Annotated in this window: 58 protein-coding genes and 5 pseudogenes; 44 read left to right on the top strand and 19 right to left on the bottom strand. The window is 71.7% G+C overall.

What is annotated here, in order from left to right:
* Positions 1–71 precede the first annotated feature (71 nt).
* A pseudogene (locus ACFHW0_RS25180) lies at positions 72–1,035 on the bottom strand (IS701 family transposase); the annotation flags it as partial.
* Positions 1,036–1,146: 111 nt separating this feature from the next.
* Positions 1,147–1,341: pseudogene (locus ACFHW0_RS25175) on the bottom strand (IS701 family transposase); the annotation flags it as partial.
* Between the two features lie 245 nt (positions 1,342–1,586).
* Here ACFHW0_RS25175 and ACFHW0_RS25170 point away from each other — a divergent pair.
* Positions 1,587–2,792 (top strand): IS256 family transposase, encoded by a 1,206-nt coding sequence (locus ACFHW0_RS25170; protein WP_416611389.1) that lies wholly within the window; start codon positions 1,587–1,589, stop codon positions 2,790–2,792.
* Positions 2,793–3,046: 254 nt separating this feature from the next.
* Here the strand turns inward: ACFHW0_RS25170 and ACFHW0_RS25165 are convergent, their stop codons facing one another.
* Positions 3,047–3,397, bottom strand: a complete 351-nt coding sequence (locus ACFHW0_RS25165; RefSeq protein ID WP_416611381.1) for a hypothetical protein — start codon at positions 3,395–3,397, stop codon at positions 3,047–3,049.
* 77 nt (positions 3,398–3,474) lie between these two features.
* On the opposite strand from ACFHW0_RS25165, the gene ACFHW0_RS25160 reads away from it, so the two are divergent.
* Positions 3,475–3,672, top strand: coding sequence for a hypothetical protein (locus ACFHW0_RS25160; protein ID WP_416611379.1), 198 nt, complete (start codon positions 3,475–3,477; stop codon positions 3,670–3,672).
* Between the two features lie 33 nt (positions 3,673–3,705).
* Here the strand turns inward: ACFHW0_RS25160 and ACFHW0_RS25155 are convergent, their stop codons facing one another.
* Complete coding sequence (locus ACFHW0_RS25155) at positions 3,706–4,032, bottom strand: ArsR/SmtB family transcription factor (protein WP_416611377.1); 327 nt, start codon at positions 4,030–4,032, stop codon at positions 3,706–3,708.
* A gap of 16 nt (positions 4,033–4,048) precedes the next feature.
* On the opposite strand from ACFHW0_RS25155, the gene ACFHW0_RS25150 reads away from it, so the two are divergent.
* From ACFHW0_RS25150 to ACFHW0_RS25140, 3 genes and pseudogenes are all read left to right on the top strand, one after another.
* Positions 4,049–4,525, top strand: a complete 477-nt coding sequence (locus ACFHW0_RS25150; protein ID WP_416611375.1) for an SRPBCC domain-containing protein — start codon at positions 4,049–4,051, stop codon at positions 4,523–4,525.
* A 111-nt stretch (positions 4,526–4,636) separates the two neighbouring features.
* Positions 4,637–4,828: pseudogene (locus ACFHW0_RS25145) on the top strand (DUF899 family protein); the annotation flags it as partial.
* A 70-nt stretch (positions 4,829–4,898) separates the two neighbouring features.
* Positions 4,899–5,240 carry a DUF899 family protein gene (locus ACFHW0_RS25140; protein ID WP_416611373.1) on the top strand — a complete coding sequence of 114 codons (342 nt, stop codon included), beginning with the start codon at positions 4,899–4,901 and terminating at the stop codon, positions 5,238–5,240.
* 752 nt (positions 5,241–5,992) lie between these two features.
* Here the strand turns inward: ACFHW0_RS25140 and ACFHW0_RS25135 are convergent.
* From ACFHW0_RS25135 to ACFHW0_RS25115, 5 genes and pseudogenes are all read right to left on the bottom strand, one after another.
* A pseudogene (locus ACFHW0_RS25135) lies at positions 5,993–6,514 on the bottom strand (site-specific integrase); the annotation flags it as partial.
* 76 nt (positions 6,515–6,590) lie between these two features.
* The gene (gene istA, locus ACFHW0_RS25130; RefSeq protein ID WP_416611371.1) at positions 6,591–7,820 is read right to left on the bottom strand and encodes an IS21 family transposase; all 1,230 of its coding nucleotides are present in this window, start codon (positions 7,818–7,820) and stop codon (positions 6,591–6,593) included.
* 1,093 nt (positions 7,821–8,913) lie between these two features.
* Positions 8,914–10,746, bottom strand: coding sequence for a B12-binding domain-containing radical SAM protein (locus ACFHW0_RS25125; protein ID WP_416611369.1), 1,833 nt, complete (start codon positions 10,744–10,746; stop codon positions 8,914–8,916).
* The gene (locus ACFHW0_RS25120) at positions 10,743–11,549 is read right to left on the bottom strand and encodes a hypothetical protein (protein WP_416611367.1); all 807 of its coding nucleotides are present in this window, start codon (positions 11,547–11,549) and stop codon (positions 10,743–10,745) included. The genes ACFHW0_RS25125 and ACFHW0_RS25120 overlap by 4 nt, the downstream gene beginning before the upstream one ends.
* A gap of 27 nt (positions 11,550–11,576) precedes the next feature.
* A complete protein-coding gene (locus ACFHW0_RS25115; RefSeq protein ID WP_416611365.1) occupies positions 11,577–13,025 on the bottom strand; it encodes a B12-binding domain-containing radical SAM protein in 1,449 nt (482 codons plus the stop codon).
* A 391-nt stretch (positions 13,026–13,416) separates the two neighbouring features.
* On the opposite strand from ACFHW0_RS25115, the gene ACFHW0_RS25110 reads away from it, so the two are divergent.
* The 8 genes from ACFHW0_RS25110 (at position 13,417) to ACFHW0_RS25075 (ending at position 28,492) form a co-directional block, all read left to right on the top strand.
* Entirely contained in the window at positions 13,417–14,658 is a 1,242-nt protein-coding gene (locus tag ACFHW0_RS25110; protein ID WP_416611387.1) for an MFS transporter, read from the top strand.
* Positions 14,659–14,763: 105 nt separating this feature from the next.
* On the top strand, positions 14,764–15,012 hold the full coding sequence (locus ACFHW0_RS25105; RefSeq protein ID WP_311411323.1) for a hypothetical protein: 249 nt from the start codon (positions 14,764–14,766) through the stop codon (positions 15,010–15,012).
* 33 nt (positions 15,013–15,045) lie between these two features.
* Positions 15,046–20,934: an amino acid adenylation domain-containing protein gene (locus ACFHW0_RS25100; RefSeq protein WP_416611363.1), complete on the top strand. Its 5,889-nt coding sequence runs from the start codon at positions 15,046–15,048 to the stop codon at positions 20,932–20,934.
* Positions 20,931–22,175: a cytochrome P450 gene (locus ACFHW0_RS25095; protein ID WP_416611361.1), complete on the top strand. Its 1,245-nt coding sequence runs from the start codon at positions 20,931–20,933 to the stop codon at positions 22,173–22,175. Before ACFHW0_RS25100 ends, ACFHW0_RS25095 begins: the two co-directional genes overlap by 4 nt.
* Positions 22,172–23,269 carry an alpha/beta fold hydrolase gene (locus ACFHW0_RS25090; RefSeq protein ID WP_416611359.1) on the top strand — a complete coding sequence of 366 codons (1,098 nt, stop codon included), beginning with the start codon at positions 22,172–22,174 and terminating at the stop codon, positions 23,267–23,269. The genes ACFHW0_RS25095 and ACFHW0_RS25090 overlap by 4 nt, the downstream gene beginning before the upstream one ends.
* The gene (locus ACFHW0_RS25085) at positions 23,266–25,050 is read left to right on the top strand and encodes a non-ribosomal peptide synthetase (protein ID WP_416611357.1); all 1,785 of its coding nucleotides are present in this window, start codon (positions 23,266–23,268) and stop codon (positions 25,048–25,050) included. Before ACFHW0_RS25090 ends, ACFHW0_RS25085 begins: the two co-directional genes overlap by 4 nt.
* Positions 25,047–26,786, top strand: coding sequence for a methyltransferase domain-containing protein (locus tag ACFHW0_RS25080; protein ID WP_416611356.1), 1,740 nt, complete (start codon positions 25,047–25,049; stop codon positions 26,784–26,786). The genes ACFHW0_RS25085 and ACFHW0_RS25080 overlap by 4 nt, the downstream gene beginning before the upstream one ends.
* A 38-nt stretch (positions 26,787–26,824) precedes the next feature.
* Positions 26,825–28,492 (top strand): PhpK family radical SAM P-methyltransferase, encoded by a 1,668-nt coding sequence (locus tag ACFHW0_RS25075; protein ID WP_416611355.1) that lies wholly within the window; start codon positions 26,825–26,827, stop codon positions 28,490–28,492.
* On the opposite strand, the gene ACFHW0_RS25070 is transcribed toward ACFHW0_RS25075, so the two are convergent.
* The 4 genes from ACFHW0_RS25070 to ACFHW0_RS25055 are packed head-to-tail and all read right to left on the bottom strand — an operon-like array spanning position 28,489 to position 36,499.
* The gene (locus ACFHW0_RS25070; RefSeq protein WP_416611354.1) at positions 28,489–30,348 is read right to left on the bottom strand and encodes a non-ribosomal peptide synthetase; all 1,860 of its coding nucleotides are present in this window, start codon (positions 30,346–30,348) and stop codon (positions 28,489–28,491) included. The two genes, ACFHW0_RS25075 and ACFHW0_RS25070, sit on opposite strands and share 4 nt — an antisense overlap.
* The gene (locus ACFHW0_RS25065) at positions 30,345–32,273 is read right to left on the bottom strand and encodes a condensation domain-containing protein (RefSeq protein ID WP_416611353.1); all 1,929 of its coding nucleotides are present in this window, start codon (positions 32,271–32,273) and stop codon (positions 30,345–30,347) included. The genes ACFHW0_RS25070 and ACFHW0_RS25065 overlap by 4 nt, the downstream gene beginning before the upstream one ends.
* Complete coding sequence (locus tag ACFHW0_RS25060; RefSeq protein WP_416611352.1) at positions 32,270–33,211, bottom strand: TauD/TfdA family dioxygenase; 942 nt, start codon at positions 33,209–33,211, stop codon at positions 32,270–32,272. Before ACFHW0_RS25060 ends, ACFHW0_RS25065 begins: the two co-directional genes overlap by 4 nt.
* A gap of 33 nt (positions 33,212–33,244) precedes the next feature.
* On the bottom strand, positions 33,245–36,499 hold the full coding sequence (locus ACFHW0_RS25055) for a non-ribosomal peptide synthetase (protein WP_416611351.1): 3,255 nt from the start codon (positions 36,497–36,499) through the stop codon (positions 33,245–33,247).
* 329 nt (positions 36,500–36,828) lie between these two features.
* Between ACFHW0_RS25055 and ACFHW0_RS25050 the strand changes: the two genes are divergently transcribed.
* The 6 genes from ACFHW0_RS25050 to ACFHW0_RS25025 all read left to right on the top strand — a co-directional run bounded on the left by ACFHW0_RS25050 (position 36,829) and on the right by ACFHW0_RS25025 (position 43,130).
* Positions 36,829–38,334: an AMP-binding protein gene (locus ACFHW0_RS25050; RefSeq protein WP_416611350.1), complete on the top strand. Its 1,506-nt coding sequence runs from the start codon at positions 36,829–36,831 to the stop codon at positions 38,332–38,334.
* A 93-nt stretch (positions 38,335–38,427) separates the two neighbouring features.
* Positions 38,428–38,913, top strand: coding sequence for a rod shape-determining protein MreC (locus ACFHW0_RS25045; RefSeq protein ID WP_416611349.1), 486 nt, complete (start codon positions 38,428–38,430; stop codon positions 38,911–38,913).
* 213 nt (positions 38,914–39,126) lie between these two features.
* Entirely contained in the window at positions 39,127–40,452 is a 1,326-nt protein-coding gene (locus tag ACFHW0_RS25040; protein WP_416611347.1) for a glycosyltransferase 87 family protein, read from the top strand.
* Positions 40,449–41,486 carry a glycosyltransferase family 2 protein gene (locus tag ACFHW0_RS25035; RefSeq protein WP_416611345.1) on the top strand — a complete coding sequence of 346 codons (1,038 nt, stop codon included), beginning with the start codon at positions 40,449–40,451 and terminating at the stop codon, positions 41,484–41,486. Before ACFHW0_RS25040 ends, ACFHW0_RS25035 begins: the two co-directional genes overlap by 4 nt.
* Positions 41,483–42,448 (top strand): lysylphosphatidylglycerol synthase domain-containing protein, encoded by a 966-nt coding sequence (locus ACFHW0_RS25030; RefSeq protein ID WP_416611344.1) that lies wholly within the window; start codon positions 41,483–41,485, stop codon positions 42,446–42,448. The genes ACFHW0_RS25035 and ACFHW0_RS25030 overlap by 4 nt, the downstream gene beginning before the upstream one ends.
* 52 nt (positions 42,449–42,500) lie before the next feature.
* Positions 42,501–43,130 (top strand): class I SAM-dependent methyltransferase, encoded by a 630-nt coding sequence (locus ACFHW0_RS25025; protein ID WP_416611342.1) that lies wholly within the window; start codon positions 42,501–42,503, stop codon positions 43,128–43,130.
* A 105-nt stretch (positions 43,131–43,235) separates the two neighbouring features.
* On the opposite strand, the gene ACFHW0_RS25020 is transcribed toward ACFHW0_RS25025, so the two are convergent.
* The 3 genes from ACFHW0_RS25020 to ACFHW0_RS25010 form a co-directional block, all read right to left on the bottom strand.
* Positions 43,236–44,042 (bottom strand): AfsR/SARP family transcriptional regulator, encoded by an 807-nt coding sequence (locus tag ACFHW0_RS25020; RefSeq protein ID WP_416611341.1) that lies wholly within the window; start codon positions 44,040–44,042, stop codon positions 43,236–43,238.
* Positions 44,043–44,224: 182 nt separating this feature from the next.
* Positions 44,225–44,941, bottom strand: coding sequence for a polysaccharide deacetylase family protein (locus ACFHW0_RS25015; protein WP_416611339.1), 717 nt, complete (start codon positions 44,939–44,941; stop codon positions 44,225–44,227).
* The gene (locus ACFHW0_RS25010) at positions 44,938–45,948 is read right to left on the bottom strand and encodes a glycosyltransferase family 2 protein (protein WP_416611337.1); all 1,011 of its coding nucleotides are present in this window, start codon (positions 45,946–45,948) and stop codon (positions 44,938–44,940) included. The genes ACFHW0_RS25015 and ACFHW0_RS25010 overlap by 4 nt, the downstream gene beginning before the upstream one ends.
* Before the next feature lie 269 nt (positions 45,949–46,217).
* Here ACFHW0_RS25010 and ACFHW0_RS25005 point away from each other — a divergent pair, with 269 nt between their 5' ends.
* From ACFHW0_RS25005 to ACFHW0_RS24975, 7 genes are all read left to right on the top strand, one after another.
* Positions 46,218–47,528, top strand: coding sequence for an aspartate aminotransferase family protein (locus ACFHW0_RS25005; RefSeq protein WP_416611385.1), 1,311 nt, complete (start codon positions 46,218–46,220; stop codon positions 47,526–47,528).
* Positions 47,522–48,541: an NAD-dependent epimerase/dehydratase family protein gene (locus ACFHW0_RS25000; protein ID WP_416611335.1), complete on the top strand. Its 1,020-nt coding sequence runs from the start codon at positions 47,522–47,524 to the stop codon at positions 48,539–48,541. Before ACFHW0_RS25005 ends, ACFHW0_RS25000 begins: the two co-directional genes overlap by 7 nt.
* Positions 48,542–48,552: 11 nt before the next feature.
* Positions 48,553–49,521 carry a UbiA prenyltransferase family protein gene (locus ACFHW0_RS24995; RefSeq protein WP_416611333.1) on the top strand — a complete coding sequence of 323 codons (969 nt, stop codon included), beginning with the start codon at positions 48,553–48,555 and terminating at the stop codon, positions 49,519–49,521.
* Positions 49,518–50,531 carry a glycosyltransferase family 2 protein gene (locus tag ACFHW0_RS24990; RefSeq protein ID WP_416611331.1) on the top strand — a complete coding sequence of 338 codons (1,014 nt, stop codon included), beginning with the start codon at positions 49,518–49,520 and terminating at the stop codon, positions 50,529–50,531. Before ACFHW0_RS24995 ends, ACFHW0_RS24990 begins: the two co-directional genes overlap by 4 nt.
* On the top strand, positions 50,528–51,565 hold the full coding sequence (locus ACFHW0_RS24985) for a glycosyltransferase family 2 protein (protein WP_416611330.1): 1,038 nt from the start codon (positions 50,528–50,530) through the stop codon (positions 51,563–51,565). Before ACFHW0_RS24990 ends, ACFHW0_RS24985 begins: the two co-directional genes overlap by 4 nt.
* Positions 51,562–52,677, top strand: coding sequence for an endonuclease/exonuclease/phosphatase family protein (locus ACFHW0_RS24980; RefSeq protein WP_416611328.1), 1,116 nt, complete (start codon positions 51,562–51,564; stop codon positions 52,675–52,677). The genes ACFHW0_RS24985 and ACFHW0_RS24980 overlap by 4 nt, the downstream gene beginning before the upstream one ends.
* Positions 52,678–52,826: 149 nt before the next feature.
* Positions 52,827–54,281: a cellulose binding domain-containing protein gene (locus tag ACFHW0_RS24975; RefSeq protein ID WP_416611326.1), complete on the top strand. Its 1,455-nt coding sequence runs from the start codon at positions 52,827–52,829 to the stop codon at positions 54,279–54,281.
* 171 nt (positions 54,282–54,452) lie between these two features.
* On the opposite strand, the gene ACFHW0_RS24970 is transcribed toward ACFHW0_RS24975, so the two are convergent.
* Positions 54,453–56,435 (bottom strand): cellulase family glycosylhydrolase, encoded by a 1,983-nt coding sequence (locus ACFHW0_RS24970; RefSeq protein ID WP_416611324.1) that lies wholly within the window; start codon positions 56,433–56,435, stop codon positions 54,453–54,455.
* 352 nt (positions 56,436–56,787) lie between these two features.
* The gene (locus ACFHW0_RS24965) at positions 56,788–57,216 is read right to left on the bottom strand and encodes a hypothetical protein (protein WP_416611322.1); all 429 of its coding nucleotides are present in this window, start codon (positions 57,214–57,216) and stop codon (positions 56,788–56,790) included.
* A gap of 818 nt (positions 57,217–58,034) precedes the next feature.
* Between ACFHW0_RS24965 and ACFHW0_RS24960 the strand changes: the two genes are divergently transcribed.
* Positions 58,035–58,724 carry a ThuA domain-containing protein gene (locus ACFHW0_RS24960; RefSeq protein ID WP_416611320.1) on the top strand — a complete coding sequence of 230 codons (690 nt, stop codon included), beginning with the start codon at positions 58,035–58,037 and terminating at the stop codon, positions 58,722–58,724.
* A gap of 304 nt (positions 58,725–59,028) precedes the next feature.
* On the opposite strand, the gene ACFHW0_RS24955 is transcribed toward ACFHW0_RS24960, so the two are convergent.
* Positions 59,029–59,373: a hypothetical protein gene (locus tag ACFHW0_RS24955; protein WP_416611318.1), complete on the bottom strand. Its 345-nt coding sequence runs from the start codon at positions 59,371–59,373 to the stop codon at positions 59,029–59,031.
* A 1,452-nt stretch (positions 59,374–60,825) separates the two neighbouring features.
* On the opposite strand from ACFHW0_RS24955, the gene ACFHW0_RS24950 reads away from it, so the two are divergent.
* The 17 genes and pseudogenes from ACFHW0_RS24950 to ACFHW0_RS24870 form a co-directional block, all read left to right on the top strand.
* Positions 60,826–62,187 carry a diaminobutyrate--2-oxoglutarate transaminase family protein gene (locus ACFHW0_RS24950; RefSeq protein ID WP_416611316.1) on the top strand — a complete coding sequence of 454 codons (1,362 nt, stop codon included), beginning with the start codon at positions 60,826–60,828 and terminating at the stop codon, positions 62,185–62,187.
* Positions 62,188–62,334: 147 nt separating this feature from the next.
* Positions 62,335–63,363 carry a class I SAM-dependent methyltransferase gene (locus tag ACFHW0_RS24945; protein WP_416611314.1) on the top strand — a complete coding sequence of 343 codons (1,029 nt, stop codon included), beginning with the start codon at positions 62,335–62,337 and terminating at the stop codon, positions 63,361–63,363.
* A 32-nt stretch (positions 63,364–63,395) separates the two neighbouring features.
* Entirely contained in the window at positions 63,396–64,649 is a 1,254-nt protein-coding gene (locus ACFHW0_RS24940; protein ID WP_416611312.1) for a cytochrome P450, read from the top strand.
* Between the two features lie 11 nt (positions 64,650–64,660).
* Positions 64,661–65,575: a diiron oxygenase gene (locus tag ACFHW0_RS24935; protein ID WP_416611310.1), complete on the top strand. Its 915-nt coding sequence runs from the start codon at positions 64,661–64,663 to the stop codon at positions 65,573–65,575.
* Complete coding sequence (locus tag ACFHW0_RS24930; protein WP_416611308.1) at positions 65,550–66,521, top strand: ornithine carbamoyltransferase; 972 nt, start codon at positions 65,550–65,552, stop codon at positions 66,519–66,521. Before ACFHW0_RS24935 ends, ACFHW0_RS24930 begins: the two co-directional genes overlap by 26 nt.
* A 144-nt stretch (positions 66,522–66,665) precedes the next feature.
* On the top strand, positions 66,666–68,936 hold the full coding sequence (locus ACFHW0_RS24925; RefSeq protein WP_416611306.1) for a non-ribosomal peptide synthetase: 2,271 nt from the start codon (positions 66,666–66,668) through the stop codon (positions 68,934–68,936).
* On the top strand, positions 68,933–69,661 hold the full coding sequence (locus tag ACFHW0_RS24920) for a thioesterase II family protein (RefSeq protein WP_416611304.1): 729 nt from the start codon (positions 68,933–68,935) through the stop codon (positions 69,659–69,661). The genes ACFHW0_RS24925 and ACFHW0_RS24920 overlap by 4 nt, the downstream gene beginning before the upstream one ends.
* Complete coding sequence (locus ACFHW0_RS24915) at positions 69,658–74,235, top strand: amino acid adenylation domain-containing protein (RefSeq protein ID WP_416611303.1); 4,578 nt, start codon at positions 69,658–69,660, stop codon at positions 74,233–74,235. The genes ACFHW0_RS24920 and ACFHW0_RS24915 overlap by 4 nt, the downstream gene beginning before the upstream one ends.
* Positions 74,232–75,884: a condensation domain-containing protein gene (locus ACFHW0_RS24910; protein WP_416611301.1), complete on the top strand. Its 1,653-nt coding sequence runs from the start codon at positions 74,232–74,234 to the stop codon at positions 75,882–75,884. Before ACFHW0_RS24915 ends, ACFHW0_RS24910 begins: the two co-directional genes overlap by 4 nt.
* Positions 75,884–76,648 carry a thioesterase II family protein gene (locus tag ACFHW0_RS24905; RefSeq protein ID WP_416611299.1) on the top strand — a complete coding sequence of 255 codons (765 nt, stop codon included), beginning with the start codon at positions 75,884–75,886 and terminating at the stop codon, positions 76,646–76,648. The genes ACFHW0_RS24910 and ACFHW0_RS24905 overlap by 1 nt, the downstream gene beginning before the upstream one ends.
* Positions 76,645–77,727: pseudogene (locus ACFHW0_RS24900) on the top strand (branched-chain amino acid aminotransferase); the annotation flags it as partial. The gene ACFHW0_RS24905 and the pseudogene ACFHW0_RS24900, both read left to right, overlap by 4 nt.
* Positions 77,716–77,964, top strand: coding sequence for a phosphopantetheine-binding protein (locus tag ACFHW0_RS24895; RefSeq protein ID WP_416611383.1), 249 nt, complete (start codon positions 77,716–77,718; stop codon positions 77,962–77,964). The pseudogene ACFHW0_RS24900 and the gene ACFHW0_RS24895, both read left to right, overlap by 12 nt.
* Positions 77,961–79,241, top strand: a complete 1,281-nt coding sequence (locus ACFHW0_RS24890; RefSeq protein ID WP_416611297.1) for an ATP-grasp domain-containing protein — start codon at positions 77,961–77,963, stop codon at positions 79,239–79,241. The genes ACFHW0_RS24895 and ACFHW0_RS24890 overlap by 4 nt, the downstream gene beginning before the upstream one ends.
* Positions 79,238–80,479, top strand: coding sequence for an MFS transporter (locus ACFHW0_RS24885; protein WP_416611295.1), 1,242 nt, complete (start codon positions 79,238–79,240; stop codon positions 80,477–80,479). Before ACFHW0_RS24890 ends, ACFHW0_RS24885 begins: the two co-directional genes overlap by 4 nt.
* A complete protein-coding gene (locus ACFHW0_RS24880) occupies positions 80,476–81,411 on the top strand; it encodes an AMP-binding protein (RefSeq protein WP_416611293.1) in 936 nt (311 codons plus the stop codon). Before ACFHW0_RS24885 ends, ACFHW0_RS24880 begins: the two co-directional genes overlap by 4 nt.
* Entirely contained in the window at positions 81,408–82,103 is a 696-nt protein-coding gene (locus ACFHW0_RS24875) for a hypothetical protein (protein ID WP_416611291.1), read from the top strand. Before ACFHW0_RS24880 ends, ACFHW0_RS24875 begins: the two co-directional genes overlap by 4 nt.
* Positions 82,100–84,354, top strand: a 2,255-nt coding sequence (locus tag ACFHW0_RS24870; protein WP_416611289.1) for a condensation domain-containing protein, incomplete at its 3' end; no start/stop codon positions are given. The genes ACFHW0_RS24875 and ACFHW0_RS24870, both read left to right, overlap by 4 nt.

Raw genomic sequence — 84,354 nt, 5'->3', positions numbered from 1 at the left:
ACCGGCGTCTCGTCTCAGCCATGAACCTCTATCCCTCAAGTTCTGGCCTCCACGTTACGAGGGGAAGGGCAACCGGCGACGGCGACCAGGTGGTGCAGCGGAACCGGTTGGGGTGACCAGCAGCGGTAGAAGGCCAGCTCGCCGGTGCTGCGGTTGCGGCGGATCAGCAGCCAATGGTGACCCTCGTGCTCGTCGACGGCCAAGGGCAGGGTGACGAACGCCCAGTCGTAGTAGCGGTGCCCTTTCGCCCCCTGGCCTGCGGAGATCCGCTGCCACGCCCACGTCGGAAGGCCGGCGCCGATCTGGTCCGCTCGCTGGACACCCAGTCCGGTGGGGACCCGGTGGCGAGCAGGCGACCGCGAGGACGTAACCCAGCTCGTGGTGGCGCAGGGCCGCGGCCAGATGCGGGTCACCGCCGTAGGCCTCGTCGCCGGCAACCCACCGACACGGCAGCCCACCGGCTACCGCCGTGTCGATCAGACGACGTGCCAGCTGCGGCTTCGTGGCGAACCTGACCGTGTCGGGCACCCCGGCCTCAGCCCGCCGGACGGGGTCCTCGGCCCACGATTTCGGCAGGTAGACAGCGACGTCGACCAGGGTGTGCCCGGCCGGGGAGGCATACGACAGGTGCACCGCGAGCTGACAGTTCTCAATCTTCCCGGCAGTGCCGGAGTACTGCCGCTGCACCCCGACGGTGTGCACGCCCTTCTTCAGATCCCCGGTCTCGTCGATCAGCAGGACACCGTCCGGATGCCCGAGCTTGACCGCGACGAAATCCCGTACGTCAGCACGTACTTCCGCGTCGTCCCAGCTGGCACGACCGATCAGGTCCTGCATCCCTGACGGGCCGTCGTCGCCGGCGTGCTCGGCGATCGTCCAACAGTTCTTGGTCGGCAGCGGCGCCAGCAGTCCGGCCAGGAAGTCCCGCACCCGCCGGCGAGGCTCAGGCCGACCGAAACGCGACCCGATCACGCTCGTCAGCTCGTCGAACAGCCCCAACCATCGCTGGGCGTCTACTCTGTAGGCGGCAGCCACCGCCGTATCTTGGGTCCACACAACCACGAGACTCAGCGGTGGCTGCTCCATGCCCACGGACAAAACCACACCGCCGCGGCAGGTCAGAACGGATCTCCTGCTGGAGTACTAGGCGTCGTACCGACGAACCTGATAGTGGTCCAGGCCGACCTCGGTCTTGGCGGTCTGGAAGCATTCCTCGATCGCCCAACGGGTCCCGGCGACACGGATTAGATCCTCGTCCTGCCTGCCTGCAGGGCCGAAGTACAGGTAGTAGGCCAGGTCCGTGGGGTCGGTGATGCTGCGGCGGATCAGTAGCCAGTGGCCGTAGCTGTCGTCGGTGCCGGGCAGGGAGGCCACGGCCCAGTCGTTACAATCCCGGCTGCTGCCGCCGGCGTACCAAATCTACGGACGGATGATGGCGCCGATCGGGATGGGTGCAGCATCAGCTGCCAATACAAATAACGGCTGATCGACCGATCAGGTAGAGACGCCAGATGACGACCGAGACCACCGTGGGACAGCCGGCCGTGGAGCCGGTGGGTGCGGTCACGGATGAGCAGTTGATCGCGATGCTGGTCGATCGGGCTCGTGGGGACGGGTTGAAGCTGACCGGTGAGGGCGGGCTGTTGCAGCAGCTCACGAAGCGGGTTCTGGAGTCGGCGTTGGACGGTGAGATCACCGACCACGTCGGCTACGACAAGCACGACCCGGCGGGTCGGGGCAGCGGGAACACCCGTAACGGCAGCCGGACCAAGACCGTGCTCACCGACGTCGGACCGGTCGAGGGCCGGGTGCCACGCGACGCCGCCGGGACGTTCGAGCCGCAGATCGTGCGTAAGCGTCAGCGGCGCCTGACCGGGGTCGACGACATGGTGCTGTCGCTGTCGGCCAAGGGTCTCACTCACGGGGAGATCGCCGCGCACCTGGCCGAGGTCTACGGCGCTGAGGTGTCGAAGCAGGCTATCTCCACCATCACCGACAAGGTGATGGACGGCATGGCCGAGTGGCAGAACCGGCCTCTCGACAGGGTGTATCCGGTCGTGTTCATCGATGCCATCAACGTCAAGATCAGGGATGGTCAGGTCGCGAACCGGCCGATCTACGTGGTCATGGCGGTCGCCGTCGACGGGCACCGCGACATCCTCGGGATCTGGGCTGGTGACGGTGGTGAGGGCGCGAAACACTGGCTGCATGTGCTCACGGAGCTGAAGAACCGCGGTGTCCAGGACGTGTTGATGCTCGTCTGTGACGGGCTCAAGGGCCTGCCGGACGCCGTCGCGACGGTGTGGCCGCGCACGATCGTCCAAACCTGTGTGGTTCATTTGCTGCGCAACTCGTTCCGCTACGCGGCTCGCCAGGACTGGGACAAGATCGCGAAAGCGCTCAAGCCGGTCTACACCGCGGCGACCGAGGACGCCGCGACCGAACGGTTCCTCGAGTTCGCCGAGACCTGGGGCAAGAAGTACCCGGCGATCGTGAAGCTGTGGGAGAACGCCTGGGCCGAATTCGTGCCCTTCCTCGCCTTCGACGTCGAGATCCGCAAGGTCATCTGCTCCACGAACGCGATCGAGTCGGTCAACGCCCGCATCCGCAGAGCCGTCCGCGCCCGAGGACACTTCCCGAACGAAGCCGCAGCACTCAAGTGCGTCTACATGGCCTTGATGAGCCTCGACCCCACCGGCACCGGCCGCCGCCGATGGACCATGCGCTGGAAGGCACCCCTGAACGCCTTCCAGATCGCCTTCGAAGGCCGGCTCACCCCGACCAACGACTGACCACCTCAACAACCAAGATCAGCCGTTAACTTGACAGACCTCATCACATCCAAGGCTCAAGTGTCCAGGACCAGGGGCAACTCCCGTGGCCCGGCAGGGGACGTTGTGCCCGGGTGGCGTGGTCGCGTGGGTCTGCTCGTACTCCTTGGTGATCGACACCAGCAGCGGGAAATCGGCCAGGGCTGCGAAGTTCGCGGTGCTGGCGTAGCCGCTGTCGGCCAGCCACGCCGCGACTTCACCGGTCAGCCCAGCGGCTACGCGGTTGTGTTGAACACGTCTGATGACCGGGACGAGTGCGGATCGGTGAGTGAGGCCCTGGCCGCCGCAAACGGGATCGGTCGCGGGTAGCGCGCACGATGCAACGCGGCCTGCGCCCGGGCGAGGCGGGCCTGCTGAGCAACGACCTTGGTCTTGGTCTCGATACTGGCCGGCGGGCGCCTGACAGTGCGCCGCCGTCCCACGGCCTGATCCTGTAGGGTCCGGCGGGCGTAGTCGGCCAGCCGCTGCTGCTGGCCGGCCGTGACCTCGGCGATCGGTGAGCCGTCCACCCCCACGGCGGACAGGTCCACCAGCCCGCGCCGGGCGCACAGCGCGAGGGCCTGCACGAACAGCGCCTTCAGGCCCTCGCGGTGACGACGCAGGAACCGCGCGACGGTGGCATGATCAACCCGCGAGGTCGCGGATGAGCGGTGAGATCGTGTCGACGGTGAGGGGCTGGCCGGCGCGGCGGCGGGGGAACAGCCGGCGGGCGTCGCGGTTGGTGACGGTGCGCATATTGGTGCGCTGGTCGGCGGGCGCGTTGGTGGGGCTCGTCGCCGACCTCGACCCGTCTCGCGGGGATGCGGTGATCGCCGCCGAGGGCATCACCCGGGCACTCTGACCCGCCCGCTGCTGGCCAGCCAGGCCCTCCGGCTTATTCGGTGTTCAGCCGGTCGAGCAGGTCGACGGCGGCCCGCATGTAGCCACTGATCCAGCGGTCATGGATGCGTTTGATGGGCAGTGGGGCGAGTGAGAGGTGCCGCTCCCGGCCGACCTTGCGTCCGGTCACCAATTCGGCGCTTTCTAGCACCCGCAGGTGTTGCAGCACGGTGGTGCGGTCCAGTTCCGGCAGCAGATTGCAGAGCGAGCCGGTGGTGTGCGTGGACTCCTTGAGCGCGTCGAGCATCCGTCGACGTGCCGGCGAGGCGAGCGCCTTGAACACCAGATCGTCGTCGAAATCCTTGGCGATCGAGCCAGTCATGTTGTAACAATACAACATGACTGCGGATGGCACACTCACGGAACTGTCCTTCACCGTCTCCGGGCGGATCGCGCGACCGCGCGCCGAGGTGTACGAGGCCGTCGCCGATCCCGCGCAGCTCTCCCGCTACTTCACCACAGGCGGGGCGCGCGGGCGGCTGGCGCCGGGGGAGCAGGTCGTCTGGGACTTCCACGACTTCCCCGGCGCTTTTCCGGTCACGGTGGCCGAGGCAGACCCGCCGCGCCGGATCGTCATCGAGTGGAGCGGCGAGGCGACCACGGGCGATGGCGGCAACACCCGGGTCGTCTTCGAGTTCGATTCGATCGACGACGACACCCGGACACTGGTGACCATCACCGAGACGTCCTGGCAGCCGAGCCGGGAGGGGGCCCGGGCCGCGTTCGGCAACTGCGAGGGGTGGACGGGGATGCTCGCTGCCCTCAAGGTCTGGCTGGAGCACGGCATCAACCTGCGCGAAGGCTTCTACAAGTGAGCTGGCCGCCGATCGTCGACCGGGCGACCTGGAACGACGCGCGAGGCGTACTCCTGCAGCAGGAAAAGGCCTGACCAGGATGAAGGACGCGATCAGCGCGCCCGCCGGCGGATGCCGATGGTCGAGGTGCGCCCCGACTACGCGTTCCACGGCCCGGAAGGCACCGTCACCCTGCTCGACCTCTTCGACGGGCGCCCCCAGCTCATCGTCCAGCACTTCATGTTCGCGCCCGACTGGAAGGAGGGGTGTGACGGCTGCTCGATGATGGCGGAGCACATCGGCCCCCTCTCCCACCTGCACGCCCGGCGTACCTCCTTCGTCCTCACCTCCCGCGCGCCGCTGGAGCGCCTTCACGCCTTCGGGCTCGAGTGGGGTGGCATTTGCCCTGGTACTCGACCGTCGGCGACGCCTTCACGAGGATTTCGGGGCGACCGTCGACGGCGAGGAACGCCAGGAGATCAGCGTTTTCCTCCGCAGGGACGACCGGGTCTTCCACACCTGGTCGACCCACGCCCGAGGCGAGGAGCCGTTCATGCTCGTCTTCGACCTGCTCGACCTCACGCCACTCGGGCGCCAGGAAGACTGGGAAAACTCGCCACCCGGGTCACCGCAGGAGCCGGCCTACTCCTGGATGCGGCTCAGTGACAGCTACGAGGAGGCCGGGCGTCAACGTAGCTGTCACCAGTCCGCCGACCCACGACCGGAGCGCGCCTGACAGTCACTCGACCCTGGGTGCTTGACGCCGATCGGGCGTGCTGGCCTGGAGCCCGCTTACCTCCGGCTTCCTGACGGCCGCTACCGCAAGGGGCAGCCGGTGGATCTGTCCACGGGCCGGGCAGCTTCGCCCCTGGGGCGGTCGAGGATCCCATGTGCAGCGATAGCGTGCCCGCCGGCCAACGCGAATCCATACTGGCCGCCGACCTGCAGGGCGATCTGCGCCAGCCGGCGATGGATCGGCGGGGTTTGGTTGCCCATTACGGGGCGTGGCTGCGCGCGCGCACTGGCCAGCTCGGGAAACCGCGCTTCCCACAGCGGGCGATCCTGCGGGGGCAACACCAGGCTCGGGCCATAGGCGCAGCAACGTCGTGCCGTCCAACCATTGGGTGAGGTCGTCGGGGGCGGTGGCCTCGCGCAGCACCGTCTCGTACGTGCTTGCCAGACGACGCGGGCTGCCCAAGTCGTAGCGTGTGCGCCCAGACCAGTCGCGTCGGCGATCCAGGCTTACCACGCCGCTGGTTGGTCCCCGCAGATCGTCGAGTCGGTCTGCGACGACGTAGGGCCGCTGCTCGGCGTAGCGGGAACCGGCTGGCGCTCCGCTGGGGTTGGCATCACCAATGATCGACCAGCCTCCTCAGGCTGTTTCCTGACGACAACGCTGAGACCCACGGTAATCGACGTTGCTGCGGGGGAGAGGGTCGCGTCACTGTGTCGGACCCGTCTTGTCTGTCGATCGATACGGAGCCGCCGGCGATTGAGGCTCTCGCCGAGCTTCCGCAGGGCTTCGCGGGTGGCCTTGGACGAGACCTGGCTGTAGATCTCCATCGTGATCGAGAAGTCCACGTGTCTGAGGATCGCCATTGCGATCCGGGGATGCACATCCAGGTCGACCAGGAGTGAACCGCAGGTGCGGCAGGCGTCGTGGACGGTGATCTTTGGGACGCCAGCGCGGGCGATGCGGCTGTCGTAGGACCGGTTGAAGTTTCGCGGCTCGACGGGCAATCCATAGCGGGTCGTGAAGACCATGCCGGTATCGTGCCAGGCATCGCCGGCCTTCTCCCTGGCCGCCTCCTGTTGCCGGCAGCGGTGCCGCAGCGCGGTGACGCAGATGGCCGGCAGCGGGAGGGGAGCGTCGGACTCCTCGGTCTTGGTGGCCCGGTGCAGCAACCGGCCACGTACTCGCTGGAGCTGCTTGTCGATGACGAGGCTGATGTTGTGGTTGTCGCGACAGTCCTCGCAGAACTCCTCGCCATGTGGGGTGCAGGGCTTGTCCCCAGAGACGGCGCCTTGAGGGCGCGGGTGAGGAACGCGATCTCCGAGGCGACGTTGCGGCTGATCTTGGCGGCCATCACGCAGCCACCTCGACGTCCAGGCCGAACAGGCGGTCGTAGTCGCTCAACGGCCGGCGTTCGACCTGGGCGTCAACGGCGGTCGTCGGGGTGCGTTGGGCAGCGACGCGCAGGTCCGCGGCGGCTTGCCGGTGGGCAGGATCGGTGATGCTCTGATGGCTTGCCCAGCAGCGGTCGTGCCGGGCCGCGGGTCGGCCGTCGCAGAGCACCGTCACGTGGTCGCAGTCGGCGGTGACCTCGACCCGCCGGCCGACTACCGCTGGGTGCACCGAGTAGTCGTTGCCGTCCAAGCGCACGTAATGATCGCGGGGAAGGCGGGTGGTCTGCCGCCAGCCGACCACCGGCGCAACCGGTGGCAATGGCAGCATCGCGGCCCGGTCGGCGTCCCACCGGTCCAGCGGGCGGCAGCCCAGCTTCCGGTGTTGGCGGTTGTTCGCCCGCACCAGCCAGTCGGTGAGTTGGGCGTTCAAGTCCTGAGGTGAGCCGAAGCGGCGTCCGGGCAGGAATGAGGTCTCTAGATAGCCGTTGGCCCGCTCGACCAGGCCTTTGGCCTCCGGGTCCGCCGGCCGGCACTGGATCACCTTGATGCCGAGGGTGCCGCGGAAGGCGTTCATCGCCTCGGTCAACTGCGGCCGTCCGGCCCGCCACTGCCCGATGGCGGACTCGTTGTCCCACACCAGAGCCTTGGGCACCCGACCCCAGCCGGAGATCAGCGTCCAGTGCCCGACCAGCAGGTCCGGCGACTGCCTGGTCGGGATCATCACCGCTGACAGCCACCGCGAATACCCCGACACCATCACCAGCACCGGCGGCCTGCCGATCTGCCCGAAGCCCAACGGCACGTCCGCCGGCGGGAACCACAGGTCGCACTGCGCCAGCTCTCCCGGCAGGTACTCCGTCCGCTGAGCCGGGTCCGGGCGGCGGAACAACGGCTGCAGCTGCTGCACCCGATCGGCGAACACCGTCTTGCCGCGGGTCCACCCGACCCGTTCCATGATCACCGTTGTCGGCATGTCCGGGAACTCCGCCAACAACGCCCTGATCTGCGGCTCGACCGCGTCCACGATCGAACCCTTCGCCGCCCGCTGATAGCGGGGCGGCTCATGACTGGCCAAGGCATTGCGCACCGTGTTCCGCGACACCCCCAGCCGGCGGCAGATGGCCTTGATCGCCATCTGCTCCGCCCGGTGCAACCGACGGATCTCCGCCCAGTCCTCCACGCTCAGCACCTCCCGATGCTTCCGGAAGGGTCAAAATTCAGCCGGAACCACGGGGTCAGTTTTCAGGCGGAGCCGACCCACCCAGGCCTCCTCTGGCCCCTGCAAAGTCCCCGTCTGGAGCGGGCCGGTCTGCTCCTCGACATAGCGCCGCCACCGTGCTGTCGGTCGCTCAGGCATGACGAGAGCGTGACAGAGCCATACGACGGAGTCGGGCCGTATCGATTGCGAGGGCACTCCGCCGCCGTGGTGGTTCGGGCAATCGCGGCCACGCCGCTTCGCGGCTTGCCATCGGACGCCGGGGTCCAAACGGCGCGGAGAGCCGCCGACACGGCAGGTCGCCCCCGGCCTCAAGGCCGGGGCGGTGAGCCATACGCCGCCGGGTAGCCGCGTGCCCGCAGCCGTGCCAGTAGCCCGTGTCGCAGACGGTCGGCAGCGGTCATGATCGGCGGCACGACACTGCGGCCGAGCAGACGTTCCGAACAGATCAGGTCAGACGGAAACGATCTTCCCAACTGGTGGTACGTATGAGCCTGGCTACGTGGCGTCCGGAGGTCCCCTACGTCTGCCGGCACGTGGCCGGTACTTGGCGAGGCCGAGTGCAAGGAACAGGACCGCCAAGGCCACCAGCATCAACGCTGCTGCAGGGGCTAACGCACCGCTGAGTCGGCCGAGGTACCCCGCTGCGACTGACAGAAGGGAGAGCCCACCACAGAGGAACCACATCCCTGCATCGAGCGGCCGTCTCCACCTCCTTTGGACAAAGGGCGACATACGGCGGGTCAGCAGGAGACGAACACCGTAGCCGGCTAGGACCAGGCCGCCGACTCCCAGCAGCACTTGGAAGACGTCCCGGGGATCCGTAGAGCTGCCTCTACCCAAGGGCCTGGTAGACAACCAGGTCGAGGCAAGGCTTGGGCTGGGCCGACAGCACGTGGGAACCGGCGAGCCTTCACGTGGGCGCTGAGCGCCGTTCCGGCGTTGGTGATCGACTGCCCTCGGCGTGCGGTACCGCCGCGTCGTGGTGAGCGACCCATGCCCCGGCGATCTTCCACAGCACATGCACCGGAACACCGCTGGCGCACCCGCCGAGGCGACGCCGCTTTCACTGCTGGGTCGGGACGACCTGCTGGTGCAGCGCGGAGCCCAGGATGTCCGCGGCGAGGCGGTACAGGTCGGAAGCGGCCTCCCCGGTGATGGCGGAGAACTGGTGCGCGGTCTCGAATGCCGGGTGCCGCTCCAGCTTGTCGCGGTAGTCGGGCAACGGCGCGTCCGACCTCATCAGGTCCAGCCACTGGCGGGTGCCGGGATAGGGACTGTTGATGTTCAGCGCCACACACCCGTCCGGGATGCAGCCCTCGCGGTGCAGGTCGGCGATGAGCTGAAGCGTCCGTACCCGCTGCTCGTCGGTCTCGCCGAGGCCGAATTGCAGCGAGGTGCCGACCCGGACACCGGCGGCACGACACCAGCGGGCCACCCGCCGGAACTGCTCCGTCCAGTCCGTCGGCTCCGCGAGCAACCGTAGTCGCTGCACCTTCTGCACCCGTTCGGCGTCCGGCTGGGCCGACTCCACGCCGAAGTAGATGTAGCTGCATCCGGTCTGGCCCATCCGGTGCAACAGCTTCTCGTCCACGTCGTTGATGGTGGTCTGGCAGCCCCACTCGACCTGCCGGCCGGCCGCCTGGTCCGTCTCGAGCATCGTGAGCAGGTCCGACAGCCAGCGACGGTTCTGCGTGAACGTGCTGTCGTCGAAGAACACCGCCTCGAATCCCTGGTCGCTGCGGAGACGGATCTCCCGCATCACGTGCGCGGGCGTACGCTGCCGGATCTTCGGCTGGTTGTAGAGGAACGCGTCCGCGGACTCGTGGCAGAACGAGCAGGAGTACTTGCAGCCGAGAGCGGCCATGACCTGAGCGGTCCGCCGGTTGTCGAAGACGGGGAAGAGGTTCTCGTGGGTGAGCCTGGTGACGTCGATGAACGGCAACTTGTTGCCGTCGATCGGCGTGCCGCTCAGTGGTATCGGCGTGATTCGCCCGGTGTCGTCGTCGACGAGGATGAGCTGCCCGACCCCGGGAAGGGCGGCGAAGCGTTCGGGACTGGCCAGCAGCCTCTTGCGCAGCGCGCGGGCATCGGTGGGCAGGTCCTCGGCGATCACCATGAGCACCTCGGGCAGGGCGAAGACCGCGTCCCCGGCGAAGACCAGGTCCACGATGGCGCGTTCCCGCTCCTGGGCGAAGGTCTGCAGGGCGGCCAGCCGGGCCAGCTGCGGGGGCGTCAACGAGTACGCCCCGTGGACGCCGCGCTGCCGTTCGCCCATCGCCCGGACCCGCTCGGAGGTGGACCGGTAGGCATCCGGGTTCACGGCGTCCTCGTGTTGTCCCCCGAGCAGCACGATGCTGTTCGGGGAGACCGTCTTCACCAACTCGGCGATGCGGATCGCGAAGTGGTGGCCCTCCGACAGGTTGCTGATGCCGACGACCACGGGAAGGTGCTCGGCCACGCACTCGACGAGTGCCTTCTCGAACGCGTCGCTGTAGGCGGGCGGGTTGAGCACACCGACGACCTCCGGCACCCGGTCACGGGGAAACTCGTCGATGCGCAGCATGCGGTCGAGCAGGCAGGTGGCGTACAGCAGGGGGGTCGGCATCCCGGGAAAGGCGCCGGTGGCGTTCTCCTCGATGTGGGGGGCGCTGACGAACAGGACCGGGAAGTGCTTGAGGCGGTGCCCCTGCCGTTCCGCCTCCGGCCCGCTCGCGGTGCCCAGTCGGGCGATCAGCTGTCGCTCCCGGTCCAACTCGCGCCGCATCGCCGCGGGAGAGACGGTGCCGGGGTCCAGGCCGTCGCCCGGGTACCAGCGCCATCCCCGCTCGTGCTCGGAGAGGTCGCGCGCGATGCGCTCCGCGCGTTGCCGGCGGACGCGCTCCTCTGCACCGGTCACCGGCCGAGGACCTTCAGGACGAACGCAGCGACGTCGGCGTCCGCCAGCAGGCGGCTGCGGTCGACCGGAAACGTGGTCGCGCCGACCAGGAGATGGGCCGGGTACTCGGCGTCCTGCGTACCGGAGAGGACCACGGACCCGAGCGGCGCCGCGGCCGGCGGCTGGGCGGCCGACAGCGACGACGCGGCGAGGAACGCGAGGTAGGCGGCGAACCGGTCGGCGAGTTGCCGTTGCATGGCGGCGGGCACGGGCATCGTGCGGCAGGCGGCGGCGAGCGTCGTACGGTAGGCGTCCTCCAGGCCGGTCAGGACCGGCAGCAGCGCGTGGCCCGTTGTCGCGGGCTCCGTGTCGCGGGCCGTGACGGGGGCGAGGGCCGTCGCCAACTCCTCCGGCTCGAGGTGGGCGGCGAGGGAGTCGACCGCCTGCCGGTACTCGCCGTGGGCGATCCGGCTGTCCACGAGGACCGGGTCCACCGTGACGAGGCTCGGGTCGGCCGCACCGGACCCGCGGATCGCGGCCGCGAGCTGGGCCGCGAGCGGTGCGGCGGCGCAGTGCCCCAGGACACCGACGACGGGCGGCCCGTCCGCGAGGGCGCCGGCCAACCACGGCTCGATGTAGGCGCCGGGCTCCGTCACCTCCGTGACGGTCGTCGCCGGCGGTACCGCCTCAAGCACCCGGTACCCGGTCAGGTGCGGGGCGAGCTCCGCGAAACCGGGGTCGCCGCGTCGCGCCTCGAACGCGACGGTGAGGATCACGCCCGCGCTGCCGTCGGCCAGCAGGCGCCAGGGGGAAGGTGTCATCATGCTCCCGTCCGGTAGGGCCGCGCGACGCTACACATGGGCATCCGCCCAGAACCCGCCGTACTTCGACAGGTCGCCGACCGGCGACGCGTCATTGAAGTACGGCCGTTTGCCCATGGCCTCGGCGAATGTTTCCAGCCCGTCCAGGAACACCTGGTAGATCTGGTCCGGAGTGGCCTTGTCGGTGGCATAGACCGGCGGTAGGTCCTCGTGGTAAAGGCTGAAGTCGCGGTGCAGGATTTTCATTCCGAAGCGCTCGGGATGTTGGAACATGGTGCTTCCGGGATAGGGCACGAGGCCGAACAGGTAGGTCGCCTGCAACAGATCCTCGTGGATCAGTCCGCTGATCCAGTCGATGCTGCGGGCCATGTCGTCCGGGGTCTGGTCGGGAAAGCCGTTGACCGTGAACGCGCACGTTGCCAGCCCTGCGTCCCGGACTCGTTTCAACGTCTCGGTGGTCGCGTTCAGGTTCATGTGGTGTTTGTGCGTGTGATGCGTGTCCTGCGACCCGGTCTCGAGCCCGATCTCAATCCACTGGCAGCCGCTGCTCTTGAGTTTGCGCAGGACGCGCTCGTCGGTGAGGCAGTTGAGCCGCGTCTGGCAGTCGTATTGGATGTCGCCCTCCCGGGCGAGCGCGTCGAGCAGTTCGAGCGTGCGCTCCGGGTGCAGGGTGAACGTCTCGTCGCCCCAGTAGATGCTGTGGTGGGCGCCGTAATGGGCGCGGTACGCCCGGATCTCCCGCAGCACCCGCTCGACCGGGAAGTAACCGGGGCGGCGGCCGATGGTCTGGATGGTGCAGAACGTGCACTGGTACGGGCAGCCGAGCGCGTAGACCTGGCGCAGGTAACGGATGTCCTCGCCGCTGCTGCGGGGGAACAGGTCGATCTTCGGAAATGGCAGATCGGCGGGGGCGACGTCGGGGTAGCGGGTTGCGGTCCGCCGGGTGGTGCCGTCTTCGCGCTGGTAGACCAGGTTGCCCACGGGCGTCGGCTCCTGCCCGTCGCGCAGTGCGTCGAGCAGTGCGGGCAGGGCGCGCTCCCCACGGTCGACCACGACGTAGTCCACGCTCGGGTGGGCGGCGACCTCGTCGGCCAGTGGGGTCGCGGCCACCCCGCCGTAGATGATGACGGACCTGGGGTGGATCTGCTTGATGACCGTGGAGATCTCGTACGCGTAGCAGAGGTTCACCGTCATCGGGGAGAAGAGGTAGACGTCGGCCGGACTGCTGCGGGCCGCCTTCTCGATGGCGTCCTTCGCCAGGCGACCCGGCTCGATGAAGGTGCCCGGATCCGTGTAGAGGTCGAGGACTCCCATGTCGGAGTAGCCGTGCGCGTCCAGCACCCCGCCGAGCCAGAGCATCCAGTGCGGCAGTTCCCACATGTTGCGTTTCATGTGGCGTAGGCCCGGGTGCACCGAGTGGTATTGGACGTCGAAATTCCGCCAGAACAACTTTCGTTGCGGCACCGGCACGGTGGACATTGGTGTGTGAACGAATGATACCCGCATTTCCGCCCGTCAGGATGATGGACATTCCATGATGGTTTCAGCGATTACCGCTGCGGCGACAGATATCCATGGCCGAGATAAATGCCCCCGTTGAGCCATGCCAAGCCCACGTTACCGTATGAGCGAGCCTTGCGACTGTATGTCAGCCATTCACGGCTGTCAACATAATGATCTTGCGTCTACCGATTTGGCGTCGACCTTGACCGACGTGGAGATGCCATGATGGACTATTCGAGTCCGGTTTGGGGGGCCGCTTGTGTCTAATGATGATCCAGTAACCGCTTCGGATGCGGCTGCCCGAGTCGAAGGAGATGCAGCCTCGCCGAACGGCCGCCCGGCCGGTGCCTCGGCTCCCGGCACCTCGCTGTGGCGCAATCCGAACTATCGCACCTTCCTGGGGATACAGACGCTCTCCGCCGTCGGTGACTCGTTCTCCTACGTGGCGATACCACTGCTCGTCCTGCAGGTCACCGGCTCGCTGGTCCAGATGGGAATCGTCACCGGGCTGACCGGCGTCGCCTCCATCACCACGGGGCTCTTCGCCGGGGTGGTCGTCGACCGCTTCGACCGCAGGACCCTCCTGATGATCTGCGACGGAGCCCGCTGCGTGCTCTACGGAGCCGTCGCGGTCGTCTTCCTCGTCGCCGAGCCGTCCTGGCTGATCTACCTCGTCGTGCCCCTGGCCGGCGTCTTCTCGATGATCTTCCAGGTCACCTACGTGGCCGTGGTGCCCGCCATCGTCGCGGCAGACCAGATCACCAGGGCCAACGGCCACCTCTACGCCACGTACGCGGTCGCGAGCGTCGCCGGGCCGGCGCTCGCCGGCATGGTGGCCGCCGCCTTCGGTCCCGCTGCCGCCATCGGCCTCGACGCCGTCACCTTCGCCGTCGCCGCCGTCGGCGTGCTGTTCATCAGGCTCGCGGCGGGGCGGCCGGACGCCGCCCGGTCGGCCGTCGCGGGCGCGGGCAACGTCCGCAACGAGTTCCTGGCGGGTGCGCGCTTCCTCTGGAACCATCCGCTGTTGCGTCAGCTCACGCTGCTGCTGTCGCTGCTGACGTTCCTGACCTACGGGCTCACCGACGCCGTCATCTTCCGGCTGAAGGACGAACTCGGGCAACCGGACACGGTGGTCGGCTACGTCCTGACCGCCGGGACGGTGGGCACCTTCGTGGCGTCGTTCGTGGTGGCCCGGGTCCGCGGGCGGCTGGGCTTCGGCCCCAGCTGGATCGGCGCCTTCAGCCTGGCCGGCCTCGCCGTCGCCGGAATGGGGCTGGCACGCAGCGTGCCCGCGCTCGCGGTGCTGATGGCGGTCATGCTGCTGGGCACCGGGGTGGCGGGCATCTGCTCGATGTCGTTGCGCCAGGAGATCACTCCGGGGCACCTGCTGGGGCGGGTGACCGCCGCCTTCTGGACGATCCACTCCGCGCTGGGACCGCTCGGCGCGGGCGCGATCACCGCCGTCGCCGCCGGGGTCGGCGTCACCCCGGTGCTCCTCGCGGTGGGTACGGCCATGGTCGCCATCGCGCTGTCCGGGGCGTTCAGCAGCATCGGGCGCGCCGGGGCGACGCCGGCGGCCGAGAGAGCCCTGGAGGGCGCGCGTTCGTAGGGGGCCGATCATCCGGTGCGGGAGAGGGGAAACGATGGTGGACATGGATTCCGGCGGGACGCCGGCACCCGGCCTGCGGCGCCGGTCCGGGCGGGAGGCCGCGCGATGATCCCGTACTACCGCGGGCACCTGCTGGCCGAGCTGCGCCGCTTCCCTGGCTGGGTCGAGCCGGAAGGAATCGGCCTGACCGACGAGACGGTGGTCTACGTACGCCAGGACCTGTCCGTCGTGCTGCACCCGGTGCAGGACGACGAGAGCGTGCTGTGGGACGCGGACACCCCGCGGTGGCGGACGTTCTGCGAGTCCGAGCTCCGCTTCGAGGTGCCCGCCGAGTTGCGGGCCGACGCGGGCTGACGGCACGGCGTGGACCGGCAGAGGGGGGCGACCGTGCGTGAGCTGACCCGGCGGATCCAGAGCCTCACGCCCGAGCAACGCGGTGCGTTGACGGAGCGGCTGCGCGACCGGGGGATGGTCGGCCCGCTGGCACTGTACGGCGGAGCCGCCGAGGGCGACGCCCCGGTGTCGTCGGCGCAGCGCCGCATCCTCTTCCTGCACCGGCTGCGGCCGGACAGCGCGTTCTACACCAGTGTCAACCCGTTCCACCTGGCCGGGCCGCTGCGGGTCGGTGTGCTGCGGCGCTGCCTGCTCGAGATCGTGTCCCGGCACGAGATCCTGCGGACGACCTTTCCCGTCGTGGACGGGGTGGCCTACCAGCGGGTCCAACCGACCGCCGAACCGGCGCTGCCCGTGATCGACCTGCGGGGCCTGAAGCAGGACGTCGCGCAGCGGGAGAGCGACCGTCTGGCGTCGATCGAGCGGCGCCGTCCGTTCGACCTGGGCGTCGACCCCCCGATGCGGACCAGCCTCGTCCTCCTCGCGGAGCACGAGTCGGTCCTGCTCGTCACGTTCCACCACGTCGCGGTCGACGGCTGGTCGCTCAGCGTGCTCGGGCGTGAGCTGGACCAGCTCTACCGCGCCTTCGCCGCCGGGCGACCCAGTCCGCTGAGCCCGCTCACCGTGCAGTACGCCGGCTACAGCCGGTGGCAGGCGGACTGGGAGAACAGCGCGGAGGCGCGGGAGCAGCTCGCCTTCTGGCAGGCCCGGCTCAGCGGCGCGCCCGAGGCCCTGACGCTGTACACCGACCGGCCACGCCCGGCCGTACAGAGCCATCGCGGCGCGACCCACCGCTTCGCGCTCGGCGCAGACCTCACGCGGGCGGTGGCCGAGCTGAGCCGCCGCTCCGGTGGCACCGCGCACATGACCCTGCTGGCCGCCCTCGGTGCCGTCCTGCACCGGTGGAGCGGCCAGGACGACATCGTCATCGGTGGCGCGGTGGCGAACCGCCGGCACCCGGAACTGCACGACCTGATCGGCTTCTTCGCCAACTCCGTCCTGTTCCGGATCCGCCCACGTGGCGGGCAGACCTTCGACGAACTCCTGCGTCACGTGCGCGAGACGTGCCTGGCGGCGTACGCCCACCAGGACGTCTCCGTCGACCTCATCGCCCAGCGGCTGTTCCCCGAGCGTGACCTCGGCCGTAACCCGCTCTACCAGGTCAACTTCACGCTGCACAACACACCGCCGCTGGCCGCGTCGCTCTCCGACCTCACGGTGACGCTGCTGGAGACGGGCACCGAGTCGGCCCGCTTCGACCTGGACGTCAACGTCTGGGAGTCCGACCAGGGGCTGGAATGCCTGATCGACTACTCCACCGACCTGTTCGACGAAGCCACCGTCGCCCGGCTGGCCACCTCGTTCCGCGAGCTGTTGGCGGCGGCCACCGCCGATCCGGGTCGGCGCCTGGCCGGGTTGCCGGTCATGTCGGGGGAGGAGCTGCACCGGATCCTGTCCGAGTGGAACGACACCGCCGCGCCGGGCGTCGACGCGCCACTGCACGAGCTGGTGGAGCGGCAGGCCGAACGGAGCCCGGACGCGCCCGCCGTGTGCTGCGCCGGGAGCGTGCTCACCTACCGCGAACTGGTGCGGTGGGCGAACCGGCTCGCCCACCACCTGTGGGACGCCGGCGCCCGGCCCGGCGGCACGGTGGCGGTGCTGTTGTCGCACGCGCCGGACACGGTAGCCGTGCTTTTGGCGATCATGAAGACCGGCGCGGCATACCTCCCGCTCGATCCTCGGCAGCCGCCACTGCGGACCGGCGCCATGCTCGCCGACAGCGGCAGCGCCCTGCTCGTCGTGCCCGACGACGTGCCGGAGGGTGTGGACAGCTCCGCCCTGCGGGTGGTGAGACTGGACGCCGAACGCGCGTCGATCGCGGCGCGGCCGGCGGAGCCCCTCCCGGTACCGGTGTCGGCCGACCACCTGCTCTACCTGATGTACACCTCCGGTTCGACCGGCCGACCCAAGGCCGCCCTGCTCACCCACCGCAACGTGGTGAACTACCTGCGGTGGGCCGCCCGGTACTACACCGTGTCAGCGGGGACCGGGGTGGCGGTGCACTCGCCGCTGGCCTTCGACCTGGCGGTGACCAGCCTGTTCGCGCCGCTGCTCGCCGGCCAGCGGCTGCTCCTCGCCGCCGCCGCGCGCGAGGTGCCCGGAGCGGAACTGCGGACCCTGCTCGACGGCGCCGACGATCTTAGCTTCGTCAAACTGACCCCGTCCCATCTCCGTCTCCTGGTCGAGTCCGCGGCGGACGACGCACCGGCCCTGCCGTGCCGGACGGTCATCCTCGGTGGGGAGGGGCTGCGCGGGGAGACGGTGGCCGGGCTGCGCCGCGGTCGGCCCGGGGTCCGGCTGGTCAACGAGTACGGCCCGACCGAGACGGCCGTGGCCTGCACCGCGCACGACGGTGACCAGGTCACGCCGTACGGCCGGGTGCCGATCGGCACGCCGATCAGCAACGCGCGCGTCTACGTTCTGGACGCCGCCCTGCGCCCCACCCCGATCGGCGTGCCCGGCGAGCTGTACGTCGGTGGTGCCGGGGTCGGTCTGGGCTACTGGCGCCGGGGCGCGCTCACCGCGGCGGCCTTCGTGCCGGACCCGTTCGGCCCCGAGCCGGGCGGCCGGCTCTACCGCACCGGCGACGTCGCGCGATACCTGCCCGACGGCTGTCTCGAATATCTGGGCCGCCGCGACGAGCAGGTCAAGGTGCGCGGCCACCGGATCGAGTGCGGGGAGATCGAGGCCGTCCTGGACAGTCACCCCGCGGTGAAGTCCAGCGCTGCGGAACTGGTGCGCCGCGACACCGGTGACGAGCAGATCGTGGCCTTCGTCTGCCTGGAGGGCCAGCAGACGCGGGACGGCGGGTGGGACCGTGACCGCGTCCGGGAGTGGCGGGAGCTCTACGAGGACACCTACCGCGACCTCGACGGCGACCAGGACCCCTTCTTCAACCTCGCCGGCTGGCTGAGCAGCTACTCCGGGCGGCCCCTCGACCCCGCCGACATGCGGGCCTGGCTGGACGACGCAACCGGGCGCATCCGGGGGCTGTGCCCGAGTCGGGTGCTCGAGATCGGCTGTGGCACCGGCATGATCCTCGGCCGGGTGGCCCCGACATGCGAGTCCTACCAGGCGACGGACAACTCGCCCGCCGCCGTGGAGTACGTCCGGCGTGCCCTGCGCGACGTGGGCGGCGCGTGGTCCGACCGGGTCAAGACCTGGGCCGCGCCGGCCCACGAGAGTCTCCGGGCCGACGCGGCGAGCGCACCGCCGGACACCGTCGTCATGAACTCGGTGGTGCAGTACTTTCCGTCCGTCGAGTACCTGCTGCGGGTGCTGCGCCAGGCCGTCGACGTGCTGCCCGACGGCGGCCACGTCTTCCTCGGTGACCTGCGCAGCCTGCCGTTGTCGGAGCTGTTCCACACGTCGGTGGAGGTGCACAAGGCCCCGGTCGGGCTACGCCTGCGCGAGCTGCGCCAGCGGGTCCGGCGCGCCGTCGCCCACGAGCCGGAGCTGTGCCTGGATCCCGCACTGTTCCGGGAGATCGGCGCGCGGTGGCCGAGGATCGCGCGGGTCCGGGTGCTGCCCAAGCGCGGCCGTCAGGACAACGAACTGGTCACCTTCCGGTACGACGTCATTCTCACCGTCGGTACGCCCGTCGCCGCCGAGGAACCCCCGACCCGCGGCTGGGGACCCGATCGCCGTACCCCCGCCGACCTGCTCCGCCTGCTCGACGCCGAGCGGCTCGACGCCGTGCGCCTGACCGCCGTCCCGAACGCGCGCCTGTCCTGGGCCCGCCGCCTCAAGCGGTCGATGGACGAGCGGGATCCCGCCTCCTCCGCCGGTGAACTCGTGGCCTGCGCCACCGGCCTGCCGGCGGAGGGGACCGCCCCGGAGGACTGGTGGGAGCTGGCCGGCGACGGATCCGTCGACGTCGAGTTGAGCTGGGCGGCCGGGCACGCCGAGGGCGCGTACGACGTCGTCCTGCGCCGTCGCGGGCCGATCGGGGCGCCCGGCCGGCCGGTCCACCGCCCGCCGGAGGAGCCCTGGGACGCCCGGCCGTACGCCAACGATCCGCTCTGGAGCCGGGCCTGCGCGGCGGCGATCCCGGAACTCGCCGGGTACGCGCGCCAGCGGCTGCCCGAACCCGCGCTGCCGGCGCGCTACCTGCCCGTCACCGAGCTGCCGCTGAACTCGAACGGGAAGGTCGACCGCGCCCAGCTGCGCCGCATGGCGGCGAACCCGGCGGTGCTGGAGAACGTCTGGGCGGCCCCCGCACGACCGCTGACCGAAACCGAGCGGGTCGTCGCCGACATCTGGCGCGCGCTGCTGGGCTGCGACGACGTCGGGCCGGAGGACGACTTCTTCGGGCTCGGCGGCCACTCCCTGCTCACCCTGCAGGTGGTGTTCAAGCTGCGCGGGCTGCTCGGCGTGGACGTGCCGGTACGGGCGCCGTTCGACCACCGGACCCTGGCCGACCTGGCGAGCTACCTCGACGGCCTGTCCGCCGCCGGGAACGACCTCCCGGCGTTGGCCGTGGCCGACCGGCGCGACCCGCTGCCCGCGTCCTTCGCCCAGGAACGCCTGTGGTTCATGGCGCAGCTGCGTCCCGGCGACCACCAGTACAACGTCCCGGTGTTCGACCGGATCGCGGGCCCGCTGGACGTCCGGGCCCTCGCCGGGACCGTGGACGCGGTGGTCGCCCGGCACGAGGTGCTCCGTACCGTCATCGTGGCCGACGACGACGGCGTGCCCCGGCAGCGGATCCTGCCTGCCGCGCCGGTGCCGATGCCGCTGGTCGACCTGACCGCGTTGCCGGCCGGGCACCGCGAGGCCGAACTGCGGCGGCTGGTCGACCGGGAGTACCACCGTCCCTTCGACCTCGGGACCGGCCCGGTGCTGCGGGCACAGGTGGTCCGGCTCGGCGACGAGGACCACGCGTGGCTGTTGTCGATGCACCACATCGTCCACGACGGCTGGTCCTTCGGGCTGCTCACGGCCGAGCTGGCGGAGACCTACGCCGCCCTGGTGGCGGGGCGCCCACCCGATCCGACGCCGCCGACCCCGCAGTACGCCGACTACGCCGTCTGGCAGCGGCGGTCGTACGGCGACGGGCACCTCGCCGCCCAGCTGGACTTCTGGACCCGACGACTCGACGGCGTCCGCGAGCTGTTTCCGCGCCCGGCGGAGCGACCGGATCCGCCCGACGCGCGGCCCGCCGGGCGCAGCGTGCCGGTCCGGCTGCCGCCGTCGGTCATCCGCGGCGTGCGGAGCCTCGGTCAGGCGACCGGTGCCACGCCCTTCATGGTGCTGCTGGCCGCGCTGGCGGCGACCCTGCACGACCTCACCGGTCAGGACGACGTCGCCGTCGGCACGGACGTGGCCAACCGGTCGATGCCGGAGACCGAGACCATGCTCGGCTTCTTCGTCAACCAGATCGTGCTGCGGATGGACACCGGGGGCGACCCCACCTGGCGGGAGTTGCTCGACCGGGCCCGCACCACCGTGCTGGACGGACTGCGTCACCACCAGGTGCCGTTCGAACGGGTCGTGCAGGCGCTGAGGCCGCGCCGGTCCGGCCGGCGCACCCCCCTCTTCCAGGTGAAGCTGGTGTTGAACAACACGCCGCGCCGACCGGCGACGCTGCCCGGCCTCGACGTCACCGAGGTGCCGGTCGCCTCCGACGCCGTGCGTTTCGACCTCGCGCTCGTCCTGCAGGACGAACCCGGTGCGATGACGGGATTCCTGGAGTACGACACGACGCTCTTCGACGAGACGACCGTCGACCGGGTGATCGCCGACTTCACCGCGGCGCTGGACGCGATGATCCTCGACCTCGGCGGACCGGCCGGGGCACGGCAGCGGGCTGAGCGGCCGTGACGTCCGAACCCACCGACCGGGAGCCCGCGGAGCCCGATCTCACCGACCCGGCGACCTACCGCCGGACCGACCACCTGGCGCTCTGGCGGACGGTCCGCCGCCACCGTCCGATCGCCAGACTCGACTCGCCCCGGTACGGCCCGTTCTGGTCGGTGACCACCCACGACCTGGCCTGTCAGGTGCTGGAGGATCCCGTCCGGTTCACCTCGACGCGCGGGATGCGACTGGGCGCGGACGAGGCCGCAGTGGCGGCCGCGGCCGGCCGGATGCTCGTCGTCGCCGACGGCGCGGAGCACGCCCGGCTGCGCGCGGCGCACGCGCCCTGGTTCCGGTCGAACGAGGTGGCGGCGATGCGGGAGGCGCTGCGCCGGCGGCTCGAGACCGAGCTGGAACCGATGGTGACGGGCGAACCGGTGGAGATCGTGCAGCGCCTCGCCGGCGCGGTGCCCACCTGGGTGATGGGGCGGATGCTCGGCACCGACGACGCCGACACCGCCCGGCTCGCCGCCCTCGTCCGCACGGCCTTCGCCGAGGAGACCGACGCGGCGGAGCGCACCTCGCGCCGCGCCGCCAGCGCACACGTCTTCGGCTACTTCGCCGACCTGCTGGAGAGCCGGCGGGCGGATCCGCGCGCGGACGTGGTCAGCGCGCTGGCGCACGAACCGGACCCGGAGCGGCGGCTCACCGACGAGGAGATCCTGCTCAGCTGCGACGGTCTGGTCAACGGCGGGCTGGGCACGTCCCGACACGCCGTCTCCGGCACCCTGCTGGCCTTCGCCCGGCATCCCGACCAGTGGCTGCGCCTGCGGCGGGACGCCTCGCTCCTCCCGTCGGCCGTCGAGGAGGTGCTCCGCTGGGCGTCACCACCGATGCACCTCATGCGCACGGCGACGCGCGAGGTGGAACTGGGTGGTGCCCGCATCGGCGCCGGCGACCGCGTCGTGCTGTGGATCCCGTCCTGCAACCGCGACGAGTCGGTCTTCGCCGAACCGGACGCCTTCCGGATCGACCGGCGGCCGAACCGGCACCTCAGCCTCGGCGCGGGACCGCACTACTGCGTCGGGGCGTCGGTCGGCCGGATGGAGGTGCGCGTGCTGTTGCAGGTGCTGCTCGCCAAGGTGGACCGGATCGAGCTGCGCGGGGAGCCGGTGCGCAGCGCCTCGACGTTCCTGCACGGCCTCGACCGGCTCGAGGTCGTTCTCCTGCCCATCCATCGTGCTGACAGGGAGGTGACCGTGTGACCGCCGCGAGGAGTGTCCCGCGCGACAGCGTGGAACTGGAGGTGACGCGGATCTACGAGGACCTGCTCGGCGTGGACGGGGTCGACGTCCACGCCGACTTCTTCACGCTCGGCGGGCACTCGCTGCTGGCCGTCCAGCTGCTCGCCCGGATCAAGAAGACGTTCGGGACGGTGGTGCCGGTCTCCGTGCTGTTCGAGCACGCCGACGAGGAGGCCGCCAGCGTCGCGATGCTCAGCGGTCTGGTCCGGCATGGCCTCGGCGGCCGGCAGCCGGACTCCCCGGCGGGCCCGGTGACGCTGCGGCGCGGCGACGGCGGTGGCCCGGTGTTCTGCGTGCATCCGGCCGGAGGAGACCTCATCGCCTTCCGCGAGCTGGTGCGGCTGCTGCCGCCCGAGCGGCCCGTCTACGGGCTGCCGGCGCCGCCAGCGGACACCGATCCGTACGAGCCGGAGCTGTCCGACATCGCCGAACACCATCTCGCCCGGCTCACCGAGGCGCAGCCGTCCGGGCCGTACTCGCTGATCGGCTGGTCCATGGGCGGGGTGCTCGCGGCCGAGATGGCCGGGCGGCTGCGCGCGGCCGGCGCGCGCGTCGACCTGTTGGCGCTGGTGGACAGCTACCCGGCCGCGGAGACCGACGCGCCCGGCGAGACCGAGATCCTGTCGGCCTTCGCCACCCACCTGGGCGGCGTCCTGGGCCGACCCTTCGCCGTGCCGGCCGACGACCTGCGAGCGCTCTCCTTCGACGACGGCCTCGCCCGGGTCCTCGCCGCGGCCCGCGCCGCGGGTGCCCTGCCGCCCGGCACCGACATCACCGAACTGCTGACCTGGCTGACGCTCTTCCGCGCACACGACCGGGCCCGGCGCCGCCACCGTGCCGTCCGGCCGGTGGAGGAACTCCTGTTGGTCTTCGCGTCGGACGCCGACCCGCTGAGACGGGACCGGGCCGCCGACAGCTGGCAGCGGATCACCGAGCGTCCGGTGCGGCGGCACGTCGTCCCGGGCGACCACTACTCGATGCTGACCGAACCGCACGTCAGGGAGTTGGCCACGATCCTCACCGACGCCCTGCGGGCACCGGCGGAGCGGTCATGACCGTCCTGCGCCTGTTCGACGACCGCTGCCGGGCCGTGCCGGACGCACCCGCCGTGGAGTACCACGGACAGGCCCTCACCTACGCGGCGCTGGACGCGGCGGCGTCCCGGCTCGCGCAGCGGCTGCTGCGCCTCGGCGTGACCGGCCGCATCGTCGGCGTCTCCGTCGACCGTTCCGTCAATCTGCCCGTCGCCGTGCTGGCCGTGCTGCGGGCCGGCGCGGCGTATCTGCCGCTGGACCCGGCCTACCCGCCGGCACGCCTCGCGTTCATGCTGCGTGACAGTGACGTACGGGTGCTGCTGACCCAGCCCGACATCGCCGAGCGTCTGCCGTCGCGGGCCGGCGTCCGTACGGTGTGGCTGGACGATGAGCCGTCGGGCGGTGCCCGGCCCGGGCAGCCGTGGCCCGTGGTCACCGACGAAGAGCTGGCGTACGTCATGTACACCTCCGGCTCCACCGGGGTCCCCAAGGGCGTGGCGATGCCGCACGGCCCGCTGACCAACCTCATCGAGTGGCAGCGCGGGGCGTCGGGCTGTGCGGAGGGCTCCCGCACGTTGCAGTTCTCCGCGTTCAGCTTCGACGCGTCCTTCCAGGAGATGTTCAGCACCTGGGCCGCCGGCGGCTGCCTGGTGCTGGTGGACGAGGACGTGCGGCGTGACCCGCACCGCCTGCTGAGGTTCGTCGACGAGAACCGGATCAACCGGATCTTCATGCCGTTCGTCGCGCTCCAGGCGCTGGCGGGCGCGGCCACCGGGCAGCAACGATTCCCCCAGGCGGTCCGGGAGGTCATCACCGCCGGGGAACAGCTGTACGTCACGCCGGCGCTGCGGCGCTTCTTCGCGGCGCTGCCGGCGGCCACGCTGGTGAACCAGTACGGTCCCTCGGAGACGCACATCGTGACGTCGATCCAGCTCGGGCGCGACCCGGGCGAGTGGCCCGAGCTGCCGTCGATCGGCGCCGCGATCGACGGCGCCGCCATCGTGGTGCTCGACGACCGCGGGCTGCCTCTGCCGGTCGGCGCGACCGGGGAGATCGCCATCGGCGGGCGGGTGCTGGCCCGTGGCTATCTGCACCGCCCGGCGTTGACGGCGGAACGCTTCGTGCCCGATCCGCACGGTGCCGCCGGCGGCCGGCTGTACCTGACCGGGGACCGCGGGCGCCTCGACGTGGACGGCGCCGTCACGTTCCTCGGCCGCGACGACGGCCAGGTGAAGATCCGTGGCCACCGGGTCGAGCTGGGTGAGGTGGAGGTCGCGGTGAAGGCCGTGCCCGGCCTCGCCGACGCCGTGGTGGTCGCGCACGGCCGCCCGGGCGTCGAGCGCAGGCTGGTCGCCTACGCCGTCGCCGGTCCGGGCGGGTGGCCCGCCGACGTTCGCGGGCAGCTGACGTCGGCGTTGCCGGCGCACATGGTGCCGGTGGCGGTCGTGCCGGTCGACGGGTTTCCGACGACGCCGAGCGGCAAGGTCGACCGGGCCGCGCTGGCCGCCCGGGAGGTGGTGCTCAGCGGCACCGGTGCGGCGACTGCCGACGGGTCGGTCGAGGACGCGGTCCGCCGCCTGTGGGAGGACGTCCTCGACGCCGTCGACGTGGGCCCGGACGACAACTTCTTCCAGTTGGGTGGTACGTCCCTGCTCGCGGCGGTGCTCACCAACCGGCTCAACGAGGAGTTCGGCATCCAGGCGGAGCTGGAGACCTTCCTGCGGCACCCGACCGTGGCGAAGCTGAGCGCCTGGATCGGGGCGCAGCCGATGGCGCCCGCGGCCGGCGGGAGTGACCGGTGAAGCCGCTCTGGACGGCCCCGATGGCCATGCCGGTGCGCACGCTCGCGTGGCGGCGCGACGACGTGCTGGAGGTGTCCTACCACGGCGGACGCGCTCTCCTCGGCACCGACGGCTCGCCGGCCGCCGCCGGGTCGTCCGGTGCCCCGCCCGCCGGGGATCCGGCGTGGTGCGAGCTGGTCGCCGACGGCGCGCGGCTCACCCTGCTGCTGGACGGCACGCCGCTCTGTGCCGCCACCCTCGACGGCCCGATCACCGCCGTCACCGCGGGCGCCGACGGCACGAAGGTCTTCGCCGGCACCGCGGCCGGCACCGTGCACGCGCTGCGGCCGTCGCTGACCGCCGCCCAGGCCGCGACTCTCCTGGACGCGGAGCGTCGGTTGCTCGGCACGGTCGACGCGGGCACCCTCGACCGCGCCGCCCGGCTCTACGCCGCCACCGCCGGCCCGTCCTTCGCCGTGCACCGGATACGCCATCTGCAACGCGTCGGCGCGGCCGGCGCCGGAGAGGGCGACGCCGCGGTCGTGGCGGTGGCCCGGGCGGCCGGGGCGGCGCTGCACGGCCACTCGTCCGCCGCGTACGAGGTGGGCCGCGCGCTGCGCGACCGGGGCGAGCCGGGCGAGGCGGTCGCCTACTTCCAGGCGGCCACCGCGTCCGCGCGACTCAGGGCCTCCGCCTGGTACGCCGCCGCGGAGTGCTTCCAGCAGGTCGGCGCCCCGGCCGCGGCGGTGATCGCGTTCCAGCAGGCGTCGCTCGGCGGTCCCGGCGAGGAGGAGCTCCGACAGCTCTACCACCGGGCCCGGCGCCTGCAGGAGCAGGGCCGCCCCGGCGAGGCAGCCGACTGTTTCGAGGTCCTGCTGGCCTGGGACGTCAGCTACCTCGACGCCCAGGCGCGGCACGCCGCCTGCCGTGCGGCACCCGCCCCGGCCGAGGCACCCGGGTCGGCTCGGTCCACGCCGGGACCGGCGGCGCTGGTCGGGGAACTCGCCGACCGTGGGTTGCTCGACGCCGACGCGACCCGGCTGGACGCCTACGACGCCACGTTCTACCTCCAGTTCGAGAACACCGGGGTGACGGACACCGCGAAGAAGCAGCTCGAGTCGGTCGAGCTGCTGCACGCCCTCGGTCCCGTCGACCGTTACCGCACGTCGCTCGACGTGGGCAGCGGCACCATGCGCTACCCCCAGGTGCTCAGCCGGTACGGCGTCCGGTCGTTCGGCGTCGACCTGAGCGACGCCGGCGTACGGGCCTGTGTCGACGGGCGGTGGCAGCGGCGGTTCGCGGTCGCCGACGGGACCTTCCTGCCGTTCCGGACCGGATCCTTCGACCTGGTCAGCTGCATGATGGGCACCATCAACCACCTCTCGGCCGCGCAGCGCGGGCGGTTCTTCGCCGAGGCCCGGCGGACCCTGCGCCCCGGGGGCCGGCTGGTGGTGAGCGCGTGGAACCCCGACTGCCGGTTCCAGACGTTCCTGTCCTTCTACTCGCCCCGGGAGGTGGCCGAACTGCGCGGGCGGCTCACGCCGCCGGGGACCCTGGCGGGGGAGTGCGCCCGGTCGGGGTTCCGCGACGTCACGACCAAGCGCTTCTGCACGTTCCCGGACTGGCTGATCGCCGGCTCCAGTGTCTCCGGCACGGGCGCGGTGCACCTCTCCCGGCTGGTCGATCTGGACGCGGAGCGCACCGGCAGGGATCCCGCGGCACCGGGTCAGATGTTCATGCTCTGCGCGCGCCGGTAGCGCGGCGTCGCGTCGGAGGACCTACGAAGGGACACACGATGCGGCTCGACTGTCTGATCATCGGCTACAACGACACGCCCTTCTCGCGTCACCTGGACATGGTGGGCCGCAAGGGCGGCCGGGCCATCGAGTATCGGACCGCCCGCCACGACCACGTGCGCTTCGACGGCCAGCGGTTGCCGTACATGGACCTGCTGTCGGAACTGGACCGTCGCCGCTCCGGGGCGGGCGCCGGCCACGTCGGGTACCACATCGGCGAGGTCCCGAACCTCGCCGCCGTGTACCTGACCAGCCACCTGCGCCGGCACGGGTACGAGGCGGACTTCGTCTCGGCGTTCCGCCCGGAGCAGGACCGGTTGGCGGCCCTGCTGACCGAGCGAGACCCCGTGCTCACCGTCATCACCACCACGTTCTACGTCTCGCCGGGACCGGTGATCGAGCTGGTCGAGTTCGTCCGGGAGCGCAACCCGGAGACGATGGTGGTGGTCGGCGGGCCGCTGGTCGCCAACCTGATCGTGGACGCCGACGCGGCCACGCTGCCCTGGGTGCTGGCCGAGATCGGCGCCGACGTGTACGTGCACGACGGGCAGGGCGAGGACACGCTGCGTCGGCTGACCGCCGCCGTCCGCGACGGACGGCCGCTCGAGGACGTGCCGAACCTGCTGTGGGTGCGTGACGGGGAGACGGTGGTGAGCACCCGCCGGGTGCCGGAGAACAACTCGCTCGACGAGTGCGCCATCGAGTGGGGTCAGTTCGACGGTGCCGACCTGGGGCCCGTGCTCCAGACCCGCACGGCGCGCAGCTGCGCGTTCAAGTGCGGCTTCTGCGACTACCCGATCCGGGCGGGCGCGCTGTCGCTGGCCTCGCTGTCCACGATCGAACGGGAACTCGACGCCATGGCCGAACTGGGCTCGACGGACGTCGTCTTCATCGACGACACCTTCAACGTGCCGCTTCCGCGCTTCGTCGACATCTGCCAGCTCATGATCCGCAAGGGGTACGGGTTCCGCTGGTACTCGTACTTCCGGTGCGGCAACGTACGGGGCAGCGACATGTTCGACCTGATGGCGCGCAGCGGGTGCGCCGGCGTCTTCCTCGGCATCGAGTCGGGCGACGACACGGTCCTGAAGGCGATGAGCAAGTCGGCCAGCGTCGACCGGTACCGCAACGGCATCGAGCGGCTCAACGAGCGCGGCATCATGTCGTTCGCCTCGTTCATCGCCGGCTTTCCCGGCGAGACGGAGCAGACGGTGCAGAACACGATCGACTTCCTCAACGACGTGGCGCCGACGTTCTTCCGGATCGAGCCGTGGTGGTACAACCACCGTGCCCCGATCCACCAGCAGGCGGCGAAGTACGCGCTGACCGGCAGAGACTTCCGCTGGCGGCACGCGACGATGGACTCGGCGGGCGCGTGCGACGCCGTTGATCGCGTCTTCGCCGAGGTGACCGAGTCGTTGTGGATGCCGATGTGGAACTTCGACTTCTGGGCGTTGCCCTACCTGCTCGGCCGCGGGTTCAGCCCGGAGCAGGTCGTCCAGCTGCACCGGCTGGGCCGTGACCTCATGGTCCTCAACGACGGTGAGGACACCGGCACCCAGGAGCGCCGCCGGGTCGCGGAGCGGGCCCTGGTCGACTGGTACGCGGGCGTGGACTCGCGGCCCTCACGGTACGGCTCCGGTGCCGTGTCGCCGACGCTGCGCTAGCGGGTGGCGCCGTCCAGCGTCTCGCGGAGGCTCCGGGCGACGAGGATCTGGGTGTACCGCAGCTCGATGCCGATCGCCCGGCACCGGGCGGCCAGCTTCATCGCGGCGATCGAGTCGCCGCCCAGGGCGAGGAAGTCGTCGTCCGCCGACACCTCGCTCAGCCCCAGCACGTCCCGTACGCACCGCAGGAACCGTCCCTCCCGACTCTCCGGGGGCGGGTCGGACGGCTCGGCCACCGGTCGGGGCGCGGGGGCGACCGCCAGCGCGGCGAGGGCGGCCCGGTCGAGCTTGCGGTTGGCGGAGAGCGGCAGCGCGTCCAGTACGACGAACCGGTGCGGCAGCATGTAGTCCGGCAACCTCCGGGCCAGGCCGGCGCGCAGGGCGGCCGGATCAAGATGCCCGTTCCGTTCGGGTATGACGAATGCGACCAGGGCGTCGCCGGGGGAGGCCACCTTCACGACGGCGGCGGCGCGTACCTCGTCGGACGCCCGCAGGCAGGTCTCGACCTCGCCCAGCTCCACGCGGTGCCCGCGGATCTTGACCTGGTCGTCGGTCCGTCCCACCACCACGAGCCGCCGCCGGTCGTCCAGGCGCACCAGGTCGCCGGTCCGGTACGCCCGGGTACCGTCCGGCAGCGTGACGAAGTTCCGTTCGGTGAGCGTGGGGAGGTTCAGATATCCGCGGGCCAGGCCGAGCCCGCCGATCAGCAGCTCGCCGGTGTCGTCCGCGGTCTCCTCCGGCTCTCGGGGACGCACCGTGAGCAGGGTGTTGGGGATCGGGCCGCCGACCGGCACGGGATCATGGGCGGCGTAGTCGCCCAGGTGGAACCCGGCGGATTCGTCGAGGCGCAGGAAGCAGCGCCCGATCACCGTCTCGGTCGGTCCGTAGTGGTTGTAGACGACTGATCCGGGAAAGAGGCGGCGCAGGGTCGACACCTGGTGCGCCCGGAGGATCTCGCCGCCGACGACGACGTACCGCGGCCCGGGTGGTGGCGTCCGCCCGCCCGTGGCGGCGTCCAGCAGCTCGGCGTGCGACGGGGTCACCCGGACGAGGTCCAGCCGCGAGTCCTGGAGCAGTCGGGCGAGGGCCTCGTGGTCGGCGTCCGGCGGCGCCAGCGCGAGGCTCCCGCCGGTCACCAACGGCAGGTAGATGTTGGTGGCGGAGAAGTCGAACGCGATCGAGCTGTGCAGCAGGCTGTGCACCGGGCGGCCCGGCGAGAACTCGGCCATCAGCCACCGCACGTAGTTGGCCAGCCCTTGGCGCTCCACCATGACGCCCTTCGGTCGCCCGGTGGAGCCCGAGGTGTACATCACGTACGCCAGGTCGCGTGGGCCGGCTCCGGCCCCGATCCTCGCCCCGTCCCCGTCCCCGTCCCCGTCCCCGTCCCCGTCCCCGTCCCCGTGCCCGTCCAGGGGGATCAGGTCGTACGAGCCGGCGGCCATCGGGCCGTGCCGCCCGGGTCGGGTCAGCACGATCGACGCGGCGGCGTCGTCGACCATGAAGCGCAGGCGGTCGTCGGGCAGCGCCGGGTCGAGGGGCAGGTAGGCGCCGCCGGACTTCAACACGGCCAGCAGGCCGACGATCAGCTCGGGCGACCGGTCGGCGTGCAGGCCGACGACCCGTCCCGGGCCGACGCCGAGGCCCCGAAGCCGCCGGGCGAGCCGGTCGGCGCGCCGGTCGAGCTGCCGGTACGTCAGGTGGGTGTCGCCCATGGTCACCGCGACGGCGTCCGGCGTACCCGCGGCACACCGTTCGATCAGCCCGACCACGTCCGGGATGGCGGCGGCACCTGCCGTCGTCGCGCTGGTCGGCGCGGACCCGGTGCGGGACGTCGGCGCCTCGGTCGTCTCGGTCATCTCGACTCGCGCTCCAGGTCGGCCAACATGTCGGCCAGTTCGCCGTCGGTCCCCGCGACCGCGGGCCGCGCGGTCAGTTCGGCCGCGAGCCCGGCGACCGTCGGGTACAGGAAGAAGTCGGCCAGGCTGAGCGGTGCCCCGAGACGCTCCTGGATGAGGGTCACGACGATGGTCGCCAGCAGGGAGTGCCCGCCCAGCACGAAGAAGTTGTCGTGCCGGCCGATGTCGGGGCGGGCGAGTACCTCGCTCCAGATCGCGGCGATCGCGGCCTCGGTCGCGTCCGTGGGGCCGGTGTCCGCGACCCGCGTCCCGACCCCCTCGGTGGGGTGGTCGGGCAGGTACGCGGGCGCCAGGGTCCCGTCCTGGCGCCGCCGGACCAACCGACCGGTGCGGGTCCGCCGGCCTCCTGCGACGACCCACAGCTCGCCGGGCATACCCACCGGCGTCGGCAGCCCGTGCACGTCGACGACCTCGCCGTGCGCGTCGTCTCCCGCGCCGGGTCCGGCAAGCGCGACGACGTCGAGCACCTGGTCCAGCGCGGCCCGGGGCACCGGAGCCGGTGGTGCGCCGTCGGTACGGTCCCCGCCGGGCGCCAGCTCGCGGACCTTCCGGTCCGGGTCCCGGCCGAGGTCGGCGAGGATGGCCAGCCAGCAGTCGGCGAGCGCCACGACGGACGAGTGCGCGAAGAGATCGGTGTCGTAGTCGATCCGCCCGGCGAGCCGGTCCCGCGTCCGGGTGACCGTGCAGACCAGGTCGTAGGTGGAGTTCTCCCGGTCGACCTCGCGCAACGTGCCGGTGGCACCCGGCAGGGCCAATTCAGGGTCCGCCTCCGTGATCATCTGGAACACGACCTGGAAGATCGGGTGGCGGTCCGACCGGCGTGCCTCGCCCCGCGCCGCCACCACCTGCTCGAACGGGACGTCCTGGTGCTCGTACGCGTCCTGGCAGGTCTCCGAGGTGAGCCGGAGCACCTCGCGGGCGCTCCGCTCGCCGTCCACCCGGATCCGGAGGGCGAGCATGTTGACGAAGGCGCCGATCAGCGACTCGACCTCCGGCCGGTCGCGTCCCGAGGCCGTGCCGCCCACGACGATGTCCTGCTGGCCCGTGCAGCGGTGCAGGAGGATGGCGAATCCGGCGAGCAGCGCCATGAATACGGTGGCACCCTCCGCGCGGGCGAGTTCCCCCAGACGTGCGGTGACGGCGGTGTCGAGGGAGAAGCGGTAGCTGTCACCGCGGTACGCGGGCCGGGCCGGTCGGGGACGGTCCGTGGGCAGGGCCAGCTCCGTCGCGTCGCGCAACTGCTCCCGCCAGTAGGCGCTGCCGCGTTCCCAACGGCCGGCCCGCATCAGCCGGTTCTGCCAGCTGGCGTAGTCGGCGTACTGCAGCCGCGGTTCGGGCAGGAGCGCCGGCTCTCCGGACCGTTCGGCACGGTAGAGCGCCGCCAGCTCGGTGAAGAAGATGTCGACCGACCAGGCGTCGGCGATGATGTGGTGGAACGACGTCAGCAGTACGTACCGGCGCGGACCGGTGTGCAGCAGGGTGAGGCGCAGCAGCGGGGCGCGCGCGAGGTCGAACACGCGTACCGCCTCCTGGTCGGTCAGCGCCTGCACCAGTCCCGCCGGCGACGACGTGGCGTCGCCCGACAGGACGCCACGGACGTCGACGACGCGCAGCCGCGGCTCCCGCTCGGTGATCAGCTGACGCAGGCTGCCGTCGACGACGGCGAAACAGGTCCGCAGGCTCTCGTGCCGGCGCACGGTCCGCCGCAGTGCCCGATCGAGCGCCGCGATATCCAGCTCACCGTGCAGATCGAGGGCCCGGGTGATGTTCTGCACCGCGCCGTCCGGCACCAGTTGGTCGAGGAAGTGGATGCGACGCTGCGCCGAGGAGGCCTCGCTCGAGACGACCGGACCGGCCCCGCTCATGACGCCGCTCCGACCGTCGGCACCGGTTCGGCCATGGCGACGGCGATCCGGCGCGGGCCCCGGAACGGCTCACGCGCGTGGGAGGTCAGCATGTTGTCGATCACGAGCACGTCGTCGCGCTCGTAGTCGAATCGGGTGCCGGCCGCGCGGTAGCAGTCGCGGACGTGGCCGATGACGTCGTCGGGGATCGCGCCTCCGTCGCCGAAGTAGCTGTTGCTGGGCAGTCCGTCCTCCCCGAACATCTCCAGCAGCCCGGAGCGGACGTCGGGCCCGAGGGTGGTGACGTGGAAGATGGCGGCGTGGTTGAACCACACCCGCTCCCCGGTCTGCGGGTGCCGGTGCACGGCATCGCGGACCGAGGTCGTGCGCAGCCATTGCGGGCCGCGCCACTGCGCCTCGATGCCGTGCTCGGCGCAGTAGCGGTCGACCTGGTCACGGTCAGTGGTGTTGAACACCTCCTGCCAGGGGAGGCCCACGTCGGGAGTGAAGTTGCGCCGGACCATCCACCGGCGCCTGGCGAACTCCTCCAGCACCGTCGGGTCGAGCTCCCGCAGCACGCCGCGGGTGTCGGCCAGCGGGGTGGCGCCCCGCTCCAGGGGCGGCTGTACGCAGTGGAAGTACAGCGTCATCGGCCAGGAACTCTGGTAGGAGTTCTCGTTGTGGAAGAAGATCTCCTCCGTGGGTGGGTAGTCCGTGGAGGTGTAGATCCGCCCCTTGATCGTCGACCGGGGCGAGGAACGCTCCGTGTAGGGCAGCGGATCACCGGACAGCGCCCGCACCGCCGCCTCGAGACCGTCGACTCCGTCGACGTCGAAGGCGCGGAGCAGGACCGCGCCGTTGGTGCGTAACCTGTGCCGGATCTCGGGGCGGTCGGCCGCGATCCGGTCGGTGAGCCTCTCCCCGGGGCGGTCACTGCGGATGACGTACGGAAGGTCCACGGCCTCTCCTTCAGCGCCGGTCGGCGAGCGGGATCACGGCGTTCCGTCACCGGGGTGACGGACGACTTCACGGGCCACCGGAACGATCTGGTCCAGCCGGGCGAGGTCGGGACGCTCGTCCTCGGCATCGATCCTCGCGGCGACCTGCGCGATCGTCGGTTGGCGGAAGAACTGCCGGAGGCCGTACTCGATGCCCCACTCGGCCCGCACGCGCGCCACGAGCTGCATGGCCAGCAGGGAGTCGCCGCCGGCGACGAAGAAGTCGTCGTGCACACCGGTCCGCCGCCCGCGGAGCACCCGCGTCCACAGCCGCGCCAGCCGCCGCTCGGTCTCGGTACGTGGCGGCGTCCCGGTGCTTGGCAGGGAGATCTCCCGGCCGGGGCGACCCGCGAGGGCGCGGCGGTCCGTCTTACCGGTCGCCGTGGTCGGTAGCGCGGGCAGCAGCACCAGACGATCGGGGAGCATGTAGTGGGGAAGTGTCGCGCGCAGCGCGGCATGCCAGTCCCGCGTCTCGGCGGTCTCGGCGGCGGCGACGAAGGCATGCACCCGCCGGTCGGTGGGGTCGCTGTCGTCCACGACCGCCACCGCGTCCCGGACCCCCGGCAGGCGCCGCAGGGCCGCCTCGATCTCGCCCAGCTCGACCCGGTACGCACGGATCTTGACCTGCTGGTCGGCCCGGCCGAGATACTCGATCCGCAACCCCTGCGGCGTCCGGCGGAAACGCGCCCGGTCGCCGGTCCGGTACATCCGGGCACCGGGTCGCGGGCTGAACGGGTCGGGCAGGAAGACCGACGCCGTCCGGCCGGGATCGCCCAGGTATCCGCGAGCCACCGTGGGGCCGCCGACGAAGATCGTGCCGGGCATTCCCGGCGGCACCGGCCGCAGCGCCGGGTCCAGGAGATGGACCGTCATTCCGGGCAGCGGTTCGCCGATGAGCACGGACGGGTCTTCCGGCCAGTCGGGGGGGCAGACGAAGTAGGTGCTGTCCACGGTTGCCTCGGTGAGCCCGTAGCAGTTGACCACCTCGGTGTCCGGCCCGCCGAGCCGCCGGAGGCGGGCCAGCTCGTCCGCGGGTACGGTGTCGGATCCCACGATGACGAGCCGGAGCCCGCCGAGGCCCTGGCCGCTGCGCTCAAGGTGCCCGGACAACGCCCGCAGGACGGTCGGTACGAAGTCCGCGACATCCACCCGTTCGTCCCGGATCAGGGCGAGCAGCCGGTCGGGCGAGAGCAGGAACTCGCGGGGGCAGACCACCAGCTTCGCCCCGGACGTGAGGGACCGGACGAGTTCTCCGAGGAAGCCGTCGAAGCAGAAGTTCGCCATCTGCAGGTGCGACCGGATCCGCCCCCGGAGCCCGAAGGCGTGTTCCCACGCCAGGCAGGTGCCCAGGAGGCCACCGTGGGTCGCCATGACACCCTTCGGCTGTCCGGTCGACCCGGAGGTGTAGATGACGTAGCTCAGCTGCCCGGCGGCCGTGGTGCGCGCCGGCCGACCGGTCGGCAGGTGGCCGAACGCCGTGTGGTCCGGGTCGACGGTCAGCACGTGCCGCCGGTCGTCGGCGAGGTCGTCGGCGAGCTGCTCCTGGGTGAGCAGGACGGTCACGCCCGCGTCGGCCAGGATCGCCTCCCGCCGGGCGGCCGGCATGTCGGTGTCGACCGGCACGTACGCTCCGCCGGCCTTCCAGACCGCCAGCACGGCGACGATCGTCTCGACCGAACGCTCCATCAGGATGCCCACCCGCGTCTCGGGTGCCACCCCGAGCTCGCGCAGGCGGTGCGCGAGTTGGTTCGCCCGCCGGTCCAGTTGCCCGTAGCCGAGCCGTACGCTTCCGCAGACGACCGCCTCGGCGTACGGGTCGGCGTCAACGATCCGCTCGAAGAGATCCAGCACCGACGTCGCCGCCGGTGCGACGACGGGCGCCCCGGTCGACGCGGCGGCGACCATGGACCGTTCCGCCGGGGTGAGCACGTCGAGGTCCCCGATGTCCGCGTCCGGCCGCTCGCACATGCCGGCGAGCACGTTCTGCCAGTGCCCTGCCAGACGGTCGATCGTGGCCCGGTCGTAGCTGCTGGCCCGGTACCGGGCGACGAGGTCCAGGGCGCCGTCGTCCTCCACCACGTCGAGGGTCAGGTCGAGCTTGGCCAGACCGAGCTCGACCTCCCTCAGTGAGGCCCGCAGTCCGGCGAAGGAGTGCCGCTCGCCGGCGCCGGCGACGTACTGGAACAGGATCTGGAAGAACGGGCTGTTCTCCAGGTCCCGCCCGCCGCCCAGCGCGGCGACCACGGAGTCGAAGGGGACGTCCTGGTTGTCGTACGCGGCGAGACAGGTGTCGCGTACCCGGAGCAGGGCCTGTCGTACGGTCGGCGCGCCGGACAGATCGGTGCGCAGCGCCAGGGTGTTCAGCAGCGGCCCCACCATGTCCTGGACGTCCGGATCGTCGCGCATCGCGATCGGCGTACCCACCGTGATGTCGCCCCGTTGCAGGTAACGCGACACGGTGATCTTCAAGCCGGTCAGCAGCACCATGAACAGCGTGACCCGCTCGGCGCGGGCGAGGGCCCGCAGCCGCCCGGCCAGGTCGTCGGCGATGGCGTACCGGGCGTGTCCGGCGGCGTGCCCGGCATCGGTCCTCGCCCCGCGGTCCGGCGGCACGCGGGAATCGCCGGGGATGCCGTCCAGGCGACCGCGCCAGTAATCCAGCTGACGGTCGTGTCCGGCGCTGTTCCGCCATTTCTCCTGTCTCGCGACGACGTCCGAGAACTGCGGCCGAGAATGTGCCGGACGGAATTCGCCATTCTCCGCGAGGGCGGCGTACAAATCGCGGAAATCGCGGAACACCACCTGCACCGACCAGCCGTCGGAGACGATGTGGTGCACGCCGAACAGCACGATGTGCCGGTCGGTTTCCGTGCGGACGACCGCCGCCCGGAACAGCGGGCCACGCTGAATGTCGAAGGTGCGATGCGCGAGTCGGTCGACCAGGCCGTCGGCGGTCGTGCCGCGTCCCGAATCCGGAAGCGCGGAGAGATCGATGAACGGTATCGCCCCCGGTCGGTCACCCGTCGACGTGTCGATGGCCGGCTGGCCGTCCTCGTCCGGGAACCGGGAACGCAGGATGCGGTGCCGGCGGACGATCTCCTGCAACGCCCGGACCGCGAGCGCGGGGTCGAGCGGGCCCGACAGGTCGATCGCCGAATAGCTGTTGTAGACGGGGACGCCGGGCGTGATCTGGTCCAGGAACCAGAAGCGCCGCTGGCTGGCGGAGACCGCCTCCGGCCGCGACGGCACCTCCGTTCCTTCGTCCGAACGCTGCATCAATCGGCCTCGCGAGTCCTGATCGCCAACAATTCATGAGGTGGACGTTAATTGGCTGGCGGCCACTCGGACGCCGCTACCGGTCGTGCCGCCGCTGAAATCGCGGTGCACGATCGTGAAGACCGACCAAGTACAACAAGGCCCGCCGAGTTTCGTCAAGCGCCTGCCACGGCACCCTTGCCAAGATCTGAAAGCGGCCATCAGGCATTGGCGCTAATCGACCATTGGTGTGGTCGGCATCGGCTGGACGCGAGCGTTGGGGGCGGCTACCCTGACTTGTCTGCGGAAGCTCGGGGGGCGACGTGGAATCGATCCGGCTCGTGGGTGCGGACCTCGCCGTCGGCGAGCCGATTCTTCCGTTGCTGGACGCCTCCTTCGGCCGTTTCGGGAAGCGGCCCGCCGTGTCCGATTCCGGCGGCTGCCTGACCTTCGCGGACCTGGACGCCGAGACCCGCTCACTGGCGGCGGAGCTGCGGGCGGCCGGCGTCGGCGCGGCGGAACCGGTGATCATCCAGACCGCCGCGTCCCGGTGGGCGATCGTCGCGATGCTCGCCGTGCTGCGGGTCGGCGCGCAGTACGTGCCGGTCGACCGGTTGTTTCCCCGCCGGCGGCAGGAGGACGTCATCGTGGCGAGCGGGGCGACCTGCCGCATCACCGAGTCCGAGCACCCCGACGCCGGGCTCCGGATCACGGGCGCCGCCGCGGAGCCGTCCGGAGCGTCCCCGCGTGCCCGGCCAGCGGGGGAGTCCCCGGCGTACACGTTGTTCACCAGTGGCTCGACCGGTACGCCGAAGGGCGTGGTGGTCACCCACGACGGCCTCGGATACTCCACCCGCGCCCGCATCCACTACTACCGGCAGGCGCCGTCGGTCTACCTGCTCTGCTCGTCGATATCCTTCGACAGCTCCGTGGCCGGCATCTACTGGTCGCTGGCGACCGGGGCGCACCTCGTCATCCCCGGCCGCAACCCGCTCGACGCCGAGGCCATCGTGACGGCGGCGGACCGTTTCCGCGGCTCCCACCTCCTGCTGCTGCCCACCCTCTACGAGGCGGTACTGGACACGGCCGGCCCGGGGCAGCTCACGAGCCTGCGCACGGTCATCGTCGCGGGGGAGCCCTGCCCGCCGCGCCTCGTCGGCCGGCACTTCGCGCAGCTTCCCGGTGCGGCGCTCTACAACGAGTACGGACCGACCGAGGGCACCGTGTGGACGATGGTCCACCGGTGCCGTCCGACGGACGCCGACTCGTCCGACGTGCCGATCGGCCGGCCGATTCCCGGGACGACCGTGTACATCGACCTCGACGGCGAGCGGACGGGCTCCCGAACCGGAGAACTGCGGATCTCGGGCCCGGGCGTCGCGGCCGGATACGCGACGGCGGCCGGTGGGCTCGCGCACTTCCCGGGCGCCGAGGGAGCGCGAACCTATCGGACCGGCGACGTCGTCAGCCTGGACACCGAGGATCTCGTCCACTTCGCGGGCCGCCGCGACACCCAACTCAAGATCGGCGGAATGCGGATCGAGCTGGCGGAGATCGAGCAGGCGATCGTCCGGCGCGTCGGCGGGCGACCCACCGCCGTCGGCATCGCCCGCCGACGCTCGGCGGTTCCCGGTCTGGTCGCCTTCGTGACCTGTGCCGACGCCCGCGAGAGCCTGCCCGACCTGCGCCGGCTGCTCCGCGACGACCTGCCTCGCGGCGCTCTGCCCAGCCGCTGGCAGGCGGTCGAGGAACTACCGAGACTGCCGAACGGCAAGCTGGACCGGGCCGCAATCGACCGGATGGCCGCCGACTTCCTGTGTCGCCCGTAGGGCCCGCTGCCCCGCCAGCACTGCTGAAGCACCAAGGGGCCAGGTCGCCGAAGCGACCGTTCGCCAGTCTCACGAAGGTGTTCGAGGTGCCCGGTGAGGACGGTGTGGACGGCGACGCGGGCCGTACCCGCTGAGGTGGTCGGCAGGAACGGCCAACAGGTGATCGTGGCGTTCCCGAACGATCAGGGAGTTCGGCAGGGGCAACTGGCCGTCGTCGCCGAAGGCTTGGTCGGACGCGTGACGGCAGTCGATGGCGTCCGCGGCGAAGCCACCGTCGACCTCGTTACCAGCACCGGATTCGCCGGCCGGGTGTACACGAACATCAGTAATGTTCCGGGTTCCGTACGCGGCACCGGCGGGAAGCTGGTCATGGAAGGCGTTCCCGCAGATGGCGAGGTTTACCAGACCAGCCGTGTCCTGATGCCGGATCCGTCCCAGCAGAGCAGTCAGGTCGGCGCTGTCACGATCGGGCGAGCGTCCGCGGACAAGGCGGCCGGCGGGACCACGGTGGAGCTCACGCCGACAGCCGACCTTGCCAATTTGACCAGATTGTCGATCATGACGCCACCCGCCGGCTGACGGCGGTACGACCCGCTAGCGTTCACCCGGAAGATGCTCCTCGAACTGGTGTGAGCAGTTCACGCGCATGGCTCGTCGCGACAGCCTGTCCGGCGTGACGGCCGGTGTCGGTCCGGCCGCTGTGGACGGTGGGTAATCCAGACCAGTTACAGGATGCGTTCAGTGATCGATTGCTACCGTTCTCCCGCCGACGCCTGAAGGGGGAGATCGGTGATGACCCTTCCGTCGGCACCAGACCCCGGCCCTCGGCCGCGACGCCACCCCGGCCCGGCGCTCCCGGCCACCGCCCTGCTCCTGCTCCCGGTGCTGGTGGCCGCCGCCGCGGTCGTCGTGCACCGGGCGACCGGCCGGTTCTGGGGCGACCTCGCGGCCTACCGGGCGGGCGCGCTGGCCGCCGCCGGCGGTGACGGGCAGCTCTACGATGTCGCCCACCGGGGCACCGACGGCATCGCGCTGGGCTTCACGTACCCGCCCTTCGCCGCGCTGCTGCTGCAACCGCTGGCGTACGTCGACGCCGCCGTCGGCGTCGGGCTCTGGACGCTGGCCTCGGTCGTCGCGTTGTCGGCGGTGGTGCGCGTGGCGCTGCGCGCCGCCGGCGCGGGCCCGCCGGTACGCCCCGGCGCGGTGCTGGCGGGCACCGTCGCGGCGCTGCCGATGTTCCCGGTGGCCGGTCACCTCCAGGTCGGCCAGGTGGGCCTGTTCCTGATGCTCATCGTGTTGCTGGACCTCACCTCCGGCCCCGCCAACCGCTGGCGGGGCCTGGGCGTCGGCATCGCCGCAGGGATCAAGCTCACCCCGCTGATCTTCGTGGCGTACCTGCTCTGCACCGGCCGGTGGCGCGCGGCGGGGGTGGCCCTGGCCGGGTTCGCCGCCACCGTCGGGCTCGGGTTCGCCTGGCGGCCGAGCGACTCGGCGCGGTTCTGGGGCGGCGGCCTGCTCGACACCGCGCGGGTCACCGGCGATCCCCGCACCGTCCTGAACCAGTCGCTGCACGGCGCGCTGGCGCGCCTCGGCGACGTCGCCGACGTGCGCGCCGTCTGGCTGCCGGTGGCGGCGCTGACGGCGGTGGCCGGGATCGTCGTCGCGGCCCGCTGCGCCCGCGCCGGCGACGAGCTGCGCGGGGTGCTCGCCTGCGCGACGACGGGCGTGCTCGTCTCGCCGGTCTCCTGGCACCACCACTGGGTCTGGTGCGTACCGGCCCTGGTGCTGCTGGCGGCGCGGGCCCGGCCGCGGGCCGACCGGGCCGCCGCGCTGGCCGGCGCGCTGCTCTGGACGCTCTGCGTGGCCAGCGCCGCCTGGACTCTCGTCGGCCTGCGCGGCGAGGACCTGCACTTCCGCGGCTGGGAGCTGCTGCACAGCAACACGTACGTGCTGGCCGGGCTCGTGGCGCTGGGCGTGCTTGCCCGGCGTCCCGGCGGGCCGCGGGCGGGCGCCGACCCGACCGGGCCGGCGTCCGCCGCGCCCCGGCACGACCAACCGCAGGAGAGGGACGGTGAGACCGTGACCCGCGCCGACGCCATCGAGGACCCGATCCGGTGAGGATCTCCGTGGTCGTCCCCAACTTCAACAAGGAGCGGACGCTGCACGAGTGCCTGTCGGCGGTGTACGCCCAGAGCCCCCCGCCGGCCGAGGTGATCGTCGTCGACGACGCGAGCACGGACCGGTCCCGGCGGATCGCGGCCGGGTTCCCCTGCGCGGTGGTGGCGTTCCCGGTCAACCGGGGTGTCTCGGCGGCCCGCAACGCCGGCGCCGCCCGCGCCACCGGCGACGTGTTGTTCTTCGTCGACTCCGACATCGCGCTGGCGCCCGGCGCGCTGGCCGCCGCGGTACGCACCCTCGAGGCGCACCCCGACTGCGGCGTCGTGCAGGGCATCTACGACCTGCGCCCGCTGCACGACGACGGGCCGGTTGAGGCGTACAAGACGCTGTTCGAGCACTTCTGGCGGCGTCGGGCCACCGGGGTGACGGCGACCACCATGTTCGCGCTGACCGCCGTGCCCAGGGCCGTCTTCGAACTGGTCGGCGGCTTCGACGAGCGGCTGCGCGACGCCGAGGACGTGGAGTTCGGCACCCGCCTGCCGAGCCGCTACGAGATCCGGGTCAGCGACGAGATCGTCGGCCGCCACGACGACGTGGACCGGCTGTGGCCGTACCTGTCGGAGCTGTTCCGCCGTGCGGTGACGTACGCCGACGCCGTGGTCGTGGCCCGCTGGGAGCGGCCGGTGGCCGGCGCGGACGCCGCGGGCCGGACGCCGCACCGGGTCGACCTCGCCTCGGTGGTGGGCATGGCGGCCAGCGCGCTGGCCGTCGGCACCGCGTCGCTGGCCCTGGTGTCGCCCCGGCTGGCGCTGCTGGCGCTGGGCCCGCTCGCCGCCTTCGTCGTGGCCGACCGGGAGCTGCTGGCGTTCGCCCTGCGCCACCGCGGCCCGGGGTTCCTGCTCTACGCCGCGGGGCTGCGGTGGCTGACGCACCTGACGGAGTTCGTCGGGATGGGGCTGGGGGTGTGCGCCGCGCTGCTGCGGCGGGTCCGTGCCGGCCGCGCCCGCCGGGTGGCCCCGGTGTCGCAGCGGTGAAGGGCCGCTGGTGGCGGCTGGCCAACCACGTCCTCACCGCGGCCTTCGTGGTGGCCCTGACCGTCGGTCTGGTGCTGTTCGTACGCGCCCAGGACTGGACGCCCGTGGCGACGCTGGCCGCCCGCCTCGACCCCGTCCGGGTGACCGCCGCGCTGACCGCCGCCCTGCTGATCAACTCGGCCGGGCTGCTGCTGGGGCTGGCCTCGTGGCGGGCGCTCTTCGTCGACCTCGGGGCAGCGGTCGACCGGTGGACGGCGTACCGGCTCTTCTTCGTCGGGTTCCTGGCCAAGTTCGTCCCGGGCCGCTTCGTCGCCCTGCCGGTGCTGCTGCGGATGGGCAAGGAGATCGAGGTGGGCCCGGTCCGGCTGGCCGGGGTGTTCCTGCTCAGCTGGGCGGTGGTCGCGATGACCGGGACGACGGTCGCGCTCGCGGCCGGGCCGGCGCTGCTGTCGGGCGCCGCCGGGTGGCTGCTGCTCGCCACGGTCCCCCTGGTCGTGCTCTTCGTCCGTCCGGACCTGCTCAACCGAGGGCTCGGCGCGTCGGCCCGGCTGCTGCGGCGACCGCCCCCGCAGGTCGCCGCGTCCCCGGCCGGCCTCCGCCGGGCCATCACCGCGCAGTCGCTGTCCTGGCTCGTCTCCGGGCACCACCTGTGGCTGCTCGCGGTGGCCGCCGGCGCGCCGCCCCTGCGGTCGTACCTGATCTGCGTCGCCGGCTTCGCGGCGGCCACCGTCGCCGGCCTGGTGGTGATGGTCGCCCCGGACGGCCTGGGCGTACGTGAGGCGGTGCTCATGGTCGGGCTGGCCACCGTGTTGCCGGTGACCGTGGCGACGCCGGTGGTGCTGGTCAGCCGGCTGGTCTGCGCGCTGAGCGAGGTGGCGGTCGGCGGCGGCGGGCTGCTGCTGGCCCAGTACATGCACCGGCGCCGTGTCGGCCCCGTCGAGCGGGCGGCGCCGGTCGGCTGACCCGGCCCGTCACCTGAGTTGAGTCTGAGTCGGAGAGAGAGTCGGTGACACCATGTCGATCACGCCACTGCGGACGATGGCACGGCTGGTCGGAGTCCCGGTCCGGGCGCTGGTGCGCCGCAGCACGAGGCTGAACGCGGCGCTCTGGGACACCCAGTACGCGCTGGGCTTCTGGGGCTACCTGGACGGCGCGGGCGACGGGGCCATGCCGCTGTCGCTGATCGAGACGTGGGCGCCGCGCCCGACGATCCTCGACCTGGGCTGCGGCACCAGCGCCAACCTTCCCCTGACCCGGGGCCGGTACCGGCACTACCACGGCGTGGACATCAGCCGCCGGGCGATCGAGGTGGCCCGGTCGCTCGACCGGCCGGACGCGTCGTACGAGGTGGCCGACATCCGGGCCTACCGGAGCCTGGAGCGGTACGACGCCATCCTGCTGCGCGAGGTCATCTACTACCTCTCGGTGGGGGAGGCGGAGCACCTGCTGCGCCGGCTGCCGGACATGCTCACCGCGCGGGGCCGGATCATGGTGCAGATCTACGACGTCGACCGGTCCCAGCAGTTCGTCGAGGTGATCCGCGGCTGCGGGCTGGACGTCACGACGCGGCTGCCGACGGACTGCGCCGACGGCGCGACCGGCGCCTTCTTCGTCCTGACCCCCGCGGCCGCGCCGCCGCGCTGAACCCCCGCGGCCGCGCCGCCGCGCTGAACCCCCGCCGCCGCCCGGCCGCCGGGGCGGGGGAGGGGCCCGTCGGGCGTCCCGCGCGCCCCGGGCCCCGCCCCGCGCTCAGACGGAGACCCGGCGCTCCCACCACGGCCACACCGTCACCGGTTCGCTGCGCAGCAGCCGGCGATGCAGGTCCTGGAGCCGGTGCCCGGGTTCCACCCCGAGCCGGTCGGAGAGGGTGCTGCGGGCGTCCTGGAAGGCGGTGAGCGCCTCCGCCCGCCGGGAACTCTGCCCGAGCGCGACGAGCAGCAGCTCCCAGAGCCGCTCCCGCATCGGGTGCTCGGCCAGCATCCAGCGCAGCTCGGCGACCACGTTCTCGACGTCGCCGAGCAGGAGCCGTACGCCGGTCGCCTCCTCCAGGACGTCCTGGCGCAGCTCGGTCAGCCGGATGCGTTCGGCCTCGGCGAGCGGGCCGGTCGCCTCGTGCAGGGCCCGGCCGGTCCAGTGGGCCAGGCCCCGCTGGAAGAGGTAGAGCGACTGGGACAGGTCGGCCTGGGACCGGGCGGCGCGGGCCGCCCGGACGTCCTGTTCGAAGCGGATGATGTCCACGGCGTCCGACGGGATGTCGAGGGTGTAGCCGGGCCGGGTGGACCGGAGCACCCGGGCCAGGGCCGGCCGCCGGCCGGGCGGCTCCAGGACCCGGCGCAGCCGGCCGATGTAGGTGTGCACCATGTTCTCCACGGAGTCGGGCCGGCGGCCGGCCCAGATCGCGTCGACGATCTGCGCGACGGACATCACCATGCCGCTGCGCAGCGCCAGCACCGCCAGGACCTCCCGTTGCCGTGGCGTGCCCAGGTACAGGTGCGTGTCCCCGCGCTGGGTCCGGATCGGCCCCAGGAGCAGTATGGACAGTTCATCGTGCGACATCAGGTGTCTCCCCCACCAGAGGAACCGGGTGCCAGGACCCGGCTCGGCACTTGTCGACGGCGCTGTCCGGGCACCGGACAACCACGGCGTCGGGGCGGGTCCGGGACGGCAGGCGAGTCGACGGTTCGACGCGCGTTCGGCGGCTCCCCGCAGCGGGAGGGCCCTCGGGGCATCCGCGCCACCTACCGGTCGTCCGGGACGGTGACGAAGCGCAGCCCGCGATCGGTCAGCCTCGGAAGGACCTCGGCCAGGGCCGCGACGGTCTGGGACCGGTCGCCGCCGCCGTCGTGACAGAGCATGATCTGCCCGGGCCGGGTGCGCGACAGCGTCCGGGCGATCCGGTCGACGCCGGGGCTGCGCCAGTCGCTGGGGTTGACCGTCCAGTCGACCGGGACGAGGCCGAGCTCGGCGGTGGTCCGCAGCACCCCGGGCGACCAGTTGCCGCCGGGGGCGCGGAACAGCCGCGGCGTGTGCCCCGTCGCGTCCTCGATCTCGCGCTGGGTCCGGTCGATCTCGGCTGTGATCTCGTGCCGGGCCAGCGCGGCGAACGGCTGCGGGTGCGTCATGGAGTGGTTGCCGATCAGGTGACCGGCGGCCAGCACCTCCCGGGCCAGCTCCGGGTGTTCCCGCACCCGGTCGCCGACGAGGAAGAACGTGGCCCGCACGCCGTGCCGGTCGAGCAGGTCGAGCATCGGCGCGGTCCACCGCGGGTGCGGGCCGTCGTCGATGGTGAGCGCCACGTCGTCGCCCGGCACGCCGAAGGTCGGCCGGCGGGGACCGCCGAGCGAGGGGCGTCGGCGCAGGAGCTGCCGGCCGCGGTAGGCGAAGAGCAGGTAGTGCAGGGCGTGCGCGCAGAGCTGCGGGCCCAGCCGGGCGGCCGGTTTCCGGGCGCCGCTCATCGGGGCGTTTTCGCGGTGGTCACCCGGGTCGGCCCGAAGTCGCGGTCGGCGAGGTGGCGCAGCCCGCCCACGACGGCGCCCGTGACGACGGCCAGTTGGACCAGCAGGTGCACGGCGAAGAAGAAGACCGCGTACGCGGGCCCGCGCCGGTGCAGGACGAACCGCAGCAGCCCGGGCTCGGCCACCACGAACAGGGCGAGGAGGAGCAGCGACGCGGCCGGCCAGCCGCCGAGGAGCGGGGCCAGCGGCAGGGTCGCCGGCACCAACGTCGCGGCGACCAGGGCCAGGGGGCTGTTGGCGCGGATGCCCGCCGGTCCGCGTTCGGCCAGGGCCACCGGGATCAGCAGCTGCGAGCGGTGGAACTGCTTGCGCAGCAGCGCCCCGAGCCGGCTGTCGTCGTCGTGCCGGCAGACGACGGTGTCGGTGAGGACGATGCCGTACCGGTCGCCCATCCGGTCGCCGAGTTCGACGTCCTCCGAGGCGCGCAGGTTCTCGTCGAACAGCCCGACCGAGGTGAAGACCTCGCGGCGGATGAGGCAGACCGCGAAGAGGGTGGTGCGCACCCGCCCGACGTTGCGCAGCCGCCAGTAGTGCCCGTGCAGCAGCCGGTACGCCTCGACCGGCCCGTCGTCGATCAGGGGTTCGAGCGCGTAGATGCCGTGTACGCAGGCGACGTCCGGCTCCTCGCGGAGGATCGCGAGGGCGTTCCCCAGCGCGTCCGGTTCCGGGGCGCAGTCGGAGTCGAGGAAGAAGAGCAGCTCGCCGGTGCTGGCCCGGATGCCGCGGTTGCGGGCTGCCGCCGGCCCGGCGTTGCGGTCGGTGACCAGCAGCCGGCATCCGTAGCGCCGGGCGATCGCCCGGGTGTCGTCGGTGCTCGCGTCGTCGACGACGATGACCTCGGCCACCGGCTGTCGCTGTCGGCGGACCGCCTCCAGACACGCGCCCAGGGTCTTCGCGCTGTTGTGGGCGGGGATGATGACCGACACCGTCGGCGGCATGATCAGCACCTCACCGGTACGTAGGGCAATACGTATGCGAATTGACAGATGGAAATTCCGTTGTGCCGCGACCAAGTTATCGACCGGTCACCCCGTCCCGCAAGGGTTGCCTTGCGTAGTCAAGGTTCCATCCAGTGCCGATCCAGGAAAGATTTCGGGCCGATAGATACCGTCGCGGCATGCCCAATCTGGTCAGCGTCGAGGAATGCGAGCGGTTCACCGTTCGCGAGGTGCACGACCTCTATCGGCGGTACGTGAACGCGAGCCAGGTCAATCTCATGACCTCGTTCGGCTTCGGCCGGGAATTGGTCGAGCACGCCGAGGGGGCCTACCTGACGTTACGGGACGGCCGGCGGGTCCTCGACCTGACCGGCGGCGTGGGAGTGCTCAACCACGGCCACAATCATCCACGCATCGTAGCGGCGCGGCAACGGTTCGCGGAGCGCCGGCGGATGGAGGTGCACAAAACGTACTTCTCGCCCTACCTCGCGGCGCTCGGCCACAACCTGGCGGAGCTGCTTCCCGGCGACCTCTCGATGTCGTTCCTGCCGAACTCCGGGGCGGAGGCGGTCGAGGGTGCGGTGAAGCTCGCCTTCAAATACCACGGCGGCCGGCGGGGAACCATCCTTCGCGCGGACTGCGGTTTCCACGGAAAGTTGCTCGGCTCCGGCGGACTGACCGGGCAGCCCCACTTCGACTTTCCGACAATTCCGGGAATCGTCCCATTCGCTTACGGCGATCTGGATTCCGTCCGGTCGGCCATTGACCGGCACCCGGACGACGTCTATGCGCTGATCGTCGAACCGTTCAGCGCGTCCACCATTCAGTGGTGCGACGAAGGCTTCCTGCGCGGGGTGCGCGAACTGTGCGACCGGCACGACATCGTGCTGATCTTCGACGAGATCTACACCGGCTGGGGCAAGACGGGCAGCCTCTTCTACTTCATGCGCTACCCCGGCCTGGTGCCGGACGTGCTGACCACGAGCAAATCGTTCGGCGGGGGCAAGTCGTCCATTTCGGCCTTCGTCGCCCGGGAGCCGGTGTTCCGCAAGGCGTACGACAATCTGACCGACGCGCTGCTGCAGAGCACCAGCACGACCTACTACGGCATGGGGGAGGAGTGCGTCACCGCCATCGAGGCGATCAATGTGGCGGTGGAGGACGACTATCCGGCGCGGGCCCGCGAGCTGGAACGCGTGCTGGAACCGGGCCTGACCCGACTGGGCAAGGAGTACCCGGACGCGGTCGGCCGGGTGGCGGGCGCCGGGGCGCTCTGGGGCGTCCAGATCGACGGCGGGCCCAAGCTGCTCGACCTGGTCTCCCGGCTCGCCCCGGGCGGCGTGGCCCGGGACCCCAGGTTCAAGGCGAAGCTGGTGACCTGCGCCGTCGTCAACGCGCTCTACCGGGACCACGACATCTTCACCTACTACACGCTCAACGGCCTGAACCCGCTGGTCATCGGTCCGTCGCTGGTCACCGACCCGGCCGACGCGCAGCGCGCCGTCGACGCCCTCGGCGAGGTGCTGGCCCAGGGACTGAACCGGCTGGTCACCCGGTTCGTCGCGCAGAAGGTGGGATCGCTGTGGTGATCGCGATCACCGGCGCGGCGGGCATGCTCGGCTCCCGGCTGATCGAGCGCCTCGGCGCCGACGGCCACCACGTACGCGGCGTCGACCTGCGGCCGGAGAACGGGGTCACCCACGTCGGGGACGTCCGCGACGCCCGCCTGCTGGATCACGCCTTCGCCGACGCCACCGTCGTCATCCACTGCGCGGCGGCGCTACCCAGCTACCCGGCCGACCAGATCCGCTCCGTCACCGTCGAGGGCACGCGCGCCGTGTTCGCCGCCGCGCAGCGGGCCGCGGTGGCCCGGGTCGTGCACGTCTCGTCGACCGCCGTCTACGGGCTGCCGACGCGGGTGCCCACCCCGGAGGAACACCCGCACGCGCCGGTGGACACCTACAGCGCGGCCAAGGCGGCGGCCGAGGAGATCGCCGTCCGGCACCGCGCCGGCAGCCTGCCGGTGGCGGTGCTGCGACCCAAGACCTTCCTCGGCCCCGGCCGGATGGGGCTCTTCTCGATGCTCTTCGAGTGGGCCGAGGAGGGCCGCAACTTCCCGGTCCTCGGCCGCGGCGACGTGCGGATCCAGATGTTCGCCGTCGACGACCTCGTCGACGCGGTGGTGACCGTCCTGCACGCCCCCGACGAGGTCGCCAACGACACGTACAACCTGGCCGCCGAGCGCTTCGGCACCCTCCGGGAGGATTTCCAGGCGGTCCTGGACGCCGCCGGCCACGGCCGACGGGTGGTCTCGCTGCCGGCCCGGCCGGCGCTCGCCGCGCTCAGCCTGCTGGAGCGCAGCCGGCTCTCGCCGGTCTACGGACGGCTGCTGCACAAGCTGATGGCCGACTCGTACGTCAGCATCGACAAGGCCCGGCAGCGGCTGGGCTTCCAGCCGAAGCTGTCCAACCAGGACGCGATCCTGCGCACCTTCGAGTGGTGGCGGACCGAGCGGCACCGCGAGCGCCCGGCGCGGGACGGGCGGACCAGCCGCGATCCCTGGCGGCAGGGCGCCCTCGCCGCCGCGAAGATCTTCTTCTGACAGGGGCCCTGATGACCGCCGTGGAAAGCGTGGTGGAGCCGGTCGCCCCGGTCGCCACCGGACCCGTCGCGCGCGTGCCCACGCTGCTGCGACACCTCGTGGCGCTGGCCCGGCCGGGCCACGCCGTCAAGAACCTGCTCGCCGTCCCGCTGGCCCTGACCGACACGCCGGTCTGGACGGCGACCGCGCTGTGGCGGTGCGTCTGGGCGGTGGCCGCGTTCACGCTCGCCTCGTCGGTGATCTACGTCGTCAACGACATCGCCGACCACCGCCTGGACCGGGCGCACCCCACCAAGCGGCGTCGGCCGATCGCCGCCGGCCACGTCCCGGTGCCGGTGGCCGGGGCGTACGCGGTCGTCCTCGCCGTGCTGCTGGCCACGCTGACCGTCAACGGTCCGGCGATGACGTGGTGGCCGCTGGTCGCGTACCTCGCGCTGAGCACCGCGTACAGCAGGTGGCTCAAGCACGTGCCGCTGCTGGACGTCTGCGTGGTCTCGGCCGGCTTCGTCCTGCGCGTCGTGCAGGGCTACGCCGCGACCGGCGCGGCCGCCTCCAGTCTCCTGCTCACCGCGGTGTTCAGCGGCTGCCTGGTGCTCGTCCTCGGCAAGCGCCGGCACGAACTGGCCGCCCTCGGCACGCCGCACCGGCCCGCGCTGGTCGGCTACAACCTGCTGCTCGCCGACCATCTGCTCGGTCTCACCGCCTCCCTGGCCGGCACCGCCTTCCTGCTCTACCTGCACGTCGACGCGCCGATCGACGCCTACCCGCCCGTCGCGCTGGCGATCGTCGTACCGCTGGGGCTGCTCGCCGCGTTCCGCTACCTGCAGGCGGTGCTCGTGCTGCGCACCGGCGGTGACCCGATCCGGATGTTGCTGCGCGACCGGATGATCGTCGGTTGCGCCGTACTCGCCGGCGCCACGCTGGCCCTGGCACAGATCACCGCCCGCTATCCCCACCTGCTGACCTGGACGGACAGATGAACCATCCCCTGGTGTCGGTCATCGTGCCGAACTACAACTACGCCCGCGCGCTGCATCTCTGCCTCGACTCCCTGCGGGCACAGACGTACCCGCATCTGGAGATCGTCGTGGTCGACGACTGCAGCACCGACGACTCGGTCGCGGTCGCCGAGGCCCACGGCGCGCGGGTCGTGCGTACGCCACGCAACGGCGGGCCGGCCGCGGCCCGCAACCTCGGCGCGGCGACCGCGGCGGGCGAGATCCTGTTCTTCATCGACTCCGACGTGGCGGCCAAGCCCGACGCGGTGGCCAACGCGGTGGAGCTGCTGGCCGGCGACCCGACGATCGGGGCGGTCTGCGGCAACTACGACCCGGTGCCGCTGATCCGCGACAGCCTCCTGGAGGAGTACCGCTGCCTCCAACAGTCCTACTGGCTCATCGCGGACGAGGGGCCGATCATGACGCTCTACACCGCGCTGCTGGCCGTGCCGGCGCGGGTGTTCACCGAGATCGGGCCGTTCAACCCCCGGCTGCGGGAGACTGAGAACGCCGACTACGGGATGCGGCTCGCGCAGCGCTACCAGATCCTGCTCTCCCCGCGGGTGCGCGGCGTGCACGACCACGACCACGAGCTGGGGGTGCTGGTGCGCAAGGTGTTCACCCGCACGGCGCTGCACATCCCGATGTACGCCCGCAAACCGGAGTTCCCCGGCGGGCTGAGCAGCGGTCCCCGGGCCTGGGTCAGCATCGCCGCCCCGCTGGCCCTGCTCGCCGCCGCCCTGCCCCTGCTGCTCGGCCCGGCCTACCTGCTGGTGCCGCTGGCCGCGTTCGTCGCCTTCCTCGCCGGGGACCTGCCGATGCACCGGTTCGTACGGGCCGAACGCGGGCCGCTCTTTCTGGTCTACTTCGTCGCGATGCACTTCTTCCTGAACCTGGTGATCGCCGTCGCCGCGGCCTGCGGCGTGGTCGCCTGGCTGACCTCGGGCCGGTTCCGGCGGCTCTACGACCGACCGGAGGTCGCCACCCGATGAACGAACTCCCGCTCGTCTCGGTGATCGTGCCGAACTACAACTACGCCGAGTCGCTGGACCTGTGCCTGCGCTCCATCCTCGACCAGACCTACCCGAACATCGAGCTGCTGATGGTCGACGACTGCAGCACGGACCAGTCCGTCGCGGTGGCCAGCGCCCTCGGCGTCCCCGTGGTCAGCACGGGGGTCAACGGCGGCTGCGGCACCGCCCGCAACGTCGGCGCCGCGGCGACCCTCGGCGACCTGATCTGCTACGTCGACTCCGACCTGGCGCTGGCGCCCGACGCGGTGGCCACCGCGGTCCGGCTGCTCGTCGAGGACCCGGCCGTCGGGGCGGTCTGCGGCATCCAGGACGCCGAGCCGTTGCTCCACGACACCGTGGTCTCCCGGTACCGCGGCCTGCAGTACCACTACTGGTCGATCAGCTCCGAAGGCGACGTGTCGTTCCTCTTCCCGGCCATGTGCGTCATCCGGCGGGCCGTCTACGACGAGGTCGGGCCGTTCAACCCGGCGCTGCGGCAGACCGAGGAGGTCGACTACGGCTACCGGCTGACCCGCCGGCACCGGATGCTGCTCACCTCCGAGGTGCGCGGGCGGCACGACCACGACCACGAGCTCTCCGGGCTGTTGCGCAAGCTGTTCCACCGGGGACGGCTGCGCATCCCGCTCTACGCGCGCGCCCGCCGCTTCGGCAAGGGCTTCGAGACCGCCTCGCGCGCCTGGGGCAGTCTCGCCGCGTTCGCCGCCCTGCCGGCGCTGGCCGTACCGCTGCTGCTGGGTCCGTGGGGGGCGGTGGTTCCCGCCGCGCTGCTCGCCGCCTCCCTGGCCTGCGACGCCGGGATGTACGGCTTCGTGCTGCGCCGGCGCGGCCTGGCGTCCCTGCTCGGCTTCGCCGGGCTGCACTTCCTGGTCAACGTCACGATCACCGCCGGGGTGGCGACCGGTGCGGCGCAGTGGCTGCTGTCGCGCACGTTCCGGCAGCTCTACGACGCCTCTTTCCCGGTCGAGGGCACCCGCCGGTGGGAATCGGCGTGACGACGGCCGCGCCGGTGACCGCCGCCGGCACCGAGCCGACGCCGCCCGCCACCGCGCGGCCGCGGCGCTGGCCGGCGGCGGTCCTGGCCGGCGCCGGCGCGCTCTGGCTCGCGTTCACCGTCGCGCACCTGGCGCTCAGCGGGCGCTGGTGGCTCTGGCTCGCGGTGGACGCCGTGCCGCCGCTCTTCTTCCTCCTGGCGCCCCTGGCGCTGGGGGCCGGCGCGGTGGCGGTCCGGCGGCGGCGCCGCACGGTGGCGCTGCTCGCCGCCGCCGCGTTGCTGCTCGGCGCGGGGCAGAGCGGCGTCAACGTCCGCCGGTGGCAGGGCGGCGACGGCCCGGCCCCGCCCGACGCCCTGCGCGTGTTCGTCTGGAACACCGGCTACTGGGACGAGGGAGGCGAGACGGAGGCGCTGTACCGGTCGCTGCGCGACGCGGACGCCGACGTCTACCTGTTGCAGGAATACTGGTACGAGAAGAGCGCCGGACCGACGCCGGCCACGCTCGACCGGCTGCGCGCCGAGTTCCCCGGCTTCCAGGTCGTGGTCGCCGGCGAGCTGGTCACCGTCTCCCGCCTGCCGGTGCTGCGGCAGGTGCCGCTGGAGCCGGCCGGCCTGCCGCCGGCGGTGGCGGGAGCCGGCGACCAGTGGCGCTACAAGACCCTGCGAACCGACCTGGACCTCGGCGGCGGCCGCGTGCTGTCGGCGTACAACCTGCATCTGCCCGTGCAGCTCTCGCCCGAGCACGGCCCGTTCGACGGCGACTTCTACCGGGTGCTGCGCGAGCAGCACGCCCAGCGGGAACCGCAGTGGCGGGCGCTGGCCCGTGACGTGGGGTCCAACCCCCATCCGGTGCTGCTCGCCGGGGACCTGAACACCAGCCCGGCGATGGGTGACCTGCGCAAGCTTCCCGACGGCCTGCGCGACGCCGGTCACGCGATGCCGTCGCTCTACCCGGCGAGCTGGGCGGAGTCCGCCGGCTGGCCGCGGTGGTGGCGGCTCGACTGGGCGCTCGCCTCGCCGGCGGTGCGGGTGCACTCCTACCGCTTCGGCGACGCGGGCGGCGTCTCCGACCACCGTCCGCAGGAGCTGCTGGTGTCGCTGGGCGACGGCTGACACGTCGCGTCCGGTCGTGCCGGCCCGCGCGGACGTACCCGCCGGCCGGGATCGGCGCCGCGCCCGGACATCGACCATCTAGAATTCCTGGCATCGTGGGGCCGGCTCGACCGACCCGGTCCCGGGTACCCACCGACGGAGGCCCGCTGATGACCCGCTCCCGTACCGGCAAGGCAGCTGCCGCGATCGGCCTGGTCGCCGCCCTCGCCGGGCTGGGCGCGACGGCCCTGGCCTTCGCGCCCACGGCGCACGCCGCCGCGCCCGAGCTGACCGCCGCGTTCGCCCGGACCTCGGTGTGGAGCACCGGGTACGGCGCCCAGTACCTCGTCACCAACCGGGGCGACGCCGCCAGCACGGGCTGGGTGGTGGAGTTCGACCTGCCCGTCGGTTCCGAGGTGAGCAATTCGTGGAGTTCCGTGCGTACCCGGACCGGCCAGCACTACCGCTTCACCGACGCCGGCTACAACGGCAACGTCGCTCCCGGCACCGCCGAGAGCTTCGGCTTCAACGTGCGCGGGCTCGGGGAGCCCCTCAACTGCACCGTGGACGGCCGGCCCTGCGCCGGCTCCGCCCCGCCCACCACCGCCCCGCCGACGACCGCTCCCCCCACGACCGCCCCGCCGACCACCGCCCCGCCCGCCGGCCCGGTGGTGGACGTCTCCACCGCGGCCCAACTCCAGGCCGCCCTCGCCGCCGCCCGGCCCGGCCAGACCATCCGGCTCGCGGCCGGCACGTACCGCGGGGCGTTCCTGACCCAGCGGGCCGGCACCGCCTCGTCGCCGGTCACGCTGACCGGGCCGCGCGCCGCGGTCCTGGTCAACGACGGGCCGGCGGGCACCGGGCCGTCCTGTCCGGTGCCCACGGCCGGCTGGGACTCCGGGTACGGTCTCTGGCTCTTCGACGCGCCGCATTGGAACCTGACCGGCTTCACCGTCGCCGAATCGAAGAAGGGCATCGTGCTGGACAACTCCCACCACGTCACGATCGACGGGGTCCACGTGCACCACACCGACGAGGAGGCGGTGCACTTCCGCCGTTCCTCGGCGGACGGGATCATCCGGAACTCGACGATCACCGACACCGGCCTGGTGCAGCCGGGCTACGGCGAGGGGGTCTACCTCGGCTCGGCGCAGTCCAATTTCGGCTGTCACGGCAACTCCGGCGGGGTGGACCGCTCCGACCGGGTCCAGGTGCTGGACAACCACATCGGCCCGAACGTCCGGGCCGAGCACGTGGACATCAAGGAGGGCACCCAGGGCGGCGTGTTGCGGGGCAACCGGTTCGACGGCCGGGGCATCTCCGGCGTCAACTCGGGCGACTCGTGGGTCGACGCCAAGGGCAACGGCTACCTCATCGAGGGCAACACGGGCACCTTCCAGTCGCCCGGCACGTTCGCCAACGGCTACGAGACGCACAACCTGCTCGACGGGTACGGCTGCGGCAACGTCTGGCGGGGCAACGCCTCGGACCTCGGCGGTGTCGGCGGGTACGCCGTCCGGGTCTCCTCGACCTCGAAGTGCGCCGCGAACCCCAACGTCGTGTACGCCTCGAACACCGTCACCGGTGCCCGCACCGGGCTGACCAACATCAGCGTCACCCCGTAGCGCGCGGGCCGCGCCGCCTGCACCGGCGACCCGTGTGCGACCGCGCGCCAGGATCGATGCCCCACGCGGGCCGCCTACCGGGCTGCGCCTGCCACGGCGCTTCCGGCCGGTCACCCGTCGCGTGGGTGACCGGCCGGTCGCGTCGCCGGCACGGATGCCGGTCGAGGGCGGTCAGGACGACGCGGCGCAGGAGATGTCGCCGGGCACGGTGTCGGGGCCGTTGGCGGTGAAGCCGAAGGCGGTCGTCCCGTTCGGGGGCAGGGCGCCGTTCCACGCCTCGTTGCGAACCGTCACCGTCGAGCCGGAGACGGTGTGCCGGCCGCTCCAGAGCGAGCCGATCGAGGTGCCGCTCGGCGAGGTCCAGGTGACCGTCCAGTTCCTGGTCGCGCTGGTGCCGGTGTTCTTCACGGCCACCTCGGCCTGGTAGCCGCCCGACCAGGAGGTGGTCACCCGGTAGGTCGCCGTGCAGCCGGCGTCGCCGCCACCGCCGTCGAGGGTCGTGAAGGTACGTCCCGGCGAGGGGGCCGAGACATTGCCGGCGGCGTCCCGGGCCCGGACGCTGAAGGTGTAGCTGGTGTTCGCGGTCAGCCCGGTGGCGGTGTAGCTGGTGCCGGTGACGGTGCCCACCACGGTCGCCGCGCCGGTCCCGGTCGCCCGGAGCACATCGTACGAGGTGACGCCGACATTGTCGGACGCGGCGGCCCAGGCCAGCGAGGCGCCGGTGGCGGTGATGCCGCTGACGGTGGGCTGCCCCGGGGCGGTCGGCGCGACGGTGTCGCCGCCCCCACCGTTGGCGTAGCGCTCGGCCAGGCTGATGCCGGTGGTGCTGGCCGCACCGCCCAACCGGACCGCGTGGTCCAGCCCGACGAACTTGTTGTTGTGTTGCCACAGCGCCGGCTTGAGCAGGGCGTACTTCTGCTCGTCCCAGGTCTTCCAGTCGTCGAGCAGCAGTCCGCCCGTGTCGCCCGAGTTGGGGTTGAGCACCCAGAACGCCTGGTGCAGCCCGTGCTCGACGATCAGGTCACGCAGCGCGGTCATCCACTTGTCCTGCCGGGCGTCCTGGCCGAGTCGGCCGCCCCACTCGCCGATCAGCAACGGCGCGGTGTCGTTCTCGTGGATGAAGAACCAGTTGGGCCGCCACACGTCGTTGGTCAGTGAGGTCTTGTCGAACTCCTTCTGGAACCAGGGCTGCTCGAAGACCAGCGGACCGTAGTCGTGCGGCGAGTACACCAGTTGGTCCTGGTGGGCGCCCAGGTTGACGGGCAGGGTGCGCACGCCGCGCAGGTTGCCGCCCCACCAGTTGTAGTAGTAGTTCGGCGAGAGGTCGGGGTCGGTGTTCGGCGAGCTCCAGCTCTCGCCCTCGCGGGGGTAGACCTCGATTCCCTCGACCAGGATCAGCAGGTTGGGGTTGATGGCCAGGATCCGTCGGGCGGCAGTTTCCGCAACGTGCTTCCAGTTGTCCTGGTCGGTCGAGTTGTCCCACTTCGCGCGCGGCGGCTGGTTCGGCGTGCCGTGCGGTTCGTTCTTGAGGTCCATCGCGACGATGGTGTCGTTGGTGAGGTAACGCGCGGTGACCCACTCCCACGCCTGGTAGAAGTGCTCGGTGGTGATCGTGCCCTTGTACCACATCGGATGGATGTGCCCGGAGTTGTCGGCCTCCGCGCTGTGCACGTCCAACATGACCTTCAGGCCGTACTGCTCGCAGAGCTGGAGCCAGTAGTCGAAGACCTGCAGACCGTTCTTGCCGGCCAGCTCCGGGTTGGCGTAGGTGTTGACGTTGACGGGGCCGAACGTTCCGGCCTTCCACTCCAGCAGCAGTTGGGTGGAGACGGGCACTCGGACGATGTTGATGCCCCGGTCGGCCATCGACTTGGTGATCTGGGTGATGTTGCCGGACCACAGGCCGTGGAAGACCCGTTCCGAGGCGTTGAACCCGAACCAGTTGGTCCCCGTCAGCCAGACCTCGTTGCCGGCCTCGTCGACGATCTTGTTGCCCTCGGTGTGCAGCCAGTCGTTGGCGGGAACCGCGGCAGCGGCGGGTGCGGTGGTGGGGGTGGCTCGGGCCGGGGCGGCGATGCCGGGGCCGGCCGCGACGGCGCCGGCCAGCAGGGCAGCAGCAGCGGCGGCGGCAAGAGCTTTTCGTTTGACGGACACTGACGCCTCCAGGCGGTGGTGGGCGGTATCGCAACGCATCCAAAGAAGCAAATGGAAGCGCTCCCATAGAGTATTGCCGAGACGTTCGGGGTGGAAGCCCCCTCCTGTCGGGTTGGTCCGCTGCACACCACCCGGCCGTACCCGTAGGCGTCGCCGGGTCCGGCCGCCGGCGAGGGCCGACCGCTGGCGCGGTGCTGGCGGGAGTGGCCGAGCCACGCGGCGGGTGAGGAGCAGGGTCGCCCGGTGCGGGGCCGCGCAGCGAGTGGTCCCACCGCAACGCGTCGACCGTCAGCACCGCGCCGTCTCCCTCCGGGTTCCTGCCGATGGGCCGGTTCCGGTCCTCCTGGCGCGGTCAGAGCCCGGCCGCGGCGTCGTACCGGCGACGCAGGTCTGCCATTTCCGGCCCGGTCAGCGCCTCCTCCCGCGCCTGCTCCACATACTTCTGCGGGAACATCTCGCGCAGCCGGTCGACGAACGCGACGTCGGCGCTCGCCTCGACCACCCGGATGCCGGGGGGCTCGGTGGACATATCCATGATCACCGGGCCGACGAGCTTGACGGCCCAGTCCCACGGGCGCTTCTGCTCGGCGATCCCGCAGAGGTGGAAGCCGTAGACGGTTCGCACGTCGGCGAGGGCGGTGGCTTGCGCCGGCTCGTGACCGTAGACGCGGACTCCGCAGATCACCGCCGGTTCCGCCCTGCCCTCGGTGCCGGCGTGCGGCGCGTCGTGTCCAGCGTGGTGGTGTTGCTCCGGATCCACCTGTTCGAGCGTGCTCCGCATCCGGGCCATGATCCGCGTCCGCAGATCCGCCGGCTCGGCTTCCGATCCGGCCGAGTTGGTCAGTACGACCGCGCCGGCCGTCAAAGTCAGGATCGCCGCCACCCACACGAATCGATTTCGGTACCATCCCGCGAAACTCTGCCGGGAGAACATGCTCACCTCTTGTCTGGTCGCCGTTTCCGGTGCGTCGACAGACGGCCCGGATGCCTCCGGCGGGTCGGATCTCGGGCGTCGGCCGTGGTGGGACACGTACGGCGGGGACGGTTGCCCAGGAGCGTGCCCGTCGTACGTGGAGACGGCCCGGCGAGGCGGCGCGCGAGGGCCGGTGAGACCGGCGCGCTGCCGGCGCTGCTGCTCCCGTGCTGCCGTTCCCAGCGCGGTTGCCCCCGCGCTGCGGCGATGTGAGCCATTGCAGCACGACCGGGACCGCTCCGGCAACATCGACGATGCTCGTCGTCGTGCCGGTCCGGCCGGCCGGCGTCCGCGTCCGATCCCCGTGCGCCTCAGGGGACCATAGATCCGCGATGATGGATATCTTGGCCGAAGGCGGTGGGAGGATCGTGATGCGAGGGTGGGCTGCTCGGTCTCGCCGTCCTACCCCGAGACGGCTGGGTCTCCGTCTACCTGACCACCGCACGTCAGCTGGAACGGTGCGATCGCGCGGGGCGGCACCGTGAGCTTCGGGATCCAGGGCACCCAGGGCACCGCCACCCCGCTTCCAGCCCAACGGCGCCACCTGCCAACCCGGCTGAACGGGGCGGCGAGTACGGGCAGCCGGCGACCTGACACCGGCAGGGCGGGGTTGGCAGCATGGTCGCATGAGCTTCGAGGTCATCGTCATGACCAGGACGGCCGGATACCGGCACGACTCCATCCCGGACGGCATCCGCGCCGTACAGGCCCTCGGCGAGGAGCACGGCTTCGCCGTGACCGCCACCGAGGACGGTGACACGTTCACCATCGACCGGCTGGCCGAGGTCGCGGTGGTGGTGTTCCTGAACACCTCGGGCGAGGTGCTCGACGCGGCGGCACAGCGGGCGTTCGAGTCTTTCATCGGCGCGGGAGGCGGTTTCGTGGGCGTGCACGCCGCCGCTACCACCGGCTACTCGTGGCCCTTCTACAGCCGGCTGCTCGGGGCCGCCTACTTCACTGACCACCCCGAGGTGCAGCAGGCCACGCTCCGGGTCGAGGACCACGACCACCCGGCGACCGCCCATCTGGGACCGACCTGGATCCGCCGTGACGAGTGGTACAACCACCGGTGCGGCGTCCGGTCGACCGCGCGGGTCCTGCTGTCGGTGGACGAGACATCGTACGAGGGCGGGACGATGGGCGCCGACCATCCGCACGCCTGGTGTGCCGAGATCGAGGGCGGGCGCTCGTTCTACACCGCGGGTGGGCACACCGCCGAGGCGTACGACGAGCCGGACTTCCGGGCCCATCTGCTGGGCGGGATCCGGTGGGCGGCCGGTGGCCGGGCGGGGTACGGGGGGCCCGTGGCCGGATGACGGAGCCGGGCCAGGCCCGCCGGGGGTGCTGTCCAGGGTGTGGATTCCAATGACTGCCCTCTTGTGATCCGTCAGCTGATGTGCGACGCGGTTCTGCCGAGTGATGTGCGGCGGGTGGGCTGGGGAAGCGTCAGGGGCGCTGCGCGTCGGCACGCCGATGGCCTCCGGCCCCCTGACCCCGACCGGGCGCCGCAGACTCAGGCACCTGTCAGGGGGATAGGCAGACTGGCGGCCACCTTCGCCCGGAAGGCTGGCCGGTCTGCCGGCTGCCTGGCAAGGAGATCCGCAGTGACCACCGTTTCCGCTAACCAGCTGATGCCGAGGACAACGGCAGCGCTACGCACCGGCCCATCCCGAACTCCTCTGCTTCGTCGTCGGTGACCATCGCAAAGGCACCAGCAGGCACCCGGTCGAGGGCCGCCACCTCAGAGGCGACCCGAAGCAGGGCGCTCTCACTGCTGCCCGTGATGAGGAAGATGTAGACGTCCGGGTCTTCTTCCCCGTCGTCGTACTCCCGGACGTCGCCCTGCTCATCCAGGTCCGTCAGGAAGTCCTGAACATCATCGATCCATGGAAACGGGTACTCGTCAACTGCCAGCCCGGGAGCCGCCAGTAGCGGGACGTGGATCTCAACAACCATCTTTGGCATGGCGGTGATTCTCGCCCGGACCGAGGCGACTGCGGCGACGGGCCATCCAAGGGCCAGTGCCCGCGAAGGTTGTTCTGCGGGAGGCCGAAAAAGGACTCCATGGCGGCGTTGTCGCCGGCGGCGCCGACAGGGCTCATCGATGCGACCATCGTGACCAGGCAGGCGATCTCTCATCGCCGCAGCGCACCTGCGGCAGCAGCGCGACCGCCTGCTGCCTCCTGAGAAAGCGACCGGACCTTGAGCGCCGATCCGAATCTCCGCTTCACTAATCTGACGGGAAGGCTCGGAAGGCTCGAGCACCTCGCAATTCGTGCTCCACCCGCAACATCGAAAGCGCCAACACCCTCGTCTGCTGTCTCGCCCGCGATTGTGGCCCAGTTTTATCGAAATTGCCGTCAGCGATCCGAGTTGCGCCATTCCTCGACAGTTCCCCGCCGCGAAGGTGGAATGGTCTCGTCACTCGCAATATTGACCGGAATGTCAAGGTGCGGTGAAGCCCTGATGTCAGGCCGGCAAGTGCGGGAGCCCGAGGGCCACCGGCACGTTGCGGTTCGGCACGAGCACGTGCGGTCCCGTGCGCCTGGCTGGTTCCGAGCGGTCAGTCGTGCGCGCTGGCACCCGCGACAAGGTGCCGGCCAGGCCAGGCGCAGAAGCAGGTCAGCACCGGCATGACCAGGAAATGACAGCTGGCTTCGATGGATACCCTCGACGACCAGGTGCTGGATGGCCGGTTGTCGGCTCGCGGGGACGTCACCTGCGCGAGTGGTTGCGTGGCTCAGCCGGTACGTCCACCGGATTGGTGTGCGGCCCGGGACGACTCGTGGCGGGGACCAGGCCGGCCTGCTGTCTGGCGTTGTTCGGGGGCGGCTGTCCGACGTCGATTGCATCGTGACGAGGCATGGTGCGGATCACCTGGCCGCAACCGGCAAAGCGGCGGCTCGCTCGCACGGCTGTCAGGGGCGTCGAGGGGGTCGCTTTCACGAGTTACCCGTTCTTCGTGGACTCGTGCGCCGCTGGCCTTCCATGGATCTCTCTACCCAGCCAGGCCTCTGTCACGGCGCGGATGGCGGCGATCACTTTGGGTGTGCGTCCCGTTGCGAGCCGCGGGCAATCGCTGTTCGGAGGGTAATGGGATCTTGGTCCGACGCGACTTGTCGTGCGCATTTTAGGGGTGTGATACATGTCACATTTGGCCGAAAAGATCGAACTGATACGGTTGCCGCCGGTCAACGATTTATCCAATAGGCATTCCTGCGTCGAAACTCTCCTGTGCGTCGACGCGGGTCTTATGTAGGGCATCCCCCACGTCACGCGCAGCGGGTAGGGCGACGGTGACGGCGGACTCAGCAATGCGTCCATGAGGGATTCCTGAGGAGTCGGCATGCATCGCGGCTGGTCTTCGGCATCTGCGTCAGTGGCAATAGTTTACTTGCGGAATATCGGTGTGATCTGGTGGGCTTGAGCTGGGATCCAACAACCATGTCAGCTGATTCCGTGTACAGCTACGTGCGTGAGCGCGAGTCCGGCGCTCGTACCTATGCCGACAACGTCGACCGCGTCATCGAGCGGGGCTCGCTCGCCCGGCTGTGGGACACCGAAGGTCGGGAGTACCTGGACTGCCTCTCGGTCGCGGGCACGTTGGCCCTGGGGCACAACCACCCCGCCGTCACCCAGGCGGTGCTGAGCTTCATCGGGTCCGGCCATGTGCAGCAGGCGCTCGATCTGACCACACCCGCCAAGTACCGGTTCCTCCGCCAGTTGTTCGACGTGTTGCCGGCGGACTTCGCTGCTTCCGCCAAGGTCCAGTTCTGTGGGCCGTCCGGCGCGGACGCGACGGAGGCGGCGGTCAAGCTGTTCAAGACCGCCACCGGCAGGCGCACGGTCCTCGCCTTCCACGGCGCCTACCACGGCATGACGGCGGGCTCGCTCAGCCTGACCGGCAACCTGTCCGCCAAGCAGTCGGTTGCCTCGCTCATGCCGGACACGCACTTCCTGCCCTACCCGTACGACTACCGATGCCCGTTCGGCATCGGCGGGGAAGCGGGCGTGCAGGCGAACCTGCACTACCTGGAACGGGTACTCACCGATCCGGAGAGCGGGATCACGACCCCGGCCGCGGTGTTCGTCGAAGCCGTGCAGGGAGAGGGCGGCGTGATCCCGGCGCCGGTGTCCTGGCTGCGCGGACTGCGGGAGCTGACCTCCAGGCTGGACATCCCGCTGGTGATCGACGAGATCCAGACGGGATTCGGGCGGACCGGCTCCATGTTCGCGTTCGAGGAGGCGGGTGTCCGGCCGGACGCCGTGCTGATGTCGAAAGCCCTCGGCGGTGGCTACCCGATCGCGCTGGTGGCCTACGACTCCCGCTACGACGCGTGGGGCCCGGGTGCACACGCCGGCACGTTCCGGGGCAACCAGATAGCCATGGTCGCGGGCACCACCACGATGTCCGTGATCAAGGACGAGGGCCTCGTGGAGGCGGCGGCGACCAAGGGCAAGCTGCTCGCCGCGGGGCTGGCCGAACTCGCCGAACGTCATCCCGAGATCGGCGACGTGCGTGGTCGCGGGCTGATGTGGGGGATGGAGGTCGTGGACGCCGGCCTGCCCGCCGACGCGCTGGGCGCCCATCCTGCCGACGGCGCGCGCGCGGCCCTGATCAAGCGTCGTTGCCTCGAGCTGGGCCTGATCGTCGAGCGCGGCGGGCGTCACGGTGCCGTGCTGCGGCTGCTGCCTCCGCTGGTCATCACCGAGGACGAGATCCAGGAGGTGCTCGAGAAGCTCGGGGAGGCATTCGAGACGACCGGCGAGCGCACATGACAGACATGACCGTCCCACCGCGCAACCCGGTCCCGCGCCCCGGCGTACGGACCGCGCAACCGTCGTTCAGACCACCGGCCATTCCAGCGGACGTAGTCCCGCCGACCCGCGAGCGCGGGCCGGTCATCGAAACCATTGGGGTAGGACATGCTGACTCCTGACTACACGTACGAGCACGACTTTGACGCCGAGTGCGCGGCGGCCGGAGAGGCGCCGCGCATCGCCGCCGCCGCCGCGCTGCTCGAGATGGGAGATCGGCTCGGCCTCGTCTCCCTGATCGCGACCGGCGACGAGGTGACCGTCGAATCGCTGGCCAAGGCGGCAGACCTGCCGGAGGCCGGGGTGGCCGGCTACTGCGAGGCCCTGGAGTCGGCCGGCATCATCGTCCCGGTCGGGACCTCCGGCACGACCTTCCGCGCGGCGGACGACTTCGCGCAGATCCGCCACCAGGCCGGTTTCGTCTCCTGGACGATGAACGCCAACCGGCCGTTCATCGAGAACGCCCGCAAGTTCCTGACCGACCCGTCCCTCGGTAGCGGCATCGACATGCGCGACGGCCGCGAGGTCGCGGTCAGCTCCGAGTGGATGGGTTCCAAGGCCTTCTACCCCGCCGCGCTGTCCACGATCCTCAAGTCGAAGCCGGAGGTCGTCGTCGACCTCGGCGCGGGTACGTGCCGTCTGCTGATCGAGGTCCTGCAGCGGGTGCCGCACAGCCGGGCCGTCGGGCTCGACCTGGACGGTCCGTCGTGCGCGGCCGCCCGGCAGGCGGGCGAGGCCGCGGGAGTGGGCGACCGGCTGCGGGTCGTGGAGCGGTCGATCCAGTCCATCGCAGACGACCCGTCGCCGCTGGAGGGCGCGGACGTCATCCACGGCGGGTTCGTGTTCCACGACATGTTCCCCGAGGAGGAGGAGACGGCGGAACGCGTGCTGGCCAACTGCCGCGAGGCGCTGCGCGAGGGCGGGATCATGGCCCTCACCGAGGCCGTCCCGTACGTGCGTAACGAGCGTGAGCGTCGGTTCAGCGCCGCGGTCACCTACTACCACCGGCAGTTCATGAAGCGTCGTCTGCAGAGCGAGGACGAGTGGAAGGCCCGGCTCCGCGCGGCCGGGTTCACCCACGTCGAGTCGATCGAGCTGGCCTTCCCGACGGGCCGCCTGTTCGTGGCGCAGCGCTGACCGATCCTCCGAACCCAACCCGTGGAGACCGCATGGACACGGTGGCACAGTGCCCCTTCGCGGCAGGCGCGGGCGTCGACCTTGTTGATGCCGACCTGTATGGCAGCGGCGACCCGCACGCGATCTGGGCCGAGCACCGGAAAGACAGCCCGGTGCGCTGGCAGCAGGTCGGCGCCGACAAGGGCTTCTGGTCGGTGACCCGGCACGCGGACATCAGCCGCGTGCTGCGCGAACACGAGACCTTCAGCTCGCAGCAGGGCACCCTGCTGAACCTGCTCGGCGCGGGCGACCCCGCGAGCGGCAGTCAGCTCGCGGTCACCGATCCGCCGCGACACGGCGAGATGCGCGAGCCACTGCAGCGCGCGCTGTCGATCCGTGCGGCCGAGAACTACCAGGCGGACATCCGCGCGTTGGTGGCCGAGTTGGTGGCGCCGTTGGCCGAGGGCGGTCCGTTCGACCTCGCCGAGGCGATGTCCAGCCTCCCGATGGCGGTCACCGGGACGATGATGGCCATTCCCGCGGCGGACTGGCCGTTGCTGACCCGGGCCGCCATCGCCGCGCTGGCCGCCGACGACCCCGCCTACCAGTTCCGGGGCAGCGCGGAGGCGACGCTGCGCCGGTCACACCGGGAGATCTTCGCCTACTTCCAGGACGTCGTCACGAGTAGGCGTAAGCACCCCGGCGACGACCTGATCGGCACGTTGCTGACCATGCGGGTGGACGGCAAGGGCCTGTCCGACGGCCAGATCACGGCCAACTGCTACAGCCTGCTCATCGGCGCGATCGTGACGACGCCGCAGGTCGTCACGTCGGCCGTGGCGCAGCTGGCGGGCACCGGCGAGCTGGACCGGTGGGCGGACGACCCGGGCCTGATGAACACCGCGGTCGAGGAAGCGGTGCGGTGGGCGTCGCCGACGAACCACTTCATGCGCTACGTGGCCCGGGACACCGAGCTCGCCGGCGTGCCGATCCGCGCCGGCGAGGCGGTGGTCACCTGGCTCGGATCGGCGAACCGGGACGAGGCGGTGTTTCGCGACCCGTTCCGCTTCGACATCGCGCGCAAGCCGAACAAGCACATCGCGTTCGGCGTCGGCCCGCACTACTGCATCGGCCACACGATCGCCCGGGTGACACTGCGGATCGCGTTCGCCGAACTGCTGGGCAACTTCACCGATCTGCAACTGGCGGCGAAACCGGTACGGCTGCGGTCGAACATCATCGCCGGTATCCGTGAACTCAAGGTCACGGGGCGCCGTCGGAGTTCACCCGCCGCGGTCATCGGCTAGAAGGGGACCTGGTGCGCGCCTTCAAATCCTGGTACGAGGACGCCGGTGTCCGCGTCGGACCCCGCCGGCGACCCGGAGACGACCTCGACAAGAAGTTCTTCCCGGACCACCTCATCCCGCATCTGGGACACCCGCTGGTGCAGGAAGCACCGGAGGAACTGCGCCGGTACCTGTCGGCCCAGCACCTGTACCAGTGGTTGAACTTCACCGCGGAGTTCGAGGTCGCCGTCGTCATGCGCGCGACGCAGCAGATCGCCGACGGTCGCAGCGGCGTACCGCTGGCACGTGAACTGCGCCGGGACGCGATGCGGATCTGCGTCGACGAGCGGTACCACGCGCTGTACAGCGTGGACGTCGTCGATCTGATCGAGGACAGCACCGGGATCCCGTCGCTGCCGTACGACTTCGCGCCGTTCCTCGCTCATCTCGACGCCGTCGGGGACAGCTACCCGGAGCACCGCGAGCTGGTCCAGCTGCTGCAGGCCGTGGTCTTCGAAACGCTGATCACCTCGCTCATCGAGGACGTTCCGAAGGATCTCGAGGTGATGACGGTCGTGCGCGACACGGTGCGCGACCACGCCGAGGACGAGCGCCGCCACCACGCCTACTTCGCGGTGTTCTTCAAGGAACTCTGGGCCCAGCTGGGGAAATCCGAGCGGGAGCTGGTGTCGCGGCTGCTCCCGGAAGTGATCATCCGGTCCCTGCAGCCCGCCACCCAGGCGGCGCGCGCCGCGCTCGGTGCGACCGGGTTCTCCGAGGCCCACACCGACCAGATCGTCGCCGAGTCCTTCGACCGCACGTCGGTCATGGCCGGCATCGTCGTCGCCTCTGCCAAGACGGTGGCGCTACTGGAGCGCTGCGGAGTGCTCGACCTCCCCGGTGCCCGAGAGAGGTTCCAGAATGCCGGATTCACCACTGTCCGCTGAGACCCGCGTCGGCCAGCCGCTGCTGTCGCTGTCCGCCCTCACCCCGGACGACCTCGGCTTCGTCGCCGACCTGGCGTCGGAGTTCGGCCGCGATCCCGGCCGCTTCGCCGGCCTGCTGGCGGGCTCGCGGGTCGGGCTGCTGTTCACCGCGCCGTCGACCCGCACGCGCACGTCCTTCTGGAGCGCCGCGACCACGCTGGGCTGCCACACCATCCACTTCGGGCCGGGCGACATCCAGGTGAGCACGGGGGAGACCTGGCTCGACACGGGTCTGGTGCTGGCCACCTACCTGGACGCCGTGGTCGCCCGTACGAACGGGCCACAGGCGGACCTGGCGGAGATGGCGACCGCGATGCCCGCCACGGTGAACGCCTTGACGAAGGAGGAACACCCCACCCAGTCGATCGCCGACCTGAGCGCGTTGCGCGACCACTTCGGCCCCGACGCGCGGCCGAGGATCGCGTACCTCGGGCTGGTGAACAACACGGCGCGTTCGCTCGCGCAGCTCGTGGCGCTGCGGGACGGGATGCGGCTCGACGTCTACGCCCCGGCGGGCCACGGGCTGGGCGAGGCCGAGCTGGCCGAGCTGAACCGGCGGGCCGGGCGGGAGGCGGTGCGCCAGTTCGACACGATCCCGGTGGAGCCGGACCCCGTCGACGCCGTCTACACCTGCCGGTGGCAGTCGATGGGGGCGGCTCCCGAGCGGGCGGGCGAGGGCTGGATCGAGGCGTTCCGGCCGTTCGCGGTCTCGCGCGAGACGCTGCGCCGCTTCGGCGGCGGCAAACCGGCCGTGTTCATGCACGACCTACCCGCGAGGCGTGACGAGGAGGCCACCTCGGATGTGCTCGACGGCGAAGGCTCGCTGGTCGCCCGGCAGGTCTTCCACAAGAGGTCGGCGGCCGCCGCCGCGTTGATCTGGACCCTGCGTGGCCGTGACATCGGCTGAATCCCCCTCCCGCAGACGTCACGTAAGGAGAACCGTGCCCAACGAAAGACCGTCCACCGGCGAGTTCGCGGTGGCCCGCAACGACGAGAGCCAGCGGCCGAGCTGGCTCGCGTGCCGCCTCCGCGAGGCAGTCGGGGGGAAGTGGTGACCGTTTCGACCTCCACCACCGAGGCCGCGCTCGACCTGGGTACGGCCGAAAAGCTCGCCGCCGTCGTCGTGGCGTTGCACCGACGGTCCCTCGACGAGCGCGTGGTGCTCGACCTCCAGCTGGGTGACCGCGCGGGCACCGAGATCGCCGACGTGCCGGGCACCAGCACGTTCGCCGCGTTGCGCGAGCGACTGCGCACTGCGGGCGCCCCCCTGACCGGTGATGCCTCCGAGCCCTCGGTGCGCGTCGTACTGCCGGGTGCCGTCGTCCCGTTCGCGGGCCCTGTCGTCGAGCTTCTTCCGGAGGGTGTCCGCGTCCACCCCGGTGACCCGGCTGCCGGCTGGGACGCCGCCGAGGCCGATCTCTTCGCCGATCTCGTCGACCGGGTGCTCGCCGCCGGCCGCGCGCAGGCGGACGTTCCGGTCACCCGGCTGCGTCTCACCCGACCGGACGAGCCCGCCTTCTGGGGCGACCCGGACGCCCCGGTCCCGGTCGAGCGGTTGGAGAAGTTGATCGCGAGGCACGCGGTGGACCGCCCGGGCGCACCGGCCGTGAGCTGCGGAGATGTCCGGATCAGCTACCGCGAGCTGGACGAGCGCGCGAACGCGGGCGCCGAGGTGTTGCGGCGGCACGGGGTACGCCCCGACGACGTCGTCGGGTTGTTCGGTGAGCGCTCGGCCGAACGCGTCGTCGCCCTGCTCGCCATCCTCAAGGCCGGCGCGGCCTACCTCGCGCTGAATCCGGACGACCCGGCGTCGCGACTCGCCATGCAGCTACGGGACGCCGGGGCCCGGCTCGTCGCCGCCGAACCCGCCTTCGCCGACGCCGTGCCCGAGGATGTCGCGACGCTACCGCTGGCCGAGTTGGCCCCGGTCGAGGGGACCGCGACAGCTCCGCTGTTCGCGGCCGGCCCGGACCACCTGGCGTACGTCTGCTACACGTCCGGATCGACCGGGGTGCCGAAGGGGGTGGGCGTTCCGCACCGTGCCGTCGCGCGCCTGGTGTGCGGCCCGAACTGGGTGGACCCCCGGCCGGACGACGTCTTCCTGCAGCTCTCGCCACTCTCGTTCGACGCGGCGACCGTCGAGATCTTCTCCGCGCTGGTGAACGGCGGGCACCTGGCCGTGCTGCCGCCCGGTCGGGTGGAGCCCGACCGGCTGGAGGAGACCGTGCGGCGGGAGGGCGTCACCGTGCTGCTGCTGCCGACCGGTCTGCTCCACTACACGATCGAGGCGCGGCCCGGCCTGTTCACCGGCGTGCGGCACGTGCTGACCGGCGGTGACGTGGCATCCGCGTCGCTCGTGCGGCAGCTGTTCAGCCATCACCCCGGGATGCTGTTCACCAACGGCTACGGCCCCACGGAGAACACCTCGTACACGACGTGCTGGACGTCCCGGACGCCGCCAGCCACCGCGAACGTGTCGATCGGTGACCCGGTCAGCGGGTCCTCCGTGGCGGTGCTCGACGAGGGCCTGCACCCGGTCCCCGCAGGCGTGTGCGGGGAGCTGTACGCGGCCGGCGACGGACTGGCCCGCGGCTACCTCTCCCGCCCCGGCGCCACGGCCGACCGGTTCATGCCGCACCCGGACGTGCCGGGCGCCCGGATGTACCGCACCGGTGACCTGGCCCGGCGGGCCGCCGACGGCACCGTGGTCTTCGTCGGCCGCGCCGACGACCAGGTCAAGGTCAACGGTTACCGGGTCGAACCGGGGGAGATCGAGGACGCGCTGCTGCGCCAGCCGGAGGTCGCCCAGGCCGCCGTCACGGTGCAGCGCGACGAGAACGGCACGGCGACCCTGATCGCCTACGCCGTGCCCGCCGCGGAGGCCACCCCGGAGCTCGGCGCGCAGCTGCGCGAGCGCCTGCGCGATTCGCTGCCCGCCTACATGATCCCGACGGCGGTGCTCGTCCGGCCAGGTCTCGCGATCACCCCCAACGGCAAGCTGGACCGCAACGCCCTGCCCGCCGTCCACCGCCACCCCCGCAACGTCTGGAACGACTACGTCCCGCCGAGCAGCCCGACCGAAGTGCAGCTGGCGGAGATGTGGGGCGAGCTGATCGGTGTGGAACCCGTCGGCGTCGAGGACGACTTCTTCGAGCTCGGCGGCCACTCGCTGCTCGCCGCCGAGCTGATGGCCAAGGTGAGTCGGGACATGAGGGTGGAGGTGTCCGCGCGGACGCTCTACCTCCAACCCACGGTCGCCGAGATGGCCGCCGCGATCGAGGAGGCCATCGCCGATGGCCGGACGAACGAGGTCTCCGGGTGACTGCCACAGCGCGACGCGGCAAGTGGTTCCTGAAGGAGCCGCGCGCCGACGCCTCCGCCAGGATCTTCCTGCTGCCCTACTCCGGGTGCGGCGCGACGATGTACCGGCAGTGGCCGTCGATGCGCGACGGGGTGGAGTTCTGCGCGGTCCAGCTTCCCGGCCGGGAGAACCGGATGCGCGAGCCGGCGTTCGACTCCTACGAGCAGATGGCCCTCGCACTCGCCGAGGCGCTGCGGCCGTACCTCGACGTGCCGTTCGGGCTGTTCGGGCACTGCAGCTCGGCGCTCGCGGCGTTCGAGACCGCGGCGCGCCTCTGCGAGACGGGGCCGGCGCCGGCGCGACTGTTCGTGTCCTCGGAGGTGGCTCCGCAGGACGGCCCGTACGGCTACTTCCTCGGCCTCGACGACGAAGGACTGTCGCGTGAGCTGGCCGGGCTGCTCACCGGTATGGGCGTCCAGCCGCATCCGGGGCTCATCGACCTCACGCTCGGTGTGCTGCGGCACGACGTCGACGTGAACAAGCGCTACGTCAAGCCCGATCCGCCTGTCCTGTCCTGCCCGATCACGTCGATCGGTTGGCGGGGCGACTACGGTGTCGAGCCCCGGCTGATGGACGGCTGGTCGCGGTGCGGAGAGACGCAGACGGTGCTGTTCGACGGTGGGCACTACGAGTTCGTCGGCGCGCCGGACGGGCTGCTCGACCTGCTGGTCCGGGGAGTCCGATGACCGGTCGTCTGTCCGCCGCCAAGCAGCGCCTGCTGTCGTCGCGTCGAGGGGCCGGCGCTGCCGTTCCCCGACGCGATCAGGACGTGCCGGTGGAGGCGACGCACCAGCAGCGGGCGCTGTGGTTCCTCGACCGGTACCTGGGCGCCGGCGCGAACTCGGCGTACAACCTGTACCACGCACTGCGGTTGCGCGGCGATCTCGACGTCGATGTCCTGCGGGAGTGCCTGCGGCAGGTCGTGGCGCGCCACGACGCGCTGCGCACGTCCTTCGCGGAGTCTCCGGACGACCGGCTGTTGCTGCGGGTCGCGCCCGTTCCCGACACCTTCCCGCTGACGGTCGGTCCGGCGGGTCCCGACCTCACCGCGACGGTACTGGCCGAGGCGTCGGTGCCGTTCGACCTCGCGTCCGGGCCGCTGTTCCGGGCTGCGCTGTTCGAAGCGTCCCCGCGCGAGCACGTGTTGCTGCTGGTCGCGCACCACACGGTGTTCGACGGCGCGTCGCTCGATCTGGTCACGGCTGAACTGGCCGCCTCGTACGCGGGGCGGGACGTCGAGCCGCCACCGGTCGACTTCGCGGACTGGGCGGCGTACACGCACGGGCCGGAGCACCAGGCGGCGATCGCGGCGCGGCTCGACGCCGCCGTCGCGCGGCTGTCCGGGGCGCCGCCGCTGCTCGACCTGCCGACGGACCGGCCGCGCGGGCCGCAGCTGTCGACGGTGGGCGACACGGTGTCGGTCGGCGCCGACGCGGCGGCGCTGAGCGAGCTGTGCCGCGCCGAGGGCGTCACGATGTTCACGGCGGTGCTGGCCGCCTACCAGCTGCTGTTGTCCCGCTGGTCCGGGCAGTCCGACGTCTGCGTCGGTATGCCGGTGGCCGGGCGCGGGCGGGCGGAACTGGCCCGCGTCGCCGGCTGCTTCGTCGCGACGGGGGTCGTGCGGACGACGGTCGACCCCGGGTTGACGTTCCGCGCGCTGCTGGCCCGCGTCGCGGCGGCGGTGCACGCCGCCCGGGAGGACGCCGACGTGCCGTTCGAACAGGTGGTCGCGCGCCTGCGTCCGGACCGGGCGACCGGCCACAACCCGGTGTTCCAGGTGTTCCTCGACGTGGTCGCGGACCAGGGCGCACCCGAGTGGCGCGGCCTGACCGCCGAGCCTGTGGTGTTGCCGGTACGCGAGGCGAAGTTCGACCTCAGTCTCACCGTGACGGGGCGTGGGGACGGCATCGTCGCCGAGCTGACCCACCGCACGGACCTCTTCGACGCCGCCACCGCGTCGCGCTTCCTCGACCAGTTCGTGACACTGCTGGACCGGCTCGCCGCCCGTCCTGACGTCCCGGTGGCCGACGTCTGCGCCCTGTCCGAGGCCGAGATCGCGCAGTGGCGCGCCGACGGCAGCGGGGACCTCGTCCCGGTGCCCGACGTGACGCTGCCGCAGGCCCTCGCGGCGGCCGTCGCCGACCACGCCGGCGAGGTCGCCGTCCGGGCCGGCGAGGACTCGCTGACCTACGCGGAGCTGGACCGGCGCGCCACCGCGCTCGCGTACCGCCTGGTGGCGGCGGGCGCTGGGCCCGGCGCCACCGTTGCCGTCGCCGTGCCGCGTTCGCTCGACCTGGCCGTCGCGCTGGGCGCGGTGCTGCGCGCGGGCGCGGCGTACCTGCCGATCGACCTCGACCACCCGGCCGACCGGCTGCGTTTCGTGCTGGACGACGCGCGCCCGGCGTGTGTGCTGACCACGTCGACGTCCGTGGAGGTGTTCGCCGGGGTGCGCGTCCTGGCGGTCGACGCCGACCCGGCGACGGCACCGCGACCGCTGCCTGACCCGCAGCCGCTCGACCCCGCCTACGTGATCTACACGTCCGGCTCGACCGGGCGTCCCAAGGGGGTCGCGGTGCCGCACCGCGGCATCGTCAACCGGTTGCGGTGGATGCAGCACGCGTACGGTCTCGTGCCGGGGGAGCGGGTGTTGCAGAAGACGCCGACCACGTTCGACGTGTCGGTGTGGGAGCTGTTCTGGCCGTTGGTCGAGGGCGCCACCCTCGTGTTCGCCCCACCCGGTGCGCACCGCGATCCCCTCGCGCTGGCGCGGCTCGTGGTCCGGGAACGGATCACGACGATGCACTTCGTCCCGTCGATGCTGGGCGCGTTCCTCGAGGAGCCGGAGGCCGCGCGGGCCGGCGACTGCCTGCGCCGCGTGGTGTGCAGCGGCGAGGAGTTGCCGGCGGCGACGGTGGCGCGTTTCGCCGAGGTGCTGCCTGGCGTCGAGCTGCACAACCTGTACGGCCCGACCGAGGCGTCGGTCGACGTCACCGCGTGGGCGTGCGGGCCCGAGGACGCCACGGCACCACCACCCATCGGGCGTCCCGTGTGGAACACGGGCGCGCGGGTGCTCGACGACCGGCTCGGCCCGGTGCCTGTGGGAGTGGCCGGCGAGCTCTACCTGTCCGGGGTCCAGCTCGCGCTGGGTTACCACCGACGGCCGGGGCTGACCGCTGAGCGGTTCCTGCCCGACCCGTGGGGGCAACCCGGCAGTCGCATGTACCGCACCGGCGACCTGGTGCGACGGCGCCCGGACGGTGCCCTGGTCTTCCTCGGGCGCGCCGACCACCAGGTGAAGCTGCACGGCCAGCGGATCGAACTCGGCGAGATCGAACAGGTCCTGCGGGACGCCCCGTCGGTCGGCGCCGCCGTCGTCGTGGTCCGCGGCGACCGTCCCGGCATGGCGCAACTGGTCGCCTACGTCACCGCCGCGCCGGGGACGACCCCGGACGGGCCCGAGCTGATCGCGCGGATGCGTGCCGTGCTACCCGCGGTGATGGTGCCGGAGCAGGTGGTGGTGCTCACCGAGTTCCCGCTCACGACCAGCGGGAAACTCGACCGGAAGGCCCTGCCGGCCCCGGCCGCGCCGCTGTCGTCGGCCAAACAGCGTCTACTCGCCAGCCGACGCACGGTGGTCCGGGACAACCGCGTGGAGCTGCTGTGCGACCTCTTCGCCAAGCTGCTCGGCCTGGACGAGGTCGGCCCGGACGACGACTTCTTCCGGCTCGGCGGCGACAGCATCGGCTCCATCCGGCTCGTCAGCCAGGCGCGTCGCGCCGGCATCGGCTTCTCGGAGCGGACCGTGTTCGAGCAGCGTACGCCGCGTGCGCTTGCCGCCGCCGCCACCGAACCCGTCCTGGAGCCGGGCCTCGCCTCCGGGGCCGACGACGGCGTCGGCGTCGTCCCGCTCACGCCCATCATGCGGTGGTGGTTGGCGGGCGGCGGCCCGGTCGCCGGATTCCACCAGTCGGTCCTGCTCGACCTGCCGTCGGGAGCCGGCGAGCCGGCTCTCGTCGCGCTGCTCTGCGCACTGGCCGCACGCCACGACATGCTGCGGGCCAGGCTCTCCGCCGAGGACGGGCGGACGCTCGTGGTGCCGCCCGCCGCCGAGGTGGACGCGGCTTCCTGGCTCACCCGGGTCGGCGACCTGTCCCCGGCCGAGGTGCCGGTGGCCGACCGCCTCGATCCGGCACATCGCATGGTCAGCGCCTTCTGGTTCGACCGCGGTCCGGACCGGCCCGGGCAGCTGTTGCTGGCGGTGCACCACCTCGCGGTGGACGGCGTGTCCTGGCGGATCCTGCTCGACGACGTCGCGGCCGGATGGGACGACATCACCGCCGGACGCCCGGTGCGGCTGCCCGCCGTGCCGACCTCGTTCCGTACCTGGGCGAACAGGCTCGTGCGGGAGGCACCCGGACGGCTCGCCGAGTCGGACGTGTGGAGGCGCGCGCTGTCCGCGCCCGAACCGCCCCTCGGCGGTCGGCTCGACCCGGCGACCGACACCGTGGGAAACGCGGGCGAGCTGGTACGCGAGGTGGAGGCGGGCCCGCTGCTCAGCGTGGTGCCGGACCGCTTCCGCGCGGGCGTGGACCACGTGCTGCTGTGCGCCCTGGCACTGGCCGTACGGAGCTGGCGGGCACGCCGGGGGACGCCGTCGCAGGTCCTGCGGGTGATGGTGGAGGGCCACGGGCGGCAGGACGTCGGGCTCGACCTGTCGCGGACGGTCGGCTGGTTCACCGTGCGGCACGTGGCGGTGCTCGACCTGACCGCCACCGACACCACGGCTGCGGCGCTACGGGCCGTCAAGGAACAGGTTCGCGCCCTGCCGGACGGCGGCCTGGGCTACGGCCTGCTGCGTCACCTCACCGACAGCCCGCTGGCCACCCTCGCGGAGCCGGAGGTCGCGTTCAACTACCTGGGCCGGTTCCGGTCCGGCGGCACGGGCGGCCTCGTCGCGCTGGACGGCGGGACTCCCGCCGCCACCCCGCTCACCAACGCGCTCGACGTGACCGCGATCGCCTTCGACCACGCGGAGGGCGCCCGGCTGCGGACGACGTTCACGTGGGCGCCGGGCGTGCTGGACGAGGCGTCGGTGCGCCAGCTCGCCGACCTGTGGGCGGAGGCGCTGACCACGATGGCGGGCCTGGCCCATACGGCCGACACGCCCCAGGTGACGGCGTCCGACGTCTTCGTCGACATGGACCAGGACGAGCTCGACACCCTGCGACTGGAACTCGAGTCGGACTGGGGGACACGATGACCGGCAGGACCCATCCGTTGTCGATGGGCCAGCGCAGCATGTGGAATCTCGACCGCCTCATCGGCGGCGGGCCGGTGCACACGCTCGCCTGGCGGGTGCGGTTGCGCGGGGCTCTGGACGAGGGGGCGCTGCGCGACGCGTTGGTGGCCGTCATCGACCGCCACGAGCCGTTGCGGACCCGGTTCGCGCAGGACGCCAGCGGGCCCGTCGCGATCGTCGAGGACTCGGTCGACCTGCCGTTGCCGGTCGACGACCTGCGCCTGCTGCCCGACGCCGCCCGGCAGGCCGCGCTGCGCTGCGCCGAGGACGTGGCGACCGGTTTCGCGCTCGACCGCGCCCCGCTGCTGCGGGCCCGTCTGCTGCGCCTCGACGACGACCGGTACGACCTGCTCGTCGTCGTACACCACATCGTGTTCGACGGCATCTCGCTCGACCTGCTCCTCGACGACCTCGCCCTGGCCTACGGCGGGGGCGACAGGACGGGCCTGGACGTGAGCTACGCCGACGCCGTGGCCGAGGAACGGGAACTGCTCACCGGTCAGCGTCGGGTCCCGTTGGCGGCGTTCTGGCGCGAGCGGCTCGCCGGGGCGCCACCGGTGGTGCTGCCGCCGCCGGACCGGGAACCCGCCGTGGAGCGCTCCTGGGTCAGCCGGACGTGCAGCCGGAAGCTGCCGGACGTGAGCGCGTTCGCGCGGGGCGAGCGCTGCATGCCGTACGTGGTGTACCTCGCCGCGCTGAACGCCCTGCTGTCCCGGCTCACCGGCTCGTCCGACGTCGTCGTCGGCACCCCGGTGTCCAGCCGCCACCGCGCCAGGTTCGAGCGGCTCGTCGGTTACTTCGTGAACACGGTGGTGCTGCGGACCGAGGTCGGTGACGTGTCGTTCCGGGAGCTGGTACGCCACCAGCGCGGGGTCGTCTTCGACGCGCTCGATCACCAGCGACTGCCGTTCGAAGCGGTCGTCGAGGAGGTCAACCCGGGCCGCGCGAGTGGTTACAGCCCTCTGTTCCAGGTGCTGTTCGCCCTGGTCGAACCGACCCGGAAGGCCGTGTTCGCCGATCTCGCCGTCGACGCCGTCGAGCCGGTCGACAACAACCGCTCGCCGTTCCCCGTGACGTTCAGCGTGATCGACGACCACCTTCAGGTGGAGTACGCGCCCGCACTGTACGACGACGCGACGGCCGCGCGGATGGCCGAGCAGTTCGCCACGCTGCTCGACGCCGCGCTGGCCGATCCGGACGGCAGGGTCGGCGAGCTGACCGCCTTCGTACCCGCACCGGCGCGGAGCGAGCGGCCAGCCGAGGACGCCGTCCAGGCGGCGGCGGGCGACGAGAACCTGATCCGCGTCGTGCAGGCGGTGTGGAGCGGGCACCTGCACACCGAGGTGACCGATCCGGACGCGGACTTCGTCGGACTGGGCGGGCACTCCCTCGTCGCGTCGCGGATCGCGATCGAACTCCGGGAACTGTTCGGCCTGGAGGAGGGTCTCTCCGACCTCACCGTGTTCCGCGCGCCGACACCCCGCCTGCTCGCCGACCACCTGGCCGCCGCGCTGGGGGAGAACGCTGCCGCCGAGGCGGAGTTCGTCCTGCAACTGCTGACCATGACCGACGAGCAGGCCGAGGCGCAGATCGCCCGGGAGGAGTCGTGATGAACACGGACCGGCGTTGGTTTCCAGGCTCCCCGGCCGCAACCGAGGGGATGCAGCTGTTCTGCCTGCCACACGGCGGCGCCGGCGCCTCCGCCTACCGCTCGTGGCGGGGCAGGCTGGCGGGAACGGCCGACGTCGTGCCGGTCCAGCCCCCGGGACGGGAGGGCCGCTCCGCCGAACCCGCCGAGTGGTCCATGACCGCCATGACGGAGCAGTTCCTCGAACCACTCCAGCGACGGGTGGGGGACCGGCCGTACGCGATCTTCGGGCACAGCATGGGCGCGCTGCTCGGGTACGAGGCCACGGTCGCCATGGCCGCGGCGGGACGGCCGCCCGAGCTGCTGGTCGTCTCCGGCGCGTCCGCTCCGCAGCTGCCCATGATCAAGGAACGCCCCGTGCACAAGATGCCCGAGGACGAACTCGTCGGCCACCTGCGTGAGCTGGCGGGGACCCCGGACTCGGTACTGCGCAACGCGGATCTGCTCGAGATGCTCGTGCCGACCGTGCGCGCCGACTTCGCAGCCTGTGAGACCTACGTCCACCGGCCGCACCCGCTCCTCGACGTGCCGCTGCTGGTACTCGGCGGCGAACAGGACGCCGGCGTGCCGGTCGCGACGCTTGATCCGTGGGGGGAACGGACGACGGCGGGCTGCGCCGTGCACACGTTCCCCGGCGGCCACTTCTACCACTTCGACCGGACCGACCAGGTCCTGTCGCTGATCGCCGGTGCGCTCACCGGCTCGGCGCGGGGAGCGATCCGATGACCAACAAGATCGATTACGTGATCAAGCCCGCCGCCCGGCTCGACGCCGCCGCCAGGGCGGAGCGGAGCCGGGACGCGACGTTCGGCCGGGTGTTCACCGAGCACATGGTCACGCTGCGCTGGAACGAGGAGTCCGGGTGGCACGACGGCCGTGTCGAGCCGCTGGCCCCGCTGTCGATCGACCCGGCGACGGTCGGCCTGCACTACGGCCAGATCGTCTTCGAAGGGCTCAAGGCGTACCGACTGGCCGACGGTGGCATCGGCGTGTTCCGCCCGGACCGCTACGCCGAACGGTTCCAGCATTCGGCGGCGCGGCTGATGATGCCGCAGCTGCCGACCGACGAGTTCGTCGGCGCGATCGAGCACCTGATCCGCCTCGACGCCGACTGGGTGCCGCGCGAGGCCGACCGCAGCCTCTACCTGCGGCCGTTGCTGTTCGCCGCCGACGCCGACCTGGCACTGGGCCCCTCACGCAGCTACACGTTCGTGCTGATGGCGTTCGTCACGGAGATGTTCTTCGGTGCCAAGCGGGCGATCGACGTGTGGCTGTGCGAGGACTACGTGCGCGCCGCGCCCGGCGGTGTCGGGGCCGCCAAGTACGCGGGCAACTACGCGGTCACCTACGCCGCGCAGGCACAGGCCACCGAGGAGGGCTGCGACCAGGTCGTCTGGCTCGACGCACGGGAACGCCGCTGGGTGGAGGAGCTCGGCGGGATGAACCTGCTCTTCGTCGAGGGGCAGGACGGGCGACTGGTCACCCCACCGCTGGCGGGCACGATCCTGCCCGGCGTGACCAGGCAGTCGATCCTGGAGCTGGCGGGCACCGTCGGCCTGACCGCGGTCGAGCGCCCGATCTCCGTCGACGAGTGGGAGGAGGGCTGCCGGACCGGCCGCATCACCGAGGTGTTCGCCTGCGGCACGGCCGCCCAGATCACCTCCGTCGGACGGGTCCGGGGCCGCGACCGTGAGTGGCTGATCGGCGGCGGCAGCCCAGGACCTGTCGCCGAACGGCTCGGCGCGCTGCTCGCCGGCATCCACCGGGGCACCAAGCAGGCCCCCGGCGACTGGGTGCACCGCGTCGGTGGGCCCGACGCCGACATCGGCGAGACCGTGACCCTGATCTGGCGTGAGGTCCTGGCGATCGCCGTCGACGCCGACTCGGACTTCTTCGAGTCCGGCGGGCACAGCGTGGCCGTGCTGCAGGTCCTCAACCGGATCCAGGAGCAGCTCGGCATCGAGATGTCGGTGCGTGACCTCTTCGAGAACTCCGTGCTCGGCGACTTCGTCGACGTGGTGCGGACGCGGGTGCACGGATGAGCGGGAAGCGCCCCCGTCTGCTGCTGCTCTACGCCCCCGGCGCGCTGGGGCCCGTCGAGATGCTGCGCCTCCTGCGGCCCGTGGTCGACCTCGTCGTCGCCGTGCCGGAGGAGTTCCGCGACGACCCGGGCGTCGCCATGCTGCGACACTTCATCGACCCGGTGATCTTCGATCCGGAGGGCGAGCTGCCGGACGCCTCCGGCTGCGACGGGGTGGTCTCCTTCACCGACCTGCTGGCCCGGACCGCGGCGCAGCTCACCGACCGGTACGGCCTGCCGGGGCAGTCGCCCGAGGCGGCGCTCGCGTTGACCGACAAGGAAGTGCAGCGTCGGGTGCTGGCCGAGCACGGCGTCGACACGCTGCGCACGGCGACGCTGTACCAGCCGCAGGACTGGGAGCGCGCCGTGGCACACACCGGTCTGCCCGCGGTGCTCAAGCCACGCACGGGTGCGGGCAGCCGTAACAGCTACCGGATCGACGACGCCGACGAGGGCGCCCGGCTGGTCGAACGGCTGCTCGGTCGCGAAGAGAGCGTCATGGTCCTGGAGGAGATGCTCATCGGCGTCGACCAGGGCCGCCACGGCGACTTCTGCTCGGTGGAGAGCGCCACCTTCGACGGCGTCACCACGCACCTGCCCGTGCTGTCGAAGTACCCCCTCGTGGAGCCGTTCCGCGAGCAGGGCCAGTTCTGGCCCAGCCACCTCGACGAGGCCACCCAGCGGAGGGCGTGCGAGGTCACCACGGCCGCGCTGCGCGCGCTCGGCTTCCGGTACGGCCTGTCGCACACCGAGTTGAAGCTGACCGCGGACGGTCCGAGGGTGATCGAGGTGAACAGCCGCCTCGGCGGGTGGATGAACGAGCTGTCCACACACTCCAAGGGGCCGGACCTGGTCGTCGCCGCAGCCCGCCTGGCACTGGGTGAGCGGCCCGACCTCGACTTCGACCTCGGCCCCGGGGTGGTGTTCCAGTTCAACCACCTCGCGCCGCCGGACGCGGTGGCCATGCTCGGCGCCGAGGGCCTCGCCGAGGTGCGCGCACTCGACGGGGTGATCGCGCACCGGGTGCTGTTCGCCCCCGGTGCCAGCATGACGCCGGGGGTGTCCACCCAGGAACTGGACATGCTCAACGCCACCGCCGCCGACCTGGACGGGATGTACGCGCTGATCGGGGCCGTCTCGGCCCGGTTGCGGTTCGGGTTCCGCCTCGTCGACGGCAGCGAGGTGTGGCTGCCCGCCACCGAGCTGCCGACCGCCATCCCGGCCGGGAGCCCGCGGTGAGCCCCGTGGCGGGCGCGGAGACCCCGACCGCCGAGGCGACGCCGGAGTCGCGCTCGGCACGGCACGGCATCATCGCGATGTACGGCCTGGAGTCGTTCGGCACCGGCGCGTTCACCTCGGTGCAGATCGTGTTCTTCACCCAGGTCCTCGACCGCAGCCCCGAGCAGACCAGCACCGCGCTGTCGACGGCGAGTCTCGTCGCGCTCGCCTTCATCCTGCCCTTCGGCAGGTTTGCGGACCGCTTCGACAGGCGGCTCCTGCTGGGCCTGATGAACGCGGCGGTGGCCCTGTTCCTGCTCGGCTACGTGCTGCCCCCGTCGGCCATCGCGTTCTTCGTCACGACCGCCCTCGTGGTGCTGCTCCAGCGGCTGATCGGCCCCATCCGCGCGGCGGTGATCGCGGAACTGTTCCCCGTCAACAGGGTCGCGCTGCGGGCGGCGACGTACGTGGCGCACAACATCGGCTTCTCGCTCGGCAGCCTCTTCGCGGCGGGCGCGCTCCTCCTCGTCGACGGCGAGGGCGTGTTCCGGACGCTGTTGCTGATCAACGTCGCCACCTTCGCCGCGTGCGTACTCATCGTGCTGCGCCTGCCCTCCACCAGGCGGGAGCCGGTCGAGCCGGGGCAGCGCCGGGGTTGGGCCGCGTTGAAGGACCGGCCGTTCGTTGTGGCCACCATCGCGAACACGTTCGGGTCGCTGCACGACGCCGCACTGTTCGTGGGCCTGCCGCTGTGGCTGCTGCACCGCACCAACGGCCCGGGCTGGGGCATCCCCGCGATCATCGCGCTCAACTGCGTGCTCGTCGTCGCGCTCCAGGTGCGGCTCAGCAGGGGCACCGACACCGTGCGGGACGCGAACCGCAGGCACTGGCACGGCACCCTGGTGATGGCGATCGGGTGCGCGCTGCTGGTCTTCACCGGGGGCAGGCTGAACCCGCTGTCCTGGACACTGCTCACCGCCGCCGTCGTGCTCCTGACGATCAGCGAGATCACCCAGTCCGCGGGAGCGTGGGGGCTCTCGTTCAACCTCGCCGACGAGCGGCGTATGAGCGAGTACCAGTCCCTGTTCGGCTTCGGCCTGAACGTCCAGGAGGTCATCGGGCCCATCCTGGTCACCGCCCTCGTGCTGGCCGTGCCGCACGGGCTGGGGTGGCTGGTGCTCGCGGCCATCGTTCTCCTGCCGGTCGGGGTGGCCACCCGGCTGCTGCACCGGTGGGCTCCCGTCGAAGGAACCGCATGACCCCCGACACCGTGGCCGCCCGGTTCGCCCGGCAGGTCGCCCTCCGTCCCGACGACGAGGCCGTGGTCAGCGCCGCCGGCCGGTGGAGTTACGGCGAGCTGGCCGCGGACGTCAACCGCGTGACCCGGTTCCTCGTCGAACGCGGTGTCGGGTGGGAGGTCCACGTCGGGGTGCTGCTCCCGCGCAGCTACGAGCTGGTCGTGTCGATGATGGCCGTGCTCGCCGCGGGCGGCGTCTACGTACCGCTCAACCCGTCCCTGCCGGACGCCCGGCTGCTCGACCTGGTCGACGTGACGCGGCCGTCGGTCATCCTCACCGCCGACGGCCGGACGCTGCCCGACCTCCCGCCCACGGACGTCGCGGCCGTGCTGCGCGACGGCGATCCGGCGCCGGTGGCGGACCGGCACCACCCCGACGCCGCGGCCTACGTCATCCAGACCTCCGGGTCGACCGGCCGCCCGAAGTGCGTGCAGCTTGAGATGGGGTCGCTGGTCAACCTGCTGGACTGGTGCGCGGGCGCGTGCGGGATCGGGCCGGGCGAGCGGGTGCTGCAGGTGATCGCATCCAGCTTCGACGCGTCCGTCCGCAGCTACCTGACGCCGCTGGTCACCGGCGCGACGCTCTGCCTCTACGACGACGGCCCGTTCGATCCGGTCACGCTCACCGACTGGCTCGGGCGGGAGCGGATCACCGTGTTCAACCCGTCGGTGCCCTCCATGTTCTACCCGGTGGTCGAGCTGGCGTCCGCCGACGACTTCCGGCCCCTGGAGTCGTTGCACACGCTCGCGCTCGGCGCCGAGACGCCGGACATGTCCCTGCTGCGGCCGTGGCTCGACTCGCCGCGTTGCCGGGCCCGCGTGCAGAACGTCTACGGCCCGACCGAGGCCGCCGACATCGCCCTGTACGCCGAGCTGGACACGAGCCCACGATGATCGTGGTGGCCGAGCGGTACGCCGGACCGCCCGGGCGTGCGCACGGCGGCTACCTCGCGGGACTACTCGTCGACCACGTCGGCGATGCCACGGTGACGCTGCTCGAACCCGTGCCCACCGGCCTGGCACTCGTGGTGGAACGTGACCCGGTCCGCGACCGCGTCTACGCCGAGGGCGAGCTGGTCGCGACGGCGACACACCGGATACCCCCGATCATCGACGTGCCACCGGTGCCCGAGCGGACAGCCAGGGCCGCGGAGGCCCGGTTCGCCGGACGCCACGGCCACCCGTTCCCCAGCTGCTTCGTCTGCGGCACCGACCGGGACCGTCCGCTGGCGCTGGACATCGCGCCCGGCCCGGTCGGCGGCGGCGTCGTGGCCTGCACCTGGACGCCGGACCGGTCGCTGGCGGCGGAGGACGGCCTCGTGCCGCCGGCGCTCGTCCGCGCGGCGCTGGACTGCCCGGGCGGCTGGACGCTCGACCCGGTCGCGGAGCCGGTGGTGCTCTCGACCTTCGCCGCCCGGGCGGGCGCGGTCCGCGCGGGGGAGTGCCACGTCCTGGTGGCCGCCGCCGAGCGGCGCCGGGGCCGGATGGCGGTCGTCCACATCAGCATGTACGCACCAGACGGTCGTCGGACCGGCAGCGCGCGCGCCACCTGGCTCGCCGTTGACGAAGGAGTGAGACATCGGTGAGTGCCCCGAAGATCGAGGACATCCTCCCGCTGACCCCGCTGCAACAGGGACTGCTGTTCCACTCCGAGCTCAGCGCGGGCGAGGAGGACGTGTACACCGTGCAGCTCGAGGTGGTCCTGGACGGGCCGCTGCGAGCCGACGACCTGTGGGCGGCGGCGGACGCGCTTCTGCACCGTCACGCGGCACTGCGCGTCGCGTTCCGTCGTCGCCGCAACGGCGACCCGGTGCAGGTCGTGACCAGCGGGGTCCGGGTGCCCCGCCGGGTCGTCGATCTCTCCGACCGCCCGGCTGACGCGGCGGAGGTGGCCGCCGCCGACCGCGCCGAGGCGTTCGACCTCATGCGTGGGCCCGCGTTGCGCCTCACGCTGCTGCGCCTGGGCCCGAAGCGGCACACGCTGATCCTCACGAGCCACCACATCCTGCTCGACGGCTGGTCGATGCCGTTGCTCGTACAGGAGTTGACCGCACTGCACGCGGTGTACGCCGCCGGCGGCGCTCCCTCGCCGGCGGAAGCAGCGGACCGGGCGGGCCTGCCCCCGATCACGCCCTACCGGGACTACCTGCGGTGGCTCGGCTCGCGTGACGACGCCGCTGCGGCTGCCGCGTGGTCCACCGAGCTGGCCGGGCTGCACGAACCGACATACCTGGTCCCGATCGAGCGTGGGCGGCCGAGGCCCATCCATGTCGAGACCACCCTGCCGTTCGGCGGCCGGCTGAAGTCCGCCGCCCGCGAGCACGGCCTGACCATCAACACCGTGCTACAGGTCGCGTGGGCGGTGGTGCTGGGCCGGCTGACCCGCCGCGAGGACGTCGTGTTCGGCGCCACGGTGTCCGGACGTCCGCCGGAGCTGGCCGGTGCCGACCGGATGCTGGGGCTGTTCATCAACACGTTGCCGGTCCGGGTGCGGGTGCGGGACGACACCTCTTTACTGGAAACCGCCACCGCGCTCCAGCAACGGTGGGTGGCACTGCGCGAGCACGGCCACCTCGGCCTGTCCGAGATCCGCCGGGTGACCGGGGTCGGCGACGTGTTCGACACGCTGATCGTGTTCCAGAACTTCCCGACCGCCCAGGACGGCGAGTCCGCAGGAGACGTGAAGGTCGTCGACCTCACCGGTCACGACGCGACGCACTACCCGGTCAGCCTCGTCGTCGACGCGTCCGAGGAGATCACCCTGAGGGTCACCCGCCGGGACGGGGCCGTCGTGCCCGGCGGACCAGAGGAACTGCTGGCCAGGGTGAGTCGGATCCTGGAGGCGTTCGCCGACGACCCGCACCGCCGCATCGGTGATCTCGACCTGTTGTCGTCCGCCGAACGTCGCCTGCTGCTCGGCGAGTGGATCCACACCGGACTCGGCCGCACCCGGGTGGTGCCGGGCGGCCTGCCGCCGATCGGGCGTCCCATTCCGAACGCCCGCGCCTATCTGCTCGGCCCCGGGCTGCACCTCATGCCGCCCGGCGTGACCGGAGAGCTGTACCTTGCCGGTGCCGGGATCGCCCGCGGCTACCTCGGCCAACCCGCGCTGACCGCGGAGCGGTTCATTCCCGACCCGTTCGGCGAGCCGGGCAAGCGCATGTACCGCACCGGCGACCTGGGGCGTTGGCGCGAAGACGGGCAGATCGAATACCTGGGCCGGGTCGACCACCAAGTGAAGATCAACGGGTTCCGGGTCGAGCCCGCCGAGGTGGAGGCACAACTGGTCGAACGGGCCGACGTGCACCGCGCCGTGGTCGTGGTACGCGAGGACGTGCCCGGAGTGCGGCGCCTGGTCGCCTACGTCGTCGCTACGCCCGGGGCGCAGACGTCGACTGCCGAGTTGCTCGCCGGGTTGCGGGAGCGGCTGCCGAACTACCTGGTGCCCGGCGCTGTCGTGTGGCTGGACAAGATCCCGACGAATGCCCACGACAAGGTGGACCGTGCGGCGCTGCCCGCTCCCGAGTACGGCGCCCTGGCCCTCTCGAGGGCTGGAGGTTCGCCCGCCGAGCAGTTGATGAGTGATCTGTTCGCCGAGGCGCTCGGCCGCAGCCGGGTCGGCGTCGACGACGGGTTCTTCGATCTGGGTGGGCATTCGCTGCTCGCCGCCAAGCTGGTCAACCGGATCAGGGTCGTCTTCCGTACGGAAATCGGCATCCGTGACGTGTTCCAGGTACTCACGCCGGCCGGGCTGGTTCGCCGGATCCGTGAGTTGGCTGGTGTGCCGGTGCGGCCTCCGTTGGTGGCGACGGGTGTGGTGGGTGTGGTGCCGTTGTC

Source organism: Micromonospora sp. LOL_025, assembly GCF_048060285.1.
Taxonomy (GTDB): Bacteria; Actinomycetota; Actinomycetes; order Mycobacteriales; family Micromonosporaceae; genus Micromonospora.
Note: the sequence above shows the minus strand (reverse complement) of the source record. Positions and strands in the feature narration are given on the sequence as shown.

What these genes read in the sequence shown, in the direction of transcription:
- ACFHW0_RS25170 (WP_416611389.1), top strand. Translation starts at nt 1,587, where the DNA reads ATGCTGGTCGATCGGGCTCGTGGGGACGGGTTGAAGCTGACCGGTGAG.
- ACFHW0_RS25160 (WP_416611379.1), top strand. Translation starts at nt 3,475, where the DNA reads ATGAGCGGTGAGATCGTGTCGACGGTGAGGGGCTGGCCGGCGCGGCGG.
- ACFHW0_RS25155 (WP_416611377.1), bottom strand. Translation starts at nt 4,032, where the DNA reads ATGACTGGCTCGATCGCCAAGGATTTCGACGACGATCTGGTGTTCAAG.
- ACFHW0_RS25150 (WP_416611375.1), top strand. Translation starts at nt 4,049, where the DNA reads ATGACTGCGGATGGCACACTCACGGAACTGTCCTTCACCGTCTCCGGG.
- ACFHW0_RS25120 (WP_416611367.1), bottom strand. Translation starts at nt 11,549, where the DNA reads ATGATGACACCTTCCCCCTGGCGCCTGCTGGCCGACGGCAGCGCGGGC.
- ACFHW0_RS25115 (WP_416611365.1), bottom strand. Translation starts at nt 13,025, where the DNA reads ATGTCCACCGTGCCGGTGCCGCAACGAAAGTTGTTCTGGCGGAATTTC.
- ACFHW0_RS25105 (WP_311411323.1), top strand. Translation starts at nt 14,764, where the DNA reads ATGATCCCGTACTACCGCGGGCACCTGCTGGCCGAGCTGCGCCGCTTC.
- ACFHW0_RS25085 (WP_416611357.1), top strand. Translation starts at nt 23,266, where the DNA reads ATGACCGTCCTGCGCCTGTTCGACGACCGCTGCCGGGCCGTGCCGGAC.
- ACFHW0_RS25075 (WP_416611355.1), top strand. Translation starts at nt 26,825, where the DNA reads ATGCGGCTCGACTGTCTGATCATCGGCTACAACGACACGCCCTTCTCG.
- ACFHW0_RS25070 (WP_416611354.1), bottom strand. Translation starts at nt 30,348, where the DNA reads ATGACCGAGACGACCGAGGCGCCGACGTCCCGCACCGGGTCCGCGCCG.
- ACFHW0_RS25065 (WP_416611353.1), bottom strand. Translation starts at nt 32,273, where the DNA reads ATGAGCGGGGCCGGTCCGGTCGTCTCGAGCGAGGCCTCCTCGGCGCAG.
- ACFHW0_RS25040 (WP_416611347.1), top strand. Translation starts at nt 39,127, where the DNA reads ATGACCCTTCCGTCGGCACCAGACCCCGGCCCTCGGCCGCGACGCCAC.
- ACFHW0_RS25025 (WP_416611342.1), top strand. Translation starts at nt 42,501, where the DNA reads ATGTCGATCACGCCACTGCGGACGATGGCACGGCTGGTCGGAGTCCCG.
- ACFHW0_RS25020 (WP_416611341.1), bottom strand. Translation starts at nt 44,042, where the DNA reads ATGTCGCACGATGAACTGTCCATACTGCTCCTGGGGCCGATCCGGACC.
- ACFHW0_RS25015 (WP_416611339.1), bottom strand. Translation starts at nt 44,941, where the DNA reads ATGAGCGGCGCCCGGAAACCGGCCGCCCGGCTGGGCCCGCAGCTCTGC.
- ACFHW0_RS25005 (WP_416611385.1), top strand. Translation starts at nt 46,218, where the DNA reads ATGACCTCGTTCGGCTTCGGCCGGGAATTGGTCGAGCACGCCGAGGGG.
- ACFHW0_RS24995 (WP_416611333.1), top strand. Translation starts at nt 48,553, where the DNA reads ATGACCGCCGTGGAAAGCGTGGTGGAGCCGGTCGCCCCGGTCGCCACC.
- ACFHW0_RS24990 (WP_416611331.1), top strand. Translation starts at nt 49,518, where the DNA reads ATGAACCATCCCCTGGTGTCGGTCATCGTGCCGAACTACAACTACGCC.
- ACFHW0_RS24985 (WP_416611330.1), top strand. Translation starts at nt 50,528, where the DNA reads ATGAACGAACTCCCGCTCGTCTCGGTGATCGTGCCGAACTACAACTAC.
- ACFHW0_RS24975 (WP_416611326.1), top strand. Translation starts at nt 52,827, where the DNA reads ATGACCCGCTCCCGTACCGGCAAGGCAGCTGCCGCGATCGGCCTGGTC.
- ACFHW0_RS24965 (WP_416611322.1), bottom strand. Translation starts at nt 57,216, where the DNA reads ATGCGGAGCACGCTCGAACAGGTGGATCCGGAGCAACACCACCACGCT.
- ACFHW0_RS24960 (WP_416611320.1), top strand. Translation starts at nt 58,035, where the DNA reads ATGAGCTTCGAGGTCATCGTCATGACCAGGACGGCCGGATACCGGCAC.
- ACFHW0_RS24955 (WP_416611318.1), bottom strand. Translation starts at nt 59,373, where the DNA reads ATGCCAAAGATGGTTGTTGAGATCCACGTCCCGCTACTGGCGGCTCCC.
- ACFHW0_RS24945 (WP_416611314.1), top strand. Translation starts at nt 62,335, where the DNA reads ATGCTGACTCCTGACTACACGTACGAGCACGACTTTGACGCCGAGTGC.
- ACFHW0_RS24940 (WP_416611312.1), top strand. Translation starts at nt 63,396, where the DNA reads ATGGACACGGTGGCACAGTGCCCCTTCGCGGCAGGCGCGGGCGTCGAC.
- ACFHW0_RS24930 (WP_416611308.1), top strand. Translation starts at nt 65,550, where the DNA reads ATGCCGGATTCACCACTGTCCGCTGAGACCCGCGTCGGCCAGCCGCTG.
- ACFHW0_RS24915 (WP_416611303.1), top strand. Translation starts at nt 69,658, where the DNA reads ATGACCGGTCGTCTGTCCGCCGCCAAGCAGCGCCTGCTGTCGTCGCGT.
- ACFHW0_RS24910 (WP_416611301.1), top strand. Translation starts at nt 74,232, where the DNA reads ATGACCGGCAGGACCCATCCGTTGTCGATGGGCCAGCGCAGCATGTGG.
- ACFHW0_RS24905 (WP_416611299.1), top strand. Translation starts at nt 75,884, where the DNA reads ATGAACACGGACCGGCGTTGGTTTCCAGGCTCCCCGGCCGCAACCGAG.
- ACFHW0_RS24890 (WP_416611297.1), top strand. Translation starts at nt 77,961, where the DNA reads ATGAGCGGGAAGCGCCCCCGTCTGCTGCTGCTCTACGCCCCCGGCGCG.
- ACFHW0_RS24880 (WP_416611293.1), top strand. Translation starts at nt 80,476, where the DNA reads ATGACCCCCGACACCGTGGCCGCCCGGTTCGCCCGGCAGGTCGCCCTC.
- ACFHW0_RS24875 (WP_416611291.1), top strand. Translation starts at nt 81,408, where the DNA reads ATGATCGTGGTGGCCGAGCGGTACGCCGGACCGCCCGGGCGTGCGCAC.